Genomic DNA, 115,343 nt, shown 5'->3' with positions numbered 1-115,343 from the left:
TCACACACACAGGACATCCAGGACCACTAATCAATTCTATGCCTTTCGGCAACATTTGACGGATGCCCTCTCGAAAAATAGCTACTGTATGGGTCCCACAGACTTCCATGAATCGTACAGTTTCCTCTGGATTATGTAATTCGTGAATGCGCTCTAGCAAACTAGCTGCGACTTTCGATTTTTCCGTTAAAGTAATCTTGTTCAAGTTCTTCTAATTCGCGGAATGCCTCAAGGGTCAAACGCGCTTCCTCCTCATCTACAATTTGTACGGCACAGCCCGCATGGACTAATAGCCAATCTCCAATTTTTGCTTCCGGCACCAATAACAGGCTACACTCCCGTTGCACTCCTGTTAATTCTACGGTACCGATGGATTCATTAATATGCACCAATTGTGCTGGTACTGCTAAACACATAGTATCTCCTATCTATTCTTATGACTTCCTAACCATAATTGCCCTAAAGCGATACCGCCATCATTCATCGGGCTTTGGGTAGGCACGTGGACTGTGTATTCCCCTAATTCTTGCATCACTCCTTCTAGGAGAATGCGATTTTGGAATACTCCTCCACACAAGACAATATGCGAAATGTGTCGTTCCTCACAACATCGTTTTGCCATCTGTCCTATATAATATATCAAAGTTCTGTGAAAGTTTGCTGAGATTTTTGCTACACTTTCACCATCTTTTAATTGTTCTATCACAGATCGAACCAAACTCATTGTATCTAATACCGTTCCGTCCAGCTTCATGTCTAGGATAGTGCCCTTCTCTGAAAGCGCCAGTTGCTCTAACTCGATGGCAAGGTGCGCATCATAGAGATGCTCATGACCTACCCCTAACAAGGATGCGACCGCATCAAATAAACGACCACCGCTAGAAGACTGTACCATCTGCATATGAGGCATCATTTTCTCTAATAGTTCCCATCCCCTAGGTAGTGTTTTCTTCCACTGTTCTATCACTGTGGGGGCCACTGATGGATAGAGTTGATTCACATACCATAACGCTTGACGCCACGGCTCTCGTACTGCCACTTCACCTCCTGGCAGAGGCGCATAGCTCAAATGTACCATTCGTTCCATATGTTCTTTGTGGCAGTATAAAAACTCACCGCCCCATAATGTGCCATCCGTTCCATATCCTGTACCATCAAAACAAATACCTAAAACAGGTTCTGTTACATTGCGCTCTGCCAGTACCGCTGCCACATGAGCATGATGATGCTGTACCTCTATAACAGGTAATTGATGCTTCTCTGCATAGGTTCTACCACAGTGCGACGTATAATAATTTGGGTGGGCATCCACGATGACCTTCGTAGGTTGTAATTGAAACAACTCTTCATAGCGTTTCGTCGTGCTCCACAATAAGTCTTGTACTCGTTCATATTCCATATCTCCCATATAGGGACTCAGGATAGCATGAGACCCACGATTCATACCGAAAGAGGCTTTCATATCTGCGCCCATAGCTAACATGGTGGAACTCTTCTCTAATGCTACTACAGGAATGGACAAAGGAACGTACCCTCGGCTACGGCGGATCATCATAGGCTCATTCTGAACTACTTGTACCACAGAATCATCCACAGGAGAAACTATCTCTCGATTGTGAGTCAATATATAATCTGATATCCCCTGTAACTCATTCAATGCTTGTGCATCATCATATAGCACAGGATCTCCACTGCGGTTGGCACTGGTCATGACCCACAAAGCATCAGAAGGCACTAAGCTATAGTGATACGGTGCATAGGGTAACAAAACACCTAGGGTTTTCATACCTGGAGCTACACTGGGAGCCACTGGCGTTATCTGTGATGCCATCTTCATAGTAACCTTAGTAAATGTATTACGATATTCTTGATTAGAAACATATTTTTTCTGATTTATATCAGTCATCTCTTTAAGAACCGTATCACACTCAGAAGTCGCACATGTTTCTATATGCATGACATCATTAACAGTAAAGGTTAAACTTACTTTACGTAACAAAACAATAGGCCTTGCAGGGCTCAACAACAGCTCTTCTTCTGTATTAGATATATGCACATACTGTTTTGCTGTTTCCAAGGACCCTGCCATGATCGCTAAAGGTTTTCTAGGTCGCCCTTTTCGCTGGCGCAAGGTTTGTACCGCTGTTTCTTGTAACGCATCACAGACCAAATGATATCCGCCAACGCCTTTTAAGGCTATAATAGAACCATTTTGTATATGTTCTTTGGCTTGCTCTATGGCATCCTGTCCACTAGCGAACACCGTTCCATCTGCACCTCGTAATGTAAACATGGGGCCACACTGCTCGCAAGCATTTGGCTCTGCATGATACCGTCGACCTTCGAGGTCCTCATATTCCTTCTGACAGTCTTCGCACATAGGGAATACTTTCATAGACGTTGTGTCACGGTCATAGGGTGTACTTTCAATAATCGTATACCGAGGACCGCAATTCGTACAATTCGTAAACCCATAGTGAAAGCGTCGATTCTCAGGGTCTTGTATATCCTGCAAGCATGCCTCGCACGGTGCTATATCTGCCCCTATAAAAGCATGTCCTTTCACCCCTTGAGACACGATAATCGTGAACGCATCCAAAGATTGTACTTCTGTTGATTTTACTTGTAACGTATCAATGCGTCCATGGATAGGCAAGTCAGATTGCAATCGCTCTATAAATAGTTGGCAATCTGCATCTACACCTTGTATGTGTATTTCCACACCGCTTGTGTCATTTCTCACTGTGCCCACAATTCCTAATTCATGGGCTAGTTTAGACACAAAGGGGCGGAATCCTATGCCCTGTACAATGCCTATAACATGTATGGTGTATGCCTTCATAGAACCCGCCTCCCTTCAGTTATATAATTTTAGTGATTTTCTTGTCGGATCCCCGCTGCATCTAGTTCAGCTTGAATCATGATAGCACATTCAATACGTTTTTTCTGTAATTTACATCCTAATTCATATGGTGTGCTAAGGTCTCCACCTAATGTTTCATTGTTCGCATGGCAACCGCCGGAGCAGAAGAATTTCGCCCAACAGTTGGCACAGGTTTCTTTCGTAAATACGTGAGTATTTCTAAACTGTGTCGGTATGTCGTAGTTTTTTAAACCATCAAAGACTGTACCAATCACATAGCCATCTTTACCTACATATTGGTGACATGGGTAAATATCTCCATTTGGTACGACAGCCATATACTCATGACCAGCTCCACAACCACGCAAACGTTTTGCCATACATGGTCCACGGTATAAATCCATTCGGAAGTGGAAGAAATTAAATTTCTCACCCCAACCAGCCAATTGACGTTCTAAATATAGGCCTGCCAATTTTTCATATTCTTTTTCGATGATTGGCATATCCTCAGGACGTAACACATAAGCCCCATCTTCGCCAACCACTGGTTCCATAGACAAATGTTCAAAACCCAAATCGGACATAGCCTCTACGTCTTTACAGAAGTCCAAGTTATTATGTGTATAGGTACCACGTACATAATATTCACGACCGTCACGTTGTTTAACAGCATTCACTAGGTTCTTCGCTACTGTATTGTAAGTGTCTTTACCACCAGAGCTTGGGCGCATGCTATTATGCACATCTTCACGGCCATCTAAGGAAAGTACTAAGCTCATGTCATGTTCATTCACATAGTCAATTTTATCTTGCGTCAACAACATGCCGTTGGTGGTCAACGTTAATTTAAAGATTTTCCCATGTTCCTCTTGAATGGATTCAATATATTCTACGGTTTGTTTCACAACTTCCCAGTTTAATAATGGTTCGCCACCAAAGAAATCAATTTCACAATGTTGACGTGGACCGCTCATGGAAATCAAGAAATCTACGGCACGCTTCGCTACATCAAAGCTCATCAATTCACGTTTCACTCCGCCGTAATCACCTTGGCTGGCAAAACAATATTTACAAGCTAAGTTGCAATCATGAGCAATATTTAAACAAAGAGCTTTTACAATTGGTTTTTCATCTACCACTAGTTTGAACTCTGCAGACATAGGAGCAAAGAGCATTTCCTCTTTGATGAGTTCATCTAACTCATCCATAATTTCATCTAACTCCACTGCATCCTCTGTAGCATCTAACGCACTATGTACAGCATCACGGTTTGTGCCGTTATAGATATCTAATACACGATCAATGAGCTCATCGATCACATGGATAATTCCACTATTTACATCCAATAGAAAGAACTTATCTTTCATTTTAAATTTATGAATCATCGGTTGTAATTCTAACATTCATACCTCCATTAACTTACTAAAGTCTAATTTGTATTATATCACTTTATGCCTATGACGTATAGAAAGCTATCAATATAGGGTATACTTTTTCTAAAATTATAGTATGCAAAAAATTGTACTTTTGAAGTACAGATATTATAATTTAGACAAGCTAAAGATATAAAAGGTTAGCATACAGAATCCCCCTAGATCTGGTATATCTAGGGGGTCTTTGTACGTTTTATAGTAACACGTTTAGTATAATCCTAGAAGTAATATAAAGCAAATAAGCTGCCCACCATATGGTGAACAGCTTATTGCTAATCGAATGATTATTTTTGTTTGCACACTTGGTTGCCTACTGTACAGCTAGTTTTGCAAGCAGATTGGCAAGATGTTTGACATTCGCCGCAGCCGCCTGTTTTAGCAGTTTTTTGTAGGGATTCAGTGTTAATTGTACGAATACGTTTAGACATCTTCATTCCTCCTAAGCACAAACTTACTATACTATAGTATCATTTAATGCCAATGTAAGCAAGATAAATCACTTATATAACAGGAATAATTATTGTCCTAACGCTTCTTGTAACACTTTAAGGTTTTCTTCCATAATATCTAAGTATGTGGTACCTTTTTGTGTTTGTTCTTCAGTTAAACCTTCCGCTGGGTTCAATACATACACTTTTACACCAGTTTCAGCAGCGATAGCATTAGCCAATTTAGGGCTTACCAATTCTTCACTGAAGATTGCTTTTACATTATGTTCTTTGATGAACGCCACAATATCAGCCATGCGTTCTGGTGTTGGTTCTGCATCTGGAGATACACCCATGATACCTAATTGTTCAAAGCCGTATGCTTTAGCTAAGTAACCAAATGCCATATGGCTAACTACTAAATGTTTGTCATGTTGTTTGTTACCAAACTCTTCATATTTACCGTGTAAAGCTTGTAATTTTTCTTTGTATGCTTTGCCGTTAGCTTCATAGTATTTCGCATTAGCAGGGTCTGCTTTAGAGAATGCTTCTACCACTGCATCAACTTCTTTTGCTACGTTCATAGGATCTAACCACACATGTGGGTCAAACTCGCCATGCTCATGTTCGTGTTCATGCTTATCTTCTGCTTGTGCTTTATCATGGTCGTCTTTGTCTTCCTTGTGGTCCTTATCATGATCGTGATCTTTATCATGGTCATGATCATGTTCGTCTTCATCTTCATCTGGAGCTGGTAATAATGTTACAGATTTAGATAATTCAACAGGTTGTGCTTTTTGCAACACATCTGGAGCTAAAATCTTTTCTGTTGGCTCTAGACCAGCACCACTATATAAGAACACTTTAGCTGTACCGATTTCTTTTAAATCTTGTGCAGTCGGATCCCAATCATGAGGCTCTGCTCCTGGAGGCACTAATAAAGTTACATCTACTTTATCTCCCCCCACTTGTTTCGCCACATCGTACACAGGGAACACCGTTGTAACAACTTTCATTTTATCAGATGAAGCAGCTTGTTTTGTGTCGCTTCCACATCCTGCAATACCAACTGCAGTAGCCACTACTGTAGCTCCTAGCACAAAATAGGTCAATCGTTTTTTCCAATTCATGAGTATACTCCTTCCCAATATAAAAAACAAGAAGTGACCAGGTTTATTTAATCACTTCTTGATTATATACGATTTAAAAAATCCGTGCTTGAATGCATGAGCAGTCTATACACTCAATATCATTATCATTTAAATTTTCTAATAACCGCAATTGCCACTGGAGTTACAACTGCCACTGCTAATAAGGCTTCTGGAATGCCATGAGACCACACAATAGCCATGACCGCTTTCAGTACAGTTTCTTCTGGGATATGAGTAGCTTTAGCAAATTCTACCCCATAAATAGCATAAATTCCAGACATAACTAAAATTGTATTTGTTGCTGTTCCTAAAAATGCAGCCAAGCCAATACGAATAGCTTTTACCTTAATTGGCAAGTATAGATATACTAATGCAGCTACTAAGCCAATGAGCATTCTAGGCAATACAGAGATGATTGGATTCATAAATGCAAAGGATAATACATTAGGCGCTATATATGCTTGCACCATACTATAGACACCGAATAAAAATCCTACTGCCATACCTACCTTAGGACCTTCTACAACACCACCTAAAATGGTTGGGATATGTAGAATCGTTGCACTGATTGGTGGAATCGGCACAAATCCCCATCCTGTCATACCTAGGACAATCGTAATTCCCGCCAATAAACCAATGATTGTCAATTGACGAACAGTGAATTTTTGTGCTGACCGTGTTTGTAATACTGCTGATTCTTTTTCCATGTTTTCCTCCGTTCTTATTCCCTCAGGATATAAGTCGAACCAATAAATAAAAAATAGGAACTTAGTTCTGTTCATAGTGATACAGACTATGTAGTTTAGTTCCTCGTATAGAGTAGTACAAAATAGCATCTATGTCAATTACATATTGTGATTTTAATTACAAAAAAATTGAAATATTTAATAAAATTTCAATGAATTAATTATTATATCATATATCCGCTATTAATTTATAATAAGATCCTTAAATCTATCTGCACAATACATTTTTTTATGTATATAATTTATTTTCTGTATAAATGGTATATAATAGCTTCATTAGGTTTATCTATTCATATTAAATACATATGATTATGAAAGAAGCCCACAAAATCAATGGCTATTTCTTTTAAACTTATATATATTTGATATGTAAACCTATACTTTGTAATATGTGTGATTAGCTAAATGATTAAAATACATGCCTAGCCGCTGCATATACTGTATATTGTGCATAATAACAAGAAAGGACTTACTTATGTTTTCTAAACTCTTTGATACTTTTTTAGTACACTATTTGGAACGTTTCAATGATCATTGTTTTGTTGTAAAAGTTGGCGATAAAAAATATACAATTGGGGAAGGTAATCCCGAATTTACAATTATTGTCAATAAAGATATCCCTAAAAAAGATATATTGGTATCCGCCGAATTGGCATTAGGTGAAGCATACATGCGCAAAGATATAGAAATTGAAGGAGATTTATTCAAAGCTCTTTGCGTCGTATTAGGTCATGTTAACAAAGACTCTATTAACAAAAAAGTGCTTAGTTCCCTATTTAATATGGGACTTAGAAAGAAAGACCAAAAACAACAAGTATCTTCCCATTATGATTTAGGAAATGATTTCTATAGTTTATGGCTTGATGAAACTATGAGTTATTCCTGTGCCTATTTCAAACATGAAAATGACAGCCTGGAAGTCGCACAATATCAAAAAGTACATCACATTCTTGATAAATTACACTTACAAGAAGGTATGACACTTCTCGATATTGGTTGCGGCTGGGGATTCCTTCTCATCGAAGCCGCTCTAAAATATGGAGTCAAAGGCTATGGCTGTACATTGTCTGAGGAGCAATGGAAAAAAGGTCAAGAACGAATTAAACAATTTGGTCTTGAAGGTCAAGTGGAAATCGATCTAATAGACTATCGCGATGTAGCTGCCTCTGGCCGTCAGTTCGATCGCATGGTAAGTGTAGGCATGTTAGAACATGTAGGTCGCCCTAATTTACCTATATACATGGAGGATGCATCTTCCATGCTAAAAGAAGGAGGTTTATTTTTACTTCATTACATCAGTGATCCAGCGGAAAAAGAAACCAGTGCATGGATTCGTAAATACATCTTCCCTGGTGGATCCTTGCCTTCCCTAAGAGAAATCATTGGTCTTGCCTACGAATATGATATGAATGTTCTGGATGTGGAAAATTTACGCTTTCACTATTACAAAACATTGATGTATTGGTACAATAATTTCCAAGGTGTTCGTGACCAAGTAGAAAAAGTACGGGGCACTGAATTTGTACGTATGTGGGATTTATACCTATGTGGTTGTGCCGTTGGATTTTATATTGGCAACATGGATTTGCATCAAATTCTGATGACAAAATGCATTAACAATACATTACCATTAACACGCTGGTACTAAACGATACATTTCTAATAGCTAATCATAAAAAGGATGTAATAACATGCGCAGTTTGGCGGCATGCTGATTACATCCTCTTTTACTCTGTATAGATTTTTTTACTTTGAAAATATCAAAACAACTATATAATATCTTTTCTTTAATTATGTATCTTGAGCTTCACCTTGCTTTGACAACCACAACTTTTCAATTCCCAACCCAATAGCCACGCTTAGTGCAATGGCACAGATTTCAAATACTGCTGGAGTAATATACACTAGTGGACTGCCTGTAAACGCTGGCAATGCTTTCCCTGCCCAGACTTTCACAATATCTGGAATGTATCCACCGAATAGGATGTGTGCATTGGTTGCCACCCACCACACAGCCATCACTACGATGGCAGTGACACGCGGCCACAAGGATGTACGGCGTGGATATAAGTATAAAACCATACTACCGACAGTCGTAATAATTAGTGCTAATACGCCAATATACAAGCTCGCAATAAGTCCTACATATCCTTGTGCATCCAATGATGCTAGTATCCGTGGATCGGCTAAGTTCAAATACATAACATCGCCTAAAAACAATAATGGCAATGGTAATGCATAAGTGGAAATATTCAAGACTGTATCGATAAAATAATGACGCTCTTTGCGTTGCATCCATACATCTAACGCACGAGCTGTGGCTAATATAAGCGCTACCACGATGATCATCGTTAGAATCCATGCAGCTATAATCATCAATGGGTCTTGTGGTAATGTGAATGGCAAAATACCATTTCCAAAGAAGAAAAAGAAATTCCACCATATCCATGCATATACATAATGACCTTTACCCAACTCAAAATCAAATTGGCTTGCCAATCGAGGTACTGATTTCAGCGTTAATGGAATGGCTAATGAAGATATGGTAAACATAATGATGCTAGCTGTATCAAATTGGCCTAAACTAAACACTAGACTTAACGGAATAATCCACAATAGGGACCATCCATAAAATTTTATATAACTTCTCATATTACACCTCTGTATTCTTTCCACCTGCTAATGCCAATACCAAAGACAATGTCACTTGGCAATACATGATGATGGCAAACACCACATCACGACCAATAGTAGATAAGTTCCACAACCAAGATAAATCTAAGTTGTTAAACACCAAGAATGTACCACCTTGTACTAGTGCCCAAGCTAACACGTACACACAAATCGGTATTCTACGAGCCTTAGGACCAAATCCACTTTCACTAGAACGCAAGTAAAAGATAGGAATGAACAGGGATAATATCCCATAGCTCACCCCTGCCACCATGGCACTCATGCCTGTATGAATTGTGTACGCTCCTAGGGGAATCAATATAAAAAATATACTCATATATAAGGTGCGCCGCACCACATCTTGAACTGTTGACATACCTATTCCTTTCTAAACTCATAGTATCTTTACCTATAGTATATCAAACATCGGCCATCTTATAAATACATATACTATTTCATTTTTGAAAACAAAAAAGCACCCTTGCGGATGCTTTTTGTTATTATGCCACAACTGCTTCGACTTCAATGCAGTCATCATCAGTTGTTTTTGGTTTTTCCAGTAGTGGAGTCATGCTATACATACCCACACCTAATGTAAACAAGTTGTGGATCCATGCAGTAGAGCTAGGAGGCATTACACCTAACACGCCCAATCCCACAAGGCCACCATTCACACCTACGATGGAGTTATAGTTGATCTTAATACGATCCATTAACTTCATAGAAATACGACGTAAATCTACGATAGCAGATAGGTTATCACTAGACACTGTCACATTGGCAATTTTTTGTGCAATTGGTGCACCTTCATTCATACCAATACCTACATGCGCCTCGGATAATGCTAGGGAATCATTGATACCATCCCCGACCATCATCACTGTGTATCCTTCTTCTTTTGCTTTACGAACGTAATCAGCTTTATCTGTCGGCATTACTTCTGCATGCACTTCATCAATACCAATTTCTGCTGCTACGCGCTCAGCATTTTTACGGCTATCACCAGTCATCATAACGATTTTCTTCACGCCTAACTCATGAAGTTCACGGATAACATCCTTTGCTTCTTCACGTACTGGGTCTTTGATACAAATAACCGCAGATAGGACATTGGAAATCGCTAAGTATAAATAGGAACAACCTTCTGGAAGCTTTTCAATTTTAGCTTCTTCACCTTCTGGAATCGTTGTTTTTTCATCTTCAAAAATGAAGTGATGGCTACCGATACGTACTTTACGGTTACCCACTTTAGAAGCAATACCGTGAGCCACAACATATTCTACTTTAGAGTGCATTTCTTTATGCGGCAAATGATGATCTTTTGCTGCATTCACAACAGCTTTCGCCATAGAGTGTGGGAAATGTTCTTCTAAACACGCTGCTAATGTCAACATTTCATCTGCATCATTGCCATTGAAAGGAATAATTTCTTGGAATACAGGTTCTGCTTTTGTTAACGTACCTGTTTTATCAAAGACAATCATATCTGCTTCTGCAATACGTTCCAAGAATTTACCACCTTTTACGGTGATACCACGATTAGATGCTTCTTGCATAGCGGATAATACTGCCAACGGAATGGACAATTTCAATGCGCAGGAGAAATCTACCATAACGAAAGATAAAGCTTTCATCAAGTTGCGAGTTAATGCAAAGGTTGCAAACGCACCTAAGAAACTCACTGGTACTAATTTATCTGCCATACGATATGCTTTTTGTTCCATACCAGATTTCATTTGTTCAGATTCTTCGATCAAGTTTACGATTTGCTCGAAACGAGTGTGTTTGCATGTAGTACGTACTTCAAAGGAACATTGGCCTTCTTCTACGACAGTACCTGCATATACAGAAGTGCCCGCATCACGACGAACAGGTTCAGGTTCTCCCGTCATAGAGCTTTCGTTGACAAGAACAACGCCATCTACTACTTGACCATCCAATGGTACTACTTCACCTTGACGAACCACTACGATATCGCCAACTTGTACGTCACCGATTGGTTTGCTCACTTCTACGCCATCTACAAGTACCCAAACTTTATCTACGTTTAAGGACATACTTTCTGCCAAGTTAAGAACGGATTTACGCAATGTCCACTCTTCTAAGATTTCACCGATGCCCAATAAGTACATCACAGCGCCCGCTGTAGAGTAATCTTTTTGTAATAAGGCTGCACCAATAGCTACGCCATCTAATACTTCTACAGTGAGCTTGCGTTTCCATAATGTTTTAATCGCTGTACCAATGAACTTGATACCATCAAACCAAGACCATGCTGCTGCAATAGGTGCTGGCAAAACAAGTTTTTTACCGATATACAATAATGTTTTATCGATCATTTCCTCTTTGTAACGTTTGTTCACAAGGCGAGGAGAAAGTTCATGGAGTGCTGGCGCATTAGCTAAATCTAAATCTTGCAAAGAAAACAATGCTGCCCGTACTGTACTTTCATCACCTGTATGTTGGATGATCACATCCCCAGAACGCGTAAAGAAGTTTACTTTATTGATAGCATCAGATTTCATCAATGTATCTTCGATATATTGAGCTTGTGCATCATTAAATTTACGACCTTCGATACGCACATGAAGACGACGAGACAAACGTTGCAATACTTTAAATTGCATCATGTATTATTTACCTTCTTCTAATACTTCTTCATCGCGAGTTGCATTGATTTCTTGTGCTTCTGCCAAGATGCTACCTGTGGAAGCTTGTAATTTTTCAGTTGTTCTTAAGATGCTATCTTTTGCACGGATACCAGCTGCTACTACGTTAGCATATACTTTACGAGCATCTTTAGAAGTTAATACTTTTAAACCTACTGTGCCTAAAGCTAAACCAGCTGCGAATACATTAGCATCTCTTAAAGTTTCTTTTTTTACGTTGAACATTGTTAGTTCCTTTCTGTGAACTCTGTCACATTAATACATGATAATATAATACAATTAAAAATTATAAAGATAAGAGGGGCTCGTGTTATCGGAGTCCCTCTTACCAAACTTATGGTATAGAATTAGTTACTTTACTTCTTGCTCTTCGTGACCACCACAGCCACAACCGCACCCTGCTTCGGATTCGGATTCGGAGGAAGAACCACATCCACCACCGCATCCGCCGCCACAACCGCCTGCGCTTGTTGCGCTTTTATATACTCGGTATGCAACATAGAGAACAGCTAGTAAACCAATTGCGTATACAATAACACTATCCATAGTATACACTATCTCCTTCTCATTTTCAAGTACTTTTTGAAAATTATTTTGCGAATGTAACAAACTGCATAATATCAGTGAATTTTTGAAATAAAATTTTTCTCAATCTCAATTATATTATTTATTTACTATCAATATTGATTAGCCCAATCCCAAGGCACGACCAATATGAACTGCTATGTATGCACCTACCCAAGCTAGGATACTAGTGTAAGCAAATACGGCACCGAACCATTTCCAGGAGTCAGTTTCACGTTTTAATACAGCCATAGTGGCCAAGCATGGTAAATATAGCAAGGCGAATACCATCAAGCCTAAACCGATGGCTGGGTTGAAGTCTGGATCAGTAGACAAGAATTCTTCCAAGGATTTAGAATCTACATCACTTGCTTCGATCGCGTAAATAGTACCTAATGTACTTACCATTACTTCTTTCGCTGCTACTGCGGCTATTACGGCAATGTTCACACGCCAGTTAAATCCAAGTGGTTCCATCACAGGTTGAATGAAACGACCTAAGGACGCTGCATAGGATTGTTCAATTTTTTCTTTACCTTGTTGAAGATCTAATTCTTTGATTTCATCTTCTTCTGCTTTATGGTTTACATATAAAGTCCAAGCCACTGGATATAACTCGTCAGCTTTTAATTCTTCGAAGTATGCAGGTTCTTCTACAGTTGCTTCTGCACCATCTTGAGTTGCTTCTTCTGCTGTAGCTTCTTCCTCTTCAGCTGGCGGGTCATTTTTATGCTCTTCGTCTAAAGCAAGCATTTGACCTAAGATATCATTCGCCTCTGCTTGTTGTTCTTCTGTTACCAACATAGCATTCACTAAAATCTCATCTGCCATCTGAGCATGTGTCATTGTCACTTGTTCACGAGCTGCATCATAGTCTTGAGAGTATTCTACATCTTGTGGGAAGGATGTTAAGAACCAAATAAGGATGGATGCTGCCAAGATGAATGTACCTGCTTTTTTAAGGTACATCACGGAACGTTCCCACATATGAATGCCTACAGAACGAAGTGTTGGCATATGGTATGGAGGCATTTCCATTACGAATGGTTCTGCTTCACCTTTAAATACATACGTACGAAGTACTTTTGCAGTTACAACAGCTACGACGATACCCAATGTATAGATACCTAACAAGATCGTTGGTGCATCTTCTGGTGGGAAGAATGCTGATGCTAATAATGTATATACTGGTAAACGAGCACTACAACTCATAAATGGAGATACTAAGATCGTAATCATACGGTCTCTTGGGTTGTCAAGGATACGAGCACCCATGATGGATGGTACGTTACAACCAAAGCCCAATAACATAGGGATGAAAGATTTACCATGTAAACCTACGCCACGCATCACGCGGTCGATAACAAATGCCGCACGAGCCATGTAACCAGTATCTTCTAAGAAGGAAATCGATACGAATAATAGAACGATGTGTGGGATAAAGCTAATAACAGCCCCTACACCACCGATAATACCATCATTAAGCAAAGATTTTAACAATCCGTCATCCATGTTAGCTCCGATAAAGTCGGTTAATAGTTTGAAAGCACTTTCCAACCATCCTTTAGGATATTCTGCTATGTTGATAACTAAGTAGAACATAACCCACATGATGCATAAGAAGATAGGAATCCCTAACCAACGATTCGTTAAGATTTTATCGATATTGTCGGATTTGGTATCTTTATGTTCAGGCACTACTTCTAGTACGTTATTGAATACGTCTACTGCAAAACGGTGACGGTATTCTTGGAACACGATATCCATGTCTACAGATTTATTCAATTCTGTATGCAATGCTTCTGCTTTGCTCAACACGGCACCAGATTTGTCTAATTCTTGTACTTTTTCTAGGATATCCGTATCTTGTTCTAACAATTTGATAGCTACCCAACGATGTGGATAACGACCAGTGTCAAGTTTCGCTACTTCGGCTTCTAATTCCGCGATAGCTGGTTCCAATACGTCACCATAGTTAACGCGTACGTTAGGAATTTTGCGTTCTTTAGATACTTTCACGATACCACGTAGCGCACCCTCTGTCCCTTTATTGGAACGGCCGATAGTTTCTACTACTGTGGAACCTGTTAATTCTTCTAATTTTTTATTATTGAACTGTAAACCCATTTCTTTTGCCACGTCTACCATGTTCAAAACAAGTAGCAATGGTTGTTCTAGTTCAATTAATTGTGCTGTTAAGTACAGGTTACGTTCTAGATTGGACGCATCCACTACATTGGCAATCAATTCTGGATTTTCATTGATGATAACATTACGTGCTGCCAATTCATCGAGAGAACGTGCTGTTAAGGAGTATGTACCTGGTAAGTCGATGATTTCAATGTCATGACCATCAATTTTCGCTTCCCCAACTTTTTTCTCTACTGTAACACCTGCGTAGTTACCTACGTGTTGACGGGCCCCCGTCATATTGTTAAATAAACTTGTTTTACCACAGTTAGGGTTACCGGCTAAAGCAACCTCAATCTTGGCATGTGTGTTGTCTGCCATCTTAGCATCTCCTTTTATTGGACTTCAATATCAATCATTTGTGCTTCACTTACGCGAAGTGATAACTCAAAGTTTTTCACTTTGATTTCCACTGGATCTGCCAATGGCGCATACTTCATCACGCGCACCGCTGTACCAGGTACGACACCCATATCTACTAAACGATGCTTGATGTTACCAGCTCCATTGATAGCTACTACAGTACCAACTTCACCTGGTTTCATCTCGGATAGTTTCTTAACCATACTACACCTCCTACATACAAAACATAACAACCAAACCTATCATATATAGTTATATGAATAATACTTATATTATAGCACATTATAAGAGATAATCAACAATTAATCTCATTTTATTTTTATCTTTTTGTGAAATTATAAATCTATTTTTATCAAGTGCCATACTTAATGAATGCATTATTCTATAGGTGTATACTCTGTATGCCTTTTAATTATTATCAATTTCATTGTACAAAGAATAATGATATATAAACTATATGTTTCTCATTATCTATTCTCTAAACCTTATATTTTATAGCGTATTCTGTGGCTTACTTCTCTTGACTGGTCCCCATTTATATACAACTAGACCATCTATTTCATAGTATTGCTTTCCTCTGTGAAAGAACTTTCACAAGTCCACCTAGCTAGAAGTATGATATAATATAACCATTAAGTCATTTAGAAACGGAGATACACTATGAAATCATTTCAATCCTTAGGCATTGTGCCTGAGCTGATACAAGCATTACAAAAGGTAGGCGTAAAACAACCTACACCAATCCAAGAAAAATCCATCCCCCTCATCTTCAAGGGGCAAGATGTCATTGCAAAAGCACAAACAGGAACGGGAAAAACCCTAGCTTTCCTATTACCGTTATTACAACGTATCCATACAGATGTACAACAAGAGCAAGCACTCATCATCGCCCCCACTCGTGAGCTTATCCAACAAATTGCGGAGGAAGCTCGACATTTAGGAGCCATCTTAGGCGTAGATGTACTACCTCTTATTGGTGGCAAAACTATTGAAGGACAACTTCAAAAGTTAGGTCGTCGCCCTCATGTTATCATCGGCACTCCTGGTCGTCTATTAGATCACGTCAATCGTGGCACTTTACATTTAAACTCTATCCGCCGCGTTGTATTAGACGAAGCTGACCAAATGCTTCACATGGGGTTTTTACCAGATATTGAAAAATTGATCAGTGGCACTGACGGTAAACGTCAATTATTGATGTTCTCCGCTACCATTCCAGACAAAATCCGAAACTTAGCGAAAGCTTACATGCAAAAACCAACATCTGTTACAGTACAAGGAGAGAATGTTACGCTTGATACGATTGAACAAAAAGTATACATGATGGAAGAACAAGACAAAGTAAACCGCCTTGTAGCTATGTTAGAAGCAGACAATCCATACCTTGCCATCGTATTCTGTAATACAAAAGAGGGCGCTATAAAACTGGCTTATGATTTAGCTCGAAAAGGTGTAACACTAGGTGAAATTCATGGCGATATGACACAAGGTCGTCGAACACAGGTACTAAAAGAGTTCGCAAAAGGCAATCCACCTATTTTAGTAGCTACCGATATTGCAGCCCGTGGCATCGATATCGAAGGCGTTAGCCATGTGTACAATTTTGATGTACCCCATGATATGGACTATTATATCCATCGCATCGGCCGTACTGGTCGTGCGGGTTCCACAGGGGTAGCTGTTACCTTTGCTACACCAGCAGAAGAAATTTGGGTACGTCGTATTGAACGCTCTATCCAAGCTACGTTAACGAAATATACAAAAGATGGTCAAGTAAAAACTAAAGGCTCTGGCTTAGCACCTAAGAAAGAAACTACTAACAAGAAGCCTAAAATTAAAAGTACCTACCAAGCTACAAAAGCAAAAGCTCATAAAGCTCGCGGACATAAAGGCGCCAACACTCGTGTGCGCCGCGCTAAATCCAGTGGCTCTAGTAGTGGCGGACGCAAAAAAAGATAGTTCTGTTACTTACTAGCAGCAGACTCTATACACACATACACACATACTAAAAAAGGAATGTTGAACACATCGTATCAACATTCCTCTTTTTTATTATCTAGATTATATAATTTGTTAGTGACTATCCATCTAATACAACAAATATAGATCATTTCCTATGCGCATAGATTGCTGGTTTTCCCTCCACATCGGCGCAACTCGTACGACAAGAACTACCCTCGCTGCACTTCCAAATAGGTTCTGGTTTCTGTTCGTATTGGACTAAGTATCCTTTTTTGCATCGCGGACAAGTATACTCTTTGTGTGTGTCATCCAATATCGTTCCTGAAGTTTCAAAGTTTCCCCTGTTTCCCTCTATATTTGAAACACTAGGAGTAGAACCTCTAGCTGATTCTCCTTTTACAGCGATTTGTTCCGTATGTTTACATTTGGGAAAATTAGAACATCCATAAAACTCTCCATACGGACCTTTACGTAGCAACATGTCACCAGTCTTACACTTCGGACAACTGCGGCCTGTACGTTGTGCCGTCGCCCCTATTCGGCGCTGTGTACCAGCTCTTTTATTTGCACTGTGCACCATATCTGTTTTCGGTGTATGCCCCACACGATCCTTTACAAAATCAATTAGTTCCACTATGAATTTAGATTGATCTTGCAAAAACACATCTAGTTTTTCTTTCCCCTCGCTCATCTGAGCTAATCGTTCTTCCCAAATCGCTGTGGAGTCTGGATACAACAAGTTATCTGGCAAAGCATCCACTAATGCATAGGCTTCCTCTGTAGGTATCAAGGTTTTCTTTTTTCCCTCTTCCTTGAGGAATTTGCGACTCACTAACTCTCCAATAATCGTAGCCCGTGTCGCTTCTGTACCAATACCAGACACATCCTTTAGTTGTTTTTTTAACTCTTCCTGTTTCACATATTTGTGAATCTCTTTCATTGCCTGAACTAATGTGGCCGACGTAAAGCGGCTAGGTGGCTTCGTTTTACGTTGATCCACCTTACTATCCTGCGCTGTTACAGAGTTTCCTTTTTTCACAGCCGGCAATGAGGCTTCTTCTTGGTCTTCTTCTGTCTCCTCAGAGGATTTTGTTTTTTTATACAACGCTTTCCAGCCTAAGTCTATCACTACACGTCCTGATGCGGTAAATAATTCCTCTTGATGTGTCACTTCAATACGTGTTTGTTCATATACATGTTCTGGGTAAAACTGCGCTATATATGCTTGGGCAATTAAAAAGTAAATATTCTGCTCCTGTTTTGACAACGTATGATACGGGCATCGTACAGTCGTAGGAATAATAGCGTGATGGGCGGTAACTTTTTTATCATTCCAAGCACGACTCTTAATACTTGGAGTTCCTCCTTTTGCCCATTCCCCTAATTCTTTGTGCCCCATTGTAATCAAATTTGATAGAATTGTCTGCCCATCTGAAAGCTGATTTACTGGCAAGTATTCACAATCCGACCGAGGGTAGGAAGTATATTTCTTTTCGTATAGTTTTTGCGCAATATCTAGTACTTCTTGTGGCGTATAATTAAATAATTTTCCCGCCACAATTTGTAAAGAAGATAAAGAATACGGCAATCGCTGTCCTTCTTTTTTCTTTTTCTTTTCTACAAGTGTGACTAAGCCTTGTGGCTCTCCCATTAATCGATCGCGCAAAGACGTAACGACAGCTTCCTCCAACATATGTCCATCTGGATCTAAGCCTATTTGTGTGTCTTTCGGTTTCCAAGTAGCCCAAAATGCTCCTTTTTCATGAGCATATTGTATTTGTAATACATAATATTCTACAGGTACAAAGTTCTGTAACTCTCGTTCACGGCGCACTACCAAGGCTAACGTTGGCGTTTTCACTCGCCCTATAGGAAACGTAACTCGTCGACCCAAATGCTGTTGTTCTAGTGTATAGGCACGCGATAAATTCATCCCCATCAACCAATCTGCTCTAGATCTAGCTAATGCAGAATCTCTAAGATGGCGAAACTTCTTATTATCTTCTAAATGGTCTAACGCATACCGCATCGATTTTTCATCTAAGGCGTTTAATAAAATTCGTTGCACTGGTTTTGTGTTACCCAAGTAATCCAACATTTCATCAATCAGCAACTGTCCTTCCCTGTCTGGGTCACCTGCATTCACAATCGTTGTTGCCTTTTGCATAAGCTGGCTAATCACTTTAAATTGTTTCGCACTATCCTTTTTAACTTTCAATTTCCATGTATCTGGCAGTATTGGCAATGCGTTAAAGTTCCAATATTTATATTTTTCGTCATATTCTGCTGGTTCTACCTGCTCTAACATATGCCCAAAGGCCCAGGTAATGACATTCTCACCTTGTTCGATATATCCATCACGCCGCTTTGCACTCTGTGGGTTAGGCAAGACTAAACTCAACTCTCGGCCTACACTCGGTTTTTCTGCAATAAATAAACGCATATGCTCCCTCTTCCTACTATGATCTATTACCAAGAAGCTTTTTTACATTTAGTTTTTATTATACTACATATTGTACCAAATAAGTAAAAATCTACTCTAATTATTCTCCCTCTATCTTGTATAGTCCTTTAAAATTTCCTACCAATGCTACTCATGACATATATCATTAGAGTGTTATCGCACAAAACATTCCTATAGATACGGTCCGTTTTCCAACTTTCACTATCCTCTCCTATACAGGAAGGGCTCAAATAGTATATAATTTTAAGGATATGAAAGTATATAACATGCACATGTATTAATAGAGGTGAATTATGACATTTTTAGAAGAAGTAACCCGGCGCCGAACGTTCGCCATCATTTCTCACCCAGATGCGGGTAAAACAACATTGACGGAAAAACTATTGCTATACGGTGGTGCTATCCATTTGGCAGGTTCTGTTAAGTCTAGAAAAACACAAAAATATGCCGTATCTGACTGGATGGAAATTGAAAAGCAACGTGGTATTTCTGTGACGAGTTCTGTATTGCAATTCGATTACGATGGTCATCGTGTGAACATTCTGGATACCCCTGGTCACCAAGACTTCTCTGAAGATACATACCGTACCTTAATGGCAGCAGATAGCGCTGTCATGTTGATTGACGTAGCGAAAGGTGTGGAAGCACAAACGAAAAAGTTATTTGCTGTTTGTAAAGAACGTGGGATTCCTATCTTTACCTTCGTCAACAAAATTGACCACTTCGGTCGCAATCCATTTGATTTGATGGAAGAAATTGAAAACTCTCTTGGTATCCGTGCTGTCCCTATGAACTGGCCTGTAGGCATCAACGGTGAATACCAAGGTGTATACGACCGGGAAACGAACACTGTAGAACTGTTCGAAAAAGATGAATCCCATGGTCAAAAGAAACTGGCTTCTACAAAAGGCGATGTACACGACCCAGCATTCCGTGAGCTATTAGGAGAAGAGGTGCATCAATCCTTAATCGATGACATTGAACTTCTCGACGTGGCTGGTGATGCATTTGATTTAGAAAAAGTAAAAGCTGGTGAATTAACACCGATGTTCTTCGGTTCTGCCATGACAAACTTTGGGGTTAAACCATTCCTTGAGAAATTCTTGGAACTGGCACCAATGCCAGCTCCTCGTACGGCTCGTGAAGAAACTGTGGAACCTACCTCTGAAGACTTCTCTGCCTTCGTGTTTAAAATCCAAGCCAATATGAATCCAAATCACCATGACCGCATTGTGTTCATGCGTATTTGTTCCGGTAAGTTTGAAAAAGGCATGAATGTACTTCACCAACAATCTGGTAAAACGTTACGTTTGTCTCAACCACAACAATTCTTAGCTACAGAGCGTACGATTATCGATGAAGCCTTCCCTGGCGATATTATCGGTGTCTTCGATGCTGGTACCATGGGTGTAGGTGATACTCTATGTGCTGCGAATCACAAAGTGACTTTCAGCGATTTCCCTGTATTCCCACCTGAGTTTTTTGCCCGTGTTACACCAAAAGATTCTATGAAGCGTAAACAGTTCCTAAAAGGAATGACGCAATTAGCACAAGAAGGTGCTGTACAAATCTTTGAACCACTATACTCTATGGACTCCTTTGTGGTGGGTGCTGTTGGTATGCTTCAATTTGAAGTACTACAATATCGTCTCAAACACGAATATGGTGTCGATTTAGTCAATAATTCCCTACCATATGGTGTAGCTCGCTGGATCGATGGCGAGGTTGATGTTAACAGTCTTAAAGGTATGGATAATGCTATGATTGTAAAGGATAATCGTGGCCGCTTGGTTGTATTAATTTCTAACGAATGGCAAATGGGTTGGGTGGTAGAACGTAATCCAGATATAACATTCTTGCACACGCCGAATATTGAAGCGTAATTGCATACATAATAAAAAACCTAGATGATGGTCCTCATCATCTAGGTTTTTAATATACCGATATATAAGTAATGAACACTTATTGTTAAAATAATGGCAACAAATCCGCCAATCCCTTCATGTTCCACTCTAACAATGTATCATGAATCTTCCACAAGAATGCATTTTCCCATGGATAATGGAGGCGAATCCAGAAATTTTCAAATGGTGTATCATTGAAAAATACTGCTTCTCGTGGCAATTTATAGAGATCTTGCCCTGGCTCTACATTTCCAGCCTGTACTGTAAAGGCCATTCTGTATCCACTTTCTTGTGCGATTCTATCAATATCCTTATTCGCAAAGCCTCCTGGGTACGCTATATAGCGAACTTGATGACCAATACGATCCTCTAAAATCGCTTTAGAGCTAATTAGTTCATCTCTTGCATTATCTAATGACATATCCCGCAAGTCTTTATGATTTACCGTATGGCTTTGAATATCAATGCCATTGGCTTGCATTTCTTTCAATTGAGGTAGATTCATAAATCTATTCTCGCCAATAGAACTAGTAATCATAAACAAAGTAGCCTTAAAATTATATTCTTTTAAAATGGGAAAGGCCTCATTGTAATTATCTATGTATCCATCATCAAAGGTAATCAATACAGGTTTATCTGGCAGCGCTTTACCATTCGTTACATACTCATATAAATCATCTAATGTAATCGTATGGTATCCCTCATCATGAAGATATTGCATTTGCTTTTTAAATTCTTCCGGAGGGACTACCAAAGAATGTCTGATATCTGAATCAACCCGATGATAATTTAACACAGGTACTCCTGTCGCCTTATAATTCAAAGAACGCTGGTATTGTATACCTAGATACAATCCAATACATATCATACTACCTAATATAATTATTAGTGTTTTTTTCACAGTAACCTCGCATACTAGTACGTTTATAACTTTATATCCACATGGATCTTTCCAATACTCTTCAAAAAAGTACACGTACTATAGTACCACAGTTCGTCTAATTTATCAGTGTTTTTTTCATAAATTGTTCAAGATATCTTTATTACTATGACACAAATAGTATTCTGCATGCAAATTGTTACTCATCCTGTACATCTATATCAATACGATACCATGATATAGATAGACAATATAGTATCTATTTTCTATTTCAATACATATATAAACAATCCCCAATTATATCTATTTTGCATTTTATTTATTACAAATTGTAATTTATCTATATCTGTGTATACATCATGCACTGCTTCCTCATAACTATAAATGCTTTATTTTTCTACATTCTATAGAATTATTAGTTGAGTTGTGCGCAATTTTATTGATACCCTATTATGGGACACCTTATGTTATCACTACATTAATGGCTATAAACCTGAAAAATAACATATGACGAGTGCCTCATTTTCATGCTATGATAGGACTATAAGTTTATTCTAACAAGATTCTTATACCAAAGGGGGTTATACTATGAAAGGTCTAATAGACTTGAGTTTAGTCAATGGAATCTGGACATTGAAACTGTCTATGATTCAAACGGTAGCCTTAGCTATTGTCACATTGTATTTAGGTGAATTTATAAAAAAACATTCCACCTTCTTACAACGTGTCAGCATGCCTGCACCTGCTGTAGGTGGTTTACCATTTGCATTCTTATGTGCCTTTTTATCCTATTATAAAGTTGTTAATATTGTCTTCGATGGTGCCTTGCAATCATTCTTGATGTTAGCTTTCTTTACTACTATCGGCCTTATGGCAAGTCTTAACGTCTTAAAAAAAGGTGGCGTTGCCATTATCTTCTTCTGGATTGTGTGTACCATTTGGATTGTCTTCCAAAATGGTGCCGGTATCATGATTGCCAAAGCTATGGGTATTGAACCGATCTTCGGCATCATGGCAGGTTCTGTTTCCATGATGGGTGGACTTGGCACAGCAGGCGCGTTCGGTCCTCACTTTGAAGAACTCACTGGTGTCCCTGGTGTAGCTTCTGCTGCGATTGCTGCCGCTACATTTGGTATGGTGGCCGGTACATTGCTAGGTGCTCCTGTAGGCGACCGCATCATCAAAATGCACAATGTCCCTACTCCTGTAGATCATCCTGAATTATTAGAAGCTGATGGTATCGATATTAACGAATCTGACTCTGAAAGTAAATTATTTGACTTACAATCCTTAATGCATGTCATCGCTTTCGTAGGTATTTCTCTAGGTCTTGGCACATTAGTGAGCGCAGCTCTATCTTCTGTATTTGGCCCATTACCAGCCTATATTGGTGCTATGATTGTTGGTGCTTGCATTCGTAACTATGCTGACTTTACTGGTCATATTACTATTAATAGTGCTGCTCTTGATGCGGTATCAAATGTATCTTTGAGTATCTTCGTTACTATGGCTATTAATAGTTTAAAATTAGCACAATTAGTAGATCTAGCCTTACCATTAATGGCTATCTTAGCTGCACAAATGGTGTTGATTACTATCTTTGCATATTTAATCTACTGGCTGTTCAAACGCAACTACGATTCTGTTATGTTAGGTGCTGGTGCTATTGGTTTCGGTCTAGGTGCTACACCAAATGCGTTGGTAAACATGTTATCCTTAGCTTCTAAATACGGACCATCTCCAAAAGCATGGTTAGTCGTATCCTTAGTAGGGGCGTTCCTTATCGACTTTACTAATGCATTCTTAATTACATTTATGGCAAAATTGATTTAATCAACTCGTGCATATAAACTACCCTAAACGAAAAAGGATTCTACAACAGATGTTGCAGAATCCTTTTTCATATGTATTTATTTATCTTCTTGGTCCAGTTCATACCACGCATTGCCAATGAGAGCAAATTCGTCTAATGTAAATGTCTCTCCACGACGAGATCCATCAATACTCGCTTTTGCTAAAATGGCTTCAATTTTCTCCTTACTGAGACCAGTCGTCTTCATCGTATTGCTAAACGTTTTTCGACGTTGTGCAAAGCCAGCTTTCACAGCACGGAAGAAGTAAGCTTCACTATGGACTTTCACAGGTGGCTCGTTACGCAATGGACAGCAAATGACTGCACTTGTTACCTCAGGAGCCGGCAAAAATGCCTTCGGTGGTACATCCATGACAATATATGGATCTGTATAATATTGTACAGCCACCGATAAGGCGCCATACATTTTTGTACCTGGTTTGGCAATCATGCGCTCTGCTACTTCTTTTTGCACCATCACAACTAATCGTTCGATAGGCAATTTAGACTCTAGCAAGGACATAATGATTGGCGTTGTAATATAGTATGGTAAATTCGCTACTACTTTGAATGGCTTATGGTCCATCAATTCAGGAATATTAACTTTCAATACGTCCCCATGAATAATGCGCACATTATCGTATGCCTCTAGAGTTGTGTCTAACACCTCTAACAAACGTCTATCTAGCTCTACAGAGGTAACATTAGCCCCACTTTGTGCCAAACCTTGCGTCAAGGTTCCAATCCCCGGTCCTACCTCTAAGACAGCATCCCCTGCGTCAAGTTCTGCAGCCTGTACGATTTTGTCGACCACGGTGCGCTTAATCAAGAAGTTCTGCCCTAATTTTTTACTCATTTGAATGCCAAATCGTTTGCATATATAATGCACAACCTCTGGACTTGCAATGACTGATTCTATCATGAATTCTCCTACTATTTGTTTTCGTCTTCTGAAAGAGCTGCAAAGAAAGCCGCTCTACTAATGCCATAATGATTTAACCGATATAAAAATTGCTTCCCATTTCCATAACCTATGCCAAGTTTAGCACCTATACGAGCCCTCATAGCAGCACTACTCGAACCTCCACTTAAATCATATTGGACCAAATCTTGCATCGTAAATAACTCTGATGATTCCATAGATTCAATATGCAGTACCTCTAATGCCTTACGTATAGACTCAGGGCTAGCTTGTTCAATTCCTATATCATCATTGGCATACGCTTCCTCTCGTGGCACAAATGCATGCTGAGCCAGTGGAAAGCGCTTCGTTAAAAACCGACGAATCCGTTCACCTGCATAGTCAGGATCTGTCAAAATAATAATCCCTAGTTTTTCATACGCATCTTTAATGCGGCTTAACACAGGCTTGCGCAAATTAAACCCCTCCGTGGCAATACACTCCACCTCTAAAGCTTGTTGCACCCGTTGAATATCTGATTTACCTTCTACCACCAAGACCTGTTTTAACATAAGACCAAGCTCCTTCACACCTTCGTATTTTATTATTATACCATACATAGGATATATACGCATAATACACCACATTGCTGTTCACAACAAGCAAATAATACCATCCTGAGGAATGCCGTTACAAGTAGTAGCCTTATGGCGATTTTTTTAGAAGTAAAAACTAAAGCCCGTAACATACTCCTGAACAAACCTACCGTAGGATCAGTTTGAGAAGGAGTGTGTTACGGGCTTCACCATCTTTGGGCACTATATAAACTACCATAGATTACATAGTGGAACAAGTAAAGACCTAAAGAACATACACCTCTACGGTACGTCTTCCAAATTGCATAGCTTCTCCGTAATCTTCCATGACAACATCGATTCGCGACCCTACAATATCACCACCTGTATCAGCAGCTAAAGCCTCTCCATATCCAGGAATGTATAACTTTGTTCCCAATGGAATCACATTAGGATCTACAGCCACTACACCGTGTTTTGCCTGTATACCAGAAGCTGTAATACCATCTCCCCCACCATCAGTCGGAAGATATGCAGTTGCTTCCATTGTTAGCACTTGCTTGACCTGCCCATGAGATTTAGCCATTTCCATACTACTCACACCTGTACGGATAATTGTAGGTTTCATAGGGGTAATAATAGTTCGTCCTATTTCATGTACATGTGCAGGTTTTCCCTTTTCATAGGTAACTTCTTCATTCACCTCTTCTACGCCTTCTGAACCCGTTTGCACTAATTCTTGGGTTCCTTCTGGTAATGTATCTACCTGTTCATATTGTACTGTGACAGGTATTTTTGCTTGCCGTGTTTCTATTTGTTCAAGTTCCCATCCCATTGAACTCCACATATATCCAGTAACTGTGAATACCACTAAAAGCAAAGCACCTGCTATAAAAAACTTGATTTTCTTATTCTGTATCAAAGTCTCTATCATTGATTACCTCCATGGGTGGCATTCTACCATAGGCGGATATTTTAAGTCAAACCAGCAGCTAAGAACAGCTTAACAAAGCCATTCTTTAATATTTCTCTATTTTTATCTTTACATTCATATATTAATTTTGTCTTCTGTATGAGTACATCTTCACTTAAATTATGACTTTATAAATTATACTCAAGTATTATCAATTACATATCTTACTAGTATATACACTTCTATAATAGTTCCTAGATTGATTTATTTATACACAGCTCATCCCCTGTGTATAACTATATCCACAGGTATATTAAGTGTATCTATTTTTCTGTCATAGATTAGTATGTCACTCTCTATTTCTTACATCTTTTTGATAATGCATAATTGATATGATACGCATTTTAGGAATAGGTGTTTCTTAAAACTCATAGCATGTCTTTTCCTATTTTGTAAAAAATAGCCGCAAAATACACGAATTGTGTTATTTGTAGCTATATCTCTATGGGATAGTACTATTTATAACGGCTCTATGTCAATTTTTGGGGACAGCAATTAATCTGTTCAGTTTCTTTCACATAAGAACTGTATAAAAATATAAATATAAGGAAATACAAAGAAACATAAGTGAGATACAATGGATATAACTAATTTTAGGTACCACAAAGTAACCCCACTTATGTTTCTTTTTTGTGGGGAGTCTACTATCATATAATATAGTTAATAGCCTATGCAGCAACAGATACAGGTGTATCAGGCTTGTTGTAGATACTAGGCAAGATCATCAGTAATCTAGCTCTAAAACGACCAAAATGACGAACACCATAGCTATTGTGTTTCAATACTTTAGTTTTGTTGTTACAACCCTCTGTAAAACCATTAGAGTATGGTAATAGGAAAGCATTAACTACTTCGTCATGCCAACTTGTAAACGATCGTAACAGGTTGTTAAATTCGTTAAGATTCGCTACTTTCACAAGAGCCAAAAAGTTAGATAATGTATCTTCAATAGCTGTTCGACCCTTTGCAGTAAATAAGTGCTCAAAGTAATGCTTTAATGCATAGGCCCATCTTAAGTCATCAGATTTTCGTAGAACTTCAAATAAGCGAATGCGTTCACCTGCATAGTCAGGATCTGTCAAAATAATAATTCCCCGTTTTTCATATGCATCTTTAATACGGCTTAACACTGGCTTGCGTAAATTAAACCCTTCCGTGGCAATACACTCCACCTCTAAAGCTTGTTGCACCCGTTGAATATCCGAATTACCTTCTACCACTAATACTTGTTTTAACATACGCTCAAACTCCTTCACAACATAGTGTTTATTATACCATACATAAAAACTAATCGTATGTCCTAAAGAAGAGTTGTAAATAGATCCTTGCTAGACCATATATTATATGTAAACCCTTATGCCCATACTATTTTTTCATTAAATACATCTAATATATCTTCATTAAAATTATAATCTAAGGCACTTATTTTTTTATAGTCCATATGAAGTGTATTAAAGTTCAGTTGGATGGCTGGCGCAATATCATTTGTATAGGAATCACCAATCATAATACTTTTACATGGTTGTATCTTAAAAGTATCTACTAAATATAAAAAAGCATGTAGGTTTGGCTTCTCATAGCCTATACACTCAGAAATTACTATATTATCAAAATATGTGTGTAGTCCTAGTTTTTGAATTTTCAGTTCTTGTTCTTTTTGTAAACCATTGGTAAGTAGATACAGCTTATAATTCTCTCTCAAATTAGACAATATATTCTCTATTATAAAATCACTAGATAGTTCATTAATTAAAATATCAAACATTTTTTGATAAAACTCTTCACAAAACTTTATAGATTTATCAATACCCAACTTATGAAACGTTCTATATGCTCTGTTTATTCTCAGTTCTCTTAAATCTATTTTTCCTGCTAACATATCAGCCCACAATAATTGATCTTGACATCGATACTCCTTCATAAATGTATGGTAATCAATGTCTCTTATATGTAATTCTTTATACAATGTATAGTGGGCATTTTCCCAGAAATATTTAAAATCATATAATGTATTATCTAAATCAAATACTATGGATTCAACCTGATTCATTATGTTCCCCTTTTAATACACACTTTATAGCAAGTTCTCTCATTTACAACGATACATCAACTATCTATCAACTAGATAAGAAGATTTATAGTTCAAAAATAGGTTCCCATGTATTCATTTTTTCTATAGAGACTTCCTTATCATTTTTACATTGTTTCATAAAGAACGTCTGTGCCGAGACTTTATGTTCCTTTTCTATCACTTTTCTGTACGACCCATCCGCACGCATACTATGGGCTTTTTGATTGTCCTCTAAGTACAATTGGAGAATATGCTTCAACGTTTCTTGCAACTCCTTATCCTCTACAGGAACCATCAGTTCTACACGATCATTCAAGTTCCTAGGCATCCAATCAGCACTAGAAATATAGTATGGACTTTCACTATGATTTTTAAAGTATAGAATCCGATGATGTTCCAAGAATCGTCCTACAATAGATCTCACTGTAATATGATCGCTAATTCCTTCAATTCCAGGACGGAGTGTGCAGATGCCACGTACTATAAGGTCGATTTTAACTCCTTTACAAGAGGCTTCATAGAGTTTGGCAATAATATCTTTATCTAATAAAGAGTTCATCTTCGCTACAATATGCCCCTCTTTACCCGCTGCTACTGCTTGAATCTCCCCATCTATCAGATTCATCAAAGCAGTGCGTAAGGTCAAGGGCGCTACAATCAATCGTTGCCATTCTTGTGCTTCTGCATAGCCAGATATAGTATTAAAGAATAGAGAGCTATCATCGGCATAAGAGTCTCTACAAGTCAACAACCCACAATCGGTATAGAATCGTGCCGTCTTGCCATTGTAATTACCGGTCGCAAAATGCATATATCTTCTAAGGACTTCCCCTTCTTTTCGAACGACCATAGTAATCTTAGAATGTGTTTTTAACCCACGCAATCCATAAATTACATGACAGCCAGCTTTTTCTAACCGTCGTGCCATGAGAATATTATTCTCTTCATCAAAGCGTGCTTTTACTTCCATCAATACTGTCACTTGCTTACCTAATTCTGCGGCTTTTACCAAGGAAGCAACAATAGGGGAATCACCACTAACACGATACAATGTTTGTTTAATCGCTAATACATTGGGATCTACTGCTGCTCGAGCAATAAACTCTTCCACAATAGAGAAAGACTCAAATGGATGATGCAGCAATCTATCTTTCTCACGAATATAGTCGAAGATACTGCCAGTATCTTTCTCATTGACACAGTCAAATTCTTTCGGCTCAAATGGTATATATCGTAAGTGGTCATACCCAGATAGATTACAAAAATCACTAAAAGAGGACACATCTAATATACCTTCTGCAATATATACCGCTTCTTTTTTTGCCTGTAAGCCTTGTAAAATAAACTCCAATAATTCTGGACTGTAGTTTTGACATACTTCTACACGGACCACTTCTCCTCTACGTCGACGACGAAGTGATTTTTCAATTTCTCGCAATAAGTCTGTTGCTTCTTCTTCTATATCTAAATCTGCATCACGAGTCACTCGGAATGTGGTAAATGAGTCAATATGATGACCTACAAAGAAATCTTCGCAATAATAATTAATTACATCTTCGAGCATTACAAAATGACGGTGTACATCATTAGGGACTTCAATGATCCGATTTAGCACAGATGGAATCGGTAAGATTGCCATCTTTTCTTGTTTCACATCATGGATAGGGTGAATTTTTACTACAGAATTCAGTGTTTTATTCACTAAAAATGGAAATGGATGGCTTGCATCTACTGCCAAAGGGGTTACGACAGGAAAGATATGACTACGAAAATATTGATATAACCAACGTAATTCACTTTCTTTCAAGTCTTTCACTTTGACAAAATGTAAGCCTTCTTTTTGTAATCGTTTTAAAATGTCATGAAAATACGTATACTGCAATGATACTAGCTTTTTCGTGGCTTCACTGATTGCCTTTAACTGTGCTTTTGCATCCATATGAGCCGCATCATATTTAACGACACCACTCTGCTCTTGATGTCGCAATCCAGATACTCGAATCATAAAAAATTCATCTAAATTAGAGCTTCCTATTGTTAAGAATCGTAACTTTTCCAACAGTGGATTACTTCTGTCGATTGCTTCTTGTAATACACGTTGGTTGAACTTAAGCCATGATAATTCGCGATTAAAATAATACTTCGGATTATGAAAGTCTTTCATAGTATCACTCCTAACCCAATTTCCAATGTACCACTAATTCTCTTCTAAACTCTTTCTTACATTGTTTCTTTAACTTTTCAATGGCTAAGTCCATCATGGAAACATGGCTTAGCGCTTGTACTTCTACATATACATCAATGCGTTTCTCTCCAATATGACTTTGTATAGACCGAATCGTCCGTTCATGGCTTTCATCAAAAGCTTCCGCTAAGGCTAAGGGAAACGATAATTTATTGATGATATCTCTGTCCCCATCTTTCAATATAGAAAGGTACGGTGACTGTTTTAAAAATTTGCTATTAACACCATGAGAAAAGGCTGCCACAAACGCACTGATTAACTGTTCTCGATGCGATAGTCCATAAATATTACTATTAATAATCATATACGCACTATGCCTTGCATGACTATAATAATTGATTTGCTTCCCTAAGTCATGTAATAAAGCTGCCACTTTCAATACTATTTTTAAGCGGTCCCCCTTTGGCATGATTGATTTCCACTGTTTCCGAAGAATATCTGCTAGGCCAGAAATATATTGCGCATGTTCCACATCATGAGGTGTAAATGCACGTAATATATTTAATGTGGAATGGGTGACAATATCATCTATCATACCTTGATTTTTCAAATAATGTTGACCATAGTACTGAAAGAATAATCCTTCCCGCAATCCACACCCACTCACAATCATAGCAGAGGCTTTCGTAAATTCCATTAGTTCTACAATAATCGCCATTCCTGCCACAATGATATCTGCTCGTTCTGAGGATAGACCAGAAATCTTTTTCCGCTCACCTCGAGGCGTCTCTTTAATCTTAGTGAACAACTCTTCAATAGAAGCTTTCTTGACTTTGTAATTGTGCAATCGAGGGATGGGATAATTTTTTTCTCGTTGGTCCATTTTAGCAATATTACGAGCTGTTCCGCCAATACCTATAAGAGGTAACTTTGCATTTCTCAGCCAGCTTTCACGATGCAATACATGTTGTATATGCGATATCATGGAATGATACTCTTCGGGTGTAAATTCCTGACCTGATTGGAATTGCCCCGTCATCACTAAGGCCCCCATAGGTAAGCTAACAGACTTTTTTAATTCTCGGTTTTGAATTAAACTAATTTCTATACTGGCACCCCCAAGATCAAAGACAATAAAGTCATCTAATCCTATGGTATTCACCACTCCTAAATACCCTAAATAGGCCTCTTCTTCCCCATTAATGGCTCGTAAAGAAATGCCAGTTTCTGTATAAACACGATGAATAAATTCATCTCCATTGTTAGCTAATCGTACAGCCGCTGTAGCAATGCCATACACTTCTGTCACTTCCATAGCTTTCGCCATATGCGCTAGGGCCTTCATCGTTTTGATAGCCCTATCCATAGCCGACTTTGTCAGCATTTGGTTGGTCCACATCCCTTCGCTGAGTCGAATGGATTCTTTCTGTTGATATACCAAGCGATAGCTGCCAGACTCTGTAATTTCTGAAATAACAAACCGTACTGAGTTTGATCCTAAATCTATTAATGCTACTCGTTTCATAGGTCTCCTGTGTGCACAGAAAGGCACTTTCCGTATATGCTACTGTGAAAGTGCCTTTCTAATTCTATATTACTCAATACCAAAACAGCGCTTACCATTTTCTAGGGCAATCGCAGCTAGTTCTTCCACATCCATACCACGCAACTGTGCAATTTCTTGAGCTACAAATTGTGTTTTAGATGGGTCGTTACGACGACCTCTGAATGGAGGTGGCGTCAAATAGGGCGAATCTGTTTCGATGAGCAGACGGTCCAATGGAATGTGTTTCGCTACTTCTTTTAGATTCGTAGATTTAGGGAATACTACAGGTCCTGCAAAAGAAATATAATAACCCATTTTAATAAATTCTTTTGCCATTTCTAAACTGGTTGAGAAACAATGGAAGACACCATAATTACCTTTACCATGTTCCAACAGCATATCTCGAATGGCACCATGTGCATCACGATCATGAATAATAATCGGTAAATCCACTTCTCTTGCGATGGCTAATTGGCGTTTGAAGGACTCGGCCTGCACATCTCTATCGGAAAAATCATAGTAATAATCTAAACCGATTTCACCAATGGCTTTTACCTTTGGATGGGAAGCCATTTGTTTGAACCATTCATAATCTTCTTCGGTAGCATCTTTAGATTCATGTGGATGCACACCTACTGCTGCATAGACACGATCATACTGTTCAGCCAACGCAATGGCAGACTCCGCTGTTTTACGATCGACTGCAGGGCACATAATATACTCTACACCTTGGTCAAAACAGTCTTGAATCATCTGTTCCCGATCATTATCAAATCGTTCATCATTGATATGCGCATGTGTATCAAACAATCGCATTATCTCACCACACTTCCTGGAGTTAAGGATTCAATATTGGTTACTTCTAATTGATCATCTTCATTAGAGGCCGATAAAATCATCCCCTCTGACATATGGCCCATGATTTTTTTCGGCGCTAAGTTCGCCAAATAAATCACTTTTTTGCCAATTAAGTCTTCTGGTTTATAGAATTGAGAGATTCCACTTACTACCGTGCGTGTTTCAATGCCTAAATCTAAGGTAAACAACAATAATTTTTTAGATTTCTTCACCGCTTCACAAGTCAATACTTTGGCTACCCGTAAATCTAATTTTGCAAAATCATCGTATTCGATAGCCTCTTTAATCGGTGGAATATTGCTAGTATCTACCGCTTCCTCAGTAGATTCTTCTGCAGCTTCTGGAGCCACTTCTACCATTTCAGGAATTTCAAAACGTGGGTAGATTGGATCCCCTTTCACCACTTTGGTACCAGTTGGAATAGCCCCAAATGTGCGTACATCATCTAGCATAGCTTGTGCAAACCCTTGTAAACCAAGTTGTTCCCATATTTTAGGAGCTCCTGTTGGAATCACTGGATCTACTAGAACAGCGATGATACGCAAGGATTCTGCCAAATGATACATAACAGCTTCTAAGCGCTCTGCATCGCCTTCATTAGCACCTTTTGCCAATACCCAAGGCATAGTTTCATCAATGTATTTGTTCGTACGACCAATGAAAGCCCACACAGCTTTGAAAGCTTTGTTATACTGCATATCTTCCATCAATTGTTCATAGTCTTTCACAGTTTGCTCAGCTAAGGCAATTAAATCCTTATCCACATCTTCTGTTGACGCGTGTTTTGTAATGATACCACCATGATATTTTTCAATCATCGCTACGGTACGATTCAACAAGTTGCCTAGGTCATTGGACAAGTCTGCATTGATTTTTGTAATGAAATTAGGCAAACTGAAATTACCATCATTGCCTAAATGTACTTCATTCACCAAGAAATAGCGCAATGCATCAGAACCGTAAGTGTCAATCAACGGAATTGGGTCGATCACATTGCCCAAAGATTTACTCATTTTTGTGCCATCTACCACAAGCCAGCCGTGACCATATACTTTTTTCGGCAATGGCAAGCCAAGGCTCATGAGCATGATAGGCCAAATGATCGTATGGAAACGCACAATTTCTTTACCTACTAAGTGTAAATCTGCAGGCCAGTACGTTTCAAATAAATCGCTGTTTTCATCTAACGGGTTTAATGCAGAAATATAGTTAATCAACGCATCAAACCATACATACATAACATGTTTTTCATCAAATGGTACCGGAATACCCCAGTTAAAGCTAGTACGAGACACTGCCAAATCTTCCAATCCTTGTTTGACGAATTGAATCATCTCATTACGACGAGATTCTGGTTGAATAAAATCAGGATTTTCTTCAATAAATTTGAACCATTGATCAGCGTATTTATTCATGCGGAAGAAATAACTCTCTTCTTGTACCACTTCTAAGGGACGACCGCAATCAGGACATGTTTTTTCAGGGCCTAATTTAGATTCTGGCCAAAATGTTTCACATGGTACACAATACAAACCTTCGTAGGAAGATTTGTAAATATCTCCATTGTCGAATGCCTTTTGGAATAAATGTTGGCAATATTTAATATGTCTTTCATCGGTAGTTCTAATGAAATCATCATGAGAGATGTTCAATTTTTCCCATAAATGCTTAAAGCCATCTACGATTTGTGTCGTATATTCTAAAGGAGCAATACCCATCGATTCTGCCATACGTTGGATTTTTTGGCCATGTTCATCAGATCCTGTTAAAAATCGCACATCATAGCCAGCTCTACGTTTAAAACGAGCGATTGTATCAGCAATGGACGTACAGTATGTATGCCCAATATGTAATTTCGCACTTGGATAATAAATTGGTGTCGTAATATAATACGGTTTCTTAGTCATCTGTTCTCTCCTTACTATACAATTCAATTTCATTATATACATCGCGCCGTGAAAGGCCACGTTCTTTTGCAATTTGACGGGCTGCCTCTTTTTTAGGCACTCCCTCCTTGATTAAAGCTAAGGCTGCTTCCAATGGTGAAAGTACAACTTCTTCTACCATTGATTCTTCTGTCATCGTTTCACTGCCACCCACCAAGAGAACAAATTCCCCTTTTTCTACGATTTGACTGAAGTCATTTCGTAACGCTAGCAAGGTGGTTCGTGTGAAAGTTTCAAACTTTTTCGTCAGTTCACGACCTACTGTGATAGGGCGATTCCCCAACCCTTCATGTAATTTTTGGATAGTTTCTTCTATGCGATGAGGAGCTTCATAGAAAATCAGGGTTCCTTCATAGGTAGCAATCCGTGATAACACCTCTTTTACATTCTGCTTTCGTTTCGGCAGAAAACCTATGAAATGAAATTCCTTTGTGTTTTGACCCGATGCGATAAGCGCCGTTAAACCTGCATTCGCACCTGGTAAAGGAACAATCGGTATACCCACATCGATGGCTTCTTTCACCAAATCTTCACCAGGGTCAGAAATGGCAGGCATCCCCGCATCACTCACAAGCCCTACTGATTGACCTTCTAATAGGCGTCCAATCAGTTCTATACCTTTGTCCACCTTATTATGCTCGTGATAGGATATCATAGGCTTTACAATATTAAAATGTTGTAATAATACCCCTGTATGACGCGTATCTTCCGCTGCTACCACATCTACTTCTTGTAATGTACGCACAGCCCGATAGGTCATATCTTCTAAGTTCCCAATGGGTGTGGGAATTAAAAATAATGTCCCTTTATGACTACTCATAATATGCTTGTACCTCATCTGAATAGGAACCATCCACTTCGTAAATATATAAAGGTGGTTCCACCATCATACCTAGTTTTCCACCATATTTTAATTCTAATAATACTAACTTGCTCACTTTATCTTGGTTACCATGAACAAAGCGCATTCGTTTTACCCTAAATTGAGTCTGTTCTATAGCACTCAGTAAGGATTCTAACCGTGGGGTTGTATAAATCATCCACAGTATGCCGCCAAATTTTAAATACCGTTGAGCTTGTAACAATCTATCTTTCATAGAGTGTTGTTGTTCATGTAAGGCTAATGCTATACTTTCTTCTTGTGATATAAGTCCACTATTCGATTCAAAATAGGGCGGATTCATGTAGATACCATCAAACTGACCATAATACGGTTTGCCAGCATCGGTCATGTAATCTAGGTCCACCATAGATACAGCATCTGCAATATCATTATGAATAACACTTTTCTGGGCTAACTCAATCACAGAGGAATTACAATCTACCCCCACCACATGACGAGCTCCACGATGGTACAATACATGAGGAATCACTCCTGTGCCTGTACCTAATTCTAAATAGTTCTTATTGGATTTTGCCTCTCCAAAATGAGCGAGTAAAATAGCATCAATAGAAAACTTAAACTCTTTTTCGTCTTGAAACAACTGAAACCCACTTAGTAATAATTCTGTGATTGTAATATTACTCTTCATCCGGCAATGCCACTTCCGACCAATGTAAGTCGATAGTTCGTCCCGCTTCTAATTGTACTTTTACTGTCTTTTTCATAGTATTGATTTTTAAGACTTTTCCTAACCCTTCATCGGTAACTACTTCTTTACCAATACCAGGTGGCTCTGCTACCGAAGCTGGTTGTTTTACTTTTTGTGAATACAAGTCTCCCCCTTTTAGGTAGGAGTCATTTTCATAGTTCAAACAACACATCAAGCGACCACAAATACCAGAAATTTTTGTTGGATTTAAGCTCAAATTTTGATCTTTCGCCATACGAATAGATACAGACGCAAAATCGCCTAAGAAGTTAGCACAACATAATGGACGTCCACAAGCACCAATTCCATTTAATACTTTTGCTTCATCGCGCACACCAACCTGTCGCAATTCAATGCGCGTACGGAATACATTGGCCAAATCTTTTACTAATTCTCGGAAGTCAATTCGACCTTCTGCAGTAAAGAAAAATACAATTTTATTCATATCAAATGTGTATTCCACATTGATTAATTTCATAGGCAATCCACGATAAGCGATTTTTTCTAGTCCAATCTCAAAAGCTTTTTCTTCTCGCTCTCTATTTTTCTCTATTTGTTTAAAATCTTTTGGCGTGGCTTTACGCGTCACTTCTTTCAGCGGTTGCACCACGCTATCTTTCGATACCTTCCGTGGCCCAATTACGACTTCCCCAAATTCCAACCCACGAGAGGTTTCTACTATCACACCATCTCCTGTCGTTAGGGTTACAAACCCTGGGCTAAAGTAGTAGATTTTTCCAGCTTTTTTAAAGCGTACTCCTACTATTGTAACCACTATATATCCTCCTTCACAGCCTCACGCAAGGCTAATATAACTCCATCTATGACAAGGCCTGTGCGCACATTAAGTCGCAATGCCTGTTCTGCTTCTAATGTAACAGGAATCACCCGTTGTAATGCTTTTGATGACCATCGCTCTAGAATAGCTTGCATAGAAAATCGATAATCACTCAAAATCATTTTTTCAAGAGGTACACCATATCGCAATGCCAACATATCTCTTGCTAATATACGTAACCAACGCAATATATCTATGACTACATCTTTTGAAAGTTCCTCTAAAGATAGGCTGATCGTCGTAAAAAAATGACTTCGTTCTACTAACTGTTCTAGTATATTCATAGCCTTTTCTAAACTTTCAATCGTCCCCGTCTCAGCCCACTGTCGTGCTAAGGTAGGATTTCCTCGAGCCAATCGTACGGCCCTATGGATATCACCTGTGTATCCTTCCTCAGTGAGAGCTTTCACCAATTCTGTTTCTGGCACAGGTTGTATACTCACAAGCATACACCGAGACACAATCGTTGGTAGTACTGTATCTATATTAGTTGTAACAATGATAAAAGACATGTTTCGTGGCGGTTCTTCAATCGTTTTCAACATAGCATTGGCAAGCACTGCATTCGCTGTCTGAAAACCTTCCACAATCACCACCCGTGGCGTATCACTAGATACATTAATATATGTGTCTAGTATGGTATACCATTGTTCGACACTGAGTTGAGTTTTCATTGGACGAATCCAAAAAGCATCACCTTGATCTATATAGACAGGTAATCCTTTATCCTTGACTGTACTTTCACTTTCCCCAGACTCAATACGTCGTTGCTCTATGTGTGAGAGATACGTCCGCCCCTCATCAGGCGAAAAAATCTGACGACCCACTAAAGTAGATCCAATGGCAATTGCCATGGACACAGATTCCAATCCCGATTCTCCATATAGCAGTAAACTATGTGGCAAAGCAGAGTCTTGAATTAATGTAGAGATTTGTTCTTTCACTTGGTGTTGACCAAGCACTGCATCAAAAAAAGACATACTTCCTCCTTTACCTCATTAGACTACCCTTTATTATAGCATGTTATGGCAATAATTACACGGCTAAAAGAACAAACACGGCATAGGCTGTGCAACATTTTGCAAGCCTACGCCGTGTCTAGCCTCTTACTCTATATCCACTATGATTCTAATCTATTCATGATTACCATCAATATACTGTTTTACAATCCTATAGACTTCCTCATGAATGTCATCAATAGTGCGTAACTGATCATTTTCATTTTCACAGTGCACACGATGCCAATCATAAGTGCTCACTAACATATCGTAAGCATCATGCACAGCAATCAAATGTGAACGGTCCTGTTCATGAATATCCCCAGTATTGCCCCCTGTTTTACCTGTTCGTTCTGCTAATAAATCCTCCGACAACGATAAGGGCATATCCAATAAAATGACCGCATCAGGGCGAGGAAGTCCATATAGGTCATATTCCAATTGATCAAGCCACTGCAAAAATGTTTTACGTTCTTCTAAATCTGTGTACTTTATCATTTGATGCACCATATTAGAAGTAGTATACCGATCCGCAATAATGATACCACCATCTTCGTAAAACCGTTGCCAGTCTTGGCGATACGATGCAAATCGGTCTATCGCATAGAGTGTGCTCGCCACATAGGCATTCACAGAACTTGCTTCTTTTCCAAAGTCGCCACGCAAATACATTTTAATCGGCTCTGCAGCTGGACTATCGTAATTAGGGAAGCTCACTGAACGAGCTTTATATCCTTCGGCTTGTAATCGTTCTAATAATTTGGCGGTCTGCGTGGCCTTGCCACTACCGTCGCCACCTTCAATAATGATTAACTGTCCCATATATATCTCCTTATTTACAAACAATGATTGTATCTAGATTACGGTCCCTAGCACCATTCGGCACATATCCATCACGCCGTTTCTGCTCTATATAGGCCAACACTTCTTCCGTAATTTCCTCTCCTACACCCAAGCACGGTATGCCTGGCGGGTAATAGGTAATCGTTTCTCCACTGATCCGTCCGCGCGCTTGTACTAATGGAATTTCTTCCATATCAGTATAAAATGCTTGTCGCGGTGATAGCACCACAACTGGTGTTGGTAATGTTTCCATGATGCTTGCATGCAGATCACTAGCATCCTGTGTATTATCCATTGCACTGATGCTTTTATCATTACTTTGGCCATATGCAAGTGCATCGCCATCTTGATGATCTCCGCTGAAATCTTTTGTAGCCTCTTCTAAGTTATGCTTATATGCATCTGATATATCCTGTACTGCCTCTATGACGTGCTGTATGCTTGTTTCTGTATCGCCTATCGTAACCAACAACAATACATGATACGCTTTCATCAATTCCACTTCAATATGGCGCACCCGCAGCTCTTGTTCTAAATCTTGTGCAGTCAGTCCCAGATGCTTAGCATCGATAATAATCTTTGTTTCATCAAAACTGAAAGCCCCATCTATATCCTCATGCCCAGGACATACAATACCTGGAACCTCATTCAATGCCGTTCGTAGTGTACGAGCTAACTTTAATGTTCGTTCCATAAGGACCTTTCCTTCCATAGCCCACTGGTAACGCGCCATATCCAAAGAGGCCAAGAAAATATAGTTTGGACTGGTACTCATCAACAATTGTTGTAATCGTTGAATCCGATGTATATCAATACGAGGACCTTGTCCATGAAGCATCGATGTTTGCGTTAAGGATCCTAACAATTTATGCGTACTTTGCGCCACTAAGTCTGCACCACTTGCTAATGCAGGCACAGGCATGCCTAAAGAAGGGATGAGGTGCGACCCATGCGCTTCATCCACCAAGACTACCATGTTTCTTTCATGGGCTGCCTCTATAATTCGTTTTACATCTACACCGACCCCATAATAGTTAGGATGAACCAATACGATAGCCTTCGCTTCTGGATGTGCATCCATCGTAGCAATCGCATCTTGTGCTGTTACACCGACAGGAATTCCCCATCGATGATGGAAATGCCCTACCATATAGATTGGTTTAGCTCCACTTAAGACTAAACTATTATGTACAGAGCAATGAGCCTCTCTAGGGATAATGATCGAGTCACCTTCATTTACAATGCTCATAATCATCATTTGAATGGCTCCAGATGTACCATTGATAGAGAACCAAGTATGTTCTGCGCCAAAGGCCTGTGCTGCTAGGCGTTGTGCCTCTAGTAATTCATGCTCTGGTTCGTGATAATCATCAATGGCATACATCAATCCCAAATCATATGGCAATGCTGGTCCCATCCACGCCTTAAGTAAATTGGGTGCACCATATCCAATTTTATGACCTGGCGTATGAAATGGAATCATACGCTGTTCTTTATATCGTTCCAAGGATTCCACAAAAGGAAGTCTATCTTGTCGCCACGTTTCTTTCATATATCACTCATGTATTCCTTATCTATATCACTTCAAACATATGATGTATATCATCAATTATGTTCCATGCTACGTATTATTGTACCCTACTCTGTCATGGCATTCAACAGTATCTACCATAGGAGTGACAATAAAAAAGCTGTTACAGCCTGTAATATCTTACAAACTGTAACAGCTTTATATTATTTGCTATATTCTGCAACGTATTGAGCACCTGCTTTTACATAGTGTTCCATCGTGTTCGCCACTTGATATAAATCCTGACCAGTCATAGCGTTAATGTCTTGACCGCCCGTTGCACTATTGATAATTTGTGAAATTTCGTAACCACTATATCCTAGCACAGACAAGCGGTTGGATAAACTTTTAATTAAGCTCATTGCTAACCTCCATTTGTGTAGTAACTTTTGAATTCATTTCCTCAACGAGGATCCTTCTGTGGTCTGGTTTAACCACCATAGCCAAATATCCGTTATACGTATATGAAAGTTTGCATCTACACTTCCTATACATTGTATATACAGCATCGGCCTATTTAACTATGTTGGAAACTATTATAACGATATATTTCGATATTGTCAAGTTAATTCTATAGAAAATTTACATAAATAGAAAAAATCGACCCCAAAGGGGCCGATTTTCCATACTAACTTGTAATCAAAAGCGATTAGCTAATTAAAACCTGTAGTACTATCGAACGCACAATTATTTTCGATTTTTGGCTGCTAACGTAGCTAACATAGCTTCCTCAGTACGACGTCGTACTGCATCTACTAATGGTTTGACTTCTAAAAACTCAGCATCAGTCAAACGGAATGTACGTCCTTTACGTTCAAATAAGGATTTTTTGCGACCTGCACCAGCCCGCTTGCCGCCCCAATTATTACCTTTCATGATAATGCCTCCCTCACAATAAGTAAAAATAAAGACGATTCACATAAAATACTAATTATACTGCTCTAAACTTAGTATATACTTTTATTCTCATAATTTCAAGATGAAAAAGTACATATAGTGAATTTATTTGATTGAATTCTTTCATCAATTGAAAGATAGTCTGCATATCGATGAAAACACACAAATTACACACGATTTGCACATAATAAAAACCAAGATGGAACATACTCCTCCATCTTGGTTTACTATTAACGAGGCCGTCCTTTTTTAGGGTTGTATAAATTCATCCCTTTATCGAGACCTACTTCTACGCAACCCAATACGGCTTTCACCATATCCTTGATGCCTTTTTGTACGGAACTTTGTTGTTCCTCTGGAAAACGAGCCAACACATGATCTACTACCGTCCACTCAGGTAACGGGCGACCTATGCCAAATCGGAAATGAGGAAATGCATCAGTCCCTAAATGACTTATGATCGATTTAATACCATTATGACCACCTGCACTACCATTTTGGCGGATTCGCAATTTTCCAACAGGAAGATCCATATCATCATAAATGACAAATACATCTTCTGGACTCAATTTATAATAGCGCATCAATGGACCTACTGATTCACCACTCAAATTCATATACGTTTGTGGTTTCACTAATAGTACCTTTTCACCCTCGATTGTACAAGAGCAAATTTCCGCTTTATAATCTTCTCGCCACGGCGTATGATTTACTCCATCTGCAATAGCATCGATCACCATGAATCCAATATTATGACGAGTTCCTTCATAGTCTCTACCAGGATTTCCTAGTCCAACTAATAATTTCATATTATTTATCAAATAAAGAGCTTACTGACTCTTCTTGAAATATACGCAAAATCGCTTCTCCTAGGAGCGGAGCTACGGATAAAATCGTAATATTTGGTAAACGGCATGGTTCTGGAATATCGATTGTATTTGTTACAATTAACTCTTTAATGTTAGAGTTTGCAATACGCTCACATGCTGGATCTGTTAATACCGCATGTGTTACACAAGCTGTAACAGATTTAGCACCAAATTCTTGCAATGCTTTCGCACCTTCTACAAGAGATCCTGCTGTATCTACGATATCGTCGATGATGATACAGTTTTTACCTTGTACATCACCAATTAGATTCATAACTTTTGCAACACCTGGTTGTGGGCGTTTTTTCTCGATAATTGCAATTGGTGCACCAATGCGATCTGCTAAATCACGGGCACGTGTTACACCACCAAGGTCTGGAGATACGACGATGACATCTTCCATTTTCTTTTCATTAATATAGTTAGCAATAATGGATGCACCCATCAAATGATCTACTGGCACATCAAAGAAACCTTGAATTTGACCTGCATGAAGATCTACTGTTACAAGGCGAGTTACACCAGATGTTTGTAGTAAATCTGCCATTAATTTTGCTGTAATTGGCTCTCTACCACGAGTTTTTCTGTCCTGGCGAGCATATCCATAATATGGTACAACGGCTGTGATATGACGAGCTGATGCACGTTTTAAAGCATCCGCCATGATAAATAATTCAACCACATTATCATTCACAGGATAGCTAGTTGGCTGTACGATAAATACATCTTTACCACGTACACTTTCATCAATCATGACTTGTATTTCACCATTGTTAAAGCGTCCTACGAATGCTTCTCCTAATGAAAGGTCCAAATAATCACAAATTTCTTTGGCTAACGCTGGATTTGCATTGCCTGTAAAAACTTTGAGTCGTTTACCATCTTCTAATGCCATGTCATTACTCCTCTAAAACAATTGACTTACAATTTGATGCACAAAGGCTCTACTTCTATTGTACTTCATTTTCTCAATTTTGTGTAATATATTTTACCAAAATTTCTAGTACTACATTATTTTTTGAAAGTATCCTCTGTTACCCAGTTTTCTTTCACCACTTGACGAGCCCGTCCAAATGCTAATGCACGACTTGGCACATCCTTTGTAATCGTAGAGCCTGCGGCCACGTAACTTTCACTACCCACCGTAACAGGCGCTACTAAATTAGAATTGCAGCCTACAAATACTTTATCTTCAATGGTGGTACGATGTTTCTTTTTACCATCGTAGTTAACTGTGATAGTACCACAACCAATATTCACTTTAGATCCTACATCACTGTCGCCAATATAGGATAGGTGCGGGAATTTTGTACCCTCTCCCACTACGCTATTTTTCACTTCTACGAAGTTGCCGATTTTTACTTTATCAGATAATACTGTATCTGGTCGCAAATGAACAAACGGTCCAATGACTGTATCATTTTTAATTTCACAATCGTGTGCATACGAATCGTAGATATGATTATTATCGCCTACTGTCACATTAGATAAACGTGTATTAGGGCCCAAAATATTATTGGTACCCACCACAGTATTCCCTTCCAATGTCGTATTTGGATAGATAATCGTATCTGGTCCCACCACAACTTCTGGCGCAATGTATGTGCTATGTGGATCCACTAAGGTAACGCCGGCTTCCATCAAGGCTAAGTTAGTACGATTACGTAAAATCAATTCCGCTTGTGCCAATTGTAAACGACTATTAACCCCTAAAGATTCGTCACTGTCCATCGTCATGTAGGCACTTACTGTTTTTCCTGCTTTTACAAGAATACTCACCACATCTGTAATATATAGTTCTCCTTGTGCATTATCATCTGAAAGTTGCTCCAAACAAGGCCATAATTCTTTGGAATTGAAAATGTACATGCCCGTGTTGACTTCGTGCACTTTTAACTCATCCAATGTACCATCTTTTTCTTCTACAATGCGTTCTACAGACTTAGCTTCATTGCGAATGATACGGCCATAGCCATACGGATTATCCATATAGGCCGTTAACACAGTGGCTGCTGCCCCTGTTTCTTTGTGGTGCGCCAATAATTGTTCTAGCGTTTGTTGTGTTACAAGCGGCGTATCTCCACATAATAGTAAGATAAGCCCCTCATGATTGCCTAGTACAGATTCTGCTTGTTGTACTGCATGACCAGTTCCTTTTTGTTCTAATTGTGTCACGTATTCCGCGCGATCACCTAAGTAGGCTTTCACATCATCACCGCCAAAACCAATGATGACAACATTTCGCTGTGCCCCTACCGATTGAGCCGCTTCTAATACACGTTCCACCATTGCCTTACCAGCTACTTTGTGCAATACCTTTGGAAGTTTAGATTTCATGCGAGTGCCTTTACCGGCCGCTAAAATCAAACCTACTAATTCATTCATATGCATCCACCTTTATTGTTATTGAATAATAATTATATATAAATTAGCATACCATATTGTGGGAGATTTTTCGACTGTTATTTGTCTTCCATAAGCCATTCTAGTACATTTCTCTGTTGAATCCCATTATAACTCGCATTCTTATTAATCACATCGAAGGTTAATAGATATTTAGGATAATGGTCTTGTATTTGCTCTAACGGTGTTAGTTCTCTCTCTAACGTATGGGGATCTAATACACTTTGACTTACTTGGTAATATTCAATCATACCCTGTTTTTGGGCAATAAAATCTATCTCACCTTTTTGTAGATGACCTACATACACTTTGTACCCTCTACGTATGAGCTCTAAAAATACAATATTCTCTAATATATGTCCTGTATCCTCGCCACGATTAGGTAATAAGAATTGTTTTAACGCTACATCTGCTGCATAATACTTCGCATTCAACTGTAACACTTCTTTTCCCCGCACATCATATCGATTGACTTGATACAGTAACAACGCATCTTGTAACGCTGATATATATCGCTCAATGGTTCGACCATCTACTTTTCGACCTGCACTAATAAGCGAGTTTTTAATCTTTGTAGGATTGATAAGACTCCCTATATTGGCAAATAAATATCTAGCCACACTTTCCAATAATTGAGGGTCTCCAATTTTACTGCGAGCAATGATATCTTTCAATATAATGGTGTTAAATATTCCTTGTAAATAATCTAAGATCATCGGCAAATTATCGCCTAAGCGCAAAATACCTGGAAAAGAACTGTATTGTGTGTAGCGTTGATATAGTTCTTCCAATGGTTGCCGTTCATCCTTGCGATGGGCTTCACAAAATTCTTTGAATGAAAGTGGTAACATATCTAGCTGTACATAGCGCCCCGATAATAAAGTGGCCATTTCAGAAGACATAAAATACGCATTAGATCCAGTGATGTACACCTTCACCTTATCTTTGATGTACAAACTGTCCACCACTTTTTCAAAATTAGGCACATGTTGTATTTCATCAAGAAATATATACATCTCCTGATTCAGTATAATCCGTTCTAAAATATATTCGTACAATGTACGATACTCTTGTAAATGTTCATACTCTAAATCTTCAAAATTAATACTTATAATCTGCTCTGGCTGAACACCTTGAGATAACAACTCGTCCTTATACAATTGAAATAGCGTAGACTTACCACAACGGCGTATACCAGATACAACAATAATCGCATCCGTCTGCCGATGATTACGCAAAAAGTCTAAATACTGTTTTCGTTCAATTAACTTCATCGAGTTCCCTCCTTTATGCTATAGCTTTAATTACAAATCTATATTTTTATCATTTTATGGATTCTATGACATATTTTTATATTTACTTCATTATTTTATGTAACAGAACGCAGTTTTTTCTTTATTTTAACATTTTTGTGGAGTCTGTGACAAATTTTTCTTCATATAACAAAAGGAAAGCTGAAATAATTCAACTTTCCTTTATTAAGTATTATTTAACTACAACGCAAATCGATAGCTTCTTGTTGCATAGGCACGAACTGGTCGTCCATTTCTAGTGGCTGGCACAAATGTCCATTGGTATGCTACTCGCATTACTGCTTGTTCAAATTCTGGTTGGCCACTACCGCCTATGACACTGACAGAACTAACAGATCCATCTTTTTCCACCACTAATTGAACAACAACACTACCGGTTTTCCCTTGGCGTAGCATTTTAGGTGGATACGGTGCCTCTACATCTCTCACTAAAGAAAGGCTGCCCACATCGACGATGACACCGTCATCACTGCCGTCTACTCCATCGCCACTTCCACTGCCATTACCATCACCGCTACCGTCTCCAGTACCATTGCCATCCCCTTGACCAGTACCATTTCCAGAACCATCCCCGCTACCTGATCCTTCACCAGATGTAGCTGGGCCCGATTCAGAAATTGCACTAGTACTCGGCGCTACAATAGCAACACTTTTAGGCGCTTCTGCTTTAACTTGCTCCAGTATAGCTTCTGCTTCAGCGATGTTCGTAATTGGGGGAGGAATTTCATGTTTTTCCGTATGCGGTGCCGTAATCGCTGGTCCTGGACTAGCTTGTCCTCCGCCCCCTTTTTCCTCGTGGACTAATTGCACCTCTACTACTTCTTCCGTATCTGGCGTAGGCGTTTGTATATGACCCAATACACCTAGAAGTACTACAAGACCTAGATTTGTAAGTCCGGATATCACTGCGGGAATTCGCCATCGTCTATCCATAGTACCTCCTTATTTACTATCTGTCGCAATAGATACTTTCACAATACCCATTTGTTTTAATGTATCTAAGACAGTAACAAATGCACCATATTCAGCTTTTGCATCGCCACGTAGAATAACAACCATATCTCCACCTTTTGCTTGTTCCGCTTGTAGGTAACGAATCATTTGATCTAGTGTCACTGGTTGCGTTTCTACATAGATTTGGCCATTATTCGTAACCGTAATTGGAATTTTACGTTGCAGGTCTACTTTTGATGCCACTGCTTGTGGTAGTTGAATCGGTACAGATTTTTGAACGACCATCGTTAACATACTCATCATGAAAAAGACCAGTAGAAAGAAAATAATATCAATCATAGGAATAATCATGAGTTTTGGTTTAGACGTAGTCCGTAAGGATCTAAGCCGCATGGTTGTCACCTGCCAATTCCGCCATATACATAGCGCTTGCATCTTCGATTTGGCTAATCAAAATATCTTGTTGTTGCACTAAGTATGTATGTAAAATTAAAGCAATAATTGCCACGATCAAGCCTGTAGCTGTCGCAATCAAGGCTTCCCCTACACCACCTGTAATAGCAAATGGTTGACCTTCAGAAATAGATAGCACACTGAAAGAACCGATCATACCTGTTACTGTACCCAATAATCCCAATAATGGAGCCATGGTAACGATAGATTCAATGTAATTCAAATATTGGCGAAGCTTAGCTGATTCGCTAATCGCTGCTGCTTCTAATAATTTTTCTTGTTGTTCTTTATTGTTGCCACCACGAGCTGCTTCTGCAATCACATGTGTAGCCATCCCTTTATTAGTTTCTTTCAAGGCTTGTAATCCCTTCCAGTTACTTTGTTGTACAAGAGGGATGATCGTTTCACGTAGCACATTTACATCATCTAACATAGAACGATAAAAACGTAACCGTTCTACAAAAATAATCACTGCAATAAAAGAGCAAATTAGCAATGGATACATCACATATCCACCTTTTATAAATAATTCAAACAATCCCATGTCTTACCTCCTTATCCATGGTTCACATTCATACAGTATATGTAACGGATCGAACTAGCTCTATCCTTACAATAGACAGCAACAAAGAGTGACTACTTACTTTACTGTTTCTGTAAAAATAATATGAATTGAATCTTCCGTCGGACCTTCTACGATGCGACTATGTACACCGTATAAGTTTTGAATAAACTCTGGTGTCAATAACTCTTTAGGAGTTCCTGCGCCGACTACTTGACCACGGTCTATAGCCACCAATCGATGACAGAACTGAGATGCTAAGTTTAAATCATGAACTGCCATCAATACAGTTACCCTCGCATCACGAACGATTTCCAACATCTCCAATTGGTACTTAATGTCCAAGTGGTTCGTTGGTTCATCCAAAATCAAGCATGGGCTTTCTTGTGTTAAGGCTCGTGCCAAGATCACACGTTGTTGTTCTCCCCCTGAAAGGCTCAAGAAATTCCGTGTTTCCATATGGTCCATCCCCACCTGTGCCAACGCCCGTCTAGCTATAGTATAGTCCTCTGGGGTGTCTCCTTCAAGTAATTTTTTATGTGGCATACGACCCATAAGAACAATATCCATCACCGTAAAATCAAATTGGTACTGATTATGTTGTGCCACTACAGCCATTTGCAAAGCACTTTCACGGAATGAAAGTTCATCCAAGGATCGGCCGTTCAACTCAATGCGTCCTGCATTGGGATGCAAGGCACGATAGATGCACTTTAACAGCGTACTTTTACCACTACCGTTAGGTCCTATTAGGCCGACAATTTCACGATCTTGCACTTCTAAATCTATGCCTTGTAAGATTTGCGTTTGTCCAATGCCAAAGGCAACTTGTTCTACTTGTAAATTCATCAATTACCTCCGAATGCATAGGTTTGCTTAATCATTAAGTATACAAAGGCAGGTGCGCCGATAACAGAAATCAAAATGCCAATTGGTAGCTCAGTATGTGGAATAATAGTTCTACTCAATGTATCTGCTACTACAAGCAACAAAGCTCCTCCTAATGCGGAAATAGGAATCAATCCTTTGTGGTTCGTTCCTAATGCTTGTCGTACGATATGCGGAATCAACAACCCAACAAATCCAATAATGCCTGCTGCATACACAGCAAAACCAATCATAATAGAACTCATCACAAGGTATAATTGGCGATATCTGTGAAGATCTACACCTAGGGTAATGGCTACTTCATCACCTAGTAACATCAAATTCAAAATGCGTGTTTGGAACCAGAAGAATACGATTGGTATTAGAATGACAAATACCATGATGCCAATCAAATCCCAATTAGCCCCTGCCAAACTACCCATCATCCAAAAGGCCACGTTTTGAATACCTTCCTTATCTTTGGCAAAGTATACGATAATGCTCGTAAAAGCACTGCAAACGGCGCTCAATGCCATACCTGCTAATAACAATTTGATCGCATTAGCTCGGCCACCCATATTGGCAATAATAAGAACCCCAAATGATATAACCATAGCTCCTATAAAAGCCATAATACCTACGTATTCTTCACCAAAAGCAATACCTACGCCCATTAAAATAGCTACTGTAGCACCTGTAGATGCCCCTGATGAAATCCCTAAAATATATGGATCTGCCAGAGGATTTTTAACAATGGCTTGCATAATGACACCACTAACAGCGAGTCCTGCACCTACTAGAGCCGCTAAAATAACCCGTGGCATACGCAACATCCATACAATATCATTCAAAGCTCCTTGCCGTGGATCATCTATGACAATAGTATTAACAAATTTTGATGCCACTACTTGCCATAAAGTCTGTGCTGGAATATGTACAGTGCCCAAAAACAAGGACCATGCCATGCCTAAAATCAGCAATGCGATGAGTACAATTCCCACTCCCACTACAGTGAGTGTATGTGTTCGATTACTCATGAGTACCTCCTGTAAAATTTGGATACAATCCGTGAATCATAATATCCAATCCATCATGGATTCGTGTGCCAGCACTGTACACCATAAACAATGGAATTCCATGTACTCGATGGTTACGTATGGCATCCACATGTTGTAAGGTAGGATTCTTATATAGATTGTCTATGAGTTTATCTTGCCGTTCATAATCCTCTTCTACTAACACTAAAAAGATAACTGATGGATTCAAATGAATTAATTCTTCTGCATTGATTGTCTGTCCTGCTTCCGAAATAAGATGACCTCCTATTTCTTCTAGCATGTTGCCTGCTAACGTTTCTTTATCATACACTCGATATTGTCGTCCAGAATTTTCCAGTATCAAAACAGTATCTTTGGTATGCTGTGCTTCTCCATAGGTCTTTGCCTCTGTCACTGCACGTTTTGTACGGTTCACAAGTTCTTCCGCCCGTTCTTGTCTATTGACGATAGCTCCTAAGTCAAGAATATATTGATATTCTCCCTCTACCGTTCTCTTAGATTTTTTATAGGATGCTCTGGATATGTAACTATCAATTCCACGTTGTGCCCAGAAATCTGTACTCTTCCAGTTATTCTTCTGAAAGGTTGAATACCATCCTACAAGCAAATCTGGTTCCCATAGTAATGTAGTTTCTACATCTGGAATTTCCATACTTTTATAAGGAATTTTTTCATAGGCATCACGATATTCCTCTGCAATATATTTACTATCTGGCACCCCTATAGCGGCAATCATACGATCACCTACGCCTAGGGCAAGCAATGTTTCTACTGAACTTTGCCAAACGCCCATGATGCGTCGTGGTTCCCCTTCATAGGTGACAACTTGATCAGTACCTTTGCTCGTTAATTGATTGATAGAACGAGGTCCAACTTCATGGGATACAGCAGTGCTTTCCACATACTCAGGCATAGGAATGAATTCTTCCATACCATGTAAATGTGCGCTATACAAGCCTCCTAGCAAAGCCACTACACAGCCTGTTATATATATTTTTTTCATCCGTTCACCTAAACGAAAGAGCTACAAATTGTAGCCCTTTCTAGCATCACTTTTAGAATTTGTATTTAGCACCAATCATAGCTTGACGAGCTGGCATTGCGGAACTACCTGGGCCATATACGGCATAGCTAGTAGTTTCGTATGCTTCGTTCGTTAAGTTTGTCACTGCAACGTATGTTGTTAAATCTTTATTTACATCATAGTTTAAATTCCAATCTAGAATTAAGAAACGTTTTGAAGTAAATGCTTCAATATTGGAACCAGTATAGTAGTTAACCAATAATCCGGAAGATACTTTATTATTATCATAATTTATATTTAATGTATAATGATTCGCTGGACGCAATTTGTTAATACCTGTGTTGATATCGCCAGAGTCATTATAGTTCCATGCTGGATTTACTACATAACCTGGTTTTGCAGACCATTTATCTTTTAAATGACTGTATGCCACACCAACAGTCCAGTTTTTATTAAGCTTATGATCTACTGTAAGATTAAAAGATGTTTTCTTTTGAGTTGCATTCACAGGAACACTTTCAAAACCATTCGGAGTTCTTACTTCAAAGCTAGCAATAGCATTTGTCATATCGGTAAGACTATAGTTTACACCTACAGTGGTTTTCTTGTTAAATATTTTTTGATAGCCTAATGTATATACATTTCCTTTTTCATCCTGTAAGTTTGTTTTTGTTCCATCATAGGCTGAAACATAATCACCACTACGTAATGGACGAAGAACTTTTGTCCAGCCAGCATACACTGTGCTACCATCATGCAGTTGGTATTGTAGATTTAAGGAAGGTGTCACAACATGTGGGTCACCACCTAACGATTTTCCCGCCTCTGTTATATAATCACTATATTTAGCAAATCGTACAGCTGGTGTCACATCAAAATTATCATTTACATGAATTTTATCTTGTACATAACCATATAAAGAATTACGTTTTACAGATGTTTTTACTTTTCCTTTAGATGTTTGATACACATGATCATTTTGATCTTTATCGTAGGAAACATTCGCGATGATATCATGTTTACCGATAGAACGTGCTACTTGTAATTGAATCCCACGCTTTCTCTCATCATAATAATGTCTTGGGTCTTGTGCTTTTCCACCCGTTTTGGCCACCCATTCTTCCAAGGCTGCTTTACTACCGCCAGGGAATGGGGCTAAATTTTTTTCAATCCATGCATCTAATAATGCACCGTCTTTAGCGCCATCTGGGAAGTCCTTTGTAAATTGATCTCCCGTTAAATTGAATGCCTTATTACTCATTCCATCATCATGTAATACCCAAGCATATTTATCGCTACTTAAATACTGATGACTTTGGATATAAAAACGAACAAAACTTTCCATATCAGATTGACGATCGAAAGTGTATTTTACATCCACATCATTATTTTTATACTTACTATAGGAATTGTAACCAAATCCATCTAAAGCAAATAAATTATGGTAGGCAGGGTTTCCTTTTTCATTTTGCACAACTTTATATTTATTTTCGTTATCATAGTCCCCTGAATAGTCTTCATTTAGGACTAACTTGCCATCTTCATCCCGTTCACCCACAGCAGCTTTAAATATGATTTGATTCCAATCTTTTTTATTCCAATATTTTTGGTTTGGCGTAGAAATCGGATATCCATCTTTGCCTTGTTGATGGTTAATAGATACAGTTAAACGTTCTGTATCACTGAAATCTTTATCAAGTCGCACATTAGCGCCTCGCTCATCAAAACGAGAACCTCCCAATATTCCAATATCACCTGTATGTCCGTCACGATATTTTGTATCACCAGACATCACTCGATGTAATCCTACATAATAGTGTAGCGAGTTGTCATTACCCGCACTGCCGGAGTACGACAGATCATAATTATGCTTACCCCATGTTCCTGTAGATACATCAATAGAGCCTTGTTTAGTGGCCTCACCTTTTCTAGTGATAATATTAATAGCACCACCAGTAGCATCAGAACCATATACAGAGGCACCTGGACCTTTAATAACCTCAATTTTATCTACTGCATTAATATTGATAACTTGGTCAAGATTTACTCCTGTAGACTTACTGCCTGACTCACTGCTACCTGCAATACGAGTACTTGTAGAGTTATCTACACGACGACCATCAACCAATACTATAACGCGAGTATCACCGTTAATAGAAATACCATTATTGAAGAATTGGAATCCATATTCCCCACCACGGTATCCTGGGTTTTGGAATGTAATACCAGGGATACGTTTGATGGCCTCTGTTAAATCACTATAATGACGTTTTTCAATTTCGTCACGAGTGATTACTTTTACATCACCACCTGTACGATAATAGGATTGTTCTGTTACAGTATTACCAAATTGGTCTTTCGAACGATCTCCTTTTACTACCTTTGCGTCTAATTGGTAGTTGTCTAAATGCTCATCAAATGCCGCTTGTACACCGCTAAATGTAGTCAACGCTACACAGGCTAACAAAGCCGCAGAAATACGTTTACTTGTTACTTTCATGAATATACCTCCAAAATGTTTGTACGCCCGTACAAATTCTATAATTTTTTTCTGCTTATATACCTTATACAAGCAATAGTATGATTATATCTCATGTATTTGTAATTTATCAAATCTTTTATCAAAATAATAGTCTATAGAATGTTTTGCATTACATTTTTTATAGAAATATATCAGATATACTACACAATTCACTTACACTAACAGTTCCTAGTATATGTGAATATTAGCTATGACGAAAAGAGCTACGCACGGTAGCCCTTTTCTATAAGCCTATTAGAATTTGTATTTAGCACCGATCATGGCTTGACGACCTGGCATTGCAGAGCTACCAGAACCATATCTAGAATTGCTTGTTGTTTCATACGCTGTGTTTGTCAAGTTTGTCACCGCTACATATGTTGTTAAATCTTTATTTACATCATAGTTTAAGTTCCAATCTAATACTAAGAAACGTTTAGCTGTAAAAGCCGCTAAATTAGAACCTGTGTAGTAGTTCATTAACAAACCAGAAGATAACTTACCACTATCATAATTTACATTTAAGATGTAATGGTTCGCTGGGCGTAATTTGTTGATGCCTGTGTTGATATCTCCAGAATCATTATAGCCCCACTCAGGATTCACAACGTATCCTGGTTTTACTGTCCATGTATCTTTCAAGTGACTATACGCAGCACCTACAGACCAATGTTGGTTGATTTTATGATCTACTGTAACGTTAAATGCTGTTTTCTTTTGTTTCGCATTAACAGCGGTGCTTTTGAATTTATCATCTACACGAATTGGGAAGGATGCAATAGAGTTACTCATATCTGTTAAGCTATAATTTACACCCACAATCGTCTTTTTATTAAATTCTTTTTGCAAGCCTAATGTGTATACATTTCCTTTTTCATCTTGTAATGGAGTTTTATATTCTCCGTATACAGACGTGTAGTCTCCACTGCGCAATGGACGAAGTACATTAGTCCAACCTGCAAATACAGTACTAGTATCATCGAGTCGATATTGTAAATTTACAGATGGAGTAACTACATGTGTATCGCCACCTTTGGATACACCTACATCTGTTGTATAATCGCTATATTTAGCAAAACGAACAGCTGGAGTTACATCAAAGTTGTCGTTAACATGGATTTTATCTTGTACATATCCATATAAGGAATTACGTTTTAACTCAGAAGTCTTTCCTACTCCATCTTCCACTTCATAACTAATTTGTTTTGCTTTATCATATGTAACATTAGCAATCACATCATGTTTACCGATAGAACGAGCAACTTGTAATTGAACCCCAAGATTCTTTTCAGTATTGTAATCTGTCGGCTCTTCTGCTTTACCACCAGTTTTTGCTAGCCACTCTTCAATAGCTGCTTTCGTACCACCTGGGAATGGTGCTAAATTTTTCGTAATCCATTCATCTAAAGCTGCTGGATCTGTCGTACCTTGAGGGAAGTCTTCTCTAAATTTTTTCTTGATATCAACACCCGGTACATGCCATTTGTATTTATCTGTTTTAGAATATGTATGGTTTTGACTATAGAAACGTACAAAACTTTCCATATCGGATTGACGGTCAAATGTATATTTTACGTCTACATCATTATGTTTAAACTTACTAAAGGAGTTATACACAAGTCCATCTAGGGCAAATAAGTTATGGTAACCAGGATTTGCTACATTACCAGACATTGTTGACTTATCTTTTAACATTCCTTTATCGTCTAAGGTTCCTACATCAGCAGCAAAGATAATACGATTCCAATCTTTTGTATTCCAATATTGTAAATTTGGTGTGGAAATTGGATAGCCGTCTTTACCTTGTTTATGATTGATAGAAATTGTCAATCGATTGGTATCACCGAAGTCTTTATCAATACGTACATTGGCGCCTCTTTCATCAAAACGAGATCCACCTAATGTGCCTGTTTCACCTGTATGTCCATCCACATATTTTGTATCGTCAGATTTAACACTATTTAAGCCAATGAAGTAATGGAAGGAGTTATCATCTGCAGCACTACCGGAGTACGTAAAGCTATAGTTACGTTTACCCCAAGATCCTGCTGACACATCAAATGTTCCTTGGTTGTTATTCTCACCTTTACGAGTGATGATATTGATGACACCACCAGTCGCATCAGATCCATAGGCAGAGGCACCTGGTCCTTTAATAACCTCAATTTTATCTACTGCATTAATGTTCGTCACTTGGTCTAAGTTAACACCCGTAGATTTACTGCCTGTTGCACTTCTACCTGCGATACGAGTACTTGTAGAGTTATCTACACGACGACCATCAACCAATACTATAACGCGAGTATCACCGTTAATAGAAATACCATTATTGAAGAACTGGAATCCATATTCCCCACCACGGTATCCTGGGTTTTGGAATGTAATACCAGGGATACGTTTGATGGCCTCTGTTAAATCACTATAATGACGTTTTTCAATTTCGTCACGAGTGATTACTTTTACATCACCACCTGTACGATAATAGGATTGTTCTGTTACAGTATTACCAAATTGGTCTTTCGAACGATCTCCTTTTACTACCTTTGCGTCTAATTGGTAGTTGTCTAAATGCTCATCAAATGCCGCTTGTACACCGCTAAATGTAGTCAACGCTACACAGGCTAACAAAGCCGCAGAAATACGTTTACTTGTTACTTTCATGAATATACCCTCCCAAAAATGTACGCCCGTACTTTTTATATGAATATGTATTGCTTTTTTCACATGTAAAGCATACTTTTTCATTATACTTTATGGTTTCTTCATTTTGCAATAGATTTATCAAATATAACATAATTTCATAGTTAGATTTCCCTATGTTCTACATTATATTGTTAATTAACTTACATCTTGCATGACAATATACTGTATAAGGTTTTAAACAAATCTTAGACTAGAACATGTATTCATTCTATGTTACTATGGTTTAGGTGCAATTGAATACTTCAAACATATCCTCAGCACCCCTTTACATACAATATTAAACAATACATCCATCCGCTGTATCCAGGAGGTAAAGATGGAACAAGTCAATAAAAAAGGGCTTATCACTGGTTTAAGCTGTTATATTATTTGGGGTCTTCTCCCCTTATTTTGGGCCCTCTTGCATCATATAGCACCTATGAGTGTGCTAGCACATCGCATTATTTGGTCAGCCGTATTCATGTCATTCGTTGCTATCGGCATGAACTATACACAATTTAAAATAGACTGCCACCATTTGCGAGCCAATATTTCACAAATTGTACTCTTAGTATTAGCTGCTATCTTAATTGCTTTTAATTGGGGGATTTACATTTGGGCTGTTGCAAACAATCGTGTTATGGATACTAGCTTTGGCTATTATATCAATCCGCTGTTAAATGTTGTTCTTGGTGTGTTTATCTTTAAAGAGCGTTTATCTACCATACAATGGTGTAGTGTAGGTCTTGCCACGCTAGGTATTCTATTCCTCACCTTCCAATTAGGTACTATTCCAGATATTGCTCTAGAATTAGCATTCACTTTTGGTCTATATGGAGTCGTTAAGAAAAAACTAGTGATTCATCCTTTCACTAGTATTGCTTTTGAGGCTTGGTTGATTACACCATTTGCACTAGCATATACCCTGTATATTGACCCTAGTTCCTGGGCTTCCTTCCAATATGATACGTATACGGCCCTATTATTCATGATCTCAGGTCTTACCACATCAGCTCCACTTGTGTTATTTAGTTATGGGGCTCGGCTATTACCCTTGAACTTATTAGGGTTCTTGCAATACGTATCTCCAACCATCGCCCTAATGTTAGCTATCTTCTATTTCGGTGAAAGCTTCGATACTAATAAACTCATTGCCTTTTCATTTATCTGGGCAGCTCTAGCTATGTATACGACATCAAATCGCACAAAATAAATAACAAAAGCCTGTCCCTCATTGGTGCAGGCTTTTTTCCATAGGATATCAAAATATGTATCCTCAGCAACTGAAAATTATTTTTATTTAGATTATACTTACTACATAACATGAAAGTAATTCGACTGGTAGCATGTCCTACCTTTTCTGATCTATAGATATATACTTAGCAGATATATCTTTTCTACTAACTATATGCATTACATACAGATGCAGTAAAAAAGGAGATAACTATGGATACAATGAAACAAGCCCTCGGCCTAACCGGCAATGACAGAATGGAAGTCATGATCGATATTAAAGATCGTTTTTTAGGTGGCTCCTTAGATTTAGAAACAGCACGCACTTTATTAAAAGAAAAAATCGGTACATGTACACCTGATGAATTTGCCTACGGCGAACAACAATTAAAAGGTTCTTACACAGATGAAGAAATCACTCATCGCATGGATGACTTATTAGAGCTATTTGATGGTATCTTGATTCGAGCTAATAATGAATATCCTGAGCACCATCCATTGACAGTATACCTTGATGAAATTAACGCCATGGAACAACAATTAGGCGAAATGGAAACCATGTTACAAGCCCCTCACTTCATTCTCAATCCTTGGCTTGGTGTATATGATGCACTTACCACTTGGCGCATTCATTTGGCACGCAAACAAAATCAATTATACCCTGTGTTAGAGCGATATGGTTTCGACCGTCCTACGAAAATCATGTGGACTTTCGACGATGCGGTTCGTGATGCTATCTCTGAAAGTAAACAACTGCTCGAATCTGGTCAAGAAGCTGAATTTTTAGCTAAACAAGCGGATGTCATCGATATTATTCGCGATTTAAACAACAAAGAAAAAGAAGTCCTTATTCCTACGGCATGGAAACTGTTACAAGACAGCGATTTTATTACTATGAGCCGTGGAGACCATGAAATTGGCTTTGCTTTCATCACGCCTCCACCATTCTACGAAGGTAACCCCGATGCTGTACCATCCCATCATTCCGAACCATCTACAAACAACGCACAACAGCATGCTTTCACAGGCGCTAATCAAGGACATGTAACTCAAACTGGCTCAGTTGCATCTACTGGTTCTGTATCTAGCACAGCACTAAGTGGCGGTGCTAATCCTACAGCCTTATTACAAGAGTTAGCCCAATTAGTTGGCAAATACGGTATCAATGGAAATGCAGAACAAACCCACGATCTTGCAGTAGGTTCTTTAACCATTGAACAAATTAAGTTAATCTTTAAATTCTTACCAGTGGACATTACATTCGTAGATGAAAATGATTTAGTCCGCTTCTATAATGATACAAAGCACCGCATTTTCCCTCGTAGCTCTAATATTATCGGTCGTGTTGTACAAAACTGTCACCCTAAAAAGAGCCTCCCTTTGGTCCAAGAGATCATCGATTCTTTCAAAGCTGGCACACAAGATTATACTGAGATGTGGATTAACAAGCCTGATCTATTTATCCACATTGAGTACATCGCAGTCCGTAATGACCAAGGTGAATTTAAAGGTATTTTAGAAATGGTACAAGATTGCACTCATATTCGCAGCCTCAGTGGTTCTCGTAAAGAACTCATTTGGGAAGGATCTGATTCTGCGTACCATGCAGTAGACCACATCGATTACAAACATGTACGCAAAGAGGATAGTACAGCTAGTACTACTGAACAAAGTACAGTGCAAAAAAGTACTTCACAGTCTACGGTCTATGAAAACGATCTAGGGTTGACTGGTGATACCAAATTATTCCCGCTATTCGATGTAATTCCAGGCCTAAAAGACCACATGATTCATATCAATCCAAACTTTAAAATGCTAAACTCTCCATTAGCCAAACTCATGAAGTTTAAAGCCACACTGTCCATGGTAGCAGAACGGGGCGAGATGTCTCTTGATGATTTGATTCAAGCTATTTTAGCATTTAAACATAACCAACAATAATATATTTTACCTATATCGATGAAAAGGGTCCTTCGGGGCCCTTTTATGTGTTAAAAATATAAAAATAGAGGAAAGTTGATCCTTCCTAATCAACTTTCCTCTATTGTATTTGTGGGCTATTTTGTTACAACCCCATTATTACTCTATTTCTTTATTCTTAAGCTTTTGCAAAAAGATTTCAATCCGTTTGACTGCTTCTTTTATATTTTGTAACGATGTGGAATAGGCCACTCGCACAAAGCCTTCTCCACAATCTCCAAATGCATTGCCTGGTACAATGGCTATCCGTTGATCATACAGAAGTTTTTCACAAAAATCCTCCGAACTAAGGCCTGTGCTTTTAATAGATGGAAATACATAAAAGGCCCCTTCTGGCTCAAATGTATGAAGTCCCATACGATTAAAAGCGCTCACCAATAAGCGACGACGCATATCATATTCTTCACGCATGTATTGGATATCTTTGTCACCATTTTTTAAGGCCTCAATAGCTGCATATTGAGACATAGACGGCGCACTCATAATACCATATTGGTGCATCTTCGTCATTTGCGCAATAATCGGTGCTGGACCTGTGGCAAACCCAAGTCGCCAGCCAGTCATGGCATAGGCTTTGGAAAAACCATTGATTAAGATTGTCCGCTCTTGCATACCTGGAATAGATGCAATCGATACATGTGATTCATCACCATACGTCAACTCACTATATAGCTCATCGGACAAAATAAATAAATCATGCTTAATCACAACTTCTGCTATGGCTTCCAAATGCTCACGACGTAATACAGCACCTGTTGGATTATTGGGGAATGGTAATACCAATAACTTTGTTTTTTCCGTCACCACAGCTTCAATGGCCTCTGGCGTCAAGCGGAACTCATCTTCTTCTTTCGTAATGATCTGCACTGGCTTGGCATTACACAATTCAGCTAACGGTGTGTAGCACACAAAACTTGGCACAGGAATCAATACTTCATCCCCTGGATTGAGCAAGGTACGACACGTTAAATCGATGGCCTCAGAACCACCTACAGTTACAATCACTTCTGTTGCTGGGTCATAGGATACTTGATACTTCCGTTCTAACCATTTAGAAATTTCTTCACGCAGTTCCATAAACCCGCGATTAGGAGAATACCAAGTTTTCCCCTTTTCTAATGTACTAATTCCCTCTTCACGAATGTGGTAGGGCGTAGCAAAATCTGGTTCACCAATACTGAGGGAAATAACATTATCTAATTCGTTAGCAATTTCAAAAAAACGACGAATTCCCGATGGCTTCACAGCTTTAATTTCAGTATTTAAATAATTGTCATAATTAATCATCGAATACATTTCTCCGATCTTCACGAACTCCACCAGTGTGGAACACAATATTATTATCTTTATAACGTGTTAAGATAAAGTTTGTTGTAGTGGAAAGTACTGAATCTAATGTAGATAGACGGCGAGATACGAATAAAGCGATATCACGCATGCTAGCCCCTTCCACGATAACCGTTAAATCATAGCTACCAGACATAAGGTAAACACCTTGTACTTCTGGAAAATCCATAATTCGTTCTGCCACTTTATCAAATCCTTGATCTGGAGCAGGAGTCACACCTAATTGAATGAGTGCTGTAGACTTATTTTGGTCTACTTGTTCCCAATCAATGACTGCTTGGTACCGTTTGATAATTTCAGACTCCTCGAAAGCTTGAATACGACTTACCACGTGTGCTTCTTCACTATTGAGCATAACGGCTAAGTCTGCGGCCGACATGGAGGCGTCCTCATCTAATAAACGTAATAAACGATGATCCAATGTGTCTAATTGTACTGTCATAAGGGGGACTCCTTTCTTATGATTACTATCTATTTATTATGAAATATAGCATTGAATATAACGACAAGCAATACTATATCTATTTATTATAGTCAGTTTCTCTGAAAGTAGCAATACATTATGTTACACCTATGTAAAATCTCCTATATGAATCAACTATGTATCACACATATTTGAATATTATATAAATAAAGTTTTTCATTTTTACGAGAGTCTAAATCATATATATACAATATAATGCTCTAAAATTTTTTTATAGCTAAAGAAACTCATCACTATATTCTCACATGATATGAACCTATTAAAACAATGGGATTGTAGGCTTATTATTACATAATCCTAATCAAAGTATTTTCTCCTTTGTATTGTTAACTTAATTATACACTATAGAAAATATTTATATAATCTTTACAAGTTTATAAAATAGGTATATTCTATTAAACATGTTACAAAAGGAGGAGTTATGTATGAATGACCAAATGATAGAACCTCAAGAGGAAAAATTATTCAATCCTGGATTCATCAGCATTACTATTATTAATTTCATTGTATTTTTAGTGTATTATTGTTTTGTTGTTATTACGGCTAGCTATGCTACTAAAGAGCTTCATTCTACCGTGGCAGAGGCTGGTTTCGCAACAGGTATTTATATCATTGGTACCCTTTTTGCACGACTTATTATGGGACAACGATTAGAACTTATAGGTCGTAAAGAAGTGCTTAGATATGGAGCTATCTTCTACTTTCTAACTACCTTAGCCTATCTAATCGCTAAGGATATATTAGTTCTTGACATAGTCCGTTTTTTAAACGGCTTTGCGTATGGTACTGTGTCTACTGCAGCCAATGCTGTTGTCACTGCTTACATTCCCAAATCAAAAGATGGTGAAGGCATTAACTACTACGGATTGAGTACTAGCTTAGCAGCGGCTATTGGCCCTTTCATCGGCATGATCTTACTACCGGCTGTTGGATTTACTTTTATTATATACTTAGCTGTTATATTGTCAGTAGCTGTGGCTATTGCTTGTTTACGCTTCCCTGTTAAAAATTTATCTTTATCCAATGCAGAGGCTAGCTCTATGCGTTCTTGGTCCTTAAAAAACTTTATTGAACCACGTGTATCTTTCATCGCTTTCCTTGGATTTTTAATGGGCCTTGCCTATTCTAGTGTTCTTGGATTCCTATCTATTTTTACACATGAAACTGGACTTATCACTGCAGGAGCCTTCTTCTTCGTTGTGTATGCTCTTGTTATTACTGTTACACGTCCAATTGCGGGACGCATCTTTGATGAACGCGGGGAAAATGCCGTCATGTATCCAAGTTACGTATGTTTAACCATCGGCCTTCTTCTCATTGCCTATAGTACAACTGCAGCTTTATTGCTCATTGCTGGTGCCTTCGTTGGGTTAGGCTATGGTACCTTCATGTCCAATGGTCAAGCCATCTGTTTGAAAGCGGTAGAACCCGCTAAAATTGGTGTTGCTCTTTCTACCTATTTTATTGGATTAGACTTAGGATTAGGCGTTGGACCTTATACATTAGGAGTTCTCCACGGACTACTATCATATAGTGGTATTTATTTAGTGTCTGCGATTATCCCGGTCATCGTCTTACTACTATATGCTATCTATTACCATCCTACAAAAGAAACTATGATCTACGAAGAAAATATACCTCACAAATAATTACATCGTATATGTTAATAAAGCCATACATCTGTAGATACCGATGTTTAGTACATACTCACAATCACTCGATATACATGTCTAAGGATTGTAAGAATCTAAACAAAGCTATCAATACAGGTGTATGGCTATTTTTATATATCAATCTACTATCCTATCATCCTATCAAACAAAGGTAAAATAAAAAACAGACACTGTGTACACAGTGTCTGTTACTCGTTGGTGCCGGAGGTGGGACTTGAACCCACACGGTGTTACCCGCTTGATTTTGAGTCAAGTGCGTCTGCCATTCCGCCACTCCGGCTCGTCAACAATTAATAGTATACATATATTAAAAATTTTTGTCAAGTCTATATCTATCTATTTTTGTCAACTTTTATAAACGTCATATTTCTATTGCTATAGGATACACCTATAACGAATCTACATATATCTAGAATGGATTCCGTATATGATATGCAAGTTTACCTAATACATGGTCAACCGGCACAAATCCTATAAAACGGCTATCTGATGAATGATTTCGATTATCTCCCATCACAAATACGTGACCTTCTGGCACTGTAATTGGTAAGGATCGTTCAAACTTCATCGTTTCCTTCTTTGTGTAGGGTTCATTTAATTTTTCCCCATTGCGCCATACATGACCTTCTTTGAACTCCAATACATCCCCTGGACGTCCTATGACACGTTTTACCCACACATCATGTCCTTGCAAAGAAGAAACAACTACGCTGGCGTAATTCATCAATGGTTCTGTTATATCATCTTTCCAAGAACGTTCACGTTGCACACGGCTATCTATGATAACAATATCCTCATAATCAGGCAAAGAACGTGTCACATGAGACCATTTACTAATCAGCAAAAAGTCTCCATTATGAAGCGTATCCTCCATGGATTCTCCAGATACACGGGTTGGTTGAATTAAGAAAATGTGCGTGATCATTGCTACCAATAAAGCAACAATAATTGCTTGTCCCCATTCTCTAGCTTCTTTTAAAATTTGACTTCCTATCGCTTTATCTTTTTCCATTATCGTTTCATACCTTTCTCCCTATACAATAGGGCTGTATTCTATTCTGTTCCTAGATATATTAATGAATAGACTTTTTACCAAATTGTCCCCCAAATACATCATGTACATCATTAATGGTAATGAAAGCATTTTCATCCACTTCATAGATAATATCTTTTAACTTAGTCATTTCCAAACGAGTCACTACACAATAGATAATCCGCTTTGGTGTTTTCGTATAGGCCCCTTCTCCATATAGTAAGGTAACACCACGTCCTAAGCGATGCATTACCACATTAGCCACTTCTTCAGATTTGTCGGTGATGACCATAACACCTTTCGACTCTTCCACCCCTGTGATAACAAGATCCATCATCTTATAGGCTACAAAGTAAGCAATCAATGAATACATGGCACTATTCCAATCATACACAAAGCCTGCCGCACCTAAGATAAAGAAGTTAAAGAACATAACAATCTCACCGACAGAGAAAGAGCTTTTTTTATCAAATATGATGGCCACAATTTCAGATCCATCCAAAGAGCCACCATTCCGTATAATAATCCCTACCCCAAGGCCTAGAATAATGCCACCGAATACGGAAGCCAATAAAGGGTCCCTCACAAGAGGTGGTATATCATGCATAAACACAGAGAATAGAGAAATACATGCAATGGCAAATAGTGTAGATATGGTAAAGCTTTTACCAATTTGTTTATACCCTACATATAAAAATGGTAGATTGATGAGGATCACAAAGATACTAAATGATATACCTGTAATCTTGCTCGCCATAAGAGCGATACCGACAACGCCACCGTCAATTAAATAATTGGGCACGAGAAATACATCTAGCCCATAGGTATAAATAGCAGCTCCTATAATCATCATAAAATACCGTAGAGCCACGTCTATCATCGTTCGTTTTTTGCTCTTATGTTCTTTCATTACTTAATTACTGTCTCCTTATGTGTTACTAACCAACGTTCTCCAATAATCCATGCTGTAATATCATCGACAGGTACCGGAGGATATAACATTCCTCTGGGAATTAACCGTCTCCAACCCCTTGGAGGATGCACTTCAAAATATCGTTTTCGAGCTTCTTCCGTAGTATGTGATTCATCCATATAGGAAAAGCACTTTCCTTTTTTCACAGCTACGTCTCTTACTATATCTCCCACTGCACGGTGATTAGTGCCGTCTCCACAAATTAAATATTGAACGGAAGGATACATTGTAACTAGTGACTCAAGCTCCTTTTCAATCGACAGCGTTGGAACGATGTCCATCATCAATAGTATGGACTCACCGGATAGAATTGCTATGCCCGTTTTTTCTCGCCCCGGATCTACCACTAGTACATAGGCTGTTGTTTTCATATATGACCTCTTAACTGTCAACTGATGTGACCCGTAACTGTATTTGTACAGGTCCACTTGTAAATGTATCTTCTCGAGTAATTGCTTCTAGTTTCACAGGCCCTTTTTGCAATTCTACCTTACGAATCGTATCAAACAGTTCATTTCCCGGAAGAGATCCTACCTCACCTGTGATTGGATCTGGTAGAATACCTCTTTCTTTTGCCTGTGTATTCACAGCTTTCAAAAACGCCAATACATCATCTTGAGCACCTTGTCCCCCTTGAATTGTAGAAGCCCACAAAACCGTACCTTTTTGCAATACTAACGTATGTTGATAGGCATGAACCTCTGCCAAGGCAGGCTCTCCATAAATAATATTAGCCGCAGCTGTCACACGTATCATCAATGGCGTATTGGACGCTGCAATTTGTTTCGCAATGGCATCTAAATTATCTCGACTAATATAGATTACAGTTTTTTCTTCATTCATTTGGAACCGATTTAGAATCAAGCGGTTCGTATCTTTCAAGAAGCTTGTGAGCGCTGCCATACTTTCTACTTCGCCTAAGCCTGGACGAATCACTGCTTGAGATAATACTTCCCCATTGCGGAAGACTACATTACCTTCACGTACATGGTTAATACCATTTTCTAATTGTTTGGTGGTAATTTGAAGCTCTTCCACATGACTTTCCAATTGGCCTTTGACCGCTTCTAAATGGCCCACTGCTGCATTAGAAGCAGATAGCTTATGCTCAGCTTCTGCATACGCATCTTGAATAGAAATCAAACGATCTCCCATATTCGACAATGCATTTCTCGTCTCTTCTAATTCACTTTCTGTCGCCACTACATCATTCTGTACTCGTTGCAATTGCTTATTCTTTTCTTGCAGTTCCACATTACTTCGATCTAAGGCTTTTGTTTTTGTTTCAATATCTGCTGAAAGTTGTTCCATTTCCGCTTTCAATTGTTCCATCCCAAACAGTGCTGTCCGCACATTATTGGATGCAATGCTCAATATACCTAATGTGGATGCAGAAATTAGGATTCCCGTTACTATAGTAACAATAATCGATGTATATTTAGGTCGCAACCCAAATAAGCTCATACGCCGTTTTCCTACTTTTGTACCGATTTTATCGCCTAAAAAAGCAATCAACCCTCCCATGACTGTAATAATGAGAAGGACCCATAATCCGACTAACATGGCAATATACCTCAACATAAAAATGATTATCTCTATACCTCTAACTAGTATATCAAAATCCCTACTCTACTACAATGGTTATAGGAAGATAAAAAGAATAGCACCAACTATTTCCATAATTGGTACTATCAATTTTCCTATACTCTACATCAATTTTTATTTTGACACACGCCAATTTAAATATAATCCCGCCAAAACCCCTAAGATATTAGGAATCCAAGCTCCCATTAACGGAGGTATAGCACCACCTTTACCTAATGCACCGGATAATGTCATGACACCATAGTAAATAAAAATGACAAGAACGGAAATCCCAAATCCGATCGAGGAACTAGACCGTTGTTTTTGCAATCCTAATGGAGCCCCTACTAATGCAAAAATAAAGCTGGCCACCGGAATTGTAAAGCGTTGGTACATTTCCATTTGCCATTCCGTAATGTTTCCACCTGTGGCTTCCATCCCTTTAATTTGTTGTCTAATCTCTTTAATTGTCATTTCTTCCGGCTTACGCTGAGAGTGACTAATTTTATCAGGATCTTGCTGTATTGGCAATATTTGTTCATCAAAATGCAATGTCCTATCAATACCTTCACCAGATGCATTGATATCATAAATGGTTCCATCATGCATAATCCAATATTGACCATTCCAATTGGCCGTTTTAGAACGTTCAATTTGTGTCACTTCACCATCGGTAAACTGTTGCACTGTAATATCTGATAAGAGCTTAGTTTCACTATCATATTTGCCAGCATACATAAGGGTATTAATCTTTTGGTCCGACAATGTCTTTAATACGATATGCTCCTGTGTTTGTGGTGTTGCCTTCTTAATAATCTCTTCACGAATAATTGTCTGATACGCATGGTTTGCAGCAGGCACCACATACTCATTAAAAGCAATAGAGCATAGAGAAATCAAAAAGGCCATAATATACACTGGCGTAGCCAATCGTAAAAAATTTTGCCCTCCTGCTCGCATAACAATAATTTCACTTGACCCACTTAATCGACCAAATGTCATTAAAGAGCCTAGTAGAACAGACATAGGGAATGTCAAAATGACAATATTAGGCAATGCTAATAGAAATGCTCTTGTAACAGACCATAAGCTAGCCCCATATTCAGTAATGTATTGCGCGATGCGAAATAGCGTACCTGTTCCGATAAAAATACTAGTAAAAGCAAAGATACCGAATAAGAAGGGCCCTATGAAAGCTTTCAATATATATTTATCTAAAATTCTCATATCTTCTCCTACATCCGGAAGTCATCGCCTAAATAGAATTTCCGAGCCACCTCACTGTTGGCTACTTCATCGGCAGTACCTTCTAATAAAATCTTACCACTATTCAATATATACGCTTTATCTACAATCCCTAATGTTTCTCGTACATTATGGTCCGTAATAAGAACACCGATCCCTCGATCCTTCAAATGACGAATGATAGATTGGATATCAGCTACTGCAATAGGGTCAACACCAGCAAAAGGCTCATCCAATAAAATAAACTTAGGACTTAACGAAATGGCCCGAGCGATTTCTACCCTACGACGTTCACCACCAGATAGTTGAATTCCCAATCTGTCTCGTACATGGGTAATATGAAATTCTTCAAGTAAAGATTCCATCATATCCTTTTGCTCTGATTTAGATAACTTCGTAGTTTCCAACATAGCAAGGATATTATCCTCTACCGTTAAATTGCGAAATATAGATGCTTCTTGTGGTAAGTAACCAATTCCGTAAGTAGAACGCTTATACATAGGCATATGTGTTACATCTACATCTCCAATAGAGATAGTGCCAGAGGATGGCTTTTCCACACCAACAATCATATAGAATGTCGTTGTTTTACCAGCTCCATTAGGACCTAAGAGGCCCACAATTTCCCCTTCTTCTACGCGAACACTCACTTGATCCACTACATTCCGCGATTTATATGTTTTAATTAAATCCTTTGTTTCTATATACATACAAGCTCCTTACTTTGGAGTAATGATTAATGTACTACGTCCTCCAAGAGTTTCTGCACTATTGTCGCTTAGAGTAATTTTTAGCTCTGGAGCCTCCAGAACATTACCATTTTGTACTGCTTTCGCATTGCCTTTTAGATAGGCTACCCCATCATTTTGATTTGGCGTTTGTGTATACACAGCAGAATCAGCTGTCGCATTTACATTACGACTGGTGCTAGATAATGTAACACCACCTGTAGCTGTTGCTGAGATCTGGTTAGTATATGCTTCAATACGTTGGCCTGTCAGTACATTATCAGCCATGATGAGCTTACCATTACCAATGATCTCACCGTACCCTGTTTCCGTATTATAGTTTACACGATCACCGTACAGCTGTCGATCATCCTTTTGTAAATGCACATCTCCTGTGGCATCAAATTGACGATTTTGTAAGGAATGTACCTCTCCGGCTGCCATGGACATGTTTGTACCAATCATGCTCACGCCCCCCGTTAAGAAACCTTCTTCACTTTTAGTATTGTACCAGCCAGAAGCACCTGTTAATGTCTTATCATCCTTTGTAATGACCACACTGCCTTTTGCCTCTGCTCGGCCAGTCGATCCATCATATGTTAATTGGTCAGCGGTAATCATAATGTTGCCGGCTTGACGAGTATCCGTAGGAGCTGCCCATACGGGAATCGTCATAACACCACCCACAAGAGCCGCTACGAGTAAATGTTGTATTTTCATGAATATCCTTCCTACTTACGAATTAATTGAGCATGACCTTTTGCTGTTACTTGTTGCAAGATCATATCTGCTTCTAATGCATCCCCCTCTATTGTCGTTTCCCCATCAGAGTATGTAAATTTAGAGGTAGATTTAAATTGTTGAGTTTTACTTGTATATTCTATTCCTTCTGTACGAAGGCTAGCACCTGTATTAGAAGTAGCTTCTATACCACCTGATAAAGTAATCTTTCCATGATCACTAGAAACGACTCCTTTCGGTGCTTTTACAGTTAATACCGTTCCATCCCGATAAAAGGTACCCGTAATCATATCTAATGTAATCACTTTTGTTGTTTGGTCCACACTTATTTTTTCTGCTTTAACAGACCAAACTAGTTGTCCATTTTTTTCTTCTTTTAATTCTGTGCCATTAAAGCTAATCGAGTTTCCTGAAGGACCTTCTGTCGCTGTTTCTGTTCCACCATAGAGAAAATAGCCCAGTCCAATCAGGATGGCAATGCCTACTATGATAGTGAGTAGAAATTTTTTATTTTTCTCCATGCACTGCCTCCCGCACTTGCAATTTTCGTTCGATATCTGCAATATCCTCTAACTTTGTATTCCAACGATGTTGGAACCATAGCCATTCATCTGGATGTTCTTTGATAAAATCTTCTGTAATTTTAACAGTCTCTTCCGTAAGGCGGAACATATCTTTCTCCACATCACCAGTATCTTTATAATGCAGTGCTGGTAGAATATGTACAATATGTCCATTCTCCTTGCGAGAAGCAAATACAGGAACGACTGGAGCTTTAAATTTTCTTGCGAATGATGCTGGTCCCGTCACTGCTGACGATTCCTGCCCTAAAAACATCACTGGCAGACCTTGGTACCATCCATCTTGATCGGCCAAAAAGCCCAACAGCTTTTTAGCTTTCATAGCCTGTGCGGCGCCTCTCATTTCTGATCCACCACGGGCGAATACTTCGAGACCTACCATTTCACGATATTCATTCATCAATCTTGTGAATTGTGCGTTCGGTTGATTCTTAACTATGGTTGTAGAAGGGTATCCATTAGCTGCTAAAGCAGCGCCCATCCATTCCCAATTCCCAATATGGGCCGTTAAGATAACAACACCTTTATCTTCAGCCATAGCTGCTTCTAAATGCTCTGCCCCTCGCAACTCAATATGTTCTTTAATAAACTCTGGTGTTAGATTTGGCATATATAGCGTTTCTAATACAGATCGTCCCAAATTTTGAAATAAACGATCTAAGATAGCCATGGCTTCTTTTTCCTCTATGGCAAGGCCAATCATAAGGTTGTTTAAACCTCGTTTAACCTGTTTTTTTCCAAAAATTTTATACAACGGCCCTAGGAAAGCTCCAACAGATAAAATTGTAGAATATGGTAATTTACATACTAGCTTACTAATTGTTTTCAATGCCGTATATTGCCATTCTCCTGCCATGTAAGCCTCCTTTCTATTGACCTGTATGATAGGATTCGTCTTTGTACTTGCGTACAGCTTCCTCCCAAAGTCCTTCTTGTTTTAATATATATTCTACAGCTTCTCGAACGGCACCTTCACCGCCCTTAGCCTGACAAATATAATGAGCAATATCTTTTACTTCTTTCGTCCCATCTTGAGGGGTAATTGGTAACCCTACTTTAGACATAATGCCTAAATCATTTAAATCATCACCGATATAGGCTACCTCATCGGCTGTTATAGAAAGGACCTTCAATAGCTCTTGAAGACCTTCACTTTTGTTATGACTTCCCATTTGCAAATGAGAAATTTTTAATTCTTTTGCTCGTCGCTCTACCATAGGCGATGTGCGGCCTGTAATGATCGCTGTATATAGCCCCATGGTGTGCGCTAATGTTAATCCTAATCCATCTTTTGCATGGAATGCTTTTATTTCTTCCCCTGTAGATGTATAGATAATCTCACCTTTTGTAAGGACTCCATCTACATCGAGAACTAAACATCGTATTGCCATTACACAATGCCTCTTCTCAATAAATCAGTAATATGTACCAAGCCTAAACTTTTACCATCATGACTGACTACGGGTAATACAGTAATCGGTCTAGGCTGATGCTTTTCCATCATATGTAAGGCTTCTGCCGCTAACTTATCTTTCGTAATCGTACGCGGCGCTTTTGTCATCATATCTTCAATTGGCCATACTAGGAAATTACTACCAGAATCTAAGCCTCTTCGTATGTCTCCATCTGTAACAAGGCCCACTAAATTCCCTTCTTCATCTATGACATTCGCAGCTCCTAACCCTTTATTGGTCATCACAAACAAAGCATCTTTCACCGTAGCTGTCCTATGAATGACTGGATTGTCTTCCTCCCCATGCATGATGTTCTCTACCGTCAATAATAGTTTGCACCCTAAGGATCCACCTGGATGGAATATAGCAAAATTTTCTGGTGTAAATTGATGTTGGTCTAGCAAACATACGGCTAATGCATCACCTAATGCCAACGCTGCTGTCGTACTAGTAGTCGGTGCTAACCCTAATGGGCAAGCCTCTTTTTCTACTTCTACTAATAATGTTACATCGGAGTTTCTTCCTAAAGTAGAACTTTGATTCCCTACTACAGAAATAAGTTTAGCTCCGATACGGCGTAATGATGGTAACAAACTAACTACTTCACTTGTTTCTCCACTATTGGAAAATGCAAGTACCACATCATCAGATGTCACCATACCTAAATCCCCATGAACACCTTCACCGGGATGAAGAAACAATGCAGGTGTGCCAGTACTAGCTAAGGTAGCAGAAATTTTACGAGCAATATGGCCCGATTTCCCCATACCAGTACAAACAACACGACCTTTAGCTGCTAAAATTAACTCTACAGCCTCTACAAAACGGTGGTCTAATGTTTCAATTAAATCTAATACTGCTTTTGATTCTTCTTGGAGCACTTGTGATGCTCGTTCAAGTATCTTCATAGTTCACCTGCATCCTTTACATCTGTCCTATTTTTTTACGATTGTATCGATAGCAATTAAATCTGTCAATAATTCCTCTACGGAGTCAAGATATAGCATATTTGGTCCATCTGAAAGAGCTTCTTCAGGGTTATCGTGGACTTCAAAGAATAATCCATCTACACCACTCGCTACCGCTGCGCGCGCTAAGTTAGCAACAAACTCACGCTGTCCAGAAGATGCCGTACCCGCTCCACCTGGCAATTGTACAGAATGTGTCGCATCAAAGATAACTGGGTAGTCAAAAGATCTCATAATTGGGAAGGATCGCATATCTACGACTAAATTATTATAACCGAAACTAAATCCTCGTTCTGTAAGCATCAAGTTTTGGTTTCCTGTTTCTTCCATTTTTTTCAACACATTGCTCATATCTTTAGGAGCCATGAATTGGCCTTTTTTTACATTCACGCACTTTCCAGTAGCTGCTGCTCCATACACCAAGTCCGTTTGACGGCATAAGAAGGCAGGAATTTGAAGGATGTCCAATGCCTCTGCTGCTCGTTCAATTTGTGTAATATCATGAATATCACTCACTACAGGGACTTGTAATTCTTCTTTAATCGCTTTTAAAATTTCTAATCCTTCTTCCAAACCAGGACCACGGAATGAAGAATAGCTAGATCGATTTGCTTTATCAAAAGAAGCCTTAAATACATAAGGAATTCCTAATTTTTCGCAAATTTCTTTCATGCGACGGCCTATAGCCACTGTACGTTCATACCCTTCAATGACGCAAGGGCCTGCTAATAAAAATAAACCTTTACCACCACCAACGGTGAGATTACCAATCTTAACCTTTTTCATAGGTTCTCCTTTCTTAGAGCATATATTATGCATCTAATGTTCGAAATATTTCATTTACCCGATCTAAATCTTCTGGTGTATCTACACCTACAAAGCGCTGATCAGTTGTAATTACTCGTATTGTATAGCCATTCTCCAAAGCCCGTAATTGCTCTAAGGACTCTGTTAACTCCGCAGGGGTAGGTTCCATCTTCGCATAATCCAATAAGAACTGGCGTTGATATCCATACATCCCTACATGTTTTAACGGAGGCTGCACGAAGGCGTTTCTAGGGTACGGAATTAAAGACCTTGAAAAATACATAGCATTTCCTAAGCGGTTTACAATAACCTTTACAGCACTAGGTTCGTTGTATTCCTCTTCTAATAAAGGGCATCCAACCGTTCCCATTTGTAAACTACTGTCTTCTTTAAACTCTCTTGCCAAGGCATCAATAACATTGGCATCTATAAGTGGTTCATCCCCTTGTACATTGATAATCACATCAATCTCAGTATGTGTTGCAGCCACTTCTGCTAAACGATCTGTACCTGTTAAATGATCTGGTCGAGTCATCATAGCTTGTCCACCAAAGGCTACCACCGCATCATATACTCGTTGATCATCTGTAGCGACAATGACTTGTTCAATCTCCGTCGCTTTAGAAACTTGTTCATATACACGTTGGATCATTGGCTTATCACCAATCATAGCCAACGGCTTTCCCGGCAGACGAGTAGACCCATACCTAGCTGGTATAATACATGCAATATGCATTTTAATTCCCCTTTGCTACACGTAATAGATAGGATGTAAATTCTTCTTCACCAGCAGTAAATTCAATGCCGATGACGAGAACATATATTGGAATTTTTAAATCTCGAATGGCACGCACTTGAGATAATTTTACTGCATCTTTTTCTGTAGTGACAATACCTTGAATGCCCTTTGTAAAACAACGTTGCCAAATCTTAACTACATCGTTTTCCGTATAGTCATGATGATCGCCAAAGCTCATCATATCTTGCACTGCAAAACCATAGCTTTTTAAGTTTGTTATAAAGGAAGCTGGCTGACCAATTCCACTGACAGCTAACAATGGGGTACCATCATAATCTACCATATCATGAATAGGGCCTGAGTGACTCCATTCTTCTAATGTTTGAAATCCTAATGTTTTATGAATCGTTTCCGCTACTGGAATATGTGGTGCCAATGTATGTATCTCATTACGCAAATCCTCTAGTGCTTCTGGTTCCACCTGATTCGTTTTTGTTAAAACAATGTAGTGAGCCCGCTTTAGATTGTCTAGTGGTTCACGCAATAATCCCCGTGGTAATACATGTCCATAGCCAAATGGATGACTTGCATCAATTAATACAATATCTGCATCTCGTCCCAATGCTCTATGTTGAAAACCATCATCTAGAACCAATACATTTGAGCCTAACTGCTCAACAGCTATCTTCGCAGATTCTACTCGTTTAGTCCCAATCACCACATTTGCATGAGGTAATGTTTTTGCTAACAACCAGGCTTCATCACCACTGATAAAAGAAGATACCTCTACATGACCTTGGCGAGAAACAACAATTGATTTTTTATTATTATCTGCTTTATAACCACGACTCAATACACTCACAGCATATTGTTTTCTATCCAATACTTCACATACATATCGTACCATAGGCGTTTTACCTGTGCCACCAACAGTTATATTTCCTACACTAATCACTGGTACAGGGGCTGTATATACTCGTTTTGGATCATTATATTGGTCATTGCGATATTCTACCACTTTTTCATATAAGCGACTTGCCTTACTCAGTCCACCTCTAAGCATATCTCCAACAGATCCACCCTTCTGCCCACTAATAATATACTTAAAAAGTTGTTCCCCTTTCATGATTCCGCCTCCTTATCTATCCGTCTAGTATAGACTAGGATGTTAAAAATTATATGAAGACTCACAACAAAATGTGTTGTAACTAGTTTAATAGCTTTCTAACCTCTTCTATATTACGGGCTGTTGCTCCTCTATTTTCAGCAACTACTGTTAAACAATTTTGACTCATTTCTGTGCGCAACTCTTCATGTTCACAAAGTTTTAGCATCACATGCAACAATTCTACTTCATCTTGTACCATAGTACAAGCAGACCTAGATTGCAACAGACTATAAATTTCCTTAAAGTTAAACATATGTGGCCCTACAATAATCGGCTTTCCATGTGATGCAGGCTCTAATATATTATGTCCCCCTCGTGGGATAAGCGATCCTCCCACAAATACAATATCTCCTACACTATATAAACGACCTAATTCTCCTATGGTGTCTAAAATAACAACAGAAATCTCTTGGGACACTGGTTCTGTCACTACGCTACGACGAACAACAGATAATTGGTGCTCCTCTACCATACTTTGTATGTCTTTACCTCGTATAATCTGACGAGGTGCAATTAGCAATTTTGCCTTTGGATATATAGCTAGTATTTCCTTAAATGCTTTGAGTAAAGATAGTTCTTCCCCCTCGTGAGTGCTACCAGCAATAATAATAGGATGACCTTCAGTAAACCCAAATTCACGGCGCAATTGATCTTGCGCTTCCTTGTTTACAGTTCCATAGGTCTGATCATATTTTGTATTCCCCGTGACCACCACTGTATCAGAGTTCACACCAAGTTGAAGAATATTGTTTCTGTCAACCGCTGATTGCATGCAAAATCTATCAATGCACCCTAACATCTCATCCGTGAAAGATTGCACCTTTTTATATCGTTTTACAGACCGATCACTAATACGCCCATTGACCATCATAATAGGTATCTGTTGTTGAGATGCCATACGTAAAAAATTAGGCCATAACTCCGTTTCTACTAAAAGAATCGCTATGGGACGTATCTTGCGCAATAATCGTTTTACGAATATAGGAAAGTCCAAGGGGAAAAAGATAACCCCATCTGCTTCCTCTATAATGCGTGTAGCCATACCATGCCCTGCCTTCGTGACCACAGACACAACGACAGCCATATGAGGAAACTGTTGTTTTAGCTCCTTCACGATAGGACTTGCTGCTACTACTTCGCCAACAGACGCAGCATGTATCCAAATAACTGATGTATCAGCTATAGCCTCTTTCAAAGGTGTAGGTAGAATCCCCATACTCTGTTTCATACGAGAGTAAAATCCTGTCTCTACAATCCACCAATATACTATGCAAGGGATCAATCCTATCCAAAATATGCTAAGTACTACATTATATATCCAGTACATTGTTTATTCCTTTGCCGAAAATTGAACAGAATATAAATGACTATATACACCACCACATGCTAACAATTCGTCATGCGTACCTTCTTCTACCACAGTTCCTCGTTGTAAAACTACAATGTGGTCTGCATGTTTAATCGTACTCAAGCGATGTGCTATGACAAGAGCCGTTCGATTCTTCATCAATCGTTCCAATGCTTCCTGTACAATTTTTTCACTCTCTGTATCCAATGCCGAGGTAGCTTCATCCAGAATCAAGATACTAGGATTCTTAAGAATTGCTCTAGCAATAGCAATCCGTTGTCGTTGTCCACCTGATAAAGAGTTTCCTCGTTCTCCTACCATTGTATCAAAACCTTCCGGTAGCTTTTCAATAAACTCATACGCATTGGCAGCCTTAGCTGCAGCTAATACTTCTTCATCGGTAGCATCTAATCGGCCGTATAAGATATTATCTTTTACAGACGCATTAAATAACATAGTATCTTGTGGCACAAGCCCAATATTCTCACGCAATGATTGGAATGTGGTGTCTCGAACATCGACACCATCAATACGAATACAACCACCAGTGACATCATAAAATCTAGGTAATAGATTAGCAATCGTTGATTTACCAGCTCCAGATGGTCCTACAATAGCCACCGTTTGTCCTGGCTTTGCGTGAATCGTAACGCCGTTTAATGCTAGCCCTTCTCCATCATAGGAAAACGTTACATTATCAAACTGTACATCTCCTTGTACATGATCCAGTGGTTTTGCGGTTTCAGATTCTTTTACATGCGGTTCCGTTTCTAATATGTCGATTACACGATCGCCGGCTGCTAACGCTTTTTGTAAATTACCATAGACTTGTGTCAATCGTTTCACAGGATTTGATAAGTTGATTGCATAGATTAAAAACGCAATTAAGGAACCTGCCGTAATATATCCTTGCACTACAGAGTAGCCACCATACCACAGAATTACCACTACTGCAATGGCTGCAGAAAACTCTACCATAGGGCTCATAAGAGCTGTTAATTTTGTAGCTTTCATGGCTGCATCAAAGTTATTTTGATTTTCTTTTTGAAAGCGACCAAATTCATAGCGTTCACGGGCAAAGGAACGAATTACTCGAACGCCAGAAATTACTTCTTGCAAAAATGCTGTAATATCTGCTGTTCTACCTTGAACTTCATGGCCGGCGGAGCGCAATCGTTTACCAAATACATTTGTCAATCCCAATACAACTGGCACAATAATTAAGGTTAATAGGGACAATTTCCAATCTAGATAGAACATGAACACTAGTGAACCTACTAATGTAACCCCTTCCGTCATAAAGGAGATTAAATTATCAACGATGGCTTGTTGTAGCGCGCCTACATCGCTGGTAATATTACTCATGATAATTCCCGTCTTACGTCGATCGAAATAGGCTTGATCCAATCGTTGCAAATGCTTAAACAGCGTTTCTCGAATATCGATTACCACACGTTGTCCTACATAAGCCATTGTATAATTCTGTCCATAGGTTGCAAACCCACGAATCAAAAAGATAACCAGGATAGCCATCACTATGATGGTCAACATTGCCATATTCTTATCTTGTAACACTTCATCTACTACATTTCTAATTAACCATGGTACTACCAGATACCCCATAGCTGCTACAATCATACAAAAGACGCCTAATGCAAGCCGCATCTTGTATGGACCAATAAAGGCTAATAGTTGTTTATATCGGTTCATTTATGCCTCCTTCATTGCTACTGATGCAATGACATCAGCTACACGTTGCACCGCACCTGGCGCACCTAAATCTACTTTCACCTGAGCCAAATCTAATTTCATCTGTTCATATATAGCAGTATCATCAAGTATCTGACTCATTTCATTACATGCATTAGATACTGTCACTTCCCCTTGTAAAAGTTCAGGTATCACACGGCGTTTTGCGATAATATTTGGCAGACCTATATCTTTAATATTCACCAACAATTTCCCAATTCCATATGTAATAGGTGCTACCTTATAAATTAATAATGTAGGCACATTCATCAATGCTGTTTCCAGTGTCGCCGTTCCAGATGCAGCGATACAAGCCGTACAAATTTGCATTAAATCATAATTATTACCTTCTGTAATCGTAATAGGTACCGAGTATTTTTGAATAATAGTTTCCAAATCAGCTCGTGGTATTGTATGCGCTCTTGGCAAGAAAAATGCAAGATCAGATCTAGACTTTGCTAGCTCTTCAGCAGCACTCAGCATAGTTGGCAACAACCCCTGTACTTCTTGTTTTCGACTGCCCGGCATTAACAATATATTGCGCGCCTCTGGAGACGCTCCAAAATAAGTACATGCTTCTTCTCTCGTCATAGTTGGTTTTACAATATCCACTAGCGGATTGCCCACGAACTCCACATCGACGCCAAATTCTTGATATGCTTCTGCTTCAAAAGGAAAAATTGATGCTACCTTTGTCACTGTTTTAGCAATATCTTTACCTCTACCCTTATTCCAGGCCCAAATAGTAGGCGCAATATAATATACCACTGGTATACCTAAATCATGTGCTACTTTAGCCAGCTTCATATTGAATCCAGGATAATCAATACATACTAATACGTCTGGCTTCTCACGCAACATCGCTTCTTTTAAGAACGTACGTAATTTAAAGAACGTTGGCAAATGTTTAATGATTTCAACGATACCAATGAAACCTAACTGTTCAATATCATATATAATGTCGACTCCAGCCGATTTCATCAATTCTCCACCCATACCAAACAACGTGGCATCTGGATACTTTGAAAGTAGAGCTTTCGCGACGCTGGCACCATGGGTATCTCCCGATGCTTCACCAGCAGAAAACATAATTTTCATTCTTACTCCTCATCTGGCCCTTCTACAGCACAGATTACGATACCTAATTCATTCGCTTTTTTTAGGACAGCTTCCTGTTCTACGAATATAGTTCGTTTTGCTTCCATCGCTAAGACTTTGCAATGACTGCTAATCATAGATTCCAATGTCTTCATGCCTACTGCAGGCACATCAAAACGTACATCCTGATTAGGCTTTGCTGTTTTTACAACCACAGCACCTTCTCTCGCCAAGGCTCCCCCACGTTGAATGCATGCATCTGTACCTTCAATCGCTTCTATAGCCATCGCAGCTTGTTCTTTAACAACCACCGTTTGTCCAATGTCGAGACCACCCATTTGCTTTGCTAGGGTAAATCCAAATTCTATATCTAACGCTTCCATTTCTGTAGGCTTCCGATTTGTCATAACACCTACTGGCGGCATCAAGGAACGCATATATTTCGTTTGATCTGCCACTCGAAGCCCTTCCTTCTCAAGCTCAGCTACAATGGCTAACATAATCGTATCATCTTTACGATTACGTAGGCGATTGAGTATTTTGATAGTTCTCATATCTGGAATAGTAGTAATCTTTTTATAGAGATGTTCTTTCGTTACCTTCCCAAGCATGGTTACATCCGTAACACCTTCTTTTAAAAAGGTTTTTATCACCGTATCTGATTTAAAGACGCTAATTTGATAGTATGCATCGGCTTCTACTTGTAATTGTGGAGCCCCATCAGTCACGACGGATACAACCACAACTTCATATCCTTCTCGTTGGGCTGCACGCATAAATTCAACTGGCAGATTACCAATCCCTGCAATCAATCCTACTTTCGCCATAACGCCTCCTACTAACTTTTAATTATAAAAATTCCAATCTATATTATACCATAGAATCAGTATATAGGCATTAAAGTTCGCCATAATAAAATACATGCCAAGTGCACTCTGGCACTCAGCATGTATCTATTATGACATATGAAATTAATCTCTTCTTACGCGCATAATACCACGATCTGCATTTCGCAAGAATCTTAACATGTGTTCGATTTCAACAGAAGATGTTAAGTTCATTTCCATTTCTTCAATCGCTTTGGATAAACTATATCCACTACGATAAATGATCCGGAATGCTTTCTTTAATTCTCTGCGCACTTCTTCTGAAACACCTGCACGTGCCAAGCCTACAGAATTCAATCCAATGACATGTGCTGGTTGTCCATCGGCAATCACATAGGGTGGAATATCTTGTACAACTTTTGCCATTCCGCCTACCATAGCATTGCGACCGATTTTTACAAATTGATGCACACCGGCAATACCGCCAATGACAACTCGATCTTCTACGATAACATGACCAGCTAGACCCGCACAATTACTCATAATAACGTTATTGCCAACAATACAGTTATGAGCTACATGAGTACAAGCTTGGAATAAACAGTTATTGCCAATGCGAGTTTCCTCGCCTTCGCCAGTTGCACGACTGATTGTTACAAACTCACGAACTACGGTGTTATCACCAATCACGCAATAACTTTTTTCACCTTTAAATTTTAAATCTTGTGGTTCAAGACCAATAGCACATCCAGGAAAGAACTCGTTATTCTTACCGATCGTTGTCCAGCCACCAATGACCACATTTGCACCAATCTTGGTACCATCTCCGATTTCAACATGTTCTCCAATGACTGCACCAGGGCCAATGATAACATTCTTACCTATTTTGGCATCGGGATGTATGACTGCACTACTATGAATTTCAGATGTTGCATTTTCCATGCCAACTACTATCATCTGCGTCACTCCTTACATTTTGAAAGTTATTCTGGTTTTACCAAGGCGAACATATACTCACCACTCGCTACTAATTTATCACCTACGTAAGCGCGACCTTCTACTTTACCCATGCGGCCTTTGATTTTAACCACATCCGCTTCCATACGCACTTGATCACCAGGTTTTACTGGATGACGGAAACGTACTTTGTCAATACCTGTAAACATTGGTGTCAATCCACGATTTTCCTCTGGATATAAAAGAGCAATACCGCCTACCTGAGCAATTGCTTCTGTAATCAACACCCCTGGCATAACAGGATTGCCTGGGAAGTGTCCCATGAAATGCGGTTCATTGAATGTACAGTTTTTAATTCCTACAGCACGTTTCATAGGTTCCATTTCAATAATACGATCTACCAATAAAAATGGATAACGATGTGGTAGAATCTCCATAATTTCTTCAACAGTCAGAATCATAGTATGCCTCCTCTTACATTTCTTTCAAAATCTCTCTACTTAGGCGAGAATTTAGGTTATGACTTGATTTTACAGCAATAATATGGCCTTTTAAATGGCCTACTAAAAACAAGTCTCCTAATATATCTAAAATTTTATGTCGCACCAATTCATCGGGAAAGTTCAAGTTTGATAAGCATGTCGTCTCATCATAGACAATGACATTCTCTGTAGAACCGCCTTTGGCCAATCCCATCGCTTGCAACTGTTCGATTTCCTTAGTAAACCCAATCGTGCGTGCGGGAGCAATCTCTTTGGCAAACACTTCTGGGGTGATTTCATAATCACCATGTTGTGTACCTAGCATAGGATGACTATTGATACTTGTGAATGTCACACGGAATCCATCATAGGGACGTATAATAATAAACTTATCATCTTCATAAACTCCATGAGAATCTTGTACCACATGGACATATCGTTCTGCATCTTGTTCTACAATACCTGCTTCCTGTATCAAAGATACAAAAGTTGCGGAACCACCATCAGCTATTGGAGGTTCAGGCGAATTCAATTCTATGATACAGTTATCAATGGCCATACCATAAAAGGCTGCCAATATATGTTCCACGGTAAATACTTTTGCCTCTCCATCTTCTAATGTGGTAGCACGCATAGTATTTGTTACATTGCGTATATCTGCTTTCACAGAAGGAGTCCCTGCTAAATCAGTTCTTACAAATGTAATTCCTGTATTAGCTTCACTTGGTAATATACGCATATGTACTGGCAATCCACTATGCAAGCCAGTTCCTTCATAGTCAATAGGTCTGCCAATTGTTTGTTGTTTCATTGGGGCCTCCTTTCTATTATTTTTGATTCATTACATCTGGTGGCACTTCTATCGTATCACCATATAAACGACGGGTCCATTTCCAACGGTTATGGAGCCAGAACCAATCTTCTGGATATCGTCTAATATAATCTTCTAACCATTCATTCAATGTTGTCAAAGTAACTGCAATATCGCGTTTTCGATCATCAGTTTTTTCTGCATAGATCGGTGGATGCACCGTGATTGCATGTTTTTCCGTATACTCATCAAAACGAATTGTAATAGGAATAATAGGCACATTTTGCATCCTAGCCATAGCAGCTGGACCTACTGGAGTAAGTGTTTCATATCCAAAGAATGGCACTAGCTGACCTTGATCACCAGGATCTTGGTCCATAATCAGCCCAATAAAAGAACCTTTTTGTAGTTCTTTTACCATTTCACGCACCCCTGTTTTATAGGTCACATGTTGGTGCATCATAGTTCGATATTCATTGATAAATCGATCGGCATCACCTTGTTGTTGCATTGCTACAGAAATCAAAGGATATCCTTCTGATGCTAGTATGCCTCCTAGTAATTCCCAGTTTCCACTATGGAGTGCAATCACAATAGCACCTTTTCCATCTGCTTTAGCATCTTCTAGGTATTCACGACCATCCATGGTAAACATTTCTTTATATTTTCCATCTTTTATTTCTGGATATCGTAATACATCCACAATCATACGACCAAAACGAGTGACGCTAGCTTTTGCAATTTGTTTTGCTTCCTCTACATCATCAGTAATTCGACAAAACAAAATCTGTCCGATTGCCAACCGTTTACGCTTTTTAGGAGTAAACAACCAACCCAATTGTCCTAATAGGTATCCAATACCATATTGTAATCGATACGGTAACGCACAAAGTACTGCACTCAATGCTTTCATAGATGTATATATCATATGGGCCCCTATTTATCTTCTAACTTAGCTTTTAATTGAGCCAGCTCTTTTTCCAATGTTTTCACTTGTTTCACCATATCTGGTAATCGACTTTCATAAGCAGCTAATTTTAACCATTCTTTATGAGGTCTCATTGGAAAGCCTGCATAGAGTCCATTCGATGGTACATTTCCAGTAATCCCTGTCTTTCCTGCAAATGTAACATTATCTCCAATTGTGATATGGCCCGTACATCCGGTTTGTCCTGCAAAGATAACATGGTTACCACATTTAGTACTGCCCGCTATCCCTACTTGTGCAATTAAGAAACAATCTTCACCGATTTCTACATTATGCCCTAGATGTACTAAGTTATCTATTTTTGTACCACGTCTCACCAAAGTAGACCCCATAGTCGCATTGTCAATGCAAGAGCAAGATCCTACTTCTACATCATCTTCCAACACTACATTGCCCACTTGAGGAATGTGTGTGTGTTTTCCATTTTCTGTAGCAAAACCAAATCCCTCACCGCCAATTACAGCATGGGCACGTAATACAACGCGTTTTCCTAATACACAGTTTTCATGTACAATCGCATTCGCATAAATTGTGCTATCTTCTCCAATTCGAGTATTATGTCCAATATATACATAAGCATGTAATGTAACATTATCTCCTATAACAGCATTGTCATAAACAACACAGTACGGACCAATCTTTACATTGTTGCCTATACTTACATTTTTGCCGATAATCGCTGTTTCATGAATTCCATCTGGAAATGCAACTGGAGGGTGAAATACTTCTAATAGTTTAGCAAATGCTGCTTTCGCATTAGGCACGACGATTTGTGGTGTATGGCAATCCTCTATCACCGCATCTACCAAGATAGCCCCCGCTTTACTAAGCTTCGCAAATTCTCGAAAATCTCCAATCGCAAAGCTAATCGCATGGGATGCACCTTGCTCTAAACTACGAGTTTCTTCAATACAAACTGAACTATCTCCATGTACAGTGCCCTCTACCATACTGGCAAGTTCTTCTAACGAAAACTTCACTATGAAGCCTCCTTACTTTATAATCACATATTATTTGCTAGCTTCCTCCGAAGGTGTACCTTCATTCATTTTTTTAATGACATCTTCTGTAATATCAATACCACCAGTCATGATAGCTTGGTCATTCGCAACAACTGTCAATTCTTTTTCTTTTGCTACACTTTGAATATTAGACTCTACATATGCTTTGAACTCTTTACTTTTAGCTTGACCAAAGATTTGTAACTCTTGTTGTGCATTCATTTGCGTATTATGGAATTCCTCTTCAGACTGCGTACCTTGTACTTGTGCTAAGCGGTCTGTAATTTCTTTTTGTTTTGCTTCCATCTCTTTATTCAAGTCTTTTGCTTTATTACTTTCTTGCACAATTTTTTCAGTGTTAACTACACCTACTTTATCACTACTACCACAACCAGCTACTAGTCCTAATGCACATACCATCATAGCTCCTGTAGCCATACGTTTCCACATGTCTTTCATTCTTTTACTCCTTTATTGCCCATAAGATGAAATAATCTCATCCGTTATATCCATATCAGTACGATCTGTTATATGATCGACAACTACTAATTCTAACTGCTTAACTCTCGCTATAACCGCTACACGAACGCGAATATCTTCTAATATCGCATCATGTAAAGCTTGCACTTCATCACGCTTTTGAGCCAGTCGTTGTTCCCATTCGGCATCCCACAATTGAGCTCCTTCTTGATGAACCTTTGCCATAACAGCTTGTTGTGAATCCATCATAGTCTTCATAGATGCATCTCGTTTACTACCTAATTCTTTTGCTACCTCACTGGCATACGTTGCCAATGTACGATGCGCTGCTTCATAAGCAGGTTGCATATCTTGTTGTACTTTTGCTTCTATATCTTTCCAGTGATTAACTCCTTTTATAGCAGCGCCACGAGCTTCTAATAGTTCTGCTAATCGAGCTTCTTTATCTGCCTTACGCTGTGCCCATCGTTGACGTTGTGCGTCATCAATAGGCTGTAACTTAGCTTCTGTAGATAAAGATAATTGCAAATTTACAATTTCTATATCCGCTTCTGTAGGATCCACTTTATAGTCTTTGCGATATTGTTCTAATAACGCTCGTTGTCGTTGTGCTAGTTCTTGATTCAACTCTGCTTCTCGTACAGCAATTTTACTTTGCAATTCTTGCTGCAGACTCTCTGTTAAATTAGCCTCTATTTTTTTCAGCTCTTCTTCAGATTTTCCAACTTCTACACCTAATTTCGCTTGTAACAGCTGTTCTTCTTTATCTCGCTGAGCCTCTAATCGCAATAACTCTTTCTTTTGTTCATCATAACTGTGAAAGTTAGGATGCGACTCTACTACATCTTGTAGTCGCACAACACCAATTTTAGGTCCCTGAGGAACCTCTTTTTGTGTCTGTAAATAATATCCACCTATACCTAAACAGAGTATCACTACACTCAATACGGCAAAGATAGGTCCTTTTCGCATGCGGCTCCCACCTTATTTAGTTTCAGACAATTTTTTACTCACTTGCTCAGTTACATCAGTTCCACCAAACAAAACTGAATCACGAGTCATAACAACGCTTAGACCTTTTCCATCTGCTACTGCTTTAGATGCTTCATCAACACGTTTTTTCAAATTTTCTTGAATACTTTGTTGTTTGTCTTGCAACTTTTGACGTAATTCATCTGAAAGTTTTGCTTTTCCTTCATCATCTAAGTTTGCAGATTTTTCATTAAATTCTTTTTGCAACTCTTCATTATACGCAGCCATTTCTTTTTGCGCATCTTGTACTAGGTTAGGATTACTTTCAACCACACGTTGCATATCGATAACACCAATATTGCTAACCGCACCAGAGCCACCATGTCCTGCCATTTGTGTATATGCCAAAGCACCCACACTAATGACAAAAAGAACGCCTACAATGATTGACACCGTTTTTACATTCTTTTTATTATTCAATAAACGCATCATAGTTTATCTACCTTCTTTCCTTATATACGCCCCACAAGACGTAACCATCTGTCCTTATCTTTCCATATATACTCTAACTGCAAATAATCATGCACATCATAGGCAATGGCAAATTCATTTTCTTTTTCCTTGAGATCTCGCTCATAGCGCAAGCTCCAGCGATTTCCAATGTCTTGTCGAAGAAATGCTTTATGCCGACCATGAGGAGCCACATACTGATAGCCTACTTGTGTATCTTTACTAAATTGGTACACATAAGAAGGCTTGAATTTCCAGTGCAAACTATTCGGCAAAAATTCTGTTTCCAAATACCATGCATGAGGACCTTTGTGAACCCCTGTAAATAATCGTATGCCTACAGAGTCTGTATTACGCCCCATATCAAGATATCCTTCACCACGAATCATATACTTAGAAGAATCTACTTGCAAATATAGTTTCGTGTCAGATCCGACTTCCAAATGAGGTGCGATGGTAATTCCAAACTGTGTAACACTTCGACTTTGATTTAGTTCTTTTTGAATATCTTCTTCAATCATCACCTGATGTCGTCGCACAAATTGAATAGGTAAGCCTTCCAAATCACGCATTTTTTTCTCATAATATTGACGCATAGTATAGAAAAAAGCACTCGGTAATGTATTCGATTGAAGGACTACATCTGTCCTATGGATACTATCTCCATTAGGAACTAAATACACCATCACTTGACCAGTTTCGCCACCCACAATATCGACTTGCGGAGTAAATTCTGGCAATGAGCCTTCCAAATCATTGCGCACCGTTTTTTGCGCAATAGGTTTTACCCAATGCAATGCATCAATAGAAGAACCTAAGAGAATTTGCTCCAATCTTTGTGATATAGGCCCAACATCTTTCTCAACTAATTGTTTGCCATAGGGAGATAGATTGCCATAATGAATCGTCGTTTCCACATATTTCATCACATGCCCATAGGGTTCTATCTGAATGTTGACATCCATAGTTTCTCCCACATGCACAGCAATACCTTTCACAGTATATCCATATAAAATACGATCTACAATATCCATAGTAGCCTTTTCATAACTTGGTAAAGCTGCTTGAATCTCTTCCACTTCTTTTCCTTTATAGATATACGATGTAGCAGCCTGTACGCTGGCTTGCATCCGCTGTTGTAATGCTGATGGAATCATACCCGTTGTACTCTGCAGGTCCACATGCACAGTTTGAACAGGTGCACCATAGATGGAAGTGAAGCCCAGTATAGTCATGAGGGCTGCACTTCCCATCCAATGTTTTACTTTTATCAATTAGAATTGACCACCAAAGCTGAAGTGGAATTTATTTTGGTTTTTACTAATACCATAATCGATACGTACTGGACCAATTGGTGTTGTCACACGCACGCCGGCACCGATGGAGACATTAAATGTTTTGGAATGATTGAACCAAGGTACATTCGGAGCATCCCATGCATCACCTAAATCCGCAAATAAAGCACCACTTACTTTATTCCAGATTGGGAAACGATATTCTGCTGTGAAGTTGTACATTTTTTTACCACGATATTGATCATCTTCATACGCACGAAGAGAGTCAGAACCACCAATTGTATATAATTGGCTATATGGTAGGTCGCCTTGCGCCCAGCCTAAACGAGCACGGAATGCAAGCACTTGTTTGCTACCTACTTTTTTGTATGTTCTAGCTTCGCCAGTAAATTTATAGAAATTAAAGTCACCGCCTAAGCCATGACCACCCCATTGCAATGTAGTGGACAAGCGTTTACCACGAGTTGGTTCATATACATTATCACGGGAATCATATACTTTTTGCCAGCTAATGCTGTTGGTAGTACCGAAGTTATTTTTTATGTACCCTTTTGACAAGAATGGGTATCCATGGTTATTCCAACGCGTCCCTTGTGCTCTGTCTGTATCATAACGGAAACCACTAGAATCTTTGTCATCCCAAATGTATTTATCATTACGATGTTCTAATGTCACATAATCACGAGTAAATTCCGCAGTTTGACGACCTAAGGAAATGTTGAAACCGCTGGACTTGCGATCGTATGTAGCCACTGCTTTACCTTCTTCGTTGTAATCAGTGTACTCATTCAATTGGTCATAGTATGTGACACCTAAGGATGTACCTTTGTTATCTAACCAAGGACGCAAGTAGGACACAGAGTAGTTTTTATACCCTGCAGAACCGCCGAATTCCCAGTGTACTTTCACTTTGTCGCCAGTACCACGTAAGTTTTCTTCACCCACTTCTACAACGCCGACAAATCCGTCAGAACCAGAGTAACCTGCACCTAATGTAACCGTTCCTGTTTTATGTTCTAATACATCTACTTCAATGTTTACAGCTTCTTCTGTAGAACCTTGTGTCAAACGCACATTCACATCATCAAAGAAACCAAGATTGTATACTTTTTCTACAGAACGACGTACCAAGAATTTATTAAATGGCTGCCCTACTTTTTGATTGAATTCACGTGTAATAACACGATCTTTTGTTTTCTTATTTCCATGTGGTGTAATGCGCTCTACCATGCCTTCTACTACAGATACATGAAGAATGCCTTTTTCATCGACAGCCATATCTTTCACATGAGCTAAAATATAACCATCACGTTGGTAAGCTGCATTAATACCTTGCACTTTTTCACCTACTGCAATTGTATTTAACACTGTATTCGGTTGCACACCAAGATATTGCACTAATACATCTGTTTTGTATACCGTGTTGCCTTCTACAGACACGCCTTTTACTACAGGGTTAACGGTAACATGATAGGATACTTTTACACCTTCAGGTACAACAGTAAATACAGGTGTAATTTCTGAAAGTACGCCAGACCCACCTAAATTAGCGATGTCTTTGGAAATACCTTCCACCGATACAGCATCACCAATTTTACCTTGTAATAGTGCTAAAAATTGTGGTTGAGATGCTTCATCCAGACCATCAATTGCAATATGCGTAATTGTTTTACCAACATATTTTTGTAATTCTTCTTCAGTCAAGCTTGTATAATATCTAGCTTGTACTTGAGGAATCGCAGTTTCTACGCCTGCTGCTTGTGCTTCTTCTAATTTATCACCACCAGCTTTTGTAATGGTTTTAACTTCTTTATCATTCGTTGCTAAGGAAGAGTTATCAACGCGTTTACGTTGTTCTTCAATCGCATCACGTTTTGCGGCCTCGGAGATTCCATCACGTGCTGCTGCAATAGCCGCTTCCGTTGCTGCATCACCAGTTGCCACTTCTTCTGTACGGGTAGTATTTTGCTTGCCTAAATCCGCCATGGATAATTTTGCAATTGTTTTGCCACTGTCAGAATGATTTGCTGTCTCAGCAAATACTGGAGTTGTACTAATCGCTGCTAGTACAGCAAATGTTAAAAATTTCTTATAAGATAGGTTTCCCTTCATATAATCATCCTCCTTAGATATAAAAGGTTACTTACTCATCTCGCAAAATACGTCCACCAGTTTGCACCGCATCTCGCACTTCTTGTGAGGTAATGGAAGGCTTTTGAGGCGGTTCCACTGCACGCTGTGCGATTGGCTCACGCGTCGGAGTAGAAACTGGTTCCTCTACTATTACTTCTGGTGTTTTTGAGGGAGTTTCCACATGTACAGGTGTATTCTTACTAGGGGGTTCTACAGTAACTGATGCGTCCTGTTTCATCTCCGTCTGTGTCTCTACAACTGGATTCGTCTGTTCTGTCTTATGTTGTACAATCCACCACTGTGAAAGACCTATGATCCCCATCAATACCACAGCCATTATAGCTTTTTTTGCATACGATATAATGGACGGTTTGCCTTCATTCATTTGCTTCATTTCAGCTTGTGCTAAGAACAAATGCAAGTTTCCTTTTACACTACCTTTTGTAGCGTAGGACTTCGCTGCTGCATCTAGCCAAGCTCGAACCATGCGAATGCGTTTTTCCATAGGTGTTGATATTGGTTCCATAACATCCTCCTCTCATAATTATATAATCATATTATGAGAGAAAAATGTGAACCATTTTTTTAACTATCTTTACTATTATACCAATGAACCGCTATTTTGCCTATTTTTTTCTAGTAACTTTCTGTATAGTACACTACTTTTTTAAGAGTTTTATGAAGAATCTATATCAAAATGCCTATGTTTGACATGCGTTCGCCATAACTGTCAATCTATGCTATACTTATTCATAGTATGTAGGAGGTTAGTTATGGATTTATTTATTAATATAGTGATTTCCCTTGGAATAGGTATCATAGCGCTCTTTCTAGTACGATTTCTAGCTCCCCACAGTCAAGGTTGGATTAGTATTACAGGGCGTATCAATCGATTTCAATTTATTATAGGCATTCTTTTTCTATCTGCTACCATGCATATATTTAATATGTTTATTCAACAGCTATTAGAAGCTGTCATCATATTACCCGCTTATTTTGGTATAAAAGCCTTAGCCTATGCTGGATATATTATATTATTACCCTGGTATTATACCCTGTATGTAAGACGTTTAAATGATATATCTATTCCAGGTTTTCCTTTTGGAATACTATTAGGTATGTATATTATTGGCACGAATCTATATATTCCATTAAAAAATACGTATATGCTCCATCTAATCGCTACCTTTCTCATCCACGGAGCACTGGCATTATTGCCAGGGAGAAAGGGAATCAATCGGTATGGCGATCCATCCTACTGGCCTCGTTCCGCGCAAAAAAAATAAACTTATAGGCAACCCGAAAAGGACTACTCCAGTACATTCGTACTGAGGTAGTCCTTTTTATATTGCCTCAATCAATATTCTCTTCTCTAGTCTCTTTTATGGAACGATAATGCCCCCTACAATATCTTGTACATGAGCAATTTGTTCTTTTTCACAATAGGCACTCATCTCTTTGGCAATGATGCCTATCGCTCGTGGATCTACCATCGTAGCCGTCCCCACAGACACGATATCAGCTCCTACTAGCATAAATTCTAACGCATCTTCACCGGTCATGATGCCACCACCACCCATGATAGGAATATCGATGGCCTTCGCCACTTGGTGTGTCAATCGTAATGCTACTGGTTTTACCGCTGGACCCGATAAACCTCCATAGATATTACCCAACAGTGGTTTTCGTGTGCGTAAGTCTACAGACATCCCCAACAAGGTGTTGATCATACTAACGCCATCGGCTCCGGCTGCTTCTACAGCACGAGCAATCTCTACGATATCCGTTACATTCGGTGATAATTTCATAATCACAGGTAAATCTGTATGGGATTTGACGGCTTTACAAACTGCAGCTGCGCTATCTGCTTGCACACCAAAGGCCATGCCACCACATTTTACATTCGGGCAACTAATGTTGACTTCCAGTGCTGCTACCCCTTCTACCGTCAACATTTTCGCCATAAACTCATATTCTTCTAAGGTATTGCCAGAAATATTCGCAAAGATAGGCACCTCATACTGTACCAAGCTAGGCAAAATATCTGCTACAAAGGCTTCTGCCCCTGGATTTTCTAACCCGATACAGTTCAACACACCAGATGGTGTCTCTGCAATACGAACCCCTGCATTACCTGGTCTCGCTGTGGGTGTCAATCCCTTTACAGAAATAGCACCTACCTCTGTATTCAAGTCTAGGTATCCATCATATTCTAATCCGAATCCAAAGGTTCCCGATGCTGCTACAATAGGGTTTTTCATGGTAATCCCACAGAACTCTACGGCTAATCTAGGATCTACTGTTGCCATTAGAAAAACACCTCCTCAGCCGGGAATACAGGGCCATCCTTGCAGACTTTATAGCGTTTGCCGCTTTTACCCTGGCACGCACAGCCTACGCACCCACCAGTTCCGCAGCCCATACGCTCCTCCAAGGAGACTTGGCATGGTACCTGCCTAGTTTGTGCCACGGCAGCTACGCCCTTCATCATCGGCGTTGGTCCACACGTTAATACCCCATCAAAGTGATGATCATTCATAAGGGTCTCCATCACTGTCGTAGGATATCCTTTTGTACCTAATGAACCATCATCTGTTGTAATATGAACGGTCACAGGGCTATCTTTGAATAAATCAGCCCAGAAGGATTCACTAGCATTTCGGAACCCCAAGATAACATGGGCTTCTTGACCTGCTTCTAATCGATTAGCAATGCATAGCATCGGCGCAATACCAACACCACCACCCACTAATAGCATTTGATCCGCTGTTGTGAACGGCTCTCCTAGTGGCCCTAAGCAATCTAGGGTATCCCCTTCTTGCAATTTTGTCATCAACTCTGTCCCTTTGCCTACTACACGGTACAATAAGTCGATTGTGCCCGATTCTGCATCAAAACCGGCATAGCTAATAGGGCGGCGCAACAGGGGTGCTGTGCCCCCTGTGACGCGAACATTGCAAAATTGTCCTAATTGTGCCTCTTTAGCTTGTTTTGGTGCATAGATTAACATGCGCCATACATCCCTACCTATTTGTGTATTATGGATCACTCGACCCATTTCTACATATCCACTCATTCGTGATTACTCCATTTCATAATCTTGTACGGCATCTACCGTGATAGCATCCCCTGCTGTAGCACGGCTTGCCACTACGTGTAATACTTCGCGAGCTGTATCTAAAGACGTCAAACATGGCACACCCATTTCAACAGCTAAACGACGCAATTGGAATCCTTCACGCTCTGGTTTTTTACCATATGTCAAGGTGTTCAACATCAAGTCCACTTTACCTTCTCGAATGAAGTCAGCGCAGTTTGGATTACCTTCAGAAATTTTATTGACCACTGTACAATTTACACCATGTTCTGTGAAATAACGACCTGTACCTCCGGTAGCCATAATATGGTATCCCAAGTCGATAAAACCTTTTGCCAAGCGAGCCGCTTCTTCTTTGTCACGGTCTGCTACAGTCATCAAGATATTGCCTTTATCAGGGATACGCATGTTGGCACCGTGAATAGCTTTGAATAAAGCATCTGCATAGGTACGACCGATGCCCATAACTTCACCAGTAGATTTCATTTCTGGTCCTAAGGCAATTTCTACTAAACCCATTTTTGAGAAAGAGAATACTGGTGCTTTCACCGCCACATGTGGACGAGCTGGCACCAAGCCTGTTGGTAAGCCTAGGCTTTCTAATGTTTCCCCTAATGCGATGCGTGTCGCATATTCTACCATGTTGATGCCGGTTACTTTACTGATGAAAGGTACAGTACGGCTAGAACGTGGATTTACTTCGATGACATGAAGTTCACCATTCACCACGATATATTGAATATTCAATACACCTTTTACATTCAATCCTTTGGCGATGCGACGTGTGTAATCTACGATTTGTTCTGTCAATTCGTCAGATAAATGCTGCGCTGGATATACTGCGATGGAGTCACCAGAGTGTACGCCGGCACGCTCTACTTGTTCCATGATACCAGGGATGCATACATCGATACCATCAGAGATGGCATCTACTTCTACTTCCATACCCACCATATAGCGGTCGATTAACACTGGATGGTCTTTCGATGCTACTACAGCTTCTTTCATATAACGATCTAATTCTTGGTCATTATACACAATTTCCATAGCACGGCCACCTAATACATAGGAAGGACGTACAATCAATGGATATTGAAGCCGTTTTGCCGCCTCTAATGCTTCTTCATCACTCGTAACCAATGCACCTACTGGACGAGGAATTTCTAATTTTGCCAATAATTCATCGAAACGTTCACGGTCTTCCGCCATATCAATGCTATCTACAGATGTACCTAGAATATTTACTCCTCGTTCTGCTAATGGGCCTGCTAAGTTTATGGCTGTTTGTCCACCGAACTGAGCAATAACCCCCACTGGATTTTCTTTACGGATAATTTCCATTACATCATCTACAGTCAACGGTTCAAAGTACAAACTGTCAGATGTATCAAAGTCTGTACTTACCGTTTCTGGGTTATTGTTTATAATAATGGATTTCATGCCTGCCTTGCGCAATGCCCAAGAAGAATGTACGGAGCAATAGTCGAACTCCACACCTTGACCGATACGAATTGGGCCAGAACCAAGAACGATTACACTATTTTCACCACGTGGCACAACTTCATCTTCTGTAGCATACGCACTATAGTAGTATGGTGTATGCGCTTCAAACTCTGCTGCACAAGTATCTACATATTTATAAGTCGGATGAATGCCAAGCTCATTGCGTTTTGCCAATACGTCCTCAGGAGAGCAGTTTGCATAGCGAGCAATCACTTTATCTGGGAAGGAATATTTTTTCGCTAATTTTAAATTACTTTCCGTAATACCATTCTCAGACAAGTCTTTTTCTACCATCACAATATTTTTAATTTTGTTAATGAAGAAAGAGTTAATTTTTGTAATGTAGCAAATTTTTTCGACGCTAATACCAACACGAAGTGCTTGTGCAATGACATACAAACGCTCATCATCGACTAATTGCAACCGTTCAATCAATTGCTCTGGCGTTTCATGAGCAATCTTTTTCAACTCAATATGATCTAAGCCGATCTCTAAGGAACGAATCGCTTTTAGTAAAGAACCTTCTAACGTACGGTCAATCGCCATAACTTCGCCAGTAGCTTTCATTTGTGTTCCCAATGTACGATCCGCCAAGTTGAATTTTTCAAATGGCCAACGTGGGAATTTAGTTACTACATAATCTAGGGATGGCTCGAAACATGCTTTTGTCTCACCAGTTACCGCATTTGTAATTTCATCCAATGTCATGCCGATAGCCACTTTCGCGGCTACTTTAGCAATTGGGTAGCCTGTTGCTTTAGAAGCCAAGGCGGAGGAGCGAGATACACGTGGGTTTACTTCGATTACATAGTATTGATTGCTATATGGATCTAAGGCATATTGCACATTACAGCCACCTTCGATTTCAAGGTAACGAATGATATCCACAGAAGCTGTGCGAAGCATTTGGTATTGTGTATCGTTCAATGTTTGTGATGGTGCCACAACCACAGAATCGCCTGTATGTACGCCTACTGGATCAATATTTTCCATGTTACATACGATAATACAGTTATCCGCACGGTCACGCATCACTTCATATTCTACTTCTTTCCACCCTGCAACAGAGCGTTCTACAAGAATTTGATGAATAGGACTTAATTTAATACCACGAAGTGCAATCATGTACATTTCTTCTTCGTTATGAGCAATACCACCGCCAGTACCACCTAATGTATAGGCAGGACGAATGATGATAGGATACCCAATACGATTTGCAAATTCCACTGCTTGTGCTACATCGCTGAAAATATCTGATTCAGGAACTGGTTGATTAATGCGTTTCATCGCTTCTTTGAACAACTCACGATCTTCTGCCTGTTTAATCGCCTCAAGAGTAGTACCTAATAATTGTACATTGTACTCTTTCAATACGCCCGCTTCTGAAAGTTCCACAGCCATATTCAGACCTACTTGTCCACCCAAGGTAGCTAGTACACCAAATGGTCTCTCTTTACGAATAATCTCTGTAACAAATTCTAAGGAAATCGGCTCGATATATACGCGATCCGCAATATCACGGTCTGTCATGATTGTAGCGGGATTGGAGTTTACCAACACTACTTCATAGCCTTCTTCTCGAAGGGATTGGCATGCTTGTGTACCTGCATAATCAAACTCTGCGGCTTGTCCAATAATAATTGGACCAGAACCAATAACGAGGACTTTTTTCTTTTCCATCATTAACCCCTTCTCATTAATTCTTTAAAACGTTCAAACAAGTATACATTATCTGTTGGTCCCGGTGATGCTTCAGGATGATATTGAACAGACATAATTGGTAATTCTGTATGTACTAATCCTTCTACAGTTCCGTCGTTGACACTGCGATGAGATACACGTAAACCAGAGCCTTCTAAGCTAGCTTCATCTACTGCATAGCCATGATTTTGCGACGTAATATATACGCGGTTTGTATCTAAATCTTTTACTGGATGGTTAGACCCACGATGTCCAAATCGTAATTTATACGTTTCACCACCAAAGGCACGTGCAATCAATTGATGACCCATGCAGATACCAAATATTGGCTTTTGCCCTACTAATTTTTTAATTTCTTCTACTATCTCAGGTACATCTTTTGGATCTCCAGGGCCATTGGACAAGAAGATACCATCTGGTTTGCAATCCATCACAGTTTCCGCTTTTGTATTAGCTGGGAAAATAGTAAGTTTACAGCCTTCATTTTCCAATGATTGTAAAATATTTTCTTTGATACCAAAGTCATATACAGCTACATGGAACTCTGCTGTATCACTGCCACGATGTCCTTCCCATTTTGTTGTGACACGCATAATATGATCCGTTGCCAATGGTTGTGCCAATAGAGCATCAATTTTATCTTGTGGTGTATCTACTGGACAGATAACACCTTTCATAACACCGTGACTACGGATAGCACGAGTAATAGCACGAGTATCTACATCATACAAGCAAGGAATACCATGCATACGCATATACTCTTCAAAAGCCCCTTCATTTTGCCAATTGCTTGGGAATGTACATAACTCTCCTACAATCATGGCCTTACAATATGGTTTAGAAGATTGATCTACTTCCCGTGTTACACCATAATTACCTACCAATGGATACGTCAACGTAATGATTTGATCCGCATAAGATGGGTCAGTTAAAATCTCTTGGTATCCTGTCATACCTGTATTAAATACTACTTCGCCGACGATAGGCATACCGCCTAATAAAGTGCCTTTGAAGATAGTTCCATTTTCTAGTACTAATTTACCTTTCACGCTGTTACAACCCCGTCTTTCATTACAATTTGTCCATCTACTACCGTTAATTTAGCTTTACCTTGCAATGTCATGCCATCAAATGGGCACGATTTGCCACGTGTATAGAATTGATTTCTATCTACTGTCCATGTTTCATCTAGAGATAATACAGAAATATCTGCTGGTTTTCCTACTTCTAGTACGCCTGCATCTACACCGATTAATTGAGCAGGTTTTGTACTCATCAAGTTAACGATGTCATCGATGGATAAAATCCCTGGTTTCAATACATGTGTTACCACCGCTGCAAAGGATGTTTCTAGTCCCGTGAAACCATTCGCTGCACAGCAGAATTCCACGTCTTTTTCTTCATACGCATGTGGTGCATGGTCTGTAATTATGGCATCAATCGTTCCATCTTGTAGGGCTTCTAGTAACGCTTTACGATGATCTTCGGAACGAATTGGCGGCGCCATTTTAAAATCTGTATTGTAATCTCTTAAATATTCATCTGTGAAAGCCAAATGTTGGCTCGTCACTTCACAAGTGACCTTAATGCCTTGCGCTTTTGCTCTACGCACTTGGTCAACTGCACTTTTCGTACTCACATGAGCGATATGAATATGACCACCTGTCATTTCTGCTAGCATAATATCACGAGCCACCGCTAGGTCTTCCGCCACAGCAGGACGACCTTTGACGCCCATTTCATAAGAAACAATGCCTTCATGCATATGCCCTTCACAAGTCAAACTGCATTCTTCGGCATGGTCGATAACCATTTTTCCAAACATAGATGAATATTCCAAAGCACGACGCATAAATGCTGCATTCTCAACATAATGTCCATCATCAGAGAATCCCACTACACCAGCTTCTGCCATATCACCCATTTCAGTCAACTCTTTGCCTTGAAGACCTTTAGAAATAGCACCTATGAATTCAACTTTCACGACGCCAGTCAATTCTGCTTGTTTACGTAAACCACGCACTAAGGCAGAATTATCTACAACAGGATTTGTATTGGCCATGGTGGCAATACGTGTAAATCCACCAGCTGCAGCAGCCTGTGTACCACTGTGAAAATCTTCTTTCGCTTCTTGGCCTGGCTCACGTAAATGTGTATGAATATCTATCAACCCCGGTGCTACAATAAGACCTGTTGCATCATAAACTTCCGCATTATCTACCTGCAAGTTTTGACCTATGTTGGTAATGACACCGTTTTCTATTAGAATATCTGCAATTTCATGTTGTCCTTTCGCAGGGTTAACTACTGTACCATTTTTAATCAACAAGCTCACTGCCGTCACCTCCCATAATTGTTAAGTATAATACTGCCATGCGGATAGCTACACCATTTCGCACCTGCTCTTGAATCGCTGATTCATCGCCATAAGCCACATCTGGCGCAATTTCAAGGCCTCGGTTCATCGGTCCTGGATGCAGTACTAGTACATCGTCTTTCGCATTAGCTAGTACGGATTTATTGATTCCAAAGATTCTCGCATACTCACGATTACTTGGATATAGGGCAGAGTTAATACGCTCTAATTGAATGCGAAGTACGTTCACAACATCTGCATCTTTTACTGCTTCTCGTACATCATGATGAACGGTGACCCCCAATTTTTCAAGTTCTGGATAGACTAACGTTCTAGGACCAGCCAAATGTACATCTGCCCCCATCGTTTTCAATCCATAAATATTGGATCGTGCTACACGACTATGCATGATATCGCCTACGATAACAACTTTCAAGCCTTCTAAGCTTGGTTTATGTTCTAAAATAGAATACATATCTAATAAGGCTTGTGTTGGATGCTCATGAGCACCATCACCAGCATTGATGATGATAGGGTCTACGCATTTCGTAGCATACAAAGGAGATCCTTCTTCGCTGGAGCGCATAACGATAGCATCTGTCCCCATATAGGACACAGTAAGCAATGTATCACGGAAGCTTTCGCCTTTGGCCATAGAGCTGCCACTTTTTGTAATGTTGATTACATCGGCACCTAAATATTTCCCAGCCAGTTCAAAGGAGCTTCTCGTTCTAGTACTATTTTCCATGAACAAGTTAATAATAGCTTTACCCTTTAACAATGGATATTTTTTATCCTCTGAAAGGATAATTTTCTTCATTTTCTTTGCTACCCGTAAAATGAGTTCAATTTCTTCTTTTGTGCGACCTTGCAGTCCCAATAGATGCTTACCTTTTAAGCTAATGTCTCCCATTACAGCCTCCTTTGTACCCTGTCTTTATATGCAAAAAGACCTCTCACCCGAAGGCAAGAGGTCGCATAGTTCTATCTATCACAATTGAATCCACCATATAGGTAGACCTATAGTATTATTTTCACTATGTTCCCTTACTAGCCTCACAGGACTAATTTAAAAGGTTTTACAATGTTTGCTTTCGGTCTCTCGTACCGATGTTAAGCTTAGATATTATTATAATGTATATCATTAAAAACGTCAAGAATTGCTAGACTTCACTCTAAAAACATAACGACTTTGTCTACGCGCCAAATGGTGTAATGCTCCCCATTTAGCCATATACGAGCGATAAATTTTTTGCGCTACATCAATAGATACTAATTCAAATTGAATTTCATCGCCCACTGGTAGCTGACTGAGGCGAGGTAAGTCTGCTGATATAACGGCTCCAATCTTAGTATATCCTCCCGTCGTTTGTCGGTCTGCCATCAAAATAATAGGTTTACCATTGGATGGAACTTGTATAGAACCGAACACGGCTCCATCAGAAATAATGTCAGCACCTTTCACATGAGCAATCTCAGGTCCTTCCAATCTAAATCCCATTCTATCACATTGATCTGTTAACACATAGGAACTATTTACAAATGTTTTTATTCCCTCTTTTGTAAAGTGCTTGGCTTGTTCTCCTAGTACAACCCGAAACGGTTCATGGCAATATCGACCACCCCGATTATAAAGTGCTGAATTAAATAATCGATTCGCTGTATCAGTGATATCACATTGTGTTAATGCGCCCCTAACAAAATCATGCAAAGACAGCTGGTCACCTCGTTGCAAAGACCGGCCTTCATAGCCTCCTATACACGCTTTCGTATGCGTTGACACACTCCCATTAATAGCTGGAACATCAATACCTCCGCAAAATGATATGTACATACGCATCCCACATTCAGTAACACTTCCAGAAATAAGATCTCCGTCTTGACAGATATATGGTATATATCTCGATACATCTACTCCATTAATAGTAGGCTTCATATTAGCGCCTGTAAAAGCTACAATACACTCACCATGAACTTGTATGGTTGGAGGAAGAACAGTACATTCTAAAGAGCCTACATTCATTCTATTCCCAACTAGAGCCTGTCCTAGTAAATAACTTTCTATATCCATCGGTCCTGCTACGGGCATACCATACTGTTGATAACCTGTTCGTCCCGCATCTTGCACAGTTGTAAATAACCCTGGCTGTAGTATCTCGATTGAGGCCCTCTTGCCTATATATTTATCCACGTAACTCACCTACTTTAATCACCCGTGATATAGGTATATACTGATTTTGTATTTTCTTTATATCGAGAAATGACTCTTCATCAATAGGAACATATCTAACATATTGACCTGCTGAAAGTAATGACGGTACCTCTCTTTGAAGATCATACATAGCAATCGGCGTACGCCCAATAATCTGCCAACCACCTGGAGATTGACTTGGGTAGATACCCGTTTGCTCACCTGCAATACCTACTGAACCTGCTGGTATAGATTGTCTAGGAGTCTGTAGCCGAGGTGTTGCAATTCTAGAATCCATTCCACCCAAATAGGCAAATCCAGGAATAAAGCCTAGCATATATACCAAATAATCTCGTCCAGAATGAATAGTAACAACCTCATCTTCTGACATATGATTATGCGCAGCTACAACAGGAAGATCTGGCCCATATTCTCCACCATATAAAGTAGGAATCTCAATGACAGTTACACAATCCTCTTCTGATATTTCAACTGGTATAGACACGAGAGGTTCCAGTCTTGCTTTAAGTTCTTTATAAGAAGACTCTAGCGCGTCATACTGTATTAACAAGGATGTATAGGCCGGGATTATCTCCTGTATCGCTGGGTCTTTCATGTCCTCTATCATCTCTATCATTCGCCGTATTTTATAGTTAATCGTTGGTGAAATCACATCTCCAAATGATATTAATATTGCTGTATCCCCAACAGGTGAAATCATATCCATTATATATACCCTCATTTCTACGTAGCAGCATCAAAGTTCATAATGCATACAACGTTGTAGAAGAACTATCCTATTAATGCAATAATTTTGTAATTCCTTCTAAAGAAGTTATGCCAATATACGCTGTAATTAGCACGACACACCATCCAGCGTAATATAACAATGTAGGATGTTGATAGGTTCCTACAATATTAGTTTTACGCGTAGCAATTAACATAACTGCCAGTGTGATAGGTAGGATAAGCCCATTAATAGAGCCTGCTAGAATTAAAAGTGCTGCTGGCTTTCCAATAAAAATTAATATACATGTTGAAATTGCAATAAATAGCATAATCGTTAACTTCTCATACGCTTTCACTACAGAGAATAAAGTTTTCAGAAAAGATACCGATGTGTACGCTGCCCCTACCACAGATGTAATGGCCGCACAGAAAAATACAACTCCAAAAATAATATATCCTATAGGCCCTGCCCCTAACAAAAATGCTGAGCCTGCAGGGTCTTTGGGATCAAGTACAAATCCACTAGATACTACGCCTAATACAGCCAAAAACAATAGAACTCGCACTAATGCATCTACAGACATACCTAAGAACGCCGACTTTCTAACATCAGGCAAATGTTCCTCACCTGTAATATTGGAATCGATAAGTCTATGTCCTCCTGAGAATGTAATATAACCACCTACAGTCCCACCAATTAACGTCAATGTTGCTAACCATGGATACGTATCAGGCATGACTGTATGAGTCATAGCCTCTTGTACAGGAGGGTGTGTAGAGAATGCGATCCATCCGATGAGCACAATCATAACTGTCCCTAACACTTTAGCCGTCATATCGAGGGCTCCTCCAATTTTAGGAGATGCAAATAAAGCAATCCCGATGATTCCACTAATAGCTGCTGCAGTAGTGGCATCAATCCCCAATATGATATGCAATCCCATGGAAGCCCCACCAATATTACCAATATTAAATGCTAAGCCACCTAGAGCAATTAAAAACGCTACTACATACCCCAGTCCCGGTAAGATTTTATTGGCAATATCTTGTCCTCTCATGCGAGAAACACTGATAATAGTCCAAACATTTAATTGAGCTATAATCGAAAAAATAACTGATATAGCAATAGCGAATCCAAAGTCCGCTTTATATTCTGATGTAAATGCCGCTGTTTGCAACATAAAGCCAGGTCCAATGGAAGATGTAGCCATTAAAAATGCTGCTCCTAGCAAAACTGATATATTACTATTATTTGTCAATGGTTTCATGTATATAACTCCTTCTATCTAGCTTGAAAACTACTCAGGGTAATTCCTTCTCTAATAAGTCCCTCTCTCAATCCCTTAACAAACTCAATGGCTTGTGGATTATCCCCATGAACACAGACTGAATCTGCCTGAATAGGAATGCTTTTACCTGTGTTTGTAATAACGGTTCCTTCTTTAATCATTCGCAACACACGCTCTACTGCTTCATTAGGATCATGAATAAAGGCACCAGGTTCCGAACGTGGTACTAATGTTCCCTCTTCTGTATAGCCTCGATCTGCAAATACTTCATGTATCACAGAAATACCTCTCTTCTGTGCTGCTTTTGTAATATAACTTCCACTTAATGCCATAATCGCCAAAGAAGGGTTCATGGCTGCTATTCCATCGAGTATCGCATCTGCTAGAATAGGCGTCACACAGGCTGTATTATAAAATGCGCCATGCAACTTTATATGTTGTAATGTAAGTCCATATAAGTTACAAAACCCCTGTAAAGCGCCTACCTGATATACCATATAAGCTTTGGCCTCTTCTGGCTGTATCGCCATATGCCTTCTGCCAAACCCCAATAGATCTGGATAGCCTGGATGAGCACCTACAGCAACACCTTCCTGCTTACAAATTTCCACCGTCTTTAACATGACCATAGGATCTCCTGCATGCCAGCCACAAGCCACATTAGCACTAGTAACATATTGTAATACTTCTGCATCCATACCCATAGTATATACGCCAAAGCTTTCACCTAAATCACAATTTATATCAATATAATATGACATACTATCACTCCTTTATATTTCTATAAATCTATATTCTATAGAATATAGATTTATTTTATTATATACTAAAAATATATGAATAATCAATCTTATAATCTATATTTTTTAAAAATAATATAAACTTTAATTAATTATATTATGTTAAGCACAAAAAAACTGTATCCTATCACACAAAAATATGTCACATATCTTCGTGCAAAGGATACAGTCGTTATTACACAGTTGTATTCGCTATTGCATTAACAACTTTATTAAATTGATTTCACAACCTCGGAAGCGAATGCTTTTGCATTAGCTAAGTCATTTTCGTCTGGATGAGATGCAGCTTGTGCATGACGTGCATCACGTTCAGCGCTCTTACCATGGCTATGTCCTTCTGGGAACATTTTGTACATCATTTCGATTACTTTTGGATCTACTTTACCTTGGCATTTGAAGTAACCTACTGGTGTTTGGCCATTTGGTAACAATTTCGCAGCTGCTTCTACAGTTTCTTGTGCATGAGGAGATACTGGAGGAACCCCTAAAGTACAGAATAAAGCTACTTTTTCATTTGTAATTTCTTTAATCACAGCTTGTGCCGCTTTATCTGCATTACCTTGGTCCGCCCAGAATCCCATGAATACTACATCATAAGATGCTAAGTCAGCTGGAACTTCTTTTACAGTTACGCATGGAGTACCTTCAGGTAAAGCACTTGCAATAGCTTCTGCTACCATTTTTGTATTGCCTGTACGGCTTGAGTAAATTACGATTGATTTCATTAATTTTTTCACACCTTTAAAAAGTGTGCTCCTTTTACATATACTATTATACACTCTGTATTAAATATACTAATTAAATCATTATATATCGGTATCCTCAGATACAAATATACACAATGTATATCAGATATACGTCCGTAGGCAAAGCCTACGGACACTGCACATAAACAAGTGATTTTAAACGTATCAACGTATGATAGCAGTCTTGCCAACTTTGATCTTGGTATACCTGACTCCACCAAAAAGGTGGCTATAGAACTATTACAGGAAACTATATATTTTGGTTTGGTAAGGTGTGTAGGAGTTCACCTGTAATAGATACTACCTAAATATTTTTCTTAAATGGACTATGACCTACTGTACCATGGGCACGCGTAGTTTCAACATCCCCTGGATGTCCTTTTGGGATACCTGCTGGGTGTCCGCCTGCTCCATGTGGATGCTTAGGCACACCCGCTGGATGTCCGCCCATTGGAACTCCTGCTGGATGTCCTTTCGGAACACCTGATGGATGACCACCGCTTCCGTGTGGATGTTTCGCCACTCCTTCAGGATGACCACCACCTACATGCGGATGATCTTTCGGTCTGCCACCATGGTTTTGGGCTGCAATATTTTCATGTAACAATGTGCTTTCACCCGTTAAGATGTATTGAACACATTCAATGACAGTTTGCGTAATATTTACATGCCAGAATCCACCAGCAGTTGTTAAGCGATACAACACGCCATTGTATTCCATCAGACCACGTGTTACCCAAGTATCAAGTAACCAACGTAAGTCCTCTAGTTTTGGATCCATTTCGATCAAAGCGTCTAAATTTAAAACGCCTCTTTCTAAGGAACTAATAACATAATTTGAAAATTCTTGTAGCTCAGATTGTTTCATAAGAACCATAAATGGTTTTTTACCTTCTTCTACAAGTGCTTCGTATGGAGGTAATACACGGTGTAACATTGTCATATATCCACCTAAGTTACCACCGGCACCACAGCCAAATGGATACATTGGGTATCCAGCTTTCGCCATTGTGTTGTACATAGAGCGTTCACGTGGTGCTCGACTCCAATGGGCTGCACTCAAACGTGTGAAATCACGTTTCATTAAATATTTGACAGCTGCTTCATACATTAACGCTTGTTCCTTAGTGGTAGCTGCTGGACTCACTTTACCGCGTTCAATTAAGCTTTGTAAATCACTGTTTTCAAAGACATTTAATTGATACAAGTCCATACCATCTGCTGCGGATTGTTCAAGAAGTTTTAAATCTTCCATCCATACGTCCATCGTTTGATCTGGCAATCCATAAATTAAGTCCACGATTACAGAACATTGTTGGTATGCTTTCAATTGTTCCAAGCGAGACAATACTGTATCTTGATCATCTAAACGACCCAATTGACGACGTACATGAGTATGGAAAGACTGTACCCCTAAGGACATACGGTTGACACCATGGCTCATCCATACATCCATTTTTTCTGGCACTAAGTCATGAATACGACCTTCTAGTGTTAGTTCATAGTCATTAGCCAACGGGAAATATTGTTGGATTGCAGCCAACATGCGTTTTGCATTATGAGCAGATAGCGACGTTGGTGTACCACCACCGATAAAGATTGTGTGAATCAATCCATCACGGAAACGAGGTTGATCTGCTGCCATTTGCATTTCTTTCAATAGCATATCTACATATCTATCTTCTGCATCTTGATTTGTAGCATGTTGATAGAATCCACAATATGTACATTTCGTTTGGCAGAAAGGGATATGAATATAGGCTGTTTGTATTTGACCTGGCGTAGGGGGCTGTTGCATTAATTCATTCCATACGCGTTGGGCCTCTTCCTTTTCTAATGGACGGCCACTTAACCCTGCATGAACCGCACGCTTACTTGTAAATGCGTGTGTTAACGGCGTCGCCGTGTCAAAGCCTAATTGTATATTACGTTGTTCCTCCGACATGGAGTCAAATAATGCTTTTAAATCCATAATTCCTCCTGAATTATTTCCAGTGCTTTAGCACTATTCACCGTTCAATGTGTAATACACCGTGAACGAGTTAGATACTGTTTCGCCACTACCATTTGGATAGTTGCCTATACCATAAACAACATCTTGGGTATGACTATTTAAAATACCTGGTCCACCACCTGCAGAAACAGATACAATGTTACCACTGGCGTCAATGGTTACACTAACACTTACGCTACCTTGTAGGTTACGTTTGATTGCCATTGGAGGGTATGAACCTTGTGCTCTAGCTTGTACTGTAGCTACGAATCCTGCCCAGTCAAATGGAGCATTACCAGATGTAGTGCCTACACCATCTCCATTGCCACCACCGCTGCCAGAGCCAGAACCGCCACCGCTACCAGAGCCTGTGCCATCTCCATCACCAGTACCATTTCCAGTGCCATTACCGCCACCAGATCCACCACCAGTGCCTTGATTGCTCGAAGTACCATCACTACTCCCTGTTGCAGAAGTAGATGTAGATGTAGGGACATTCACTGCATCTTCTACTGGTACTGGAGATGAAATACTTTGTTGTGCTGCTTGTACTTTCGCTTGTACAACTTCTTGTGAAAGTGGTTGTGGGAAGGATACTCCGCCACCACCGCCACCGCCCCCGGCAGAAGCTTTCAAGTCTTCGGATATGGACATATCAATTTCAAAGGCATTTTCAGTTTGTTTGTGTTCCACCACAGATACCAACGTAAGGCCTAATACAACAGCTAATAGAAGGTGGATCAAAATGGAAATCAAGTAGGATTTCTTCCAGGAAATAAATTGTTCCATGCTTCATCCTTTCTAGCTAGCCGCAATTGAGAACTTCTTAACCCCAATAGTTTTTAGCATATCCATAATGGCAACCACGAATCCATGTTGCGTATTTTTATCTGCTTGCAATAGTACCGCCGTATTTGGATTTTCACCCACTTTGCTACTGATATAGCTACGTGCATCATCGATACTATACGGTTTAGAGTCAATCAAAATATGTCCTTCTTTGTCTAGTGTTAAAATAATAGGACTTTGTTTGACTTGTGTTGCTGATTGTGCTTGTGGTAACTGTACACCCAAGGACTTTTGTGCCACTGTTTCAATACTATTCATCATAAAGAAAACTAGCAAGAAGAAAATGATATCAATCATTGGCACAATCATGAACTCAGGTTTCATTTTTAATCGACTATTTTGAAACATGAGAATCACTCCATTGTTCTTTCATACCATTTAATAACACTACAGATAATGTTTCTGTATCATTGATGATTGCATCCATACGATGGCTAAAGTATGTGTATATACAGAATGCTAAAATCGCTACAAGCAAACCAGTTGCTGTGGCAATCAAGGCCTCCCCTACACCACCTGAAATAGCAGATGCACCAGCACCATTATCCAAGACACTGAATGTACCAATCATACCAGATACTGTCCCCAATAAACCCAACAATGGAGAAATCGTTACGATCGCACTCAAGTAATCTAAATGAATTTTTAAGTGAGATGCTTCAATCATCATTTGCTCAGAGAAAGCATTTTTCATGCTAGTTTCATTATTGGAATATGTTAAACCTGCATTTAAAATACGACCTGTAGCAGTTTTATTCTCTGCACACAATTCTTTTGCTTTCGCCCAATCATTTTCTTTAACTGCATAGTAGACATCGTGACTGAACTCTTTTAATGATGCTGTATTAGCTTTAAAATAAGTAAGTCGCTCAATCCCAATGGCAATGACAATGATTGATAAAATAACTAATGGATACATTACTAATCCACCGCTGTTAAATAAATGTACAATGTATAAAAGGCTGTCCATGTTGTTACCTCCCTAAAAAATATGATAATTTTTATCAGCTGTTGTTATGATATCAAATTTATTATTTTTAAATCTACTCTAAAAAGCTTTTAACCGCTCCATTCCGACATTTTATTTTTCTTCCTATATTCACTAGGTTTACAACCAATAATACCCCGAAATGCTTCGGCGAACTTACTAGCATTTTCATAACCATACTTATTGGCTATGCTGAGAATACTCTCATCTGACTTCAATAATTCTTTTGCTGCTTCCTTGATTCGTACATGTTTTATATATTGATGTATGCTAGTACCGTAAATGCCTTTGAAACATTTTTTCAGAGCTGTCGGGGCTAATCCATACATTCTTGCCAGTTCTTCTATAGTCGGTTTTTCGTTTAAATTTTTTATCAAAAATTCATGCATTTCTTTTACACTCTCAACATGCTTTCTTTCAAAGTACGGCATGCAACAATCACGATCTGCGGTCATAGTACTAAGAAGTAGTATAATTTCCATGCATTTCAATTGGAATACATGGGATTTAACTGCATCTGGTATATCGTAAAGGCTCTGAAAAATCTCACTTAATCGAGATTCTCTACGACACACAAAGCCGAATTCGAAATCTTGGCAGAACCGATTGCAAATCTCTCGCAAACTAATTCGTTCATGGCCTACAAACTTGTTAACCATAGCTTGCGCCTTAGGAATATATATAGATAAGTTAATGCCTTTATAATAAGACGTTGGAAATTTTGTAGAATGCACATACCCAGGTGATTCTTTCCAACCTACAGAAACATCATTTTCATCCATATATAAAACACGACCATTATCAAAGGCACACTCTATGCGTCCTTCTTTACAATAATGAACTTCGAACATTCCTTCCAAAGGTTTTGCTTGATGCTTGATTTCCTTCATATCTACCTCTTGAAAGGTCAATTCTACTCCATCAAACACAAAATGACTGATCATCCGCGCTTTCCCATGGGGCATATTCATTTCATATACGGTAGCACCATCTATATCTGTGGAAGAGAGCATGTGCAAATCCATTACCTTTGGTTTAAACTTCTCTAATGATTTTGTTCTATCCTGTCTCATAATCCTCCTATAAAAAAGCCCATTTGCTGTCTCATATGACTAACAAATGGACCTCTTCGCCGAACTACATCGCCTACTTTAATCTGAGTATCATTTCTATCTCATTATATTTATAATTAGCAATGATTGTCAATATTTAATTTTTCATTTTGGATTATTTTAATTGGCGAGCAAATCATTCAAAATAAGTAAACTTGCATATTATTAACATTTATAGATTAAAAAAATAGATAAATTTATACTTTTTTCACAAAAACTAAATGGAGCCTTTTATTTTTATATTGATTATTTTCCTAAAATTCTATGAACTAAATCTGATACATAACTTGTCGTACTATCCTTAGAACCGCTAGACTCTACTTGTGGAATCAACAAAAACCGCACTGGCAAATTGGAAGCCCCTGGTGACATATATTCCAACAGTAAATCTTCTGGTTTATCAAAGGTATCTAGTAATTGAGTATCGTATATTGTTTCATGGCCTAAATAACTTCCTTTGTTAGGGATATAATACATACGGGTTCCCTTAGAAGATGTAATGGCAAAAGAACCACTGAAAGCACCACCTAATGGATTAAAATACAAGGCATAGGGCGTTTTCCCCTCCGTTTGAATTAAGTACGTGTTAGTCACACCATAATTACCTTTGTTCTTAACCACTTTTCGATTTGATGTTTCATCCACTCCTGGTATAAAAGCATCTTCTCGATCATTGGCAATTTCAAATGCACCTGGACCAGCATCACTATTATAGCGAGGTTCTACCATATGCAAGCGATCTCGCCCCATATACGTTCCTCTCAGCTCCACATCATCAATCGGATGCACTGGCAATAATGGCAACCCAAACTCAACGGTAGACTTCGGTTCCATCATAGCTACGGATGCATACAATGGTTGAGTCGTTGTAAAATCAACTATACCGCTAAATAAATCATCTTTATGAACCATAACAGAATCTAATTTTCTAAAGATTGATCTAGACTCACCTGGATGTAACACAAATGAGGTTTCTTCTGCATCTCTATGTAGTCCGAAAGAAACTTTCGTTCTTTTCCCCTCCGACTCCATAGCAGCCTTCATTAAGCCTTTGTATTCTTTTTCTTTTTGTTGGATTCGCTGACTATCCTGTTGTATTTCTTTTTTCAAACTGTTAGAACGCACAGGTAATTTCACGCCGTAATGCTCCCATTTGCCTAATTGATGAGTCGCCGTTTCCAACTCTTTTTTTGAAAGCTCTCTGCCTACTTTAAAATAGTCTGGACTCGGCTTAGCATAGACAGCACGCTCAATTTGTACAAACGCTGGTTGCGTCCCTTTATTTTCAAGAAGAATACCAATCTTTCTATCAGCCTCATGTTCGTTGACATGGTAAAAATAAACTCTGCTATGTCCCTCCAATGTACCTGCTGCTACGATACCTGGTTCTTTCACATATTCTGGACTATCTGATAGTAACAATGTATTCACTTCTTTTAAGGTCTTTACCTGTAATGGAGTGAAAGTAAACTCATCAATATTTACTGTACTCGGTGCTTGACCATACACTGAGCCTAATCCTAACAGTGTTACTATACTCATTACAATACGATGTTTCCATGTTGCTTGTTTCATACTTCCTCTATTCTATCTCTAATCCATTAGGCTCCCACTGCAAAGCTATGGCCTCTAACTTACGCAATCGATGACCAATCCCAGATTTGGTTAATTCTCGCTTATATGTCGCTTCATAGGCATCCACTAACTCTTGCAAACTTCCGTCGGGAAACTCTTTACGAAGTAATGCAGCTTCATACAATCGCACTGGTAATGTATCAAGGTCTTGATGTTTTTCAATAATCCGTATCGCATCTAATTGGCGTACCGCAGCATTGACCGTTTTTTGCAAATTGGCCGTTTCACAGTTGACCTGTCGATTGATTGTATTTCGTACATCTTTCATAATCCGAACATTTTCAAAATTCATCAATGCCGATTGAGCCCCCATGATTTGCAAGCATGATGTCACCGCATCACCCTCTTTTAGATACACCACGAATTCTTCTTTTCGCTCCACCTTTCTTCCATGTAAGCGGAACATTTTAAGGACCCGAATTATCTGATCCGCAAAGTCCTCTTTCGTTGTCATAAACTCTAAATGGTAATCACTTTGCGGTTTATTCACAGATCCACTGCCGAGAAATGCGCCACGTAAGAAAGCTCGACGAGATTCTAAATCTTTAAGCCATTCATCGGGAATCATGGCATCCACCGGCCATAATTGAAGCTCTTCCAGTGCCATCCGGCTCGGTTCAGTAGGTTCTACGGTTAAGGTATACATATTCTTCTTGCGTAAGTTTAAGCCTTTTCGTATCAATACAGACGTTGGCAAGTCATATTGCTCTTTAATAATAGCTAATACACGTCGTGCTACTGCATTGTTAGCGGTCACTAATCGCACGCCTACTCTACCTTGCATGCCTAATAAAATTGACCCACCCATACGGAGTAAACAAGAGGCTTCCACTTTAGCTGCCCATGCATCATCCGTTTTAAATTGACATAATTCATTTTTTACATCTTCTGCAAATGACATAACCTCTTCCTCTCTAAATTACATACTATTTCAAAATAGAGCCTATATAGGCTCTATTTTAATATCAATGATCATCTCGTTGTAAATAATATTCTAAAATATGTGGCTCAATATCTGTTTGTAAGGCATATACCACATCCATCACAACTTTTGCTAATCGTTCAGAATTATGTATAGCCTTATCCTGGCTATCCACTAGGTTCGCCCGTATTGTGCGAACGCCCATAGACTGCAACGCATCCATATCTACCTCAACAGGTTCTTGCCCTGCTTTTTTATATTGCTCTAACGTAGCATCTTGGATCCGATTATCGTTGACTAGGACCGTGTCTATAATTCCTTTTTCGCTATGAGATTCAATAGCTTTCACATGGTCAGATACAGTATAACCATCTGTCTCACCAGGCTGTGTCATAACATTACAAATATAAATCGTAGCCGCTTTGGCATTCGCAATGTGTTCTGCTACCTTGTCAATTAATAAATTAGGCATCACCGAAGTGTATAAACTACCTGGTCCTAAAATAATCGCATCTGCTTCATCAATGGCTTGTAGGGCAGCCCCTACAGGAGATGGTCTTTCAGGCTGTGTATATACTTTAGCAATTGGCTTTCCACCATTAGGGATATTACTTTCCCCTTCTACAATCGTACCATCTGTTAACTGTGCAATTAATTTAATTTCTTCTGTGGAAGACGGTATGACACGGCCACGAACTTGTAATATTTTGCTCGATGCTTCTAAGGCTTTTTCTACATCATCATGTAGCACCTGTGTCATAGCTGTCAAAAATAAGTTACCAAAACTATGTCCAGATAATTCCACACCTTTTGTAAATCGATACTGAAAGAGCTCTTCCATGAGGCCTTCTTTTTCTGCTAACGCTACTAAACAGTTCCTCAAATCTCCTGGGGCAATCATCTGGAAATCTTCTCGCAATCGCCCCGAAGAACCACCATCATCTGCTACCGTAACAATAGCTGTTAAATTCGTGGTCTTTCTTTTCAATCCCCGAAGAAGCATAGACAATCCAGTTCCACCACCGATGACTACAATTTTAGGTCCTTGACCTAATCGTATCTTTTCAAAAATATAATCACTCACACCATCTTCTGTATCTGGCAAAATCGCTCCCACGATAGTTTGAATAATTTTTCGGATCCCCCACAGCATGGCAAGTATACCTAGTACAATACCAACAAGTCCAATAGTAGCTATCACTGTATAGTTATAAGAGCCTGTCAGATGGAAAAGAAATTCTAAAAAGACATCTTCAAAACTGCTAAACCATTGGTAATTCATCATCATGAGAACGCCCACAACAAGCCATATAGTGCCTAGAGAAAAGAGAAATAACCACCGCTTAATATTAATACCAGGTGCAAACCAGCGCATCCAATTATTATATTTCATAGGCTTGAGAGATAACCAACCGGCTATCTCACTCCTTTCTTTATAGATCTACTTGAGAACGTGGATTCACATCTTCTTCCACATGATTTCGCATCATATCTCGATGCTCTACAGATACATTACAGCCTTTTTCTTTTAAATGGGTATATAAAGCCTCTGCCATGGCCACACTACGATGCATACCACCCGTACACCCTACGGCAACAATAAACTGACTTTTCCCTTCTTGTTCATAGTTCGGCACTAGAAAGTCCAAGGTATTAAAGAAGTGGTTTTTAAATTCATGTGTCACTTCAAAGGAATGAATATATTCTTTCACTACTGGCACACGACCCGATTTATGTCGATATTCTGGAATATAGTACGGATTCGGTAAAAATCGTACATCCCATACCATATCTGCATCGATAGGCATGCCAAATTTAAACCCAAAACTTACCACCGTAATTGCCATGCCATCAGTTTGCTCTTGTACATGGCTAAAGGTACGTCTCATGTACGATTTCAAACTAGATGTTTTCATATTTGTGGTATCAATGATATGGTCCGCCTTGCTTCGCACATCCTCTAATAATGACCGCTCTTGTGCTAATCCTGTAATGATTCGACCAGCTGGCGCCAACGGATGACTTCGACGGCTTTCTTTGTAGCGACGAATTAATGTATCATCACTGGCTTCCATAAACACAATTTCATAAGGCACACTCATAGCCGTCAAATCATCTAAGGCACTGTTTAAATCATCAAAAAATTCACGACTGCGGATATCTACCACTAAGGCTACTCGACTCACTTTAGTGCCTGCACTTTGACGACAAATTTCACTAAATTTTGGAATTAATACAGGAGGTATATTGTCGATACAAAAATACCCCATATCTTCTAACACTTGCATGACTTGCGTTTTCCCTGCTCCCGACATGCCAGTTACTATAATTAAACGAAATCCTTCCATAAGGCCCTCCTAGTCCATGTTATAACACATTGGCATCGATCCATTTCGCAACGCCATCTTTTTCATTTGTATCGCATACTTCTTTGGCGATTGTCTTTACATGATCCTCTGCATTCCCTACTGCCACGGAATGACCAGTCACTTCTAGCATAGAAATATCATTCTCTGAATTACCAAAGGATACCATATCTTCTAAACCGATTCCTAATCGTTCACCCATGAAAGCTAGGGCTTCTCCTTTTGACACATGAGGGGCTACAATTTCCAAGAAGTTTACTTTAGAGCGAACTAAGTCAACTACATGTCCTACTTCTTTGGAAAGTATCTCGATAACCTCTGCCATACGTTCAGGCTCTTTTACTACTAATAGTTTATTAATCCCTTTTTGAGGATCATAGATAGCATCTCCTACGTATACCGCCTTAGCACCTGTAATCTCTTCATAGAGACGAGAGAACTCTGTTTCACTATGTACTAATAATTCGTCATCAATATAGGACTGAATATAGATATTATGCTCTTTCGCGATAGCTAATACTTTGCGCGCTACCTCCGGTGGTATAGCTCGTTCCCAAATGAGTTCTTTACTTTCTACACGTTGGATGACACCGCCAGAATACAGTACCATCGGAACATCACCTAAGCCTAAGCGATGTGCTACAGGATATGCCGTTTGGTACATCCGCCCTGTAGCAATAAGCACCTCAATTCCCTTGTGCTGTGCTTTTTGAAGCACTGTTTTTGTATAGTCAGACACAGTGTTATCATCACGTAACAATGTATCATCTAAGTCTATGGCTAACAATTTCATGACATCACTCCTTTATCATACCTTTCATTATACCACATAACAGCGTATAACTACTGCATGTGTATCACGCAGATACAATTAGCTCTATAGGATATTATACAAAAAATTGCGACAGGTCTTACAATCCAGTATAGTACTGGTATGCAAGCCTATCGCAACTTTAATTGGCTCTTTGTCAAATGTGGGGGCTGCTCATATAAAAAGTTCTTAGCACTAGCTATCTAAATAGCTAGTGCTATTCTT

105 protein-coding genes and 1 tRNA gene (1 of these 106 running past the window's edge) are annotated in these 115,343 nt (G+C 39.1%); 8 read left to right on the top strand and 98 right to left on the bottom strand.

All coding sequences use genetic code 11. The annotated features are described in order from the left end of the window. The 7 genes from hypD to EO122_RS02110 all read right to left on the bottom strand — a co-directional run. On the bottom strand, positions 1-205 hold the 5' portion of the coding sequence (gene hypD, locus EO122_RS02140; protein WP_127009173.1) for a hydrogenase formation protein HypD. 914 nt of this gene lie to the left of the window's left edge; only the first 205 of its 1,119 coding nucleotides appear in the window; it begins with the start codon at positions 203-205; its stop codon lies beyond the left edge, outside the window. Next, the gene (locus tag EO122_RS02135) at positions 162-416 is read right to left on the bottom strand and encodes a HypC/HybG/HupF family hydrogenase formation chaperone (RefSeq protein WP_126938116.1); all 255 of its coding nucleotides are present in this window, start codon (positions 414-416) and stop codon (positions 162-164) included. The genes hypD and EO122_RS02135 overlap by 44 nt, the downstream gene beginning before the upstream one ends. Positions 417-424: 8 nt before the next feature. Continuing rightward, the gene (locus tag EO122_RS02130) at positions 425-2,842 is read right to left on the bottom strand and encodes a carbamoyltransferase HypF (RefSeq protein WP_127009172.1); all 2,418 of its coding nucleotides are present in this window, start codon (positions 2,840-2,842) and stop codon (positions 425-427) included. A gap of 29 nt (positions 2,843-2,871) precedes the next feature. Next, entirely contained in the window at positions 2,872-4,266 is a 1,395-nt protein-coding gene (gene scfB, locus EO122_RS02125) for a thioether cross-link-forming SCIFF peptide maturase (RefSeq protein ID WP_127009171.1), read from the bottom strand. Between the two features lie 314 nt (positions 4,267-4,580). After that, positions 4,581-4,724 carry a six-cysteine ranthipeptide SCIFF gene (gene scfA, locus EO122_RS02120; RefSeq protein WP_009353042.1) on the bottom strand — a complete coding sequence of 48 codons (144 nt, stop codon included), beginning with the start codon at positions 4,722-4,724 and terminating at the stop codon, positions 4,581-4,583. A gap of 89 nt (positions 4,725-4,813) precedes the next feature. Next, positions 4,814-5,854 (bottom strand): metal ABC transporter solute-binding protein, Zn/Mn family, encoded by a 1,041-nt coding sequence (locus tag EO122_RS02115; protein WP_127009170.1) that lies wholly within the window; start codon positions 5,852-5,854, stop codon positions 4,814-4,816. Positions 5,855-5,979: 125 nt separating this feature from the next. Continuing rightward, positions 5,980-6,582, bottom strand: coding sequence for an ECF transporter S component (locus EO122_RS02110; RefSeq protein ID WP_127009169.1), 603 nt, complete (start codon positions 6,580-6,582; stop codon positions 5,980-5,982). Between the two features lie 514 nt (positions 6,583-7,096). Between EO122_RS02110 and EO122_RS02105 the strand changes: the two genes are divergently transcribed. After that, complete coding sequence (locus tag EO122_RS02105) at positions 7,097-8,269, top strand: class I SAM-dependent methyltransferase (RefSeq protein ID WP_127009168.1); 1,173 nt, start codon at positions 7,097-7,099, stop codon at positions 8,267-8,269. Positions 8,270-8,412: 143 nt separating this feature from the next. Here EO122_RS02105 and EO122_RS02100 read toward each other — a convergent pair whose 3' ends face one another. The 7 genes from EO122_RS02100 to EO122_RS02070 all read right to left on the bottom strand — a co-directional run bounded on the left by EO122_RS02100 (position 8,413) and on the right by EO122_RS02070 (position 15,283). Further along, on the bottom strand, positions 8,413-9,273 hold the full coding sequence (locus EO122_RS02100) for a hypothetical protein (protein WP_127009167.1): 861 nt from the start codon (positions 9,271-9,273) through the stop codon (positions 8,413-8,415). 1 nt (position 9,274) lies between these two features. Continuing rightward, positions 9,275-9,670: a hypothetical protein gene (locus EO122_RS02095; RefSeq protein WP_126938294.1), complete on the bottom strand. Its 396-nt coding sequence runs from the start codon at positions 9,668-9,670 to the stop codon at positions 9,275-9,277. 124 nt (positions 9,671-9,794) lie between these two features. After that, a complete protein-coding gene (locus tag EO122_RS02090; RefSeq protein WP_127009166.1) occupies positions 9,795-11,924 on the bottom strand; it encodes a heavy metal translocating P-type ATPase in 2,130 nt (709 codons plus the stop codon). 3 nt (positions 11,925-11,927) lie between these two features. Continuing rightward, the gene (locus EO122_RS02085; protein ID WP_127009165.1) at positions 11,928-12,188 is read right to left on the bottom strand and encodes a DUF6110 family protein; all 261 of its coding nucleotides are present in this window, start codon (positions 12,186-12,188) and stop codon (positions 11,928-11,930) included. A gap of 126 nt (positions 12,189-12,314) precedes the next feature. Further along, positions 12,315-12,509, bottom strand: a complete 195-nt coding sequence (locus EO122_RS02080) for a FeoB-associated Cys-rich membrane protein (protein WP_127009164.1) — start codon at positions 12,507-12,509, stop codon at positions 12,315-12,317. 141 nt (positions 12,510-12,650) lie between these two features. Next, entirely contained in the window at positions 12,651-15,038 is a 2,388-nt protein-coding gene (gene feoB / locus EO122_RS02075; protein WP_127009163.1) for a ferrous iron transport protein B, read from the bottom strand. A gap of 14 nt (positions 15,039-15,052) precedes the next feature. Then, positions 15,053-15,283, bottom strand: a complete 231-nt coding sequence (locus EO122_RS02070; protein WP_126938299.1) for a FeoA family protein — start codon at positions 15,281-15,283, stop codon at positions 15,053-15,055. Positions 15,284-15,740: 457 nt separating this feature from the next. Between EO122_RS02070 and EO122_RS02065 the strand changes: the two genes are divergently transcribed. Beyond that, positions 15,741-17,039 carry a DEAD/DEAH box helicase gene (locus tag EO122_RS02065; protein WP_127009162.1) on the top strand — a complete coding sequence of 433 codons (1,299 nt, stop codon included), beginning with the start codon at positions 15,741-15,743 and terminating at the stop codon, positions 17,037-17,039. Between the two features lie 148 nt (positions 17,040-17,187). Here EO122_RS02065 and EO122_RS02060 read toward each other — a convergent pair whose 3' ends face one another. Next, entirely contained in the window at positions 17,188-19,485 is a 2,298-nt protein-coding gene (locus tag EO122_RS02060) for a DNA topoisomerase 3 (RefSeq protein ID WP_127009161.1), read from the bottom strand. Positions 19,486-19,799: 314 nt separating this feature from the next. On the opposite strand from EO122_RS02060, the gene EO122_RS02055 reads away from it, so the two are divergent. Beyond that, entirely contained in the window at positions 19,800-21,389 is a 1,590-nt protein-coding gene (locus EO122_RS02055) for a peptide chain release factor 3 (protein WP_127009160.1), read from the top strand. Positions 21,390-21,474: 85 nt separating this feature from the next. On the opposite strand, the gene EO122_RS02050 is transcribed toward EO122_RS02055, so the two are convergent. Beyond that, positions 21,475-22,206: a polysaccharide deacetylase family protein gene (locus tag EO122_RS02050; protein ID WP_164725929.1), complete on the bottom strand. Its 732-nt coding sequence runs from the start codon at positions 22,204-22,206 to the stop codon at positions 21,475-21,477. A gap of 672 nt (positions 22,207-22,878) precedes the next feature. Here EO122_RS02050 and EO122_RS02045 point away from each other — a divergent pair. Next, the gene (locus tag EO122_RS02045) at positions 22,879-24,123 is read left to right on the top strand and encodes a sodium/glutamate symporter (RefSeq protein WP_127009158.1); all 1,245 of its coding nucleotides are present in this window, start codon (positions 22,879-22,881) and stop codon (positions 24,121-24,123) included. A gap of 77 nt (positions 24,124-24,200) precedes the next feature. On the opposite strand, the gene rsmA is transcribed toward EO122_RS02045, so the two are convergent. The 29 genes from rsmA to EO122_RS01900 all read right to left on the bottom strand — a co-directional run bounded on the left by rsmA (position 24,201) and on the right by EO122_RS01900 (position 56,620). After that, positions 24,201-25,064 (bottom strand): 16S rRNA (adenine(1518)-N(6)/adenine(1519)-N(6))-dimethyltransferase RsmA, encoded by an 864-nt coding sequence (gene rsmA / locus EO122_RS02040; protein ID WP_127009157.1) that lies wholly within the window; start codon positions 25,062-25,064, stop codon positions 24,201-24,203. Positions 25,065-25,075: 11 nt separating this feature from the next. Then, complete coding sequence (gene rnmV / locus EO122_RS02035) at positions 25,076-25,615, bottom strand: ribonuclease M5 (protein ID WP_127009156.1); 540 nt, start codon at positions 25,613-25,615, stop codon at positions 25,076-25,078. A 289-nt stretch (positions 25,616-25,904) separates the two neighbouring features. After that, positions 25,905-26,552 carry a G5 and 3D domain-containing protein gene (locus EO122_RS02030; RefSeq protein ID WP_127009155.1) on the bottom strand — a complete coding sequence of 216 codons (648 nt, stop codon included), beginning with the start codon at positions 26,550-26,552 and terminating at the stop codon, positions 25,905-25,907. A gap of 707 nt (positions 26,553-27,259) precedes the next feature. Further along, the gene (locus EO122_RS08195) at positions 27,260-27,829 is read right to left on the bottom strand and encodes a transposase (protein ID WP_164725928.1); all 570 of its coding nucleotides are present in this window, start codon (positions 27,827-27,829) and stop codon (positions 27,260-27,262) included. A gap of 116 nt (positions 27,830-27,945) precedes the next feature. Then, a complete protein-coding gene (locus EO122_RS02020; RefSeq protein WP_127009154.1) occupies positions 27,946-28,641 on the bottom strand; it encodes an HAD family hydrolase in 696 nt (231 codons plus the stop codon). Between the two features lie 85 nt (positions 28,642-28,726). Then, entirely contained in the window at positions 28,727-30,826 is a 2,100-nt protein-coding gene (ppk1, locus tag EO122_RS02015; RefSeq protein WP_127009153.1) for a polyphosphate kinase 1, read from the bottom strand. 10 nt (positions 30,827-30,836) lie between these two features. After that, positions 30,837-32,372, bottom strand: a complete 1,536-nt coding sequence (locus EO122_RS02010; protein ID WP_127009152.1) for a Ppx/GppA phosphatase family protein — start codon at positions 32,370-32,372, stop codon at positions 30,837-30,839. A 69-nt stretch (positions 32,373-32,441) separates the two neighbouring features. After that, the gene (locus EO122_RS02005) at positions 32,442-33,209 is read right to left on the bottom strand and encodes a TatD family hydrolase (protein ID WP_127009151.1); all 768 of its coding nucleotides are present in this window, start codon (positions 33,207-33,209) and stop codon (positions 32,442-32,444) included. After that, positions 33,209-35,158 carry a methionine--tRNA ligase gene (metG, locus tag EO122_RS02000; protein ID WP_127009150.1) on the bottom strand — a complete coding sequence of 650 codons (1,950 nt, stop codon included), beginning with the start codon at positions 35,156-35,158 and terminating at the stop codon, positions 33,209-33,211. Before metG ends, EO122_RS02005 begins: the two co-directional genes overlap by 1 nt. Beyond that, positions 35,151-36,017: a 16S rRNA (cytidine(1402)-2'-O)-methyltransferase gene (gene rsmI, locus EO122_RS01995; protein WP_127009149.1), complete on the bottom strand. Its 867-nt coding sequence runs from the start codon at positions 36,015-36,017 to the stop codon at positions 35,151-35,153. Before rsmI ends, metG begins: the two co-directional genes overlap by 8 nt. After that, positions 36,010-36,729: a tRNA1(Val) (adenine(37)-N6)-methyltransferase gene (locus EO122_RS01990; RefSeq protein WP_127009148.1), complete on the bottom strand. Its 720-nt coding sequence runs from the start codon at positions 36,727-36,729 to the stop codon at positions 36,010-36,012. The genes rsmI and EO122_RS01990 overlap by 8 nt, the downstream gene beginning before the upstream one ends. Then, positions 36,719-37,564, bottom strand: coding sequence for a stage 0 sporulation family protein (locus tag EO122_RS01985; protein ID WP_127009147.1), 846 nt, complete (start codon positions 37,562-37,564; stop codon positions 36,719-36,721). Before EO122_RS01985 ends, EO122_RS01990 begins: the two co-directional genes overlap by 11 nt. Continuing rightward, complete coding sequence (locus EO122_RS01980) at positions 37,564-38,607, bottom strand: DNA polymerase III subunit delta' C-terminal domain-containing protein (RefSeq protein ID WP_127009146.1); 1,044 nt, start codon at positions 38,605-38,607, stop codon at positions 37,564-37,566. The genes EO122_RS01985 and EO122_RS01980 overlap by 1 nt, the downstream gene beginning before the upstream one ends. A gap of 153 nt (positions 38,608-38,760) precedes the next feature. Next, the gene (locus EO122_RS01975; protein WP_127009145.1) at positions 38,761-39,447 is read right to left on the bottom strand and encodes a thymidylate kinase; all 687 of its coding nucleotides are present in this window, start codon (positions 39,445-39,447) and stop codon (positions 38,761-38,763) included. A 10-nt stretch (positions 39,448-39,457) separates the two neighbouring features. Next, the gene (locus EO122_RS01970; protein ID WP_127009144.1) at positions 39,458-41,020 is read right to left on the bottom strand and encodes an aminotransferase class I/II-fold pyridoxal phosphate-dependent enzyme; all 1,563 of its coding nucleotides are present in this window, start codon (positions 41,018-41,020) and stop codon (positions 39,458-39,460) included. A 182-nt stretch (positions 41,021-41,202) separates the two neighbouring features. Beyond that, the gene (locus tag EO122_RS01965) at positions 41,203-41,400 is read right to left on the bottom strand and encodes a hypothetical protein (protein ID WP_126938318.1); all 198 of its coding nucleotides are present in this window, start codon (positions 41,398-41,400) and stop codon (positions 41,203-41,205) included. 325 nt (positions 41,401-41,725) lie between these two features. After that, positions 41,726-41,914: a hypothetical protein gene (locus EO122_RS01960; protein WP_126938319.1), complete on the bottom strand. Its 189-nt coding sequence runs from the start codon at positions 41,912-41,914 to the stop codon at positions 41,726-41,728. A gap of 251 nt (positions 41,915-42,165) precedes the next feature. Then, positions 42,166-42,744, bottom strand: coding sequence for an aminoacyl-tRNA hydrolase (pth, locus tag EO122_RS01955; protein WP_127009143.1), 579 nt, complete (start codon positions 42,742-42,744; stop codon positions 42,166-42,168). A gap of 1 nt (position 42,745) precedes the next feature. Then, positions 42,746-43,699: a ribose-phosphate pyrophosphokinase gene (locus EO122_RS01950; RefSeq protein ID WP_127009142.1), complete on the bottom strand. Its 954-nt coding sequence runs from the start codon at positions 43,697-43,699 to the stop codon at positions 42,746-42,748. 116 nt (positions 43,700-43,815) lie between these two features. Continuing rightward, the gene (gene glmU / locus EO122_RS01945; RefSeq protein ID WP_127009141.1) at positions 43,816-45,189 is read right to left on the bottom strand and encodes a bifunctional UDP-N-acetylglucosamine diphosphorylase/glucosamine-1-phosphate N-acetyltransferase GlmU; all 1,374 of its coding nucleotides are present in this window, start codon (positions 45,187-45,189) and stop codon (positions 43,816-43,818) included. A 77-nt stretch (positions 45,190-45,266) separates the two neighbouring features. Continuing rightward, on the bottom strand, positions 45,267-46,481 hold the full coding sequence (locus EO122_RS01940) for an ATP-binding protein (RefSeq protein ID WP_127009140.1): 1,215 nt from the start codon (positions 46,479-46,481) through the stop codon (positions 45,267-45,269). Between the two features lie 219 nt (positions 46,482-46,700). Beyond that, positions 46,701-47,453, bottom strand: coding sequence for an energy transducer TonB (locus EO122_RS01935; protein WP_127009139.1), 753 nt, complete (start codon positions 47,451-47,453; stop codon positions 46,701-46,703). A 9-nt stretch (positions 47,454-47,462) separates the two neighbouring features. Then, the gene (locus EO122_RS01930; RefSeq protein ID WP_256359609.1) at positions 47,463-47,825 is read right to left on the bottom strand and encodes a biopolymer transporter ExbD; all 363 of its coding nucleotides are present in this window, start codon (positions 47,823-47,825) and stop codon (positions 47,463-47,465) included. Between the two features lie 31 nt (positions 47,826-47,856). Then, complete coding sequence (locus tag EO122_RS01925) at positions 47,857-48,471, bottom strand: MotA/TolQ/ExbB proton channel family protein (RefSeq protein ID WP_127009138.1); 615 nt, start codon at positions 48,469-48,471, stop codon at positions 47,857-47,859. A 96-nt stretch (positions 48,472-48,567) separates the two neighbouring features. Then, a complete protein-coding gene (locus tag EO122_RS01920) occupies positions 48,568-49,338 on the bottom strand; it encodes an ABC transporter ATP-binding protein (protein WP_127009137.1) in 771 nt (256 codons plus the stop codon). Then, positions 49,338-50,393: an iron ABC transporter permease gene (locus EO122_RS01915; protein ID WP_127009136.1), complete on the bottom strand. Its 1,056-nt coding sequence runs from the start codon at positions 50,391-50,393 to the stop codon at positions 49,338-49,340. The genes EO122_RS01920 and EO122_RS01915 overlap by 1 nt, the downstream gene beginning before the upstream one ends. Next, positions 50,386-51,417, bottom strand: coding sequence for an ABC transporter substrate-binding protein (locus tag EO122_RS01910; protein ID WP_127009135.1), 1,032 nt, complete (start codon positions 51,415-51,417; stop codon positions 50,386-50,388). Before EO122_RS01910 ends, EO122_RS01915 begins: the two co-directional genes overlap by 8 nt. Positions 51,418-51,469: 52 nt before the next feature. Next, positions 51,470-53,938 carry a TonB-dependent receptor gene (locus EO122_RS01905; protein ID WP_127009134.1) on the bottom strand — a complete coding sequence of 823 codons (2,469 nt, stop codon included), beginning with the start codon at positions 53,936-53,938 and terminating at the stop codon, positions 51,470-51,472. Between the two features lie 276 nt (positions 53,939-54,214). Next, positions 54,215-56,620: a TonB-dependent receptor gene (locus tag EO122_RS01900; protein WP_127009133.1), complete on the bottom strand. Its 2,406-nt coding sequence runs from the start codon at positions 56,618-56,620 to the stop codon at positions 54,215-54,217. A 358-nt stretch (positions 56,621-56,978) separates the two neighbouring features. Here EO122_RS01900 and rarD point away from each other — a divergent pair, with 358 nt between their 5' ends. Together rarD and EO122_RS01890 are read left to right on the top strand one after the other, a co-directional pair. Beyond that, positions 56,979-57,854 carry an EamA family transporter RarD gene (gene rarD, locus EO122_RS01895; RefSeq protein ID WP_127009132.1) on the top strand — a complete coding sequence of 292 codons (876 nt, stop codon included), beginning with the start codon at positions 56,979-56,981 and terminating at the stop codon, positions 57,852-57,854. A gap of 233 nt (positions 57,855-58,087) precedes the next feature. Then, the gene (locus EO122_RS01890; protein WP_127009131.1) at positions 58,088-59,815 is read left to right on the top strand and encodes a DUF438 domain-containing protein; all 1,728 of its coding nucleotides are present in this window, start codon (positions 58,088-58,090) and stop codon (positions 59,813-59,815) included. Positions 59,816-59,953: 138 nt separating this feature from the next. Here EO122_RS01890 and EO122_RS01885 read toward each other — a convergent pair whose 3' ends face one another. Both EO122_RS01885 and EO122_RS01880 read right to left on the bottom strand, forming a co-directional pair. After that, a complete protein-coding gene (locus tag EO122_RS01885) occupies positions 59,954-61,141 on the bottom strand; it encodes an aminotransferase class I/II-fold pyridoxal phosphate-dependent enzyme (RefSeq protein ID WP_127009130.1) in 1,188 nt (395 codons plus the stop codon). Then, positions 61,134-61,643, bottom strand: a complete 510-nt coding sequence (locus EO122_RS01880; protein WP_127009129.1) for an Lrp/AsnC family transcriptional regulator — start codon at positions 61,641-61,643, stop codon at positions 61,134-61,136. Before EO122_RS01880 ends, EO122_RS01885 begins: the two co-directional genes overlap by 8 nt. Before the next feature lie 467 nt (positions 61,644-62,110). Between EO122_RS01880 and EO122_RS01875 the strand changes: the two genes are divergently transcribed. After that, the gene (locus EO122_RS01875; RefSeq protein ID WP_127009128.1) at positions 62,111-63,334 is read left to right on the top strand and encodes an MFS transporter; all 1,224 of its coding nucleotides are present in this window, start codon (positions 62,111-62,113) and stop codon (positions 63,332-63,334) included. Positions 63,335-63,554: 220 nt separating this feature from the next. Here EO122_RS01875 and EO122_RS01870 read toward each other — a convergent pair. The 30 genes from EO122_RS01870 to EO122_RS01725 form a co-directional block, all read right to left on the bottom strand. After that, a tRNA-Leu gene (locus EO122_RS01870) sits at positions 63,555-63,638 on the bottom strand. A 129-nt stretch (positions 63,639-63,767) separates the two neighbouring features. After that, entirely contained in the window at positions 63,768-64,370 is a 603-nt protein-coding gene (lepB, locus tag EO122_RS01865; RefSeq protein ID WP_126937895.1) for a signal peptidase I, read from the bottom strand. Positions 64,371-64,431: 61 nt separating this feature from the next. After that, positions 64,432-65,301, bottom strand: a complete 870-nt coding sequence (locus EO122_RS01860) for a YitT family protein (protein ID WP_240628952.1) — start codon at positions 65,299-65,301, stop codon at positions 64,432-64,434. Beyond that, the gene (locus tag EO122_RS01855) at positions 65,301-65,735 is read right to left on the bottom strand and encodes a hypothetical protein (RefSeq protein ID WP_127009127.1); all 435 of its coding nucleotides are present in this window, start codon (positions 65,733-65,735) and stop codon (positions 65,301-65,303) included. Before EO122_RS01855 ends, EO122_RS01860 begins: the two co-directional genes overlap by 1 nt. 10 nt (positions 65,736-65,745) lie before the next feature. Next, positions 65,746-66,927 (bottom strand): DUF3084 domain-containing protein, encoded by a 1,182-nt coding sequence (locus tag EO122_RS01850; RefSeq protein ID WP_127009126.1) that lies wholly within the window; start codon positions 66,925-66,927, stop codon positions 65,746-65,748. A 156-nt stretch (positions 66,928-67,083) separates the two neighbouring features. Then, positions 67,084-68,175, bottom strand: coding sequence for an LptF/LptG family permease (locus tag EO122_RS01845; RefSeq protein WP_127009125.1), 1,092 nt, complete (start codon positions 68,173-68,175; stop codon positions 67,084-67,086). An 8-nt stretch (positions 68,176-68,183) separates the two neighbouring features. After that, positions 68,184-68,903 (bottom strand): LPS export ABC transporter ATP-binding protein, encoded by a 720-nt coding sequence (gene lptB, locus EO122_RS01840; RefSeq protein ID WP_127009124.1) that lies wholly within the window; start codon positions 68,901-68,903, stop codon positions 68,184-68,186. A 9-nt stretch (positions 68,904-68,912) separates the two neighbouring features. Next, positions 68,913-69,641: an LptA/OstA family protein gene (locus EO122_RS01835; RefSeq protein WP_127009123.1), complete on the bottom strand. Its 729-nt coding sequence runs from the start codon at positions 69,639-69,641 to the stop codon at positions 68,913-68,915. Between the two features lie 11 nt (positions 69,642-69,652). Then, on the bottom strand, positions 69,653-70,183 hold the full coding sequence (gene lptC, locus EO122_RS01830; RefSeq protein ID WP_127009122.1) for an LPS export ABC transporter periplasmic protein LptC: 531 nt from the start codon (positions 70,181-70,183) through the stop codon (positions 69,653-69,655). Continuing rightward, entirely contained in the window at positions 70,170-71,099 is a 930-nt protein-coding gene (locus EO122_RS01825) for a lysophospholipid acyltransferase family protein (RefSeq protein ID WP_126937888.1), read from the bottom strand. The genes lptC and EO122_RS01825 overlap by 14 nt, the downstream gene beginning before the upstream one ends. Positions 71,100-71,112: 13 nt before the next feature. Next, positions 71,113-71,634 (bottom strand): HAD family hydrolase, encoded by a 522-nt coding sequence (locus tag EO122_RS01820; protein WP_127009121.1) that lies wholly within the window; start codon positions 71,632-71,634, stop codon positions 71,113-71,115. Further along, complete coding sequence (locus tag EO122_RS01815; RefSeq protein WP_127009120.1) at positions 71,634-72,605, bottom strand: SIS domain-containing protein; 972 nt, start codon at positions 72,603-72,605, stop codon at positions 71,634-71,636. Before EO122_RS01815 ends, EO122_RS01820 begins: the two co-directional genes overlap by 1 nt. Before the next feature lie 27 nt (positions 72,606-72,632). After that, a complete protein-coding gene (kdsA, locus tag EO122_RS01810) occupies positions 72,633-73,451 on the bottom strand; it encodes a 3-deoxy-8-phosphooctulonate synthase (protein ID WP_127009119.1) in 819 nt (272 codons plus the stop codon). A 25-nt stretch (positions 73,452-73,476) separates the two neighbouring features. After that, a complete protein-coding gene (gene kdsB, locus EO122_RS01805) occupies positions 73,477-74,208 on the bottom strand; it encodes a 3-deoxy-manno-octulosonate cytidylyltransferase (protein ID WP_127009118.1) in 732 nt (243 codons plus the stop codon). A 1-nt stretch (position 74,209) separates the two neighbouring features. Then, a complete protein-coding gene (gene lpxK / locus EO122_RS01800) occupies positions 74,210-75,337 on the bottom strand; it encodes a tetraacyldisaccharide 4'-kinase (protein ID WP_127009117.1) in 1,128 nt (375 codons plus the stop codon). Between the two features lie 82 nt (positions 75,338-75,419). Continuing rightward, the gene (locus EO122_RS01795) at positions 75,420-76,706 is read right to left on the bottom strand and encodes a 3-deoxy-D-manno-octulosonic acid transferase (protein ID WP_127009116.1); all 1,287 of its coding nucleotides are present in this window, start codon (positions 76,704-76,706) and stop codon (positions 75,420-75,422) included. A gap of 3 nt (positions 76,707-76,709) precedes the next feature. Further along, positions 76,710-78,437, bottom strand: coding sequence for a lipid A export permease/ATP-binding protein MsbA (msbA, locus tag EO122_RS01790; protein ID WP_127009115.1), 1,728 nt, complete (start codon positions 78,435-78,437; stop codon positions 76,710-76,712). Continuing rightward, complete coding sequence (gene lpxB / locus EO122_RS01785) at positions 78,438-79,574, bottom strand: lipid-A-disaccharide synthase (RefSeq protein WP_127009114.1); 1,137 nt, start codon at positions 79,572-79,574, stop codon at positions 78,438-78,440. It lies immediately after the preceding gene. A 2-nt stretch (positions 79,575-79,576) separates the two neighbouring features. Then, positions 79,577-80,401: an LpxI family protein gene (locus tag EO122_RS01780; protein WP_127009113.1), complete on the bottom strand. Its 825-nt coding sequence runs from the start codon at positions 80,399-80,401 to the stop codon at positions 79,577-79,579. Between the two features lie 144 nt (positions 80,402-80,545). After that, complete coding sequence (gene lpxA, locus EO122_RS01775; protein WP_126937877.1) at positions 80,546-81,358, bottom strand: acyl-ACP--UDP-N-acetylglucosamine O-acyltransferase; 813 nt, start codon at positions 81,356-81,358, stop codon at positions 80,546-80,548. Between the two features lie 26 nt (positions 81,359-81,384). Next, positions 81,385-81,819 (bottom strand): 3-hydroxyacyl-ACP dehydratase FabZ, encoded by a 435-nt coding sequence (gene fabZ, locus EO122_RS01770; protein ID WP_126937876.1) that lies wholly within the window; start codon positions 81,817-81,819, stop codon positions 81,385-81,387. Positions 81,820-81,832: 13 nt separating this feature from the next. Further along, positions 81,833-82,651, bottom strand: coding sequence for a UDP-3-O-acyl-N-acetylglucosamine deacetylase (gene lpxC, locus EO122_RS01765; protein WP_127009112.1), 819 nt, complete (start codon positions 82,649-82,651; stop codon positions 81,833-81,835). A gap of 16 nt (positions 82,652-82,667) precedes the next feature. Then, the gene (locus tag EO122_RS01760) at positions 82,668-83,564 is read right to left on the bottom strand and encodes a lysophospholipid acyltransferase family protein (protein ID WP_240632630.1); all 897 of its coding nucleotides are present in this window, start codon (positions 83,562-83,564) and stop codon (positions 82,668-82,670) included. A 23-nt stretch (positions 83,565-83,587) separates the two neighbouring features. Next, a complete protein-coding gene (lpxD, locus tag EO122_RS01755; RefSeq protein WP_127009111.1) occupies positions 83,588-84,619 on the bottom strand; it encodes a UDP-3-O-(3-hydroxymyristoyl)glucosamine N-acyltransferase in 1,032 nt (343 codons plus the stop codon). A 30-nt stretch (positions 84,620-84,649) separates the two neighbouring features. After that, positions 84,650-85,099 carry an OmpH family outer membrane protein gene (locus tag EO122_RS01750; RefSeq protein ID WP_127009110.1) on the bottom strand — a complete coding sequence of 150 codons (450 nt, stop codon included), beginning with the start codon at positions 85,097-85,099 and terminating at the stop codon, positions 84,650-84,652. Positions 85,100-85,111: 12 nt separating this feature from the next. Beyond that, entirely contained in the window at positions 85,112-86,092 is a 981-nt protein-coding gene (locus tag EO122_RS01745; RefSeq protein ID WP_127009109.1) for a hypothetical protein, read from the bottom strand. Between the two features lie 12 nt (positions 86,093-86,104). Next, on the bottom strand, positions 86,105-86,584 hold the full coding sequence (locus EO122_RS01740) for an OmpH family outer membrane protein (RefSeq protein WP_126937870.1): 480 nt from the start codon (positions 86,582-86,584) through the stop codon (positions 86,105-86,107). 20 nt (positions 86,585-86,604) lie between these two features. Further along, the gene (locus EO122_RS01735) at positions 86,605-87,876 is read right to left on the bottom strand and encodes a hypothetical protein (RefSeq protein ID WP_127009108.1); all 1,272 of its coding nucleotides are present in this window, start codon (positions 87,874-87,876) and stop codon (positions 86,605-86,607) included. Beyond that, the gene (locus EO122_RS01730) at positions 87,877-90,009 is read right to left on the bottom strand and encodes an outer membrane protein assembly factor (protein WP_127009107.1); all 2,133 of its coding nucleotides are present in this window, start codon (positions 90,007-90,009) and stop codon (positions 87,877-87,879) included. It lies immediately after the preceding gene. Between the two features lie 31 nt (positions 90,010-90,040). Beyond that, entirely contained in the window at positions 90,041-90,556 is a 516-nt protein-coding gene (locus EO122_RS01725) for a hypothetical protein (protein ID WP_127009106.1), read from the bottom strand. 247 nt (positions 90,557-90,803) lie between these two features. On the opposite strand from EO122_RS01725, the gene EO122_RS01720 reads away from it, so the two are divergent. Beyond that, positions 90,804-91,316, top strand: coding sequence for a DUF805 domain-containing protein (locus tag EO122_RS01720; protein WP_164725927.1), 513 nt, complete (start codon positions 90,804-90,806; stop codon positions 91,314-91,316). A 96-nt stretch (positions 91,317-91,412) separates the two neighbouring features. Here the strand turns inward: EO122_RS01720 and EO122_RS01715 are convergent, their stop codons facing one another. The 21 genes from EO122_RS01715 to EO122_RS01615 all read right to left on the bottom strand — a co-directional run bounded on the left by EO122_RS01715 (position 91,413) and on the right by EO122_RS01615 (position 115,100). Further along, positions 91,413-92,339 (bottom strand): dihydroorotate dehydrogenase, encoded by a 927-nt coding sequence (locus EO122_RS01715; protein ID WP_127009104.1) that lies wholly within the window; start codon positions 92,337-92,339, stop codon positions 91,413-91,415. Further along, positions 92,339-93,106 carry a dihydroorotate dehydrogenase electron transfer subunit gene (locus EO122_RS01710; protein ID WP_127009103.1) on the bottom strand — a complete coding sequence of 256 codons (768 nt, stop codon included), beginning with the start codon at positions 93,104-93,106 and terminating at the stop codon, positions 92,339-92,341. The genes EO122_RS01715 and EO122_RS01710 overlap by 1 nt, the downstream gene beginning before the upstream one ends. Before the next feature lie 6 nt (positions 93,107-93,112). Next, a complete protein-coding gene (carB, locus tag EO122_RS01705) occupies positions 93,113-96,310 on the bottom strand; it encodes a carbamoyl-phosphate synthase large subunit (protein ID WP_371413170.1) in 3,198 nt (1,065 codons plus the stop codon). A gap of 2 nt (positions 96,311-96,312) precedes the next feature. Continuing rightward, a complete protein-coding gene (gene carA / locus EO122_RS01700; protein ID WP_127009101.1) occupies positions 96,313-97,380 on the bottom strand; it encodes a glutamine-hydrolyzing carbamoyl-phosphate synthase small subunit in 1,068 nt (355 codons plus the stop codon). Further along, positions 97,377-98,666: a dihydroorotase gene (locus EO122_RS01695; RefSeq protein WP_127009100.1), complete on the bottom strand. Its 1,290-nt coding sequence runs from the start codon at positions 98,664-98,666 to the stop codon at positions 97,377-97,379. The genes carA and EO122_RS01695 overlap by 4 nt, the downstream gene beginning before the upstream one ends. Then, positions 98,650-99,600: an aspartate carbamoyltransferase catalytic subunit gene (locus EO122_RS01690; RefSeq protein WP_127009099.1), complete on the bottom strand. Its 951-nt coding sequence runs from the start codon at positions 99,598-99,600 to the stop codon at positions 98,650-98,652. Before EO122_RS01690 ends, EO122_RS01695 begins: the two co-directional genes overlap by 17 nt. 240 nt (positions 99,601-99,840) lie before the next feature. Then, the gene (locus tag EO122_RS01685) at positions 99,841-100,878 is read right to left on the bottom strand and encodes a biotin-dependent carboxyltransferase family protein (protein WP_127009098.1); all 1,038 of its coding nucleotides are present in this window, start codon (positions 100,876-100,878) and stop codon (positions 99,841-99,843) included. After that, positions 100,871-101,608: a 5-oxoprolinase subunit PxpB gene (pxpB, locus tag EO122_RS01680; protein WP_127009205.1), complete on the bottom strand. Its 738-nt coding sequence runs from the start codon at positions 101,606-101,608 to the stop codon at positions 100,871-100,873. Before pxpB ends, EO122_RS01685 begins: the two co-directional genes overlap by 8 nt. A 70-nt stretch (positions 101,609-101,678) precedes the next feature. Beyond that, complete coding sequence (locus EO122_RS01675) at positions 101,679-102,875, bottom strand: NRAMP family divalent metal transporter (protein ID WP_127009097.1); 1,197 nt, start codon at positions 102,873-102,875, stop codon at positions 101,679-101,681. A gap of 14 nt (positions 102,876-102,889) precedes the next feature. Beyond that, positions 102,890-103,657: a LamB/YcsF family protein gene (locus EO122_RS01670; protein WP_126937856.1), complete on the bottom strand. Its 768-nt coding sequence runs from the start codon at positions 103,655-103,657 to the stop codon at positions 102,890-102,892. A 251-nt stretch (positions 103,658-103,908) separates the two neighbouring features. Continuing rightward, the gene (locus EO122_RS01665) at positions 103,909-104,421 is read right to left on the bottom strand and encodes a flavodoxin family protein (protein ID WP_126937855.1); all 513 of its coding nucleotides are present in this window, start codon (positions 104,419-104,421) and stop codon (positions 103,909-103,911) included. A gap of 325 nt (positions 104,422-104,746) precedes the next feature. After that, positions 104,747-106,414 carry a heme anaerobic degradation radical SAM methyltransferase ChuW/HutW gene (hutW, locus tag EO122_RS01660; protein WP_127009096.1) on the bottom strand — a complete coding sequence of 556 codons (1,668 nt, stop codon included), beginning with the start codon at positions 106,412-106,414 and terminating at the stop codon, positions 104,747-104,749. A 33-nt stretch (positions 106,415-106,447) separates the two neighbouring features. Continuing rightward, complete coding sequence (locus tag EO122_RS01655; RefSeq protein WP_127009095.1) at positions 106,448-107,224, bottom strand: energy transducer TonB; 777 nt, start codon at positions 107,222-107,224, stop codon at positions 106,448-106,450. 12 nt (positions 107,225-107,236) lie between these two features. Beyond that, the gene (locus EO122_RS01650; protein ID WP_126937852.1) at positions 107,237-107,632 is read right to left on the bottom strand and encodes a biopolymer transporter ExbD; all 396 of its coding nucleotides are present in this window, start codon (positions 107,630-107,632) and stop codon (positions 107,237-107,239) included. Next, a complete protein-coding gene (locus EO122_RS01645; protein WP_127009094.1) occupies positions 107,619-108,254 on the bottom strand; it encodes a MotA/TolQ/ExbB proton channel family protein in 636 nt (211 codons plus the stop codon). The genes EO122_RS01650 and EO122_RS01645 overlap by 14 nt, the downstream gene beginning before the upstream one ends. An 89-nt stretch (positions 108,255-108,343) precedes the next feature. Further along, positions 108,344-109,345 carry an AraC family transcriptional regulator gene (locus EO122_RS01640; RefSeq protein ID WP_127009093.1) on the bottom strand — a complete coding sequence of 334 codons (1,002 nt, stop codon included), beginning with the start codon at positions 109,343-109,345 and terminating at the stop codon, positions 108,344-108,346. 285 nt (positions 109,346-109,630) lie between these two features. Continuing rightward, a complete protein-coding gene (locus EO122_RS01635) occupies positions 109,631-110,959 on the bottom strand; it encodes a hypothetical protein (protein ID WP_127009092.1) in 1,329 nt (442 codons plus the stop codon). Between the two features lie 7 nt (positions 110,960-110,966). After that, positions 110,967-111,920, bottom strand: a complete 954-nt coding sequence (whiA, locus tag EO122_RS01630; RefSeq protein WP_127009091.1) for a DNA-binding protein WhiA — start codon at positions 111,918-111,920, stop codon at positions 110,967-110,969. Between the two features lie 64 nt (positions 111,921-111,984). Further along, the gene (gene yvcK / locus EO122_RS01625; protein WP_127009090.1) at positions 111,985-113,334 is read right to left on the bottom strand and encodes a gluconeogenesis factor YvcK family protein; all 1,350 of its coding nucleotides are present in this window, start codon (positions 113,332-113,334) and stop codon (positions 111,985-111,987) included. A 40-nt stretch (positions 113,335-113,374) separates the two neighbouring features. Next, positions 113,375-114,289: an RNase adapter RapZ gene (gene rapZ / locus EO122_RS01620; protein ID WP_127009089.1), complete on the bottom strand. Its 915-nt coding sequence runs from the start codon at positions 114,287-114,289 to the stop codon at positions 113,375-113,377. Positions 114,290-114,308: 19 nt separating this feature from the next. Next, on the bottom strand, positions 114,309-115,100 hold the full coding sequence (locus EO122_RS01615; RefSeq protein WP_127009088.1) for a Cof-type HAD-IIB family hydrolase: 792 nt from the start codon (positions 115,098-115,100) through the stop codon (positions 114,309-114,311). Positions 115,101-115,343 lie beyond the last annotated feature (243 nt).

The sequence above is a fragment of the Veillonella sp. CHU110 genome (assembly GCF_003992255.1).
Classification (GTDB): Bacteria; Bacillota; Negativicutes; order Veillonellales; family Veillonellaceae; genus F0422.
This window is presented reverse-complemented; position numbering and strand designations above follow the sequence as displayed.

What these genes read in the sequence shown, in the direction of transcription:
- EO122_RS02135 (WP_126938116.1), bottom strand. Translation starts at nt 416, where the DNA reads ATGTGTTTAGCAGTACCAGCACAATTGGTGCATATTAATGAATCCATC.
- EO122_RS02130 (WP_127009172.1), bottom strand. Translation starts at nt 2,842, where the DNA reads ATGAAGGCATACACCATACATGTTATAGGCATTGTACAGGGCATAGGA.
- scfB (WP_127009171.1), bottom strand. Translation starts at nt 4,266, where the DNA reads ATGTTAGAATTACAACCGATGATTCATAAATTTAAAATGAAAGATAAG.
- scfA (WP_009353042.1), bottom strand. Translation starts at nt 4,724, where the DNA reads ATGTCTAAACGTATTCGTACAATTAACACTGAATCCCTACAAAAAACT.
- EO122_RS02115 (WP_127009170.1), bottom strand. Translation starts at nt 5,854, where the DNA reads ATGAATTGGAAAAAACGATTGACCTATTTTGTGCTAGGAGCTACAGTA.
- EO122_RS02110 (WP_127009169.1), bottom strand. Translation starts at nt 6,582, where the DNA reads ATGGAAAAAGAATCAGCAGTATTACAAACACGGTCAGCACAAAAATTC.
- EO122_RS02105 (WP_127009168.1), top strand. Translation starts at nt 7,097, where the DNA reads ATGTTTTCTAAACTCTTTGATACTTTTTTAGTACACTATTTGGAACGT.
- EO122_RS02100 (WP_127009167.1), bottom strand. Translation starts at nt 9,273, where the DNA reads ATGAGAAGTTATATAAAATTTTATGGATGGTCCCTATTGTGGATTATT.
- EO122_RS02095 (WP_126938294.1), bottom strand. Translation starts at nt 9,670, where the DNA reads ATGTCAACAGTTCAAGATGTGGTGCGGCGCACCTTATATATGAGTATA.
- EO122_RS02090 (WP_127009166.1), bottom strand. Translation starts at nt 11,924, where the DNA reads ATGATGCAATTTAAAGTATTGCAACGTTTGTCTCGTCGTCTTCATGTG.
- EO122_RS02085 (WP_127009165.1), bottom strand. Translation starts at nt 12,188, where the DNA reads ATGTTCAACGTAAAAAAAGAAACTTTAAGAGATGCTAATGTATTCGCA.
- EO122_RS02080 (WP_127009164.1), bottom strand. Translation starts at nt 12,509, where the DNA reads ATGGATAGTGTTATTGTATACGCAATTGGTTTACTAGCTGTTCTCTAT.
- feoB (WP_127009163.1), bottom strand. Translation starts at nt 15,038, where the DNA reads ATGGCAGACAACACACATGCCAAGATTGAGGTTGCTTTAGCCGGTAAC.
- EO122_RS02070 (WP_126938299.1), bottom strand. Translation starts at nt 15,283, where the DNA reads ATGGTTAAGAAACTATCCGAGATGAAACCAGGTGAAGTTGGTACTGTA.
- EO122_RS02065 (WP_127009162.1), top strand. Translation starts at nt 15,741, where the DNA reads ATGAAATCATTTCAATCCTTAGGCATTGTGCCTGAGCTGATACAAGCA.
- EO122_RS02060 (WP_127009161.1), bottom strand. Translation starts at nt 19,485, where the DNA reads ATGCGTTTATTTATTGCAGAAAAACCGAGTGTAGGCCGAGAGTTGAGT.
- EO122_RS02055 (WP_127009160.1), top strand. Translation starts at nt 19,800, where the DNA reads ATGACATTTTTAGAAGAAGTAACCCGGCGCCGAACGTTCGCCATCATT.
- EO122_RS02045 (WP_127009158.1), top strand. Translation starts at nt 22,879, where the DNA reads ATGAAAGGTCTAATAGACTTGAGTTTAGTCAATGGAATCTGGACATTG.
- rsmA (WP_127009157.1), bottom strand. Translation starts at nt 25,064, where the DNA reads ATGATAGAATCAGTCATTGCAAGTCCAGAGGTTGTGCATTATATATGC.
- rnmV (WP_127009156.1), bottom strand. Translation starts at nt 25,615, where the DNA reads ATGTTAAAACAGGTCTTGGTGGTAGAAGGTAAATCAGATATTCAACGG.
- EO122_RS02030 (WP_127009155.1), bottom strand. Translation starts at nt 26,552, where the DNA reads ATGATAGAGACTTTGATACAGAATAAGAAAATCAAGTTTTTTATAGCA.
- EO122_RS08195 (WP_164725928.1), bottom strand. Translation starts at nt 27,829, where the DNA reads ATGTTAAAACAAGTATTAGTGGTAGAAGGTAATTCGGATATTCAACGG.
- EO122_RS02020 (WP_127009154.1), bottom strand. Translation starts at nt 28,641, where the DNA reads ATGAATCAGGTTGAATCCATAGTATTTGATTTAGATAATACATTATAT.
- ppk1 (WP_127009153.1), bottom strand. Translation starts at nt 30,826, where the DNA reads ATGAAAGACTTTCATAATCCGAAGTATTATTTTAATCGCGAATTATCA.
- EO122_RS02010 (WP_127009152.1), bottom strand. Translation starts at nt 32,372, where the DNA reads ATGAAACGAGTAGCATTAATAGATTTAGGATCAAACTCAGTACGGTTT.
- EO122_RS02005 (WP_127009151.1), bottom strand. Translation starts at nt 33,209, where the DNA reads ATGCGATTGTTTGATACACATGCGCATATCAATGATGAACGATTTGAT.
- metG (WP_127009150.1), bottom strand. Translation starts at nt 35,158, where the DNA reads ATGACTAAGAAACCGTATTATATTACGACACCAATTTATTATCCAAGT.
- rsmI (WP_127009149.1), bottom strand. Translation starts at nt 36,017, where the DNA reads ATGAGTAGTCATAAAGGGACATTATTTTTAATTCCCACACCCATTGGG.
- EO122_RS01990 (WP_127009148.1), bottom strand. Translation starts at nt 36,729, where the DNA reads ATGAAGAGTAATATTACAATCACAGAATTATTACTAAGTGGGTTTCAG.
- EO122_RS01980 (WP_127009146.1), bottom strand. Translation starts at nt 38,607, where the DNA reads ATGTCTTTTTTTGATGCAGTGCTTGGTCAACACCAAGTGAAAGAACAA.
- EO122_RS01975 (WP_127009145.1), bottom strand. Translation starts at nt 39,447, where the DNA reads ATGGGACAGTTAATCATTATTGAAGGTGGCGACGGTAGTGGCAAGGCC.
- EO122_RS01970 (WP_127009144.1), bottom strand. Translation starts at nt 41,020, where the DNA reads ATGAAAGAAACGTGGCGACAAGATAGACTTCCTTTTGTGGAATCCTTG.
- EO122_RS01965 (WP_126938318.1), bottom strand. Translation starts at nt 41,400, where the DNA reads ATGAGCTTAATTAAAAGTTTATCCAACCGCTTGTCTGTGCTAGGATAT.
- EO122_RS01960 (WP_126938319.1), bottom strand. Translation starts at nt 41,914, where the DNA reads ATGAAAGGTAATAATTGGGGCGGCAAGCGGGCTGGTGCAGGTCGCAAA.
- pth (WP_127009143.1), bottom strand. Translation starts at nt 42,744, where the DNA reads ATGAAATTATTAGTTGGACTAGGAAATCCTGGTAGAGACTATGAAGGA.
- EO122_RS01950 (WP_127009142.1), bottom strand. Translation starts at nt 43,699, where the DNA reads ATGGCATTAGAAGATGGTAAACGACTCAAAGTTTTTACAGGCAATGCA.
- glmU (WP_127009141.1), bottom strand. Translation starts at nt 45,189, where the DNA reads ATGAATGAATTAGTAGGTTTGATTTTAGCGGCCGGTAAAGGCACTCGC.
- EO122_RS01940 (WP_127009140.1), bottom strand. Translation starts at nt 46,481, where the DNA reads ATGAAGTTAATTGAACGAAAACAGTATTTAGACTTTTTGCGTAATCAT.
- EO122_RS01935 (WP_127009139.1), bottom strand. Translation starts at nt 47,453, where the DNA reads ATGGATAGACGATGGCGAATTCCCGCAGTGATATCCGGACTTACAAAT.
- EO122_RS01930 (WP_256359609.1), bottom strand. Translation starts at nt 47,825, where the DNA reads ATGATTATTCCTATGATTGATATTATTTTCTTTCTACTGGTCTTTTTC.
- EO122_RS01925 (WP_127009138.1), bottom strand. Translation starts at nt 48,471, where the DNA reads ATGGGATTGTTTGAATTATTTATAAAAGGTGGATATGTGATGTATCCA.
- EO122_RS01920 (WP_127009137.1), bottom strand. Translation starts at nt 49,338, where the DNA reads ATGAATTTACAAGTAGAACAAGTTGCCTTTGGCATTGGACAAACGCAA.
- EO122_RS01915 (WP_127009136.1), bottom strand. Translation starts at nt 50,393, where the DNA reads ATGAGTAATCGAACACATACACTCACTGTAGTGGGAGTGGGAATTGTA.
- EO122_RS01910 (WP_127009135.1), bottom strand. Translation starts at nt 51,417, where the DNA reads ATGAAAAAAATATATATAACAGGCTGTGTAGTGGCTTTGCTAGGAGGC.
- EO122_RS01905 (WP_127009134.1), bottom strand. Translation starts at nt 53,938, where the DNA reads ATGAAAGTAACAAGTAAACGTATTTCTGCGGCTTTGTTAGCCTGTGTA.
- EO122_RS01900 (WP_127009133.1), bottom strand. Translation starts at nt 56,620, where the DNA reads ATGAAAGTAACAAGTAAACGTATTTCTGCGGCTTTGTTAGCCTGTGTA.
- rarD (WP_127009132.1), top strand. Translation starts at nt 56,979, where the DNA reads ATGGAACAAGTCAATAAAAAAGGGCTTATCACTGGTTTAAGCTGTTAT.
- EO122_RS01890 (WP_127009131.1), top strand. Translation starts at nt 58,088, where the DNA reads ATGGATACAATGAAACAAGCCCTCGGCCTAACCGGCAATGACAGAATG.
- EO122_RS01885 (WP_127009130.1), bottom strand. Translation starts at nt 61,141, where the DNA reads ATGATTAATTATGACAATTATTTAAATACTGAAATTAAAGCTGTGAAG.
- EO122_RS01880 (WP_127009129.1), bottom strand. Translation starts at nt 61,643, where the DNA reads ATGACAGTACAATTAGACACATTGGATCATCGTTTATTACGTTTATTA.
- EO122_RS01875 (WP_127009128.1), top strand. Translation starts at nt 62,111, where the DNA reads ATGAATGACCAAATGATAGAACCTCAAGAGGAAAAATTATTCAATCCT.
- lepB (WP_126937895.1), bottom strand. Translation starts at nt 64,370, where the DNA reads ATGGAAAAAGATAAAGCGATAGGAAGTCAAATTTTAAAAGAAGCTAGA.
- EO122_RS01860 (WP_240628952.1), bottom strand. Translation starts at nt 65,301, where the DNA reads ATGAAAGAACATAAGAGCAAAAAACGAACGATGATAGACGTGGCTCTA.
- EO122_RS01855 (WP_127009127.1), bottom strand. Translation starts at nt 65,735, where the DNA reads ATGAAAACAACAGCCTATGTACTAGTGGTAGATCCGGGGCGAGAAAAA.
- EO122_RS01850 (WP_127009126.1), bottom strand. Translation starts at nt 66,927, where the DNA reads ATGTTAGTCGGATTATGGGTCCTTCTCATTATTACAGTCATGGGAGGG.
- EO122_RS01845 (WP_127009125.1), bottom strand. Translation starts at nt 68,175, where the DNA reads ATGAGAATTTTAGATAAATATATATTGAAAGCTTTCATAGGGCCCTTC.
- lptB (WP_127009124.1), bottom strand. Translation starts at nt 68,903, where the DNA reads ATGTATATAGAAACAAAGGATTTAATTAAAACATATAAATCGCGGAAT.
- EO122_RS01835 (WP_127009123.1), bottom strand. Translation starts at nt 69,641, where the DNA reads ATGAAAATACAACATTTACTCGTAGCGGCTCTTGTGGGTGGTGTTATG.
- lptC (WP_127009122.1), bottom strand. Translation starts at nt 70,183, where the DNA reads ATGGAGAAAAATAAAAAATTTCTACTCACTATCATAGTAGGCATTGCC.
- EO122_RS01825 (WP_126937888.1), bottom strand. Translation starts at nt 71,099, where the DNA reads ATGGCAGGAGAATGGCAATATACGGCATTGAAAACAATTAGTAAGCTA.
- EO122_RS01820 (WP_127009121.1), bottom strand. Translation starts at nt 71,634, where the DNA reads ATGGCAATACGATGTTTAGTTCTCGATGTAGATGGAGTCCTTACAAAA.
- EO122_RS01815 (WP_127009120.1), bottom strand. Translation starts at nt 72,605, where the DNA reads ATGAAGATACTTGAACGAGCATCACAAGTGCTCCAAGAAGAATCAAAA.
- kdsA (WP_127009119.1), bottom strand. Translation starts at nt 73,451, where the DNA reads ATGAAAAAGGTTAAGATTGGTAATCTCACCGTTGGTGGTGGTAAAGGT.
- kdsB (WP_127009118.1), bottom strand. Translation starts at nt 74,208, where the DNA reads ATGCATATTGCATGTATTATACCAGCTAGGTATGGGTCTACTCGTCTG.
- lpxK (WP_127009117.1), bottom strand. Translation starts at nt 75,337, where the DNA reads ATGAAAGGGGAACAACTTTTTAAGTATATTATTAGTGGGCAGAAGGGT.
- EO122_RS01795 (WP_127009116.1), bottom strand. Translation starts at nt 76,706, where the DNA reads ATGTACTGGATATATAATGTAGTACTTAGCATATTTTGGATAGGATTG.
- msbA (WP_127009115.1), bottom strand. Translation starts at nt 78,437, where the DNA reads ATGAACCGATATAAACAACTATTAGCCTTTATTGGTCCATACAAGATG.
- lpxB (WP_127009114.1), bottom strand. Translation starts at nt 79,574, where the DNA reads ATGAAAATTATGTTTTCTGCTGGTGAAGCATCGGGAGATACCCATGGT.
- EO122_RS01780 (WP_127009113.1), bottom strand. Translation starts at nt 80,401, where the DNA reads ATGGCGAAAGTAGGATTGATTGCAGGGATTGGTAATCTGCCAGTTGAA.
- lpxA (WP_126937877.1), bottom strand. Translation starts at nt 81,358, where the DNA reads ATGATAGTAGTTGGCATGGAAAATGCAACATCTGAAATTCATAGTAGT.
- fabZ (WP_126937876.1), bottom strand. Translation starts at nt 81,819, where the DNA reads ATGATTCTGACTGTTGAAGAAATTATGGAGATTCTACCACATCGTTAT.
- lpxC (WP_127009112.1), bottom strand. Translation starts at nt 82,651, where the DNA reads ATGAAACAACAAACAATTGGCAGACCTATTGACTATGAAGGAACTGGC.
- EO122_RS01760 (WP_240632630.1), bottom strand. Translation starts at nt 83,564, where the DNA reads ATGAAAGCATTGAGTGCAGTACTTTGTGCGTTACCGTATCGATTACAA.
- EO122_RS01750 (WP_127009110.1), bottom strand. Translation starts at nt 85,099, where the DNA reads ATGAAAGACATGTGGAAACGTATGGCTACAGGAGCTATGATGGTATGT.
- EO122_RS01745 (WP_127009109.1), bottom strand. Translation starts at nt 86,092, where the DNA reads ATGCGAAAAGGACCTATCTTTGCCGTATTGAGTGTAGTGATACTCTGT.
- EO122_RS01740 (WP_126937870.1), bottom strand. Translation starts at nt 86,584, where the DNA reads ATGATGCGTTTATTGAATAATAAAAAGAATGTAAAAACGGTGTCAATC.
- EO122_RS01730 (WP_127009107.1), bottom strand. Translation starts at nt 90,009, where the DNA reads ATGAAGGGAAACCTATCTTATAAGAAATTTTTAACATTTGCTGTACTA.
- EO122_RS01725 (WP_127009106.1), bottom strand. Translation starts at nt 90,556, where the DNA reads ATGGAACCAATATCAACACCTATGGAAAAACGCATTCGCATGGTTCGA.
- EO122_RS01720 (WP_164725927.1), top strand. Translation starts at nt 90,804, where the DNA reads ATGGATTTATTTATTAATATAGTGATTTCCCTTGGAATAGGTATCATA.
- EO122_RS01715 (WP_127009104.1), bottom strand. Translation starts at nt 92,339, where the DNA reads ATGGCAACAGTAGATCCTAGATTAGCCGTAGAGTTCTGTGGGATTACC.
- EO122_RS01710 (WP_127009103.1), bottom strand. Translation starts at nt 93,106, where the DNA reads ATGAGTGGATATGTAGAAATGGGTCGAGTGATCCATAATACACAAATA.
- carB (WP_371413170.1), bottom strand. Translation starts at nt 96,310, where the DNA reads ATGGAAAAGAAAAAAGTCCTCGTTATTGGTTCTGGTCCAATTATTATT.
- EO122_RS01690 (WP_127009099.1), bottom strand. Translation starts at nt 99,600, where the DNA reads ATGGGAGACATTAGCTTAAAAGGTAAGCATCTATTGGGACTGCAAGGT.
- EO122_RS01675 (WP_127009097.1), bottom strand. Translation starts at nt 102,875, where the DNA reads ATGAAACCATTGACAAATAATAGTAATATATCAGTTTTGCTAGGAGCA.
- EO122_RS01670 (WP_126937856.1), bottom strand. Translation starts at nt 103,657, where the DNA reads ATGTCATATTATATTGATATAAATTGTGATTTAGGTGAAAGCTTTGGC.
- EO122_RS01665 (WP_126937855.1), bottom strand. Translation starts at nt 104,421, where the DNA reads ATGAAATCAATCGTAATTTACTCAAGCCGTACAGGCAATACAAAAATG.
- hutW (WP_127009096.1), bottom strand. Translation starts at nt 106,414, where the DNA reads ATGGATTTAAAAGCATTATTTGACTCCATGTCGGAGGAACAACGTAAT.
- EO122_RS01655 (WP_127009095.1), bottom strand. Translation starts at nt 107,224, where the DNA reads ATGGAACAATTTATTTCCTGGAAGAAATCCTACTTGATTTCCATTTTG.
- EO122_RS01650 (WP_126937852.1), bottom strand. Translation starts at nt 107,632, where the DNA reads ATGTTTCAAAATAGTCGATTAAAAATGAAACCTGAGTTCATGATTGTG.
- EO122_RS01645 (WP_127009094.1), bottom strand. Translation starts at nt 108,254, where the DNA reads ATGGACAGCCTTTTATACATTGTACATTTATTTAACAGCGGTGGATTA.
- EO122_RS01640 (WP_127009093.1), bottom strand. Translation starts at nt 109,345, where the DNA reads ATGAGACAGGATAGAACAAAATCATTAGAGAAGTTTAAACCAAAGGTA.
- EO122_RS01635 (WP_127009092.1), bottom strand. Translation starts at nt 110,959, where the DNA reads ATGAAACAAGCAACATGGAAACATCGTATTGTAATGAGTATAGTAACA.
- whiA (WP_127009091.1), bottom strand. Translation starts at nt 111,920, where the DNA reads ATGTCATTTGCAGAAGATGTAAAAAATGAATTATGTCAATTTAAAACG.
- yvcK (WP_127009090.1), bottom strand. Translation starts at nt 113,334, where the DNA reads ATGAAATATAATAATTGGATGCGCTGGTTTGCACCTGGTATTAATATT.
- rapZ (WP_127009089.1), bottom strand. Translation starts at nt 114,289, where the DNA reads ATGGAAGGATTTCGTTTAATTATAGTAACTGGCATGTCGGGAGCAGGG.
- EO122_RS01615 (WP_127009088.1), bottom strand. Translation starts at nt 115,100, where the DNA reads ATGAAATTGTTAGCCATAGACTTAGATGATACATTGTTACGTGATGAT.